We start from the raw sequence: 115343 nt of genomic DNA, 5'->3' as shown, positions 1-115343 counted from the left end.
CACTTCACTTGCAGATTGCACCTGTTCCTTACCCCATCGGAGCGGCCGAGGGTGTTGGTGAAAATGGTGTGGCGAGGCATGGATGCCGAAGCAGCGCCAGTCGAATCAGGGATGAGCGTCTGGCGCGTTAGCCAATTTTCATCATAAACCCGAAGGGGCTTTCCGCTTCGTCAGGGGCGGCATGGGAGTTCCTAGAGGGGATTGCTGTAGATCCCCTCTAGGTCGGGTGTGGGGGCGACCCCCCACGACTTTCGTCGCTTGCAAAGCGACTATCTTAATAAAGATGGGACATCCAAACCTTTTTGCGTTTTTGGGCCCGTCTGACCAGGCTTTGAGTTATTCCCTTTTGCCTGCCGAGGCTTGCCATGACCACAGCCCGTCGCCAGTTGATTGACCCTCAAACTATGCCCTTCTGCCAGGTGAGTAATCACTGTGTCCGAAGGGTGCTTGTGCACTCAATCTTTGACGCATTAGCCATCTTAATCCTCTTAATCAACGACAACCTTACCTTTGATGTGTTTGCTACCCCGTGACCCATGAGTCAGGCACAACAGGCCTCGGGAGCAGATGTTAACCAGCGCACCGGAAAATACCTGTGCGGCAGGGAGATATTTCCTTGCACTATCGGGATCGTCCATATATGACACTTATAGTGTCCAATGCCTATACCTAAGCTAAAGCGATCTGAGCTACTAATTTATTCTAAAGATCGCAAGTTATTATATAATAATTAATAGTGTCTTGGCGCTAATTACTAATAACTACAAGAGGAAAAATTAATAAAGTCGCATGGATAAACCTAGGGTAATGGTATGAAAGTAAACTAGCTAAACAACAAACCATTAAAGAAAAAAAGTAACCATAACTCAAGTCTTTTTCTTTAGGCTGCAAAAAAACACTCAAAAATTCATTGGCAAAACGGCTAATTTCATCGATGAAAATGTAATTAAGTAAAGCGAGTAATAAAAAAGCTACCACCGCATAACCAATCCTCTCAAATTTAGAATACTTGAAATTCTGTTTCCCCAAAAACATACTCATACACCTTCACTAATTCAATTCTATACTAGATACAGGGCAACCGCATGAGTGCTTACTTTTTAAACTCTACGTTTGACCTGCAAGCAAAAGGACAATAAACCATCCTAGCTATGAAGATTTAACGAACTACAGAAGCTCGTTAAATAACCTAATTTTGTTTAAAAAACGTCCGCATCTCGTCCTGATACCAGATGATTTAATACAAGTGTTTACTTATAATGCATATTTTGAACATGGTTATAATGGGCATAATATAGATTGAACGCTTTCAACCCTAAAATCAAACTCATCAATGCTCTCCAACACTATAAACTCTTCATATGGAATTTCTTTCATTTCTAACGAAAGATGGGACATCCAAATCTTTTTGCACCTGTCTGACTAGGCTGTGAGGTATCCCCCTTTGCCTGTCGAGGCTTGCCACCTAAGCCCCCGACAAGCTTACCTTTGATGTGTTTGCTAGCCTTTGACCTGTGAATGACGGACTCTGTTCAGGATGTTTCATTACCGGGAAAAAGTGTTTGGGCTGTCCTTATAATCTGTTTTTAATTCTGACGATAACCCAATGGGAGTTGTGCCTGTCCTGTTCTTCTGCAAGCCGTGACAGCTTGTTTTTGTAATGTGAATCAATGCCATACCTGCCATGCATTTATGACATCAATCCAGTTAATTCTATTGTTAGCAGCGTTGCTTTGGCATGCCATCAATATCGCGATGTCCAATGAGACGGCCAAAAAATGCCGATAGTCCTATTGTGTTGCGAATACGTTCTGCCCAAACAGCACCCAAAGCAAAACCAATTCCCGCACAAACTGGCAGTGCCAGCTCACTTGTTTGACCTGTAAAATTGAATTTTAAAACTATGCCGGTAATGACACCAACTAGTGTCGGGGAAAAAACGACGGATAACCAGAGTAACAGGTGAACAAATTTTGCGATGATATTCATTAATGTTCCTTTTAAATTTTGATCCGTTAACACCTTAAGAGTGTGTATGGATAGTGTGCATACGCATTTGTACGTAGCTTCCATGCAAGCTACGTTATCACAAGTTGCTGTTAAGTAAAGTATTGATTCCGATTCAAGTACTAGGGGAAACAGTGGCGACTGCAACAACTATTGCTTGAAAGCGGTTGCCAAACCGAAACACCAGATATGGCATGGTTGCAGTTGCAGCCTTCTGAAATTGGGAAGTTTGAGTCGACTCCTCTGGGGCTCACTGTGATCGGGAGCCGGGATATCACTGGTGTCACAGTGCGAAAGCCCAGGGCAGTTGATACGCCAATTGGTTATTTTTGCCGCATATTTTCATTTTTTCGCTTCGGATGTTAAGATTGCCGCCGATTTTTTGGGATCTGATTGGACGTAAACAGGACGGAATAACTAATGAAGAAACTGCTAATTGCGGCAGCCATCTCCATGGCGCTGCCTTTTGCCGCGCATGCAGGGGCCGATTTTATTGCCGGGGACAAGACCTTTGCCGGTGAAGCCGAGCTGGGTGCGACCCTGACGACGGGAAACACCGAGACTTCCTCTGTGAAGGGCCGCTTGAACCTGAAGCATGAGCTGGGTAACTGGGAAAACCAGTACCTGCTGGAAGGCCTCTACAAGGAAGACACCAACGAAGTCACCGCCAAGCGTTACTTCTTGGGCGCCCAGGGCAACTATAAATTGAGCGATGTAAACTACCTGTTTGCCAACGTCAACTATGAAGTCGATCCTTTCACAGGTTATGACTACAAGCTCACGGGTGCCACAGGTTACGGTCACAGGTTCTTCGAGACGGCCACAAGTTTCCTCGATGGCGAAATCGGTCCGGGTGTCATCTATCAGAACCTGGACAGCGAGCAGGCCGAAACCTTGGGTTATGACAGTGAAACCAGCATCGTCGCCCACGGCGTGGTGAGCTACGAGACTGAAATCAGCGACAACGCCAAGTTCCAACAGAGGTTCGTCGCCGACTATGGCGATAAGCTGGATGCCCGTTCGGAAACCGCCTTGACGGCCAACCTGATAGGCGCGCTGGCGATGAAGTTTGCCGTGATAGTGCGCTACAACAGCGAGCCGCTGGACGACAAGAAGAGCACGGACACTGAGACCAACATGACCCTGCTGTATTCATTCTGAGTCTGAACCCGGTTCTCGACAGGCGCCTGATGGCGCCTTTTTTATGTCCTTAATGGCATGGATGCCAACGCCGCCTCTGTCTCTATGTCGCGACTCTGGTCGGGTGTTAGGCCGAGAGTTAGGCCGAGAGTTAAGCTAAGATAAGTTGAGATTTATCAATATAGTTGTCGCCATTGCTGTGGTAATTTCAGGGTAGCCGCCTATGGAGATAAAAGACTATGCACTTATCACGCCTGCCTGAGCTCAAGCCTGTTGCCTGTCTTCCTGGACTGAGCCTGGTCACCATGGGGCTCTTCTCGGCGCCGGCCTTTGCCGGCAACGCCGCGACAGCATTACAGCCTCTGGTGCTCACCGCAAACTGGGCAGGTTATTTGGCGGTAGGGGTCTTTGTGCTGGCCTACCTGCTGGTGATGGGAGAGGAATTGCTGCATCTGCGCAAGTCCAAGCCCGTACTGGTGGCGGCCGGTATCATTTGGGGCGTGATAGGTTATGCCTACACGCAGCAGGGCATGCCAGAGCTGGCGGAAATGGCGTTCAAGCATAATCTGCTCGAATACGCCGAACTCTTGCTCTTCTTGTTGGTGGCCATGACCTATATCAATGCCATGGAAGAGCGCCAGCTATTCGATGCATTGCGCGCTTGGATGGCCGGCTTGGGCTTCAGTTTACGGGCCGTGTTCTGGTTAACCGGCGGCATGGCCTTCTTCATCTCGCCGGTGGCCGATAACCTCACCACGGCCCTGTTGATGGGCGCCGTGGTGATGAAGGTCGGGGGCAAGGAGCGTCAATTCATTACCCTGGCCTGTATCAACATAGTGGTGGCGGCCAACGCCGGCGGCGCCTTCAGCCCCTTCGGCGATATTACCACCCTGATGGTATGGCAGAAGGAGATGGTGAGTTTCGGCCAATTTTTCGACTTGTTCATTCCCTCCTTGGTCAATTTCCTGGTACCCGCCTCGATCATGAGCTGTTTCATTGGTGTCAAGGTGCCCAAGGCGGCGACGGAAGCCGTGGTCACCAAGCGCGGCGCCAAGCGGGTGGTCTTGTTGTTCATCCTCACCATAGGCATAGCCGTCTGCGGCCATTCCCTGCTGGGGATGCCGCCTGTGCTGGGGATGATGGCAGGCTTGGGGCTGTTGCAGTTTTTTGGGTTTTATCTGCGTAAAACCTTTGCCCTGGACGTTGCCAGGGCACGTGAGTGCGCCGAGCGGGAAAATAATGGCAAGTCCCGGGGGCAACTGGGCAATGTGGCCCCCTTCGATGTGTTCGGCCGCATCGCCAGAGCCGAGTGGGATACCCTGCTCTTCTTCTATGGCGTGGTGCTCTGCGTCGGCGGCCTGGGCTTCATGGGGTATCTCAGCCTGCTTTCCGCAGCCATGTACAGCCATTGGGACGTGACCTATGCCAATGTCGCCATCGGCCTCTTGTCGTCGATTGTCGATAACATTCCCGTGATGTTTGCCGTGCTGACCATGGAACCGGATATGGTACTGGGACAGTGGTTATTGGTTACCCTGACTGCCGGGGTGGGCGGCAGCCTGCTGTCTATCGGCAGTGCGGCCGGGGTGGCATTGATGGGGCAGGCGCGGGACAGCTACACCTTCATCTCCCACCTCAAGTGGACCCCGGTGATCGCCTTGGGTTATGTCGCCAGCATCCTGGTGCATCTCTGGTTGAATGCGGCCACATTTCATTGAGGCGCGATGTCGGTCGCCTGTGTTATTCAGGTACACATGTATCCAGGTACTCATACATCCGGGTGCTCATAAGTTATTGGGGGGCAGCTGCGCTGTGGGTTTAAGCCGGGCATGGCACCGACTGCCCGGCTAGCGTAAGATGGTTAGCCAAGAGCCGCAGCCAAGACTATGATCATACAGTGAACTTTCTGTTTTAACTCATGCCTGTCTGAGTACTGGGGTTCCAGCCCGAGCTCATGGCGCGCCAGCTCCAGCCTGGCGCAGTGGCGTCTGCCGGCGCGAACAAGTGTCTGCCGACAGGGGCCGGGTTCGGCTATTCGCGGCTATCTTTATTTATTCAGTGTGTGAAAGGTCATAGTGTCTAAGATCAATATCAAGCAGGAAGAAGCACTCTCAATCAAGTTCAGCCATCTCATGGGCATTGGGGAGCAGCGGCGGCTGGATCTCTATTTCTTCTTACCCAAGGAAATGGGCATAGGGGTCAATACGCTCAATGAAGAGGAGTATTACCACAGTGCCATTGTCGGGCGCCGCTCGTATTTTTCCGATGGCCTGCATCTGCCCCTGGTGCAGAGCCGTTTTGCCAGCTTGAATCGGCGCACGGTCGAAGAGTTCCGCTTGTACCTCAACCTGTTTGCCTATCAGTTCGCGGTCGCAGTCGAAACCGACGGCAAGGCGCTGGAGCAGCTGACGGAGACGGCGAGCTTCTATCAGGCGCTGGATGAGTTGCGGGAGCAGGTGAGTGTGTTGTTGCGCAAGTTTCGCCGCAACGAGCCGGGGGATCCCAAGTGGAAATCCTATTTCGAGAATGCCGACAATTACCTCTCCTGGTTCTGTGAACAGCGCTTGCTCAAGCTGTTGGCGCACGCCCCCAGGAGCAGTGAATTTGCCGAGATAAGCGATGCCGTGCTGCAGCTATGCCGCGCCGAGCATAACTACAGGGAAGAGGAGCGGCGTTATAACTCGGTGCAAACCAAGCAAGATCCCAACAGGATCTCCAACAAGATGCTGCTGCTCAGACGCCTTATTCAGCAAGGGGTGGTGTTGAAAGAGGAGTTGAAGCCGCTGGGTGTCGGGTTGAAGAAATTCACGACCGGCCTGGCGACCGGCTTGGTGATGTTGGTGGTGTCTGCGTTGATCATCAAGGCCCAGGGGGTATTCAGCGGCCTAACCATAGCCCTGGTGCTGTCGCTGGCGGTGATCTACGGCTTCAGGGAGATCTTCAAGGACGATGTCCGTAACGCCCTATGGCGCTTCATCCAGCGTGGCCGGCCGCGCTGGAGCCGGATCCTGAGGGACACCAACAGCCAGGCGGTGATCGCCAGGCAGTTGGTGTGGCTCGAATTCATGCGTCCCCAGAAAATACCCAAGGCGGTGGCCGAGATACTCAAACAGAGACATAGCCAGAATAAGCTGGATGTCGAGATCCTGCATTATGGCATCTCGACCAAGGTGACCCAGAACGAATTCCAGGCCGGTTATTCCTCCATGCAAGAGCAGGTCAGCTTCAGCCTGGTGCCCTTTGCCCGCTATCTGGAGCGGGGTAAGGCGAAGATTTACAAGGAAGTCGAGGGCAGGATAAGCAATGAGTCGGTGGAGCGCAGGTACCAGATCAACCTGATAGTGATGCTGCGCGAAGCCAAGGGGGAGCCGCAATTCGCCCGTTACAAGATCACCATGAACCGGTCGGCGATCGTGGATATCAGCGAGAGCGACCTGCCGGGCCATATCAGCGCCATAGATGGGAGCGGCGACGCCAAGTGATCTCCCCAGGGCCTGGGGCCCGGGTTAGGCCTGGGGTTTTTGCCTGGTAAAGGCCTGACAGATATTCTGATTGCCCGTCTGCTTGGCGCGCTTGAGTGCCACCTCGGCATTGCTCAGATAGGCCTCCAGACTCTGCTCCGGCTGATAGCCGGCGATGCCTATGCAGATCCCTTCGCCTAACCCATTCTCATTGAGGGTGTCGAGTATCTCGCTGGCGAATTTATGGGCCTGGGTCGCATCCGTGTCGGGCAAGATCAGGACCAGCTTGCCCAGTTGATAATGGGACATCTGATAGCTGCTGGGCAGCTCCAGCAACAGGCGCATTTCGACTTCCTGCTGGCGGGTTTCGAGTTGGCCTATGTCGCTCATATGGCTCAACATGCCCTCTGGGTTGATGTCGACCAGCAGCAGGCTGGATTGATTGCGGCTCTGGGGCGGCAGCGACCGGAAGTAGCGCTCCAGATCCTCCAGGTTGAGGAAGATGGTGCTGCGGTGGGGGATAAGCTCGCCGGCCTCTTTTATCCTGTTGCGCTGGGTCGCCTGTTCCAGGGTGCAGACTATGTACTGCACCTCACCGTCACTGTCCATATGGCCCTGGAGGGTGGCCTGCAGACAGGCCGAGTGTCTGTGGTTGGCGGAACAGAGGATCTGCCCCTGCCATTTACCCTGCATAGTGATCTGCTGGGTGATCCTTGGCCATTGATTGCTGAGATCATTATCCAGCAGGGTCGCCAGGTTGTGATCCAACTCACCGTTGAGCTGCATTTGGGTATCGAAGACGTCATTGGTCATGATCAGCTTGCCGCTGGCGTCCGTGAGTGCCGCGGCGACCGCATTGTTGCATAGCAACCGGCTCAGGAAGGCTTCCTTCTGGCAGCTGCTCAGCTCGCTGATATCTTCCAGGGTGATCAACAGATGGGGCGCACGCTTGTTGGAATTGGGGGCCGGCCGGATCACCGTCCTGAGGATGGCGCCGCCAATGGCCTCGAGGTTGATTTGGCCACGCCATTCCCCCGTGCTGTAGACCTGTTCCAGCAACATGGCATAGGTGGCATCGTCCAGATGCAGGGTGCGCTGTATGCTCCTGTCCGTCAGTTCGTCCAATGGCAGCAGGGTGGCGCTGGCGGCCTTGGCATTGGCGCTTATCACCCTGGCATTGTCATTGACTATCAGGTAGCCGATGTCGCTGCTGAACAGCTTGTTGGCCAGGGCAATGCTGTACTGGCGTGATCTTTGTTCCAGGCGATACATATGGGTCAGCAGTATGGCGGCCGCGGCCAACAAGGTCAGGGCTACCGAGGCCATGAGGAGCAGATTCTGCCACTGGGCGAAGCGGGTGGCTATGTCGCTGTTGCGTATGTAAGAGAGTAAAAAATACTCCCGTTTGGTTTCATACTGGGTGGTGAGCTCGACCTTCAGATACACGAAGGTGGCATCCTCGCCATGGAACTGGCCGAAGTTGCTCATCGACATGTTGCGCCACAGGCTGGGGTAACTCTGTTTCAGGCTGGCGCCCAAGGTTTCCGGCAGGCGTGGCATGGGATCCAGTTGCTCTGCGCCGGCATAGAGGACTCCCTGGGTGTCGAGCATGATCATCGGGGACTTGTTGCTCGAGAAGGCGGGTTTGATCGCCTCCAGCATTTGCAGCATGGAAATGTAGGTCACCAGATAGCCCTTGATGCTCTGATCCGGGTTTTCCAGCCAGGCCAGCTGGTACATATAGGGTTCGAGCAGGCCGGCTATGGGGGTGAACTCCAGGGGCGAGGTATAGATCTCATTGCCGCCCATGTTGCGGGCACCGCCGAGCAGCGAAGGCGGCAGGGATTCTGTGCTGAAGATGGGGCCGGTGGAAAAACGGTAATTGCCTTGGGGATCGAACAGGGCAATGCCCAATAACTCAGGGATATTCTGCACCAGGGGTTCCCAGGTGCCGAGCAGCTTGTTCTGGTTCGCTTCATCCCCTTGCTGCAGATATTGCTGCAGGGCTTCACTCTTGGCAAACATCTGGGTACGAAACTGCTGGAAGGCCACCTTGTCGGCGATCAGGGTGCCGACGGTCTGCAGCTCGCTGTATCTTTGGGTCGCCCACTCTTCCTGTAGCCGGCGTTCACCCAAGGTGATTGCCAGGTTGGTGAGTATGATCATGGCGATGATCAGCATGGACAGCTGGCTGGCAACGGCCAACAGGCGTTGATGCGACCAGTGGATCCCTTGGGCGGCGATGAGCAGAGGTTTTAACGAATGTAGGTCTGAGTTTCTGTTCAACATGTAAGGGATAGGGCTGCAGTTCTAAGGAGGCGCCATGATAGCACGAAGATATGTGGCGGCACAGGGTGTTACAAATTGCTAACCTGGAAAGCTTATGTGGCTTAATTTTTGCCGCATTGATCCGAGCAAGAGTGAAACCGGGCCAGCCTGGTTTCACCCTTTGTCGTTACCCGGGAATGTCAGCGGGTGAGTGTAGCCAGGCTTAAACCCGGCACCAGACCTTAGGGGTTGGACCAACGTCCGGGCAGAGACAGGTCACCGGAAGCGATATCATAGACATTCACTACACACAGGAGTGGATTATGCAGGTTGGCATTGATTTTCAAGGCTGCGGTCACGCCGTCGTAGTTGAAATCCGTCGGGAAACCCACTTCTTTCAAGGGAACCCTGATGGCGACCGTGTTCTGCTTGAGGCTGAAATCATAGCCGGGTGAATCTATGTATATGGGGGCGCCAGGCCAGGTCTTGGGGACCTTGGGGGTTTCGCCTGCGGGAATATCCCTGACTTTTAGCCCTTTGGGGCCACAGGCCTCATCCGGGGTCAATACCACCCAATGGGCGTGCCAGTCATCCCCGTCATTGGTCAGATTGCCGTCGTTATTCTCATCATATAAGGGGGTGTCATCGAAGTCCGGATGGGCCGTCAGCGCCAGGGCGACTATGCCTTTCTTACCCTCGAAGCCTATGACTTCCGAGTCCAGAGCCGTAGGCCAGACGTAACTGAAGACATCGGCGGTGGCGAACTTCTTGCCATTGCTCTTGGGTTTATCGGCCCCGGCCATGCCTGTTACTATCTGTTCAAATACCAGATGGGTGCCGTCTTTGAATACCCGGGTATGCACCAGATCGAAAGCGGCCTGGGTATCAGATTTCTCGGCGTGAATACCGCCGGGACCGTGGGCCATGGCCTGTGAACTGCCTAAAGCTATGAGCATACTCAGCATAAGTTTTTTCATGGTTAACCTCGTTATTGGTGATAGGTTGGGGTGATGGATGTTTACTGCCGCGGCTGCAGCCAGAGTGTTGTCAGTGGCGCACTTGAGTCCAATACTTCAATATGTTCAATTAGTTGCAGTGGTACCTCGAGCAGGTCCCCGGCCGCATGCAATTGTAAATATTCTTCACCAGCGCCGGTGCGGGTGTTAAAGGCCGTGCCGCATATCTGGCTGCCGTCCATCCGCTGGACCCGAATCGGGTAGCGTCTCATACAGATGATCTCGACATGATCATGCAGATCGCAGGCAATAATGGCTGGGGTCATATTGGCGTCTCAGTGTGGCGTGAATTAACAGCCTTGCAGTTTGAGAATGAAATGCTCATCGGCATCGATGGCGGCCATCACCTCTGGGGTGGCGATTTCGTTATGGCAAAAATTGCAGCTCTGTTGCTGTATATCGGCGGCGTCTATGCCCTGTTGCTGTAAGAAGCGCTGAGCGTAGAAATTGGCCTGGGCTGCATTTTTCGGCTCCATCAGTACATCAAAATGCAAGTAGTGGCCGGCCTGGGTTTTTACATGTGTGTCAAATACCTGAACTTTCATTCCAGTCTCCTTGGATGGCATTGTCATTTAGCTTAATTCAGCTTGGTTTCGATTCGATACCATTTATTTGGTGTTCGAGATAATAGTTTCGTATCGACACTATGTCAATGTATACTGCAAGAAATAGAGGTAACTTTGATGAGCTGGGAATGACGCCGACTTTTTTTGATTACGTGGAACGGCTCAACAGCCTGTTACGCAGTTGGCAAAGAGATGATGTCCAAGTGTCTACCGTGCCGGCGGTGCAGCTGAGTGCGCTGCGCTATCTGAGCATCTGCAATCATTACTCGGATACGGTAACCGGGGTGACAGAATACCTGGGGCTGACCAAGGGCACAGTGTCTCAGTCTCTCAAGGCGTTGGAAGAGCGGCAATGGCTGGTTAAACGCTTGGATCCTAAGGATAAGCGCATAGTGCATTTAAGGCCCACACAGACAGGCCTGGCGCTGATACAGCGGCTGGCCACACTGCAGGTGCTGGAGAATGCCTTGGCGCAGTTAGGCGCCGAAGCCGAGCAACAATTGACCGCCTTGTTGCATGAGCTGCTGACCCAGATACAGCAACAGGAGAGCCGCAAGAGCTTCGGCATCTGCAGCAGTTGCCGTTTTCATCAGCACAGGGATGGCCAGCCTTTCTGTGGCTTGACCCGGGAACTCTTGCCGGGTGATGCCATCGAGTTGATTTGCCGGGAGCACCAAGCTCCGGCTTAGGCCGGACTTGGGTGCAGATGGGCGGCCGGCTGCAGTGGGTTACTTGATAAGTGCGTTTGAACCCGGCGATCCCTGCAGGGCAGCAACGAAAAGGGCTTAAGCCGACAGCTTAAGCCCTTTCTGATCTCGCCTCTGTCGAGATTAACGCTCCGTTTGGGGCGGGGTCGGCTCCTCGAGAGCTGCCTCCGCCCTGGGTTGCCACCACCAGGTGAAGAAGCGACGGCTGAAGCGCTTGATATCGTCGAGAACTATATACAGCAGGGGCACCAGGATCAGGGTCACCACGGTCGAGAAGAGGATACCGAAGGCCAAGGAGGTGGCCATGGGGATGACTATCTGCGCCTGCAGGCTGCGTTCCAATATGATGGGCACCAGGCCGACGAAGGTGGTCAGTGAGGTCAGGATGATCGCCCGGAAGCGGTAGCAACCCGAATCTATCGCCGCCGCCTTGATCGACAAGCCTTGCGCCCTGGCCCGGTTGACGAAGTCCACCAAGATCAGCGAGTCATTCACCACCACTCCCGCCAGCGCCACTATGCCGCATAGGCTGAGTATGCTCATGGACAGTCCCAGCAGTAAGTGGCCGAACAGCGCGCCTATCATGCCGAAGGGGATGACGGACATGATGATCAAGGGCTGACTGTAGGATTTCAGCGGGATCGCCATCAGCGCATAGATGGTGAACATGGCGAAGAAGAAGCCTTGCATCAGGCCCACCAAGGCATTTTGCTCATCCTGGCTGTTGCCATCCAGGGTGGTGGAAATTTTGGGATATTTCTGCATCAGCATAGGCAGAAAATCTTTTTGAATTTCGGCCACTATCTTCGACGGTTCGACCTTGTTCTTGTTGGCGCTGGCACTGATGCTGATCGCCCTGCGACCATCTACCCGGGTGATAGAGGAGTAAGATTCACCCATCTCTATCTCGGCCACGCTGGAGAAAGGCACGGCCACCCCGGCAGGGGTGCGGATCTGCATGTTTTCCAGATAACCTACAGTGCGGCGCTGCTCCAGTGGATAGCGCACCATCACCTTGACTTCTTCCTTGTTCCGCAGGATGCGCTGGGCCTCATAACCATAGAAGCCGTAGCGGACCTGACGGGCGAGATCCGACAGGGTCAAGCCCAGGGCCTCGGCCTCGGGGCGGATCTTGAGGCGGATCTCATGGCTGCCGGAGGAGAAGTTGTCGGCGATGTCATACACCCCTTCATAGCTGGCGAGCTTTTGCTTGAGTTCCTTGGTGGCCAGGGACAATTGCTCCAGATCGCTCGACGTCAGTCTGAAGGAGATGTCGCCGCCTGTGTCGTTGGTACTGGCATTGATATTCAACTTCTTGACTGCGACCAGCTCTGGCAGCTGTTCACGCCAGGCGGCCGAGATAGTCACCCCGTCCACGTCCCTGTCTTCGCCCTTGGTCAGTTCGGCAAAGATGAAGGCACCTGTGCGTGAACTCATGTCGATGAAGCTGCTCTTTACCACAGGATAGCCATGGTCTTTTTCCATCTTGTCGTTCATGGCATACAGGGCATCTTCTATGCTCTGTACCGCTTTGAGGGTGTTCTGCTCCGAACTGCCTTCATCCATTTCCAGTCTGACCTGGATAAAGTCCGAGGGGATATCGGGGAAGAAGACCCAACGCACCTTGCCGCTGGCCACCAGTGCTATGGAGAGGATCAATACCCCAATGAAGCCTGCGATGACATTGTATCTATGCTGGATGCAACGCTCGAGGAAGTGCCGGTACTTGTTGTGAATGAAATACTGGAATTGCTCGTTAAATTTGGCCTTGTTGCGGCCGAAGAACCCCTTGGGACCCGAGGACTTTCTGAGCTTCATATGGGCCAGATGCGCCGGCAGGATCAGCTTGGACTCTACCAGGGAAAAGGCCAGGCAGAGGATGACGATAAGGCCGATGGATTTCCAGATGATGCCCATGGGACCCGGTACCATCAACATGGGTATGAAGGCGGCTATGGTCGTCAACACCCCGAAGGTGGCGGGCATGGCAACTTTCTTGGCGCCGCGGATCACATTGTCTATCGAGTGCCCATGGTGTTCGACCTCGCTGTAGGCACTCTCGCCTATGACGATGGCGTCGTCGACCACTATCCCCAACACCAGGATGAAGGCGAACAGGGTGAGCATGTTGATGGACATGGAGAAAGGTTCGATCGGCATCAGGAGCATGGTGCCCAGGAAGCAGACGGGAAGGCCCATCATGACCCAGAAGGCCAGCTTGAGATCCAGGAATAAGGCCAAGATCAGGAAGACCAGCAGGGCGCCATAGAACATGTTGGATAACATCATGTTCAAACGGCCCTTGAGGTAATGGGTCAGATCGCCCCAGGTATCCAGCTTGGCACCTGTGGGCAGGCTATCCTGGCGTTTGGCCACATAGTCTTTGACCTGTTCTGAGATGTCCAGCGCGTTTTGATCGTCGACGCTGAGGATCTCTATGATGGCGGCGGGTTGACCGTTGAAGCGGGTGTATCCCAGGCGCTCCTCGAAACCATCCTTGATGTTCGCCACTTGGGGCAGCATGATGCGGCCGCCATCGCGGCGGGTGCTGACGACTATGTTGGCAAAATCGTCACCCGTATAGGCCTGTCCCTTGGTGCGCAGCAGTATGTCGCCGTCCTGGGAGCGGATGGAGCCGCCGGGCAGATCGAGCGAGGAGTTCCGCACCGCCAGCGCCACCTGCTCGAAGCTGATCCCATACTCTCTGAGCTTATCTTCCGAGACTTCTATGCCTATCTCATAATCACGCACCCCTGCGACCTGGGCCTTGGTGACCGCGGGCAAGGCGGCGATCTCGTCGCGCACCGTCTTGGCCAGCTCCTTCATGTCATGTGGGCTCTGGTCGCCGTACACGGACACCCAGATCACATTGTTTTCCGGTTTAATCTGATAGATGTTGGGTTTTTCTATGTTAACCGGGAAGGTAGAGATGGCATCGATTCTGAGCTTGGCCTCGTCCAGCACCTGCTGCACGTCATGGCCGTCTTCCACCTCTATGGTGACCGACCCCACGCCTTCGCTGGCAACCGAGGTGACCTTCTTGATGCCGTCTATGTCCTGAATGGCCTCTTCTATCTTGATGTTGATCCCTTCTTCAATCTCCTGAGGGGCGGCGCCCGGATAGGCGACCGAGATATTCAAATAGTTGAGTTCGAAGGTAGGAAAAATTTCCTTGTTGATCCGTGCGGCACTGAAGAGGCCACCGACGATCAGTATCACCATCAGCAGGTTGGCTGCCACGCTGTTGCGGGTAAACCAGGAGATCAATCCTTTCTGGGTATCCATTATTTATCACCTGCTGCCATCAGTGTCGGCGCCGCCGGCTCGTCGAGCGGATCCTGGTCTGAAGTCTTGTCTTCACCCACCACCTTAACCAGTTGGCCGTCAGCCATGTTGTTGAGGTTGGTCAGGGAAACCCGCTCGCCATCGGCCAGGCTGCCCTTGATATAGGCCAGCTCCAGATCTGTATGCACCACGTTGACATGACGCATCTCTATGATGTTCTTGTCGCTGACCACGGCGACATGCTCATTGCGCACTATGTGGCGCGGCAGTGCGACTATGGCCTCCAGGCTGCGGCCCTCTATCTCGGCGCTGACGAAACTGCCGAATTTCAACGGCAACTGCCCAGGGGCCTTGGCGCTGCGCAGGTAGGGGTCCTGGACTTCGGCGACCAGATAAACCATGCGGTTGTCCGCATCTATCACCCCTTCGCTGCGCACGACCCGGCCTTCCCAGCTGACGTTTTCGCCCGCAAGAGAGGCGCTCAGGGTCACTTGGGTGTTGGGGTTATCCACGGACTCCAGATAGGCGAGCTCGTCATTGGCCAGTGGCAGACGGATCTCGGCTATGCTGGTGCCGTATAATTCACCCAGATTGGTGCCCAGGGTCACGTATTGCCCCAGGTCTATGTTGCGCGCCTTGATGATGCCATCGAAAGGCGCCCGAATGACGGTGCGATCCAGGTTGCGCTGGGCCCTGGCCAGTGCGGCTTCGGCGTATTTGACGTTGGCCTGCTCTTTTTTCAGCTGGGGTATGCGCAGCCCCAGCTCCGGCGGCAGGCCCTTGTCGTAGCCCTTAAACTCAATCTTGGCGACTTCACCGCGGGCCTTCTCTTCGTTCAGCGCCGCCTGTGCCTGTGCCAGGCTTGCCTGGGCTTGGATCAGATCGGCTTGATAATCAGAGGGTTCTATCTGCGCCAGTTGTTCGCCTTTATGGACTATGCCACCGGCGACGAAGGTATCGGCGATGCTCAACATGCGTCCCTGAACTTCGGTGACCAGTTGGGTCTTGTATTTGGGATTGACCACACCGTAGGAAGACAGGCTCAGCGACATATTCCTTTGCTGCACGCTGGTCACATCGATAATAGGCACTGGGGCCGCATCGGGTTTCTGCTCCGGGGCTTCCTTGGTGCTCATCAGGATCGCAGCCAGGGCCAGAAACACTATTACTATCAGGAAAGGAGAGGCTCTCCGCAGGATCGTTTTCATCATTTTTCGCTATACATCCATGCAAGTCACTTAGGCCGCCTAAATTACCAGAGACGGGCCGGTCGATAAACGTCTTTTTGTAAATAAAATGTATCCAAAAATAATATTTCGAGGCTTAGGGAGAGGAAAGGCGAATTTCAGCCGGCATTTGTGCTATTTATCCTGTCTCCCGGGCAAAACATAAAACTAACCCAATAAATATCAAAGAGATAAAAAAAGCCGCTGTTGCGGCTTTTTTAAACACATTTAAATTGGGCTATTTCTTCTTGGCTTTCTTGGCCGCCGCCTTGGCATTGGGCTTTTTCTTGCCTGGTACCTTGGCTTCTTTATTCCTGGGACGCAGCTCTTCGATGACACGGCGTTTCAGGGGTTGTTCCATGTAGCGCTCTATCTTGCCCACGATGCGCATATCATGGGCCTCGGCCAGGGAGATGGCCGTGCCCTTGGCGCCGGCACGGCCGGTACGGCCTATGCGGTGAATATAGGTATCGGCCGATCTTGGCATGTCGAAGTTGATCACATGGGTGATGTCGTCGACATCTATGCCGCGGGCCGCGACATCGGTCGCCAACAAGACTTTGACCTCACCCTTGGTGAAGCGTCCCAGGGCCTGGAAGCGTTTCTTCTGTTCCATGTCGCCGCGCATGAAGGCGCAGGGGATCCCTGCCTTGAGCAACAGGCCTTCGAGGCTGCTGACCTGCTCGCGGGTCTTGACGAACACTATGGCGCGCTTGACTTCTTCCTGATTGAGCAGATGGCATAACAGCTGGAATTTGTGGTTCTTGTCATCGGCCAGGTGGATCCACTGGTGGATCTTGGCCTTCTCGCTGCGGGGTGAGTCCACATCTATGATGGCGGGATCCTTCAGCAGGTCGCGGGCAAAACGTTGCACACCGCCGCCTTCCAGGGTGGCCGAGAACAACATATTCTGCTTACGGCCCTGGGCCTCGATGGCGATGGTGTTCACCACGGAAGAGAACCCCATGTCCAGCATGCGGTCGGCTTCATCTATCACCAGGATGTCGACTTCGGTGGCATCGAATTTGTCTTTGTCCAGGTATTCCAGCAAACGGCCAGGGGTCGCCACCAGAATATCCACATTGCCCGCCAGGGTCTCTTCCTGTGGACCATAGGGGACGCCGCCCGTGACTATGCCTATGTCCAGATCTAAGTCGGTTGCCAGATGGCAGGCATACCTGTGAATTTGGCTGGCCAGTTCACGGGTCGGCGTGAGCACCAATACCCTTGCCTGTCCCGGGAAACGCCGAGGGAAATCGATCAGATGTTGCAAGGCCGGCAGCAGGAAGCTGGCCGTCTTGCCTGTGCCTGTCGGGGCGCGCGCCAGGATATCCCTTTGCTCCATGGCCAGAGGAATGGTTTGTTGCTGGATCTTGGTGGGGGTGTGGTGCCCCATGGCCTTGAGTGACTCTAATAAGCTAGGGTCAAGCTGGAAATCTTCAAATAGCATGCGCGGCGTCTCGACGGATAATAGCGCAGCATTATAAAGCTTATGGCGGCTAACTTAAATAACTTATCTGCTTATGGCGCCATTAGCCGAGCCTGGGCCGCAGGGCCTGGCGCGGGGAGGCCTGCCCTGTGACTGCCGAGTGCCGGCGACATCAGAGTTTCAGGTAAAAGTCCCGTGTCAGCGCCGCCATGGCCGGGGAATAGTGGCCATGGCGGTCGCGCACCGTCAGCACAGGGTGAGTCATGCAGGCATTCATGCTCGCCTGGGGCGTCTGAGCCTTCTGTAACAGCAATAAACCGCGCTGCGGCGCCTTGGTTTCGACACTGGCTACCGGCTGCAACTCGCGCAGAACCAGGCCAGTCTGGGCCAGCAATGGCATTAGCCGCGGCAGGCCGGCCAGGGGCAAGATCAGGCTGACCGAGCCGGACGGATGCAACAACCGGGTGATGGCGCTCAGCAGGGCGGCGAAACTCAGCCGCTCCGTATGCCGGGCGTTGGCTCTGGCCGGATTGCCCGAGAGCAGGCCCGACTCGAAGTAGGGCGGATTGCAGATGATGTGCTCGAATAACGCCGGCTCTTGTCCCCTGGGTGACCCGGGATGGCGCTCGCTATAGTCCTGGATGCTGGTGTGATGCAGACTCAGTCTGTCGGGCCATGGGCTGTTGGCGAAATTATGACGGCAGGCAAGGGCGGCGGCCTCATCCAATTCGACCGCTACTATTTGTGCCTGAGGCCGTGCCTGCTCGTGGGTGCGCTGGGCGGCCATCAGGCTCAACAGGCCGCTGCCGGCCCCTATATCCAGGATATGCCTGGCCCGGGTGAGCGGCGCCCAGGCGCCCAACAGCACGCCATCCGTGCTGACCGGCATGCCGCAACCGGCGTCGTCGATGTGAAATTGTTTGAAGCTGAAGCCCATCTGAGTGCATTCGGGGTTATTGATGGGGCGATTGTAACTCATTTTTGGCGCCAGTCTGCCGAACATGGGCCTGGATGGGGCTGTTTCTGGTCCGATCTGCCGGGGGCGGCGGGGCTTGCCGCGGGGTCACCTGGTTGCAGTTTTGCACTTAAAGCGCGAACTTTAATGGGGTTGTAGCGACAAGGTTGAAAAAATGCGTCTAAATGCAGGCTGTTTCCCTATTCCAGGCCGTGCCGGCTTGCCTTGGCTGGCTATCTCTGATATTAGTTCTGCCCGAGTTAGGGCCTGTTTAAGCCAAAAAGGCCCTCAAAGTAGGATTTCTAACACTGACCGCGTTTTTACCCCGCTTGTTTGGCGATAAATTTGTCATCACTAGCTTAAATTAACTGCGTTTAGCTGTAATTGTTATTTTACAGTCGAAAATCGATAGCCTGGAACTGTAGCTAATCCCGGCGGAATCACTTAGTTTGTAGAAACAAAAAGACAACAAATGGGGCAGAGAGTGCAAAACAAGCAGATGAGTATTACAGACACCCTGGGCTTAGGCTTCATGACCTTCGCCTTTTTTCTGGGGGCTGGTAACCTGATTTTCCCACCGTTCGCCGGTATGCTTGCCGGTGAGAATATGCCGCTGGCCATGTTGGGTTTCCTGGTCACTGCCGTGGGCTTGCCCCTCACAGGCCTGATTGCCGTCGCCAAGGCCAATGGCAAAGTCATGGTCATGCTGCCGGCCTTCGCCGCAACTGCCTTGGCCATCGCCATCTACATCATCATAGGCCCGGCCTTCGCCGCCCCAAGGACAGGCCTGGTGGCCTATGAGATAGGTGCCCGGCCTTTCATAGAAAATACCGAGGCGATCATCATGCTGGGCTCGGTCGAGCTTAAGTTGACGCAATTACTTTATACTCTGGGCTTCTTTACCCTGACCATGCTGTTGGCCATGTTTCCGGGGAAATTGCTCGATAACGTCGGCAAGGTATTGACGCCTATCCTTATTACACTGTTGGTTGCCTTGGCGATATCCGTGATCTTCCTGCCGGGATCAGAGGTTGGCCAGGCGGTCGGCGATTACCGCAACAGCCCGCTGACCAAGGGGATACTCGAAGGTTATAACACCATGGACACCCTGGCGTCTCTGATGTTTGGCATGTTGATCATCGACATAGTGCGCAAGAAGGGGATCACCGAGCCTGCCTTGCAGACCAAGTACCTGGTGCGTGCCGCGTTCATCGCCGCCGCCGGTCTGGCATTCGTGTATGTATCGCTCTTCTTCCTCGGCGCGACCGCCGGCGATATCGCCCAGGGTGCCGAGAATGGTGGCCAGATACTGACCAATTATGTGACCCATGAATTTGGCGCCTTAGGCACTGTGATGTTGTCGACTGTGGTCACCCTGGCCTGTCTGACCACGGCTGTCGGCCTGGTGACAGCCTGTTCCGAGTTCTTCGACGAGTTATTGCCGGTGATGAGCTACAAGTCATGGGTGTTCTTGCTGAGTGCCATCTGTGCCACCGTGGCCAACATAGGCCTGAGCCAGCTAATCAGCATCAGCATACCCGTGCTCCTGACCATATATCCGGTTGCCATCGCCTTGGTGGTGCTGACATTCCTGACCTCCTCTTTCAAGCGCCCCGAGTTCTCTCACCGTTTGGTGTTGAGCGTGGCGTTATTCTTCGGCATTCTCGATGGCCTGCATGCCGCCGGCTTGACCCGTGAGGTATTGCAGACGCTGGAACCCAGCAACGGTCTGTTGGCCTTCCTGGTCGATGTGCTGCTCTACATAGAACGTCTGACGGCCGAGTTGCCACTGCATGCCGAAGGCATGGCCTGGTTATTGCCTACGGTACTGACCATGTTGGCCTGTCTGTTCATCCGCCCGCGAGCGAGTGCCATCACGGTGTGAATTGACGCGAGTCGGTGAGATAAACTAAGGATACGGGATGTAAGCCACAGGCTTGCGTCCTGTATTTGTTTTATGCCCGAGTTCTTCTGCTCGGGAAAGTCATGAGGTAGCAGTGAGCGTTTATTGTGCCGATCCCTGGATAGATGTGTTCGTCGATGACCTCTGGTCGGTTAAAGGCTTGAGTGACAATACCCTGGCCGCCTACCGCACGGATCTGCGTCATTTCGACCGCTTTCAGCAACAGCGGGGTTATCGGCTGGTTGAGGTCGGCCAGGAGCAGCTGCGGAGCTATTTGGCGCACAGGGTAGAGCAAGGGGCGGCCCGCAGCAGCAGTGCCAGATTGCTCAGCAGCCTGCGGCGCTTCTATGGTTTCTTATTGCTGCGCCATGAGATAAGCCTGGATCCCACCGCCCGGCTCGAATCCCCCAAGTTGGCCCGCAAGCTGCCGGGTTCGCTCAGCGAGGCCCAGATAGATAGCCTGCTGGCCGAACCGGACGGCGGGGACCCGCTGGAGTGCCGCGACAAGGCCATGCTGGAACTCCTCTATGCCACCGGCCTGAGGGTAACAGAATTGGTCAGCCTCACCATGGAGCAACTCAGTCTGCGTCAGGGACTGGTGCGTATCGTCGGCAAGGGCGGCAAGGAGCGCCTGGTCCCCATGGGGGAGATGGCGGTAGCCGAGATCGAGGGCTATTTTAAATTTGCCCGTGCCGAGCTGCTCGGCCATAAGCAGAGCGACGTGGTGTTTCCCTCGCTCCGGGGACAGATGATGACCAGACAGACCTTCTGGCATCGCATCAAGCTCTATGCCCTGCGGGCCGGCATAGACACCCAATTGTCGCCTCATACCCTCAGGCATGCGTTCGCCACCCATTTGCTCAATCATGGCGCCGATTTGCGGGTGGTGCAGCTGCTCTTGGGCCACAGCGATCTTTCGACCACCCAGATCTATACCCATGTTGCCCGGGCGCGCTTGCAGGAATTGCATAGCGAACATCATCCCAGGGGCTAATGACGGCCGGCTTAAATGCAGCATGGGGAAGGATTTAGTTACAGCATAAATTTGCTTTCCCGGCCTTCAGGCTGTAAGTTTTTCAGCTAAGAGAGGGTCTGGTATGCATAGGCAAAGTGTTAGACCCATAAACACATAGGATATCCAATGAAGTTGACCCGAACATTATCTCTGCTCTGCGCCCTCTTGCTGACACCTTTGGCCGGTGCGGCCGGCAATACCCTGTCCCAGGACACGGATGCCATCAAGCAGAAGCTGAGCGAACAGCTTAATCTCCAAGTCTTGTCCATGAAGGACTCCCCCATCACAGGTTTGTATGAAGCCCTGACCAACAGAGGGGTGCTCTACATCAGCAAGGATGGCTCTAAGCTGTTTCATGGTAATTTATACGACATAGATCAGGGGATGAAGAACCTGACAGAGCTGGCATCGGCCGGGCCACGCCTGGAAATGCTCAAGCCATTCGAAGACAATATGCTGGTCTACAAGGCCGCCGATGAAAAGCATGTAGTGACAGTGTTTACCGATACCAGCTGTGGCTATTGTCGTAAGTTGCATAAACAAATGGCCGACTATAATAAGCTCGGCATTACAGTGCGTTACATTGCATTCCCCCGTGCCGGCGTGCCTTCAGCCAACGCCGATGAGATGCAGGCCGTCTGGTGTGCCAAAGATCCGAAACTGGCCATGACACAGGCCAAGGCGGGTGAGAAGCTCCAGTCGAACAAGTGCGACGCGCGCATCGACGAGCAATATAAGCTGGGGGTCACCTTCGGCATCAATGGCACTCCGGCCATCATACTCGAAGACGGCAGCATGCTCGCCGGCTATCTGCCTCCCAAGGCCTTGTTCGAGGCGCTGGAAGCCAACAAATAAGCAGCATTCAGTTCCGGGAAGGTGAGCCATGGCTCACCTTTTTTGTTATGCTTTTGCGCCGTTACCGCCGCCATCTTCAGCCAGAGGGACCCAGCCACAGTGATTCACGAGATAGTTCGCCGCCCCCAGATGGACGATAGCCATCTGCCGTCAGATATTCCCCCCTTGCTCAAACAACTGTTCGCCCGCCGCGGTGTCGCTGCCGAGGATTGCCAGCTGACCCTGACGCGCTTGCTCAGGCCAGAGACCATGAAGGGCCTGGCCGAGGCCGCGGTGATCTTGGCCGATGCCATCGCCGCCGAGAAAGCCATTCTCATCGTCGGCGACTTCGATGCCGACGGCGCCACCTCCACCAGTGTCTGCATGCTGGCGCTGGCCATGATGGGCGCGACCAGGGTGGATTATCTGATCCCCAACCGCTTCGATTATGGCTATGGCCTCAGTCCCGAGATAGTCGCGGTCGCCAAGGAGAAGGGCGCCGAGCTGTTGATCACAGTGGATAATGGTATCTCCTCCCTGGAAGGCGTGGCCGCCGCCAAGGCCTTCGGCATGCAGGTGGTGATAACGGATCACCATCTGCCGGGCGCAGAGTTGCCGGGCGCCGACGCCATAGTGAACCCTAACCAACCCGGCTGTCAGTTTGCCAGCAAGTCCATCGCCGGTGTCGGGGTCGCTTTCTACCTCATGTCCGGCCTGCGGGCCGAACTCAGGCGGCGTGACTGGTATCGCCTCAAGGGCCTGGCCGAGCCCAACTTGGGACAATTGCTGGACATAGTCGCCCTGGGGACTGTCGCCGATGTGGTGTCGCTCGATGCCAACAACCGTATCCTGGTCGAAGCCGGTCTGCAGCGGGTGCGTGCCGGACGCTGCCGTGTTGGGATCACCGCCCTGCTGGACGTCGCCAAACGCAGCCCTGAGCGCATGGTGGCCGCCGATTTCGGCTTCGCCGTCGGCCCCAGGCTCAATGCCGCCGGGCGCCTGGATGAGATGGCGCTCGGGGTTGAGACACTCTTGTGTGAAGATATCATGCTGGCTAGGCGCATGGCGGCCGAGCTCGACGGCCTCAACGCCGAGCGCCGCGAGCTGGAAACCGGCATGCAACAGGAGGCGCTCAAGCGCCTGGAGAGCCTCAATCTGGGGAGCAAGGGCCTGGACGAGGCCGAGTTGCCTTGGGCCATAGCCCTATTCCAGAGTGACTGGCATCAGGGGGTGATAGGCATACTGGCGTCACGCATCAAGGACAGGTACCACAGGCCGGTGATCGCCTTCGCCGATGCCGGCAACGGCGAGATCAAGGGCTCGGCGCGCTCCATCAAGGGCTTGCATATGCGCGACCTGTTGGAGCTGATCAACGGCCGTCATCCGGGGCTGATCCTCAAGTTCGGCGGCCATGCCATGGCGGCGGGACTGTCGCTCAAGCAGGCGCGCTTCGACGAGTTCGCCGCCGCCTTCGACAAGGCGACCCATGAGCTGTTGCAGCCGGAGCAGCTCACGGGGCAGCTGTTGTCGGACGGCGAGCTCCCCGCGGAGCTCTTGACCCTGGAAACCGCGGAGCTGCTGCGCGGCGCCGGGCCCTGGGGCCAGGCGTTCGAAGAGCCCTTGTTTGACGGCTATTTCACCCTGGTGCAGCAGCGCCTGGTGGGCGAGCGCCATCTGAAGCTGGTGCTGGAAACCGAGTGTGGCAGCCTGATGCTCGATGGCATCGCCTTCAACGTCGATCTTAACCTCTGGCCGGATGCGACTGTGCGCAAGGTGCGCCTCGCCTATAAGCTGGATGTGAATGAGTTTCGCGGCAACCGCAGCCTGCAACTGATGGTGGAGCAGTTGCAGGCCATGTGAGTCGCCGGGCCACGGTTGCCAGGCCGGTGGCCGAGCTTGTGATAATCGCCGGCGAAGGTACAATAGCCGGGGTTTTCAGACATAGAGTGAGCAGCATGCACGTACATATTTTAGGGATCTGCGGCACTTTCATGGGTGGGCTGGCGCTGCTGGCCAGGGCCATGGGCCATAGGGTCACGGGCAGCGATGCCAACGTCTATCCGCCCATGAGCACCCAGCTGGAGCAGCAGGGAATAGAATTGATCCAGGGCTTCGATCCCGCCCAGCTCGACTCAGAGCCGGATCTTGTGGTCATAGGCAATGCCATGAGCCGGGGCAATCCCTGTGTCGAAGCCGTGCTGAACAAGGGGATGAAATACACCTCAGGGCCCCAGTTCCTCGCCGAGCACATACTGCCAGGCCGCTGGGTGCTGGCGGTGTCGGGTACCCACGGCAAGACCTCGACCTCGAGCATGCTGGCCTGGGTGTTGGAAACTTGCGGTTATGAGCCAGGTTTTCTCATCGGCGGGGTGCCGCAAAACTTCGGCGTCTCGGCGCGCCTGGGCAACTCGCCCTTCTTCGTGGTCGAGGCCGACGAGTATGACAGCGCCTTCTTCGATAAACGCTCCAAGTTTGTCCATTACCAGCCGCGTACCTTGGTGATCAATAACCTGGAATTCGATCACGCCGATATCTTCGCCGACTTGGCCGCCATCCAGCGGCAGTTCAACCATGTGATCCGGACAGTCCCGGGTGAGGGCAAGGTGATCTGGCCCGCCGACGCCCAGACCGTCAGGGAGGTGCTCGACATGGGGTGCTGGAGCGAGCAGGAGTGCTTCCATCTGCAGGCCGGCGATCTGGGTTGGCATGCCTGTGCCTTGGCCGAGGATGGCCACAGCTTCGAGGTCTTCTTCGATGGCGAGTCCCAGGGTGTGCTCACCTGGGAGCTTATCGGCCAACACAACATAGAGAATGCCATCATGGCCATCGCCGCCGCCCGCCATGTCGGGGTCAGGCCGGCTGCGGCTATCGAGGCTCTGGGCGGTTTTGCGCCGCCAAAGCGCCGGCTCGAGTTGCTGGGCAACATCCGCGGGGTGAGCGTCTATGACGACTTCGCCCATCATCCCACTGCCATCGCCAGCACCCTCATGGGAATGCGTGCCAAGGTGGGCCGGAGCAAGATCACTTTGGTGCTGGAGCCGCGCTCCAACACCATGAAGAGCGGGGTCCATAAGGATACCCTGGCCTATGCCATGCACCAGGCCGATGAGGCCTATCTGTATCAGGCGGACGACATAGGCTGGCAGCTCGCGCCTGCCATGGCGACGGCACCTCTGCCGGTGACAGTGTTGGATGATATAGAGGCGATAGTCGCGCGGGTCGCCGCCAATGCCGCGGCGGGCGATCATATCATCATAATGAGCAACGGCGGTTTCGGTGGCCTGCACCAGAAACTCCTGTCTGCCCTGAAGGCGGGTTGAGGAAATGCCAATGACTAATGCCCCCAGGGACAAGAGCATCAGCCTGGCCTGGACGGGTGCCTCCGGCGCACCCTATGGCCTTAGCCTGTTGCAGGCACTGCTATGCGCCGACTACAGAGTCTTCCTGATGATCTCCAGCGCCGCCCGCGTGGTGCTGGCGACCGAGCAGGGGCTGCAGCTCAGCGCCAACACCGACAAGGCCAGGGAGCAACTCCTGACGCTGCTGGCCGAGCAGACAGGGGAGCTCAAGGGCGAGCTGAGGGTGCTGGGCAAGGACGAATGGTTTTCGCCGCCGGCCTCCGGCAGCGCCGCGCCCGGACAGATGGTCATCTGCCCCTGCAGCACGGGCACCCTGGCGGCGGTCGCCACCGGCATGAGCAATAACCTGCTCGAGCGCGCCGCCGATGTGGTGATCAAGGAACGCGGCCAGCTCATACTTGTGCCCAGGGAAACGCCCTTCAGTGCCATACACTTGGAACATATGCTGACCCTGTCGCGCCTGGGCGTCACCATAATGCCGGCGGCACCCGGCTTTTATCACAATCCCAAATCCATTCAGGATCTGGTAGACTTCATGGTCGCTCGGATCTTGGATCATCTGGGCATAGACCACGCATTAACGAGTCGCTGGGGTTATGATAAACACCAGAGCGACCTCGACAATTGAGAGCAATATGAAACACACCACAGAAGTGATGATCTCCGCCGAGGAGATTAACCAGAAACTGGATGAACTGGCAGAGCGGATCAACGCCCATTATGCCAACAGCGAGCGCCTGCTGATGGTAGGGCTGCTGAAAGGTTCGGTGGTCTTTATGGCCGATCTATGCCGCCGCATCAAGGGGCATGTGGAAATCGATTTCATGTCGGTTTCGAGTTATGGCAACGCCATGAGCAGCTCACGGGATGTGAAAGTGCTTAAAGATGTGCAGTCCGATATCGGCGGCCGTGATGTGCTGATCGTTGAAGACTTGATCGACTCGGGCAATACCCTCAACAAGGTGCGCGAGATGTTGTTGCTGCGCGAGCCCAAGAGCCTGGCCCTGTGCACCCTGCTGGATAAGCCGGAGCGCCGCGAGGTCGATGTGCCGGTCGACTTCATCGGCTTCACCATTCCCGATGAGTTCATCGTCGGCTATGGCATAGACTACGCCGAGCAATACCGTAACTTGCCTTATATAGCCAAAGTCGTTCCCCTGGAATAACAGCCATACCTGCAAACTCCCGCGCCCAGTGGGAGTTTTGTTATCCGCCGGGATAGCTTTCGCCATCCAGTTACCCAATCTAGGAGCCGCTACAGATAATGGCTAATACAGCGCATGCATTAGTACTCGAAGACCTGAAAAAAACCTATAAGAGTGGCGTCGAAGCCGTCAAGGGCATCAGCCTGAGCGTCGAGCAAGGGGACTTCTTCGCCTTGCTCGGTCCCAATGGCGCGGGCAAGTCGACCACTATCGGCATCATCTGCTCCCTGGTGCAGAAAACGGCCGGCAGTGTCCGGGTGTTCGACTTCGATCTCGACCGGGAGCTGGAGCAGGCCAAGCTCTGCATAGGCCTGGTGCCCCAGGAGTTCAACTTCAACCAGTTCGAGACTGTGCTGCAGATAGTGGTCAATCAGGCCGGCTATTATGGCGTGCCAAGGCATGTGGCACTGGCGCGGGCCGAGATCTACCTGAGCCAGCTGGATCTCTGGGGCAAGCGCAACACCCAGGCCAGGGAGTTGTCCGGTGGCATGAAGCGGCGTCTCATGATCGCCAGGGCCCTGATGCATGAGCCCAAGTTATTGATCCTCGATGAGCCGACCGCAGGGGTCGACATAGAACTGCGCCGCTCCATGTGGGACTTCCTCAAGCAGATCAACAAGCAGGGGGTGACCATCATACTCACCACCCATTACCTGGAAGAGGCCGAGATGTTATGCCGCAACATAGGCATAATCGACCAGGGGGTGCTGGTGGAATGCACCAGCATGAAGACGCTGCTGGGCAAGCTCAACATGGAGACCTTCATCCTGGATCTGCGCCGCGATATCCAGGTTGCCCCTGTGCTGACCGGCATGGCTTGCCGCCTGACGGATCCCCATACCCTGGAAGTGGATGTGGAGAAGTCGCATAGCCTGAATGCTGTCTTCGCCCAGTTATCGGCATTGGACATCGAAGTCTTGTCGATGCGCAACAAGTCGAACCGGCTCGAGGAGCTGTTCGTCGAGCTGGTGGAAAAATCCAAGGAGAACAAGTGATGAGGCACCTGTATGTCATCGCTTTCAAGAGCATATTAATCAAAGAGATCAGCCGCTTCACCCGCATCTGGATCCAGACCCTGGTGCCGCCGGCCATCACCATGACCTTGTATTTCCTGATCTTCGGCAACCTGGTGGGCAGCCGCATAGGCGAGATGGGCGGGGTGACCTACATGGAGTTTATCGCCCCAGGCCTTATCATGATGTCTGTCATTACCAACTCTTACTCCAACGTGGCTTCGTCCTTCTACAGCGCCAAGTTCCAGCGCAATCTGGAAGAGGTCATGGTGGCTCCCGTGCCCCACTATGTGATGATCGCCGGCTATGTCGGCGGCGGGGTGGCCCGCGGCCTGTGTGTTGGCCTGATAGTGACCCTGGTGGCACTCTTCTTCGTCGACATACATCTGCATCATCTTGGCCTGGTGGTGTTGACCGTGTTCCTGACCTCTGTGCTCTTCTCCCTCGGCGGGCTGATCAACGCCGTATTTGCCAAGAGTTTCGATGACATCAGCATAATACCTACCTTCGTGCTGACGCCGCTGACCTATCTCGGTGGGGTGTTTTATTCGCTGTCCCTGCTGCCCAGCTTCTGGCAGGGGGTGTCGGCCCTCAACCCTGTTGTCTATATGATCAACGTATTCCGCTACGGCTTCCTCGGCTTTGCCGATATCAGCGTGCCCTTGTCGGTGGGCATCATGGTGGGCTTCTGTGTCGCTCTCTGGACGCTGGCCTACTACCTGGTGTCCCGTGGCATAGGCCTGCGCAGCTGATTGAGCTTGGAGATGAGCCAAACACAAGCGCCCCGTTTTCGGGGCGTTTGCTTTTGTGAGCCGGCTCGAAAACATGCGCCGTGCAGGGTGCAATCCAGCCAGATGGGGCTATCCTTTCTATGCCTTGAAGCGCCGATAGGCCTGAGGGAGAAATTGGGCCAGGTGACAACCCAAACCTGGTGTTGCGCTTGGCAGCTCAATCCATGGGGATGAAACTCATGAGGAACAGACGAGATGATAACTAAGATAGCCCTTGGCGGCAGTTGTCATTGGTGTAGCGAAGCCATCTTCCGCTCCCTGAAGGGGGTGGTCGAGGTAGAGCAGGGCTGGCTGGCGGCCGGCGCGGCTCCTGCCGGTTCGCCCACCTATGATAACGCTAGCCGCTATGGCGAGGATGATTTCTGTGAGGGTGTGGTAGTGCACTTCGATCCAGAACAGATAGCGTTGGCGACCCTGGTGGAGATCCACCTGCATAGCCATGGCAGCACGGTAGAGCATGGTGGGGGACGACGTTATCGCAGCGCCGTCTATGCCTATGATGCCCCTCAGTTAGCGGCGGTGGCAGATATCATAGCCAAGTTGCAGAACGAGTTCGAGGCCCCCTTGCTGACCCGGGCACTGGGGTTCGGCGAATTCAGGCTATCCCGTGAGTCCATCCGCGACTATTACTATGCCGATCCAGATAAACCCTTCTGCCGGGTGCGGATCCAGCCAAGGCTGATGCGCTTGCTGCAGCAATTCGGTGAGTACTTGGATTGCGAGCGCAAGGCGCAGATCCTGGCGGCCGCAAGAACGCCTGAGTGACGCCGCTGGTCACAGGGCCGGGGAATTCGGCCCTGTGCTTCATGCCGTACATTTAATCTGCATCTTGGCAAGCGCAGCCGCGGCTATCTTGCTACAATAGCTGCTCTTTCGGGGCTGGAGGCCATGCCGGTTCCTGCGCCAAGAGGCGCAGCACAGCGCCCGACACCCGAATAACAGATTTAACCTCATGTTAAGCAACACCTTAATATCACCACAGGATATACACCTTGAGTCACACAGATACACAGCCAGACAGCCAGATGGCCTTTTCCACCCTTAAGCTGAAACCCGCATTGCTGGAAAACCTCACCACCATGGGTTATCTGTCGATGACACCCATCCAGGCCCAGAGTCTGCCACCTATACTGGCGGGCGAGGATGTCATAGGCCAGGGCAAGACGGGCTCGGGCAAGACGGCGGCCTTCGGGCTGGGCTTGCTGAACAAGCTGGATGTGAAACGTTTTCGCATCCAGACGCTGATCCTGTGTCCGACTCGCGAGCTGGCGGATCAGGTGGCGCAGGAGATCCGCACTCTGGCCCGTGGCATACACAATATCAAGGTGCTGACCCTGTGTGGCGGCGTGCCCATGGGACCTCAGGTCGGCTCCCTGGAACATGGTGCCCATATCATAGTAGGCACCCCGGGGCGGATAGTAGATCATCTGGATCGCAATCGTCTGGATCTGAGTCACCTGGAGATGCTGGTGCTGGATGAGGCAGATCGCATGCTGGAGATGGGCTTCCAACCGGCACTGGATGCCATCATAGAGCAGGCGCCCCGCGAGCGGCAGACCCTGTTGTTCAGCGCGACTTTCCCCAAGCAAATCCAGTCGATCGCCGAACAGATAATGTATAAGCCTGTGATGGTGAAGGTCGCCTCGACCCATGATGCCGTCAGCATAGAGCAGCATTTCTATCGTCTGGACGACAACAAGGCGCGGATGGAAGCGCTGCGGCTTCTGTTGCTCGAGCATAAGCCCGAGAGTGCCGTGGTGTTTTGCAACACCAAGCGCGAGACCCAGGAAGTGGCCAACGAGCTTGCCGGCTTTGGTTTCAGCGTGCTGGCATTGCATGGGGATCTGGAGCAGCGCGACCGCGACGAGACCCTGCTGCAATTTGCCAACAAGAGCGCCTGCGTCTTGGTGGCGACCGATGTGGCCGCCCGCGGCCTGGATATCGACAACCTGGATGCGGTATTCAACTATCACCTGGCCTATGACACAGAAGTGCATATTCACCGCATAGGTCGCACCGGCCGTGCCGGCAGCAAGGGCGCCGCCTATACCTTCTATACCGAGCAGGACGGTTACAAGATAGCCCTGCTGGAAGAGTATCTCGAGCGGGATATCGTCAGCGAGCCGCTGCCACCCCTGAGCCTGCTGAACACCACCCCGTCGGCACCGAGCATGATCACCCTGCAGATCGACGGCGGCAAGAAACAGAAGCTGCGTCCCGGCGACATCTTGGGCGCCCTGACAGGCGAGAATGGCATAGAAGGTACCCAGGTCGGCAAGATCCAGATCGGCGACTACCGCGCCTATGTGGCGGTCAATCGCAAGGTGGCCAAGAAGGCGCTCAACAAGATCACGGGTGGTAAGCTCAAGGGTAAGTCCTACAGGGCATGGCCCATGTAACTGGCTCGATTAGCCAGTCTGTGACTAACCTGGCATAAACCCAATGTAACACCCGAGTCCGCAAGGAATCGGGTGTTTTTATTTGGCTTATGTTTAACTGGGAAACTTTCCGTCTTGTGAGTAGTGGTTCAGCTCAGTTAGCTATGCTGTCACTCGCAGTGTGATTCTTGCACCTGCCGTGAGTGTCGTGCAGGGATCTACTTATGTCGTGTTGACTGGGGTGCATAGCGCGGCCTTTCGACTGTTCTTAGGTTAAGAGAGTCGCAGGTTCTTGATTTCACAATAAGTGTCCCTGAGGGCTCGACGGCGACAAAATGCCTCCATGCACAAGAGCCAGCTCGCCATCCATGGCTCTCGTTCGCAGCATATCGCCATGCGATGCTCACCCTGTCGTCAAAGGTCACTGGTGCAACAGTATCATTTTTGGTGTACTGATTTAGCTTCAATGCCCAAAAAGCTCTGGCGGGAAAGCGGGCCTGGGTTAGTTGATTACAACTGCTGCCCTAATAAATATCACGTTAAATATTACTGAATTCAAGTGTTATGAATTATGGGGATATACATGAGTCAAGTTATCAACAGCAAAGTGTCATCTTGGGAAGGATTACATAGAGCATTAAATTTTTAAAAAGGTGAGACTGGATGGGTTTATCGTGGACAATCCAATACTTGTTGGTCATTACAATAATTGGGTGAGCTCCATATTTAGCTGCTAGCAATTGGGCAACATCAGGGGTTAGCCACTGGACTTTTGGATTGGTCTTGTAGCCCATTAACAGCAGCCTATTTTTCTGCATTCAATCATAATGGGACAGATGCGGCTTTATTACTTTTCAGCGGCTATGCATTATCACTTTCCAAGCCATTCATCCGGGATCCAACAGTTAAGGCTAGTGGGCCAATGGTAGCTTGGGATAAATAACAGCAGTGGCTCAGACAGGATGGATGTTGACAGTATGTAGCATACCTGTTAACTATGTTATGCGTTAGGATTGCAGTTTAAGCCTAGTACTTTTCGGATTAATCAGTGATTAGTCATATATTTATTAAACTCAAAGGAAATGAGGCAAATATGAAAAAGTTCAGAAAACTAGCGATAGCGGGATTGGCTGTGGCATTGGGAGTCGCTTCAACTATGGCATTGGCGCGTCCCGATTGTGACAGTATGGAAGCCCTGTGTCAGGCGGGTTACACCAACTGGTGTAGCATTTGGGAAACCGATCCCAGCTGTCATTAATGGCTGAATAGCCAGTAAGACTGAGTGTGTTGCCAGTTTTTTCAGGCATCTTGGCAGCGCACTTGGCTCCTCCTTTTGTGCTCCTTCAATATACTTGTTGCCACTGGTTCGGGTGTTTCATGAATAACATAACTATCCCCAAATTTCTCCGCTCAGATTTATCTATATTCCTGGGGTTTTTCATCTCGGGTGTCGCCATTTTCTTACTTTTTAACTGGTTCCAGAGTGCGCCCAAATCTGTCAGCGGTGACTACCGACAGTTTTTCCCCCATGAGCAGAGCCGGATCATCGCTTATACCAAGGAAAGCTGTCCATATTGCGTCTTGTTGAAGGATTACTTCAACAAAAACAATATCGCCTATGTTGAACGGGATATCGAAAAAGACAGTGATGCCGAGGCCGAATATCAACAACTGGGTGGCTATGGTACACCCCTGGTGTTATTCAGGGATAATTTGATCGTCGGCTTCAGACGTGAACTGATCGCCGCCGAGATTGCGAAGCATATTCCCCATGACGACACGGAAAATTCGGCTATGCAAGCGCCGCTGTAATCCTTGAGCATTCACTAGTTCATTCATAGCGCTGATTCACAGCGCTCATTTAAACCTGTGCACCTTTTTATGTTGGAGGAAGATAATGCCAAGGGATGAGATCACCCAGTTTCAGCAGATCCCCAATGTCGGCAAGGCCACGGAACAGGACTTTTTGCGCCTGGGATTCAAGACGCCGGCCGAGCTGGCGGGCAAAGACCCCTATCAGATGTATCAGGATCTCTGCCGTGTCACGGGCCAGAGGCATGATCCTTGCGTCATAGACGTGTTCATTGCGGCCGTGCGTTACATGGAAGGTGGCCCGGCCAGAAAGTGGTGGGAGTTTACCGCCGAGCGCAAACGGCATTTACAGGAGCAGGCGGGTTGAATTACACCTGTCAATGGACATAAGGTTTTTGGCCGCTGCATGCGCCTGGTCTGTGGCTAGTGTGATCTATGTCTTCATCTTGGGTTAACCCAAGCATTTCTGGCGCTAATGTCCGCGACCCACATTGCCCTTCCCTGGGAACTGAACTAGCTTTAACAAGCTGGTTTGCAGCCATTATTAGTATGCTAATCGGCTTTATTTAAGGAAGCAAAGGGACAGTCGATGGAGCGATTACTGATTCATATCCCGATTATTCACAGTCAGGCCGACATGGGATCGCTGCAGGAGACGACAGAGGAGCGAGCCGCAGTCACGGGCCTGTGGCAGCTGATAGAAAACACACTCTGCAGCTTCGAGCTGCCTTTCGAACGGGTGCGATTGTATCAGGATGGCTTACCCGTATCTGACATGGAAGAGCAGATCGTCAGGGATGTCGCCGCTCAAGGAAGTCTGAATCATCGCCTGTTGTTGCGCCTGATGGAGCAGGGGGCCAGCCTGATGGGCACGGAATCCCCGGCCTTGCTGTTGGAAGAATATCAGTTCTGCAAGCAGCAAGGCCAACGGCCGCAAGCCGCTGAGGCCAACATTGCTCGACACGCCCAGTCTCTACTGGATCGGCGTGATGGCTTTATTGCCGAACGCATCAATAACACCCTGGGAGCCGGTGAAATAGGGATACTGTTTCTCGGCGCGCTCCATCGGCCGGAAAAATGGCTGGCGGAAGATATCCGGGTCTTACATCCATTCCAGTTTTCAGATCCAGCTGGTGCTTAACGTCATCGTGAGGAGATGTACCCATGACCGCTATGCCAAGGAAGATATCGGTGGTTGCCCCTACAGTACTGATTGCCGACGATGATCCCGATATTTGCTCTCTGCTGTCACACCTGATCGCGAGGGAGGGCTACAAGGTTGAGACCGCCCATGATGGCGTGGCGGCGCTGGAGCAGATCCGCCGACACAGCCCGGATGTGTTGCTGACGGATTTGCGCATGCCGCGCATGGATGGGGTGGAATTGTTAAAGCAGGCCAAACTCATTCAGCAGGATCTGCCTGTGATCATGCTCACCGGCTACGCAGGCATCAACGGAGCGGTCGAGGCGATGAAGGCCGGCGCCATAGATTACCTGGCCAAACCCTTCGATAACCGCCAGGTGGTTGGACTGTTGCAGCGGATTTTACATCTGTCCGACACTGATGAGTCTCGCGAGCCGGCATCTTCTGCAAGGCCTTCACATCAAGATGAACGGGTCGTTCCCCTGGCTGAGCCGGCAATGATCCCATTGGAGGCAGTCTGCGGTGGTCGTTACGATCTCGCCGTCTTGATGGGCCCAAGTACCAGCGTGCATAAGCTGGATCGGCAGGTCAGGCTGGTGGCCTGTTCCAACTTCAGCGTCATCATAGAGGGAGGAACTGGGGCCGGCAAAGAGGTCGTCGCCAAGGCCATCTGCGCCTATAGCCCCAGGGCCAGCGGCCCATTCATCCCGGTCGATTGCGGCGCGATCCCGGAAACCTTGCTGGAGAGTGAACTCTTCGGTCATGAGAAGGGCGCGTTTACCGGGGCGGACAGGGCCAAGCAAGGTAAGTTTGCCGCGGCTCGCGGTGGCACCCTGTTTCTGGATGAAATCGCGAACATGCCCATGGCCTCCCAGGCCAAATTACTGCGGGTGTTGCAGGAAAAAATAGTGTTCCCCGTCGGCTCTAACCTGCCCGTGCCGGTCGATGTGCGCCTGATAGTGGCCAGCCATGAAAATCTGCAGCATAAGGTGGCCGCAGGCACCTTCCGGGAAGATCTCTACTACCGTCTCAATGAATTTACCATCAGGGTGCCGTCTCTGTGCGAGCGCCAGGAGGATCTGGTTTATCTCGCCCAGCGATTCATTCAGGCGACCAATAGGGAATTGGGCAAGCGGGTCACACTCTCGATTGGTGCTATCGACAGGATGCGGGCCTACTCCTGGCCCGGCAATGTGCGCGAACTGCGGGCCGTGGTGCGCCGCGCCGTGTTGCTGGCCGACACACGCATAGACGCAGAACACCTGAATCTGTCCGGCGGCCATGAGCGGCGGTCCGAGCCGGCACAGTTCAATGACATCATGCTGATGACAACGGCTCAGCTGTCGCTGAAGGACATGATACGGGATTACACGGAAACCGTGGAGAGAAAGATTTTGGCGGGGGTGCTGGAACGCACCTGCGGCAACAAGGCCGAAGCGGCCCGCATACTGCAGGTCGACTATAAGACTTTGCTTAACAAGATAAAACGTTATGACTTGATGACACAGAGGACAGTGCAATGAAGAAGAAACCAGAGGGTAACCAGGGTGGCAGCGACAGCCTCGGAGGCATACTGCAGGGATTGGGGGGCTTGGTTGAAAAACTCGGCGAGCTGGCCGAGAAAGGCGAGCAGCTCAAACGCAGCGGTGAATTCAATGTGGACGGCAAGGGAGAGCACAAAGATCTGAAGGGAGTCTACGGTTTCTCGGTCAAGGTGGGGTTGGGTGAAGAGGGGGAGCGGCAGGTCGATGTTCAACCCTTCGGCAATGTCCGCCGGGATAAGGAGACCGGCATCTCTGTAGTTGAGGCGGTGCGCGAACCCTTGGTGGATATCTTCGATGAAGCCGATCATGTGTTGGTGGTGGCGGAGATGCCGGGGATCTGTGAGCAGGATCTGAAATTGGAACTGAGCGACGACATCCTGGAGCTCACGGCCGAGAAGGGCAACAACAAATACCATAAGGAAATCCTGCTTCCGGGCGAGTTTACGGCCGAGTGCATGACCACCTCGATGAAGAATGGCGTGATGGAGATCCGTCTGCAGAAATAGTCCGGGCCGGCAATATCCGAGGATGAGTCGCGTTGGCATGGGTGACAAAGGAGAGTTAGCATGAATGACAAGAGTACATCACCCCTGAAGCTGCAGGTGGCAGAGGCATTGAGCAAGGATGTGGGCCGCACCTATGCCCGCATGGGGCCGGAGGATATGCAGCGTCTGGGACTGGAGGTCGGCGACATAGTGACTGTGGCGGGCAAGCGGCAGACGGTCGCCAAGGTGATGCTCTGCTATAAGGCAATGCGCGAACAGTCCTGTATCCAGCTCGATGGCATCAGTCGTCATAATGCCGGAGTGGGCCTGGGGGACAGGGTCGAGGTGAGTCGGGCTGATGCCTGCCCGGCGCAGCAGTTGACATTGACACCTGTCAATCAGGCGCCCACGGATAAAGATCTCAACTACATAGGCAGTCTGGTCGATGGCCTGGTGGTGACCCAGGGGGATCTCATGCGGGTCTCGCTCTTTGGGCGGCGTGCCATAGATTTTCGGGTGAAAAGCACCACTCCCAAGACCGCTGTGGTGATAGGCCACAACACAGAGCTTATCATCAGTGAGCAAAGGGAAGAATCGTCAGCGACAACGATTTCCTATGAGGATGTGGGGGGGATCAAATCCCAGCTGCAGCGGATCAGAGAGATGATCGAATTGCCGCTGCGCTTTCCCGAGCTGTTCGAGCAACTGGGCATAGACGCGCCCAAGGGGGTATTGCTCTATGGTCCGCCCGGCTGCGGCAAGACGCTGATCGCCCGCATCATAGCCCACGAGACGGATGCCAATTTCTTCTCGGTCAGCGGCGCCGAAGTCATTCACAAATTTTATGGTGAGAGCGAAGCACACCTGCGCAAAATTTTCGATGAGGCGGGCCGCAAGGGTCCCAGCATTATTTTTCTGGATGAAATAGACGCCATAGCTCCGCGGCGTGATCAGGTGACCGGCGAAGTAGAGAAGCGGGTGGTGGCCCAGTTGCTGGCACTGATGGATGGCCTGAACCGCCGGCAGAATGTGATTGTCATCGCCGCCACCAATCTGCCCAACGCATTGGATCCGGCGCTCAGGCGTCCCGGCCGTTTCGATCGGGAGATCAGCATTCCCATTCCGGATCGCGATGGCCGGCTGCAGATCCTCGAGATCCACAGCCGCGGCATGCCGTTGGCCGAAGACGTGAAACTCAACCGCCTCGCCGACATGACTCACGGCTTCGTCGGCGCCGATCTGGAAGCGCTCTGCCGGGAGGCGGCCATGTCATCCCTGCGGGAACTGCTGCCGAACATCAATCTCTCCCTCAGCAGCATTCCCTACGAGCAGCTCGCCAGTCTGCAGGTGAAGATGGACGATTTCCTCGTCGCCTTGCGGGAGGTGGAGCCCTCGGCGATCCGTGAGGTCTTCGTGGAGATCCCCAACGTATGCTGGGACGATGTCGGCGGCTTGACGGAGGTGAAACAACAGCTGATCGAGGCGATCGAATGGCCGCTCAACTATCCGCAACTGTTTGAACAATCCGGCGTGCGTCCCCCCAAGGGCTTGCTGCTGTGCGGACCCGCAGGTGTGGGCAAGACGCTGATCGCCAAGGCCGTGGCCAACGAGAGCGGTGTCAATGTGATTTCCATCAAGGGACCCGCGCTGATCTCCAAGTTTGTTGGCGAGTCGGAAAAAGGGGTGCGGGAGATTTTCCATAAGGCCCGTCAGGCCGCGCCCTGCATAGTGTTCTTCGATGAAATCGATGCCCTGATCCCGGTGCGCAGCAACTCGGGCTCGGATTCCCATGTGGCGGAACGGGTGTTGAGCCAGTTTCTCGCCGAAATGGATGGCATAGACGATCTCAAAGGGGTGTTTATCCTGGGGGCGACCAACCGCAGCGATCTGATCGATCCGGCGATGCTCAGACCCGGGCGTTTCGATCAGCTAATCCAGATCCCGCTCCCCGATATCCAGGCCCGTACCGCTATCCTCGACATCCACCTGCGGGAGAAATCCCTGGCCCCCGGGGTCGATAGCCGAAACCTGGCGGAACGCACCGCCGGCTACAGCGGCGCCGAGGTTGCCGGCCTGTGTAACCGCGCGGCCCTGCTGGCGATCCGCCGGGTGGTGGACGCCGCCGGAGGAGACCCAGGTTGCGAGTGCAAAGTGCTGATTGGGCAGGAAGATTTTGAACTGGTGTTGGCACAGATGGGCAAACATCCAGGTGCAGCGCGCCCCACGGGCCAAGACTAGAACCGAGTCACAGTCAGGGAAGACCTTATGCAGAATGATCCCCAGGCGCAGCCTGTGTCCCAGGGTGCGCTCTACCTCTATTGCTTCGTGCAGGCAGGGCGGCTCGAAGCCATAGCGGCGCCGGCTCTCGATGAGCGCAGCGACGTATTTATCTACCCATGGGGGGAGATTGCCGCCGTGCTCAGCCGGGTGTCCAGCGCCAGCTTCACGGCCGAGCATCCGACCCCTTCGACGGAGGATATTGCCTGGCTCCTGCCACGAGCCTATCGACATGAGCGGGTGATCGAAGAGGCGATGCGCCACTCTCCCGTGTTTCCCGTGCGTTTCGGTACCCTGTTCTCTTCCCGCCAAAGCCTGCAGCAGGAGATCAGTCAGCGCTATGCCTTGATCCATCGCAGCCTGGCTGCCGTGGCCGGACGAACGGAATGGGCACTTAAGGGGCAACTGGACAGGGGAGTGGCGATACAGGCGCTCTTCAGCCAACAGCTAGCGCAACAGCAACAGGGTCTGTCGTCCTCACCCGGCATGCGGCACCTGCAGGAGCAGCGTATCCGGCGGGAGGCGGAGCAGCGGCTCAAGCTGTGGCTGCAGTCGACATGTACGGATATTGCGGCTCAGTTGGCTGAGCTGGCCGACGGTTTCTCCCAGCGCAAAATACTCGCGGTGGCCGAACAGCAGACCGAGGTGATACTGAACTGGGCCTTCCTGGTAACCGAATCGGCGACCGATGCTTTTCATGCACATATAGCTCACCTGAACCAGACCCTGGGCCCCCAGGGACTGACGCTTCAGTGCACCGGCCCCTGGCCTCCCTACAGTTTCTGTGAGTCTTCCGAATGAGTTATCTCCTCTATTGTGTGTTGCATAGCGGCTGCGGCACCGCCATGTCTCCGCTGCCGACGGTGGTGGCGCAGCAGCCCATCCTGTGGGTGACCAGTCAGGGGCTGAGTGCGGCCGTCGCTGCCTGCGCCGCCGGTGACATGGAGCCGGATGTTGACACTCTGCTGCGTTATGGCGCGATAGTTGAGGCCCTGCACAGGCAATATGACTTGCTTCCCATGAGGTACGGTGCCCGTTTCGCGACCCTGGCGGCCGTGAAGCGTTTGCTGCAGAGCCATCATCTGGACTATCTGGATCAGCTGGCGCGAGTCGAGGCCTGCGCCGAGATGACGCTGCGGATCCTGTTGCCGCCGCAACCACAGGATACGCCCTCGCGGCCGGTCGCCACCGGGGCTGACTACCTGCAATGGCGCCGCGATCATTATGCGACCGGGGGCCGGCAACGCCGGGAGCTGGAGCAGATCCGGCGTATGCTGGATGCCGGGTTGCAGGGGCATTACAGCGACAGCCGCAGTGAATCCGGTACCTTGGGCGATCGCCAGGTCTTCTCGCTGCATTACCTGGTTCGGCGACAACGGCTGGACGCTTTCAGCCGCGCGATTGAGGGCATTATCGCTGCCGTGCCGTACCGGTTGTTATTGAGCGGTCCCTGGCCGGCCTATCATTTTGTGCATCAAGTTGACGGCGACATGGACAGGTTACTGGAGGATATCTTATGAGTGGACAAGCGTCTCAATCCCATGGAGCCCAAGAGAGCGGCTCGAGAGGCGGCGATCAGGAACAATACAAGCAGCTCTACGACATGCTGCTCAATGCGATTCCTTCGTCGGTATTGCTGATCGATAGTAAGCTGCGGGTGACCTCGGTCAACCGCAACTTCCTGACCCGCAGTCAGCGCAGCCTGTCGGATACCATAGGCTGCACTCTGGCTGAAGTCTTTCCCTCGGTGATCCTCGAGCGTACGGATATCAAACGGCGGATCCTCGAGGTATTCAAGAGCAACAAACCCTCCAGTGGTCAGCGCATGGCTTACCGGGCGCCGGGAATGCCGTTTCGAACCTATTACTACCGCATTTTCCCCATTGTCTCGGGCACGCGGGAGGAACAGGTGATGTTGCTGATGGAGGACGTTACCGAACAGGTTAGGCTCAGTGAAGAGATGCGGCGGATGGAGTGTCATCTTGCCAGTGTGGTGGAAAGCGCCAGCGATCTGGTGCTGTCCTTGGATACCGAAGGACGCATCCTGACCTGGAACACCGCGGCGGAAAAACTCTCTGGCTTCGCTTTTTCCAGGGTGAAGGGGCAGTTCTTTTTCGAGTTCTGTCATTCGGCTGCTCATTCAGACATCAAGAACCTCTTCCACCGGATGCGCCGCAGTGCCCGTCCCCTGACCGCCGAATGGGAATTGATGCCGGAGAAGGGCAGTGAAATTCCGGTCGCCTGGGTATTCTCCCCCATGAAAGACGATGACGCCCTGACAGTGGGCATAGTCGCCGTCGGCCGGGATCTGACCGAACAACGCAAGTTAGAGGCGGAGCAACGCCGCTCGCAAAAACTCGCCGCCCTGGGAGTGATGGCCGGCGGCATTGCCCATGAGATCCGCAACCCGCTGGCGGTTTGCTCTTCGGCGGCCCAGTTTCTGATGGAGGACGGCCTGGCAGCGGAATTTCGTACCGAGTGTGCCGAAAAAATTCAGGCCAGCCTGCAGAAGGCCTCCAGCATAATAGAGAACCTGTTGCGTTTTTCCCGGCCGTCCGATAAACAAAAAATGGCCCCTGTGGCGCTGGCAACTGTGCTGTCCGAAACCATTACCCTGGCGGCCAACCAGGCCAAGGTCCATAAGATCAAGATAATCTGTCAGCTGCCGGAGCGCTGCCCGCCCGTGTCCGGGGTCTTCAGCTTGCTGCAGCAGGTGTTCATGAATTTGCTGCTCAATGCCATCAATGCCATGCCTGAGGGCGGTGAGTTGCATATCACCCTGGAGCAACAGGGCGGGGAAGCGCGGATTTCTATCAAAGACACGGGCACAGGTATTGCCGAGGATGCACTGGACAAGATCTTCGATCCCTTTCATACCACCTCTCCTGTGGGACAGGGGGTTGGGCTGGGGCTTTCCCTCTGCTATTCCATCGTCAAGCAACACCTGGGCAGTATCAGTGTCGACAGTCAGCCCGGCCAGGGCACCACCTTTACCGTGTCGCTGCCGTTGCTATGACAGCGTCTTCTCAACCACTGCTCGACTGCCTCATAGTCGATGATGAGCCCGGCATAGCCTGGGTCATGGAACATTTGTTGCTGACCGGAGGCTACACTGCGGTCAGCGTGCCAACTGGGATGGCCGCCCTGGCGGCGCTGCGGCAACAGCGCTTCCGGCTGGCATTTTTGGATGCCAAGCTGCCGGACATTGACGGTCTGCAGTTGGCGCAGCAGTTGCGTGAGCTCGAGCCTGCGATGCCGATCATTCTGGTGTCGGGTTACTATTATCCCGACGATCCCGCGATCCTGCGGGCGCTCGAGAGCGATACCATTTCCCATTTCATCGCCAAGCCCTTTACCAATGGCGACATTCTGGCCGTGTTGGCAGGGCTGGCTTAGCCATCAAAGCCGCCCGGCTGCCGCCTGGGAATGACGGCATTCGAGCAGCCACAGATTCGGCCTGTATTACCCTATGAGGCACGGATTCCATACTAGGGTGGCAACGCCATACTCCTGGTGCCACTTAGCCCTGCCTCCGGATTGTCACCCGTGCTCAATCCGTCTATTTAGCGTTTTAAATCAGCTTGTTATTTTTATTTTTGCGCCAGGTTTTCTCTTGGCGTAACGGTTGCATAACCAGTATGACATTCTGAGAAATGTTTGTAACACGCCGATCACTAACTTCTCTGTGATCGACTATTCGCACTTTTCCATAAGGAGATTTGGAAATGGCTAACATTCAAAAATCGACTGATTCATCGGGCCTTGCCGAAGTTGTTGATCGTATTCTTGATAAAGGGATCGTTGTCGATGCCTTCATCAAAGTATCTCTGGTAGGCATTGAACTCTTGTCCATCGAGGCGCGTGTGGTTGTCGCATCCGTTGAGACTTACTTGAAATACGCCGAAGCCATCGGCCTGACGGCCAGCGCGGCGGCGCCAGCATAGGGAGTGTATTCTGGGTAGCCTTTTCGTCACAGGTTTCCAATGGAGGCCTATGGTGAAAAGGCTGTGTTTCATTTATGACTCAGGCTGTTGAGACGGACTGTTGAGACAGGCCGTTGAAAAAGACGCTTTAGCCGGCAGCCGCGGCTTTGCTCAATTGCGACACAGAGTGTCAAGGAGCGACAAGCTTATGGGAAGCAACACAGTGAGTACATTGGTCACGGCAATCAAGAGCGAACCTTCAGGAGACGATCACCTCTATCCCGAGGCCAGCGAGGAGTTCGTGCAAACGCCTTACATTCGCGAAATCACCGAACGCGCGCTGGCTTATCTTAACGCCGGCTGCCCGGTTCACTTTGCCGGTCCCGCCGGCACGGGAAAAACCACCCTGGCGTTTCACATAGCCGCACAGCTGCGACGGCCTGTGATGCTGATCCATGGCAATCATGAATTCAGCAGTTCAGATCTCATCGGCAAGGAGTCGGGTTATCGAAAAAATCGCCTGGTGGATAATTTCATCCATTCCGTGTTGCGGGAAGAGGAAGAGCTGAAGAGCCTGTGGGTCGATAATCGCCTGACAACCTGCTGCCGCAACGGTGATACGCTGATCTATGATGAATTCAATCGTTCCACCGCCGAAGCCAACAATGTGCTGCTCAGTATCCTCGAAGAGGGCATCTTGAACCTCCCAGGCCTGCGCGCCATGGGTGAGGGGTACCTCGAGGTGAATCCGAACTTCAAAGCCATTTTCACCTCCAACCCACAAGAATACGCCGGCACCCATGCCACCCAAGATGCGCTGATCGACCGCATGGTCACCATCAAACTGGATTATCCGGACAGGGACACGGAAGTGCGGGTGGCAGTGGCAAAATCCGGGATAGCTCCGGAGGAGGCCGGCTGTATTGTCGATATCGTCGCCGATTTTCGCCGGCTCAAAAATAACAAGCGTATACCTACGGTACGCGCCTCCATCGCCATAGCTCGTATTCTGGCGCTCAAGGGAGAGCATGCTTGCCGCGGTAATGCTTTCTTCCACCGGGCTTGTCTGGACGTGTTGTGTATGTATGGCACTGAGGAATCTGCGGCGGGTCAAGTCACGCTGAGCAAACGGCTGGAAAAGCTGATCGCCAGAATCTGTCCTGCGGAAAAGAAATCTCCCGCCGCCTAGGGGATGCAAGCTGACAATGGAGGTATAGAAGATGACGATGTCAAAGCGCAAGCCCACCATCAAGGGGCTGGTTGATATACGTACCTTGAGTGGCCGTGGGGTATCCGGGCAGAAGGTGTATCAGATTTACCTGAAACTCGGCACTCTGGAGATGGAGAAACTCAGGCGCCAGAAAGAAAGGGACAATGTACTGGAGCGGATGAATACCATCAACCACCGCCTACAGAGTATCGATGCTGAAATCGACATGCTGCGCCGCGGCATAGAGGCGTTGACGGCAACCGAAGTGGGTGCCGACAAGGTGGATGCCGCCAATAATAGTGCCGCCTCAGGCCCCAAGCGGGGGTTTAAATTGCGCTATTGAAGCCGGGTGAAATAAGTTTCACCCGGGCTGATTTTTGCGTCTACACTTCAGCGTAGACCCTGGCATCAAAGCGGTAGGCTGGGGCCGTGAATGGATTTAAAGAGCAACACCAGAGAGGGATCCCAAAATGAAAATCCGAATCAATTGTATATCCTGCGGTCATCTATTCGACTTAACCGACGCCTACCAAGACTATGAGGGACCTGTGAAGTGCTGGATCTGTGGTGAGGTCCATGAGGTGAAGATCGAAAATAGTCTGGTAAAGCGTGTCGGTCCGGTACAGAAGAAACAGCTTGCCGAGGAACAGGGGATTGTCTGAGCCTATATGGCATAGAGAGCATGCTGCGGCGGCAAGCTGCCCTGGATTGAGATTGAAACACAAAGCAAGGAATCGCTATGACCATCAGCAACAGGGCTGTCAGAACCGGCGGGAAAAATAAAACCAAGGCCAAACTCATCTATGCGGTCACCGCAGGTGCTTTGGATGATGATCTGGACGATTTGTTTGGCATCAACAAGGCCCCCATCTATAGCCTGAATGCAGAAGGCGTAGGTGTCGTGATAAGCGATCTGCCCTCGACCCAACTCAGGCCGGATAGGCGCAACATCATGGCCCACAGTGAAATACTCAAACGGCTCATGAGTCAGACCACAGTGCTTCCCGTTCGCTTCGGCACCATAGCCGCGGGCGATCGCGCGATTCAGCGTTTCCTTTCCCAATATAAACACCAACTGGTTGAGCAGCTGGAGCGGCTGCAGGACAGGGTGGAAATGGGACTCAGGGTGAGCTGGAACGTGCCCGACATCTATGAGTACTTCGTCAGGCAATATCCTGAATTGCGCCGCCAGAGGGATCAAGTCTATGGCACCGGCAGCAAACCGGGCAGAGACGAGCGGATAAACTTGGGGCACATGTACGATAAGCTCGTGAACGAAGCCAGGTCGGCCCACAGAGAAAGGCTGGAGCAGATTATTTTGCCCAGCTGCGATGCGATTTGCAGTAATACGCCGAAAAATGAAAAGGTGGTATTGAACCTTGCCTGCCTGGTGCGGCGCGATAACCTGGCTGCATTTGAGCGGCAGATTGCCGAGGCGGCCGACATATTCGACGACAGCTATACCATAGATTTAAACGGCCCTTGGGCGCCGCATAATTTTGTGGATCTCGATCTTAAGGCCATCACAGGCCGGAGCTGAAGCCAATGCTGATCTTGGACGATCTGTTGCTATCTCCCTACACAGGAATGAAATGGCTGTTTAAGGAGATCCACCGCCAGGCCCACGAGGAGCTGGAGGGGGAGGCCGAACGTATTACCGCCGAATTGAGCGATCTCTATCGAAGATTGGAAAGCGGTGAAATAACCGAACAAGAGTTTGAGGTTCGCGAGACAAAGTTGCTCGATAGGTTGGATCAACTGCAGCAAGATGCCAATCTGCTCGACGAAGAAGACGAAGAAGACGAAGAAGACGAAGAAGACGAAGAAGACGAAGAAGACGCCTAGTGCGTTAGAGATAAAGTGGAATGAGCCCAATCATTGCAGCCACCCAGACCCCGACGGGAAGAGTCCATGGCAGACGTGAAGCAACCCCCACCACTGACGGCACAGGAATTCGAGCGCTTATCCCTCTGCGATGCGCTTGACCGCATTCTCAACAAGGGGGTAGTGATCCATGGCGAAATTACCCTCTCGGTTGCCAACATAGATCTGCTCTACCTGGGATTGCGGCTGGTGCTCACCAGCGTCGAGACGAAAGAGCAATGGCATACCCAGAACAAGGAGCAGCAGTATGACCTCTGAACAGCTTGCGTCTTCATCAGCCTCCCATGATGCGGATATTTCGAGCCTGGGGCTGAAGCGGCCCGCCGGCGGATTAAACCTGGAATCCACGGATTTGAAGAATGGTTTAGGGCGACTGGTATTGACGCTGATAAAACTGTTGCATGAACTGCTGGAGCGGCAGGCATTGCGACGTATGGAGGCAGGTTCATTGAACGATGAACAGATCGAACGCCTGGGGTTGGCCTTGATGAAACAGGCGCAGGAGATAGAACGTCTGCGCACAGAGTTCGGGCTCGAAGACGAAGATCTTAATTTAGACCTGGGCCCCCTGGGGCGCTTATTTTAGAGAGCAACAGACATGGCAACAGGCACACAACACGCAATGACCCACTCGGTCAAGAGTACGACAGTAGCGGATCTCCTGGAACGGATATTGGACAAGGGGATAGTGGTCACCGGCGATATCAAGATCAAGTTGGTCGATGTTGAGCTGCTCACCATAGAACTGCGACTGGTGATCTGTTCCGTGGATAAGGCGGTAGAGATGGGTATGGATTGGTGGAATAGCCATCCTTCCTTCAGCCCACTGACGGCGCCGGCTCAACTGCCACAGGACAGTCTCTCCAGCCTCGAGCAGCGGCTCGAGAGACTGGAGGCGGCACAGAACAAATAACCCATCTGTTATCCCGCTGCTAGTCTTTTCCCAGAGCCGGGCGTTGCTTGACCCTACCCCTGGCAGCACTGCGAAGCTGCAATCCCCAATGACCGCCTTGTTATTGCCCTGGCATCCTTTGCGCACCTGGGGTCACAGACTCGCGCTAACGCACAGGCCAACGCCTTGGTCTGCTGAGTGAAAACTCTACCCGGCTGGTCTAAGGTAAAAGTATGGCCCGCAACGCGGGGGCAAACATGCGAGGGCTTTGGCATGGGACTCAATCTGACACAAAAACTCATCCGGGATCACTTGGTTGCAGGTGAGATGCGCCCCGGCGAGGAGATCGCCATAGGCATAGAGCAGACCCTGACCCAGGATGCCACTGGCACCCTGGTGATGCTGGAGCTGGAAGCGATGCAACTGTCGAGGGTGAAGACCGAGTTGTCGGCCCAATATGTCGACCATAACCTGATCCAGGAAGACCATAGGAACCCCGACGATCACCTGTTTCTGCAGAGCGCCTGCGACAGGTTCGGGATCTGGTATTCCCGCCCGGGCAATGGGGTCAGCCATCCTGTGCATATGCAGAAGTTCGGCAAGCCGGGCAAGACGCTGCTGGGGGCCGACAGCCATACCCCGGCGGCCGGCGCCCTGGGGATGCTCGCCATAGGCGCCGGCGGCATGGAGGTCGCCATGGCCATGGCTGGCCATCCCTTCTTCCTGCAAATGCCCAGGGTCATGGGGATCAAGTTGACGGGAAAATTACCCGACTGGGTCAGCGCCAAAGACGTGATCCTGGAGATGCTGCGTCGCCATGGGGTCAAGGGCGGGGTCGGTTACATACTGGAATATTACGGCCCTGGGCTCAGAGGCCTGTCGGCCATGGATCGGCATGTGATAGCCAACATGGGCGCCGAGCTGGGGGCCACCAGCAGTGTGTTTCCTGCCGACGACGCGGTGGCGGCATTTTTAAAGGAAAACGATCGCCTCGCCGACTTCCGTGCGCTGAGCGCCGATCCCGATTGTCGCTATGATGCCCTGGACAGCATAGCGCTCTCCAGCCTGGAGCCATTGATCGCCAAACCCTCCAGCCCTGGGAATGTGGTGCCCGTGGCCGACATCGCAGGCGAAGACATCTACCAGGCCTATATAGGCTCGTCGGCCAATCCGGGTTTTCGCGATCTGGCGATCGCGGCTCAGATAGTCAAGGGGCGGCGGGTACATCCGAGGGTGTCCTTCGACATCAATCCGGCATCACGGGACACGTTGCAGCAACTGATCGCCGGCGGTCACCTGGCGGCGTTGGTGGCCGCCGGTGCCCGCATTCACCAGGCCGGCTGCAATGGCTGTATCGGCATGGGCCAGGCGCCTGCGTCCGGCAGGAACTCCCTGAGAACCACGCCGCGTAATTTCCCCGGCCGTTCGGGTACCCTGGAAGACAGCGTCTTTCTCTGTAGTCCTGAGACTGCGGCGGCATCGGCCCTGACGGGGAAGATCACAGATCCCCGCACCTTGGGGGTTAAATACCCCAAGCTCAGGCGGGCGCAGAAACTGCTGTTGGAGCTGGATGTGTTGCTGGCGCCACCGGCATCGGCCGAGGGACTGGCCCTGGTCAAGGGGCCGAACATTCAGTCGCTGCCCGAACTGGGTCCCTTGGCGGATGGCTTTGAGGCGCCCGTGCTGCTCAAGGTGGGCGATGACATCTCCACGGATGCCATACTCCCTGCCGGGGCCAAGGTGTTGCCCTATAGATCCAACATAGCCAGGATTGCCGACTTCGTTTATGGCCAGTTGGATGCCGACTATGTCAAGCGGGCGTTCGAGGTCAAGGAGCGGACGGGCCACATCATAGTCGGAGGTGAAAACTATGGCCAGGGCTCGAGCCGGGAGCATGCGGCATTGGCGCCTCGCTATCTCGGCCTGAGGGTGGTGATCGCCAAGAGTTTTGCCAGGATCCATTGGCAGAACCTGGTGAATTTCGGCATCTTACCCCTGACATTTTTGCGGGTCGGGGATGCCGACAGGCTGCACCAGGGTGACAGAGTCAATTTCAGCCGGATACATGCCGCCATCAGCGAAGGCAAGGAGATCTGCGTCTCGGTCAATGGCGAGCCTTTGACCCTGGGGCATCAATTATCAGGCCGCCAGGCCGAGATCTTATTGGCCGGCGGGCTGATAAACTGGGTCAGGGGGAAGCAAGGTACAGAGAAGCACTAGGTAAGCACAGCTCAGGGGAATAAGGCACCTGCGATCAGCAGCCAAGAGGGCATCTGGCAATAAAGAGTCTGCTATAAAAAACGCCCGAACCACAAGTTCGGGCGTTTTGCCGCTATTTTTTGGCTCCATGGCCTCGCCGACTAATGTCCGCCGACCGGCACCATGATATGGGCGTAGGGGGTGCCTTTCCACATCACGTAGGGGCCACCGTTGAAGGGATCCGTTGGTAGGCTATCCAGCAACATCTTGTCCGGGGTGATGATCATCAGGTGTGGCCCTTCCTTGACCCATTGGTTATCCGCCGTCTCCTTCGAGGCATAGGGATCTATGTTGCTGGCGCCCTGATCACCGGCCATCATGTAGGAGATGCCTATGGCTTTGGCCTGGAAAGGCTGCTTATTCATCCAGGCATCGGCCCATTCCATCCAGGGGCCATCCATGCACATGGGGGATTTGCCTGCCATACCGGCTGGTGTGGGCAAGCAGGTGTAATTGCTGCTGCCTTGTTGTAATACCTTGTGGTCCCAATCCATGACTGTGACCTTGTCCCTGAGCGAGGCGGGTGCCGCGCTCAGGGCATCTTCTAACATGGCATTGGTTGCATCGTCGGGCATGGCCTGATCGCCGGCATAGGCGCCACAGATACCTATGCCGAGTAACAGGCTGGCGGTTAAGATACTGACTCGGGTCTTCATAGCTCACCTCGGGTGGTGGGGGAACAAGTTAAGCCTTCAGTATAGTTCACACTGAGGCGGGCGATGGCCGGGTGGCGGTGAGCAGGGAGAGAAGTGCCAGAGAACAAAAACAACAACGCCCGAGGCCAAATGGTCTCGGGCGTTGCTTTGGTGGCTTAAGCCTGGGTTTAAAGCCTGAGGATTAGCCCTGAGGATTACGGCTGCGATTGCCGCCCGAGTGCGATCTGCGCTCACCGGTCGGCTTGGGGCCTTGGGCATGGGGAGCGGCGGCCTTGCCTTGTGGTTGGCTGTCGTTTTGACGGCGGCCATCACCGTTGGCACGAGGTGCCCGGGCCGGCTTGGCGGCGTCTTTGTCACCCTGGGCCGAGCGTTGATGACGCGGGTTCTTGTCGTTCGGCTTATGGCCGCGGGCGACGTCGCCGCTGCGCTGGCCATCTCTATGGCCGGCATTGGCGTTTCTGCGGCCGTGAGAGGCCTTGCCACCCTGGGTCAGGCGTGACTCAGGCAATGGGTGCACAGGCGTGAAACCTTCGACCTGCTCACGATCCAGCAGACGGTTGATCAACCTTTCTATGTCGTTAAGCAGCTTGATTTCTTCGGCGCTCACCAGGGATACCGCCTGGCCCGAGGCGCCGGCACGACCGGTACGGCCGATACGGTGCACATAATCCTCAGGCACGTTGGGCAGGTCGAAGTTGACTACCTGAGGCAACTGATCGATATCTAAACCACGGGCGGCGATATCCGTCGCCACCATGACACGCACAGCGCCGCTCTTGAAATCGGCCAGCGCCTTGGTACGGGCTGTCTGGCTCTTGTTGCCATGAATGGCGGCGGCCTTGATGCCGGCCTCCTCCAGGTTCTTGGCCAAGCGGTTGGCGCCGTGCTTGGTGCGCGAGAATACCAGCACTTGCTGCCAGTCATTGTCTTTAATCAACTTGATCAGCAGCGCCGATTTTTGGCCCTTGTCCACAGGGCAGATCCACTGCTTGACCGTGGTGGCGGCGGCATTGCGCGGCGTCACCGAAATCTCGACCGGGTTATTCACCAGGCCCTTGGCCAGTTGGCGAATTTCATCTGAGAAGGTGGCCGAGAACATCAGATTCTGGCGCTCCTTGGGCAGTACGGCGAGGATCTTGCGGATATCGCGGATGAAGCCCATGTCCAGCATGCGGTCGGCTTCGTCCAGCACCAGAATTTCCAGCTGGTTGAACTTCACCGCCTTTTGATTGTACAAGTCCATCAAACGCCCTGGGGTCGCGACCAGGACATCGACACCGTGACGTAACTTGGCCAGCTGGGGGTTGATGGGCACGCCGCCGAACACCACGGCGGAGCGCAGTGGCAGGTTCTTGCCATAGGTGGCGACGCTCTCGGCAACCTGGGCCGCCAGTTCGCGGGTCGGCGTCAGCACCAGGGCGCGCACCTGACCCGCCTGGGCCTTGGTGCCACGGCTCAGCAATTCCAGCAATGGCAGGGTGAAGCCGGCGGTTTTACCTGTTCCTGTTTGAGCCGCAGCCATCACGTCCTTACCTTCGAGCACGGCAGGAATCGCCTGGGCCTGAATGGGTGAGGGAGTGTCATAGCCTTGTTCGGCCACGGCCTTTAATATCGGGGCCGATAAGCCCAGGGAGGTAAAACTCATAGATAGGTCTCTTGTTGCAACTAAGTGCTGATGTGATGGACTGTGCCAGGTCGGCTGGCGGGCGTGCAGCTTACAGGATCTGGCTGCACAGCGCCATCGAATACGCATATTTAGGACCCGGGAGCGGCGCCTTCGGCATCGGCTTTATGTGTGGTAATGGGTTAACTATAGTATCTTGTAGTTAACCTTCTTGGACTCGTGGTGAGAGTATGACGGCAATGGAGCATGTCGAGCGCCTGGCGCGGGAGCGACGGGAGCAGGCACAGGTGATCATCAGGAATGTGCAGCAGATGGCCAATATTCCGGCACAGGAAATGCTGCTGGCACAGCGGCGTTTGCCCCAGAATGCCAGGGTGGCACTGCACTTTCATCCCGACAGACTCGACAGCCGCGGCTTGAGTGTGGCGGCCGGGCTGTTGCAGGATGGCCTCTACAAGAGTCAGTTCGAGACCCACATCTCCAACGGCCAGCTGTCGCCCGAGCTGGGTGGCCCGAGGGACCATTGGGAGAATCGAGTGTTCGGCCAGGCCTACAAGGGGACTAAACTCAGACCCAAGTATGGCGCCCTGGATCTTGGGCTATGGCCCGATGGCCCCTCGCCGCGTTTCGGTAGCTGTTATCTGTTAACTTGTCCCGAGGTGCTGCAACGCAGCAGCTTCTGTTACCTGGACTCTTACCGCAATCCCAAGGAGTGGGGCACCCTGAAGCAGTTCGATGAGGTGTTTGCCGCCCTGCTGAGCGAGAGTTTCGAGCGGCATTACGCCCTGGGACGGGCCGACTTCAAACCGGCGCAGCTGGTGCATCACCTGAGCCGGCAATTATCCCTGGATCCCTCAGCCCGCTTCGGCGGACGGGCCTCGGCCAATCTGGATCACTACATAGAAGTGCAGGTTCACGGCGAAGTGTCTCTGGCGGAAGACGTCGACTATTTGGTGGCGGATCCCGCCTTCGAGGGCACGGATATAGGCGAACTGCTGCAACGGCTCGCCGCCGAATACGAGATAGACTTATGTTGGCATGGGGGCTTCAGGCTGCATCTGGCGCAGATCCCGTCGGATTTCCGCGGCCCGGCTATGCCGTCGCTCGCCCGCCGCGTCGCCATGGATGATTACCTGGATGCCAGGGCGCTGGGGTTGGCGGCCCAGGCGCTGCAGCGCAACCCGCAGCTGTGGCGTGACAGGGGCAGCCGGGAGCTGGTGGCCCAGGAGCTTAAGCTCCTATGGCATGTGCTGGTCAAATACGGTGAGCCCAGCATTGGCGAGCGGCGTTGAGTCCTGGGTTTATGGCTTATTTGTGGTCCAGCTAACAAATTCGCCCATCCGGGTTTCCTCATGGAAGAATGCCTGAGATACTGCGGCTCAATCCTGAGCCATGCATTCGCTCGGGTGACTTATTAGCCTAAGCTCTTCATTATTATTGCCTTATGCCGGATTTGCATGGATAAACCCTTAGAGAAACGTCTCAGCCTCTGGTTGAAGTCCCAGCGCCATGCCTGTGGCCCCTATCTCAAGCTGACGCTCCTGTGCGGCCTGTTGTCGGGCGCCGCCATGGTGGCACAGGCGTACCTGATAGCCACAGTGCTCGACGGCATCATCATGCTCGAGCGTCCCAGGAGCGATTTCGATGCCCAGTTCGTCGGCCTGCTGGCGCTGACGGCTGTGCGGGCGGCGCTGGCCTATGGCCGCGAGCGGACCAGCTTCAATGCCGGGGTAAGGCTGCGAAAACAGATACGCGGCGCCGTGCTGGCGCGCCTCAGCGTATTGGGGCCGGCATTCATTCAAGGCAAACCCGCGGGTGCCTGGGCCAGCATAGTGTTGGAGCAGGTGGAAAACCTGCAGGATTTCTACGCCAGGTACCTGCCGCAAGTCGCCCTGGCGGGCTGCATCCCCCTCATCATACTGGTCGCCGTATTTCCCCTTAACTGGGCCGCCGGGCTGGTCTTGCTGACGACGGCGCCGCTGATCCCGCTGTTCATGATCTTGGTCGGCATGGGGGCCGCCGAGGCCAATCGCAACAACGTCAGGGCCCTGTCCCGACTCAGCGGTCACTTTCTGGATAGGCTCAGGGGGCTGAGCACCCTGAAGCTCTTCTACCGCGCCGATGCCGAACTCAAACAGATAGCCGATGCCAGTGAGGAGTTTCGCGGCCGTACCATGTCAGTGCTCAAGCTGGCCTTCCTCAGTTCGGCGGTGCTGGAGTTTTTCGCCGCCGTGTCTATCGCAGTATTGGCTGTCTACTTAGGTTTCAGCTACTTGGGGAACCTGGATTTCGGCCATTACGACATCAAGATCAGCCTGTTGACCGGGATGTTTATCCTCTTGCTGGCACCCGAGTTTTATCAGCCGCTGCGGGATCTCGGCACTCACTATCACGCCAAGGCCCAGGCCATAGGCGCCGCCGAGGCCCTGATGGCGCTGTTGCAACAGCCGCCGGACACAACTTCAACCCCAAACGCCGCTGCCGCCGGCGAGCCCTATGCCGGTGAGCCCATGTTTGGCGATGACATCACCATCCGCGCCACCGGCTTGAGAGTCCATACCCTGGACGGCCTATGCCTGCTGGGGCCGCTGAGTTTCAGCCTAATGCCGGGGCAGCACCTGGCGTTGGTGGGGCCGAGCGGCGCCGGCAAGACCAGTCTGCTCAATGCCTTGCTGGGGTTCCTGCCCTACAGCGGCAGTTTGCAAATCAACGGCGTCGAGTTGAATCGTCTGGATTTGGCCCAATGGCGGCGTCGCATCGCCTGGTTGGGGCAGGAGCCCCAGCTGTTTCATGGCACAGTGCGCGACAATGTCGCCCTCGGCAGGCCGGAGATGACGGATGAGCGCATCCATGAGCTGCTGGCCCAGGCCAATATCGCCGATTTTGTCGCCGCCAGTCCCATGGGCCTGGCGCATAGGATAGCCGAAGAGGCGGGCGGCCTGTCTGTCGGCCAGGCCCAGCGCATCGCCCTGGCCAGGGCCCTGGGCCAGGGGGCTGGGCTATTTCTGCTCGATGAGCCCAGCGCCAGCCTGGACAGCCATAGCGAGCGGCTGGTGCTCGCCGCGCTGGATGAGGCCATGCGGGGCAAGGCTTGCATCATGGTGACTCACAGGCTGGAGCACCTGGCGCAGATGGATAAGATCTTGGTGCTCGCCGGGGGGCAACTGGTGCAGGAGGGCGACTTCGACGCCTTGGCCACTGCCCCCGGGGTATTTCGCGACATGTTGACCGAGCAGGATGAACTGCTCGACTTAGATGACCTAGATGACCTAGATGACTTAGATGACCTAGATGACCTGGATGACCTGGAGCCGGAGACTAACATAGAGAGCGATCTGGCGACCGATGCTCGGGCCGCCGGTCGGGGGGCCGAGTCATGAGCCTTCTCTGGCCTTTCCTGCGCCTGTTCAAGCGCCAGTGGCAGATCCTCTTGCTGGGCATGTTGCTCAGCCTATTCACCCTGGCGGCTGGCATAGGCCTCTTATCCCTTTCCGGCTGGTTTCTGTCGGCCACCGCCGTGGCCGGCCTGAGTCTGGCCACGGCCCAGGCATTCAACTTCTTTACCCCGGCGGCCGGCGTGAGATTCTTCTCCATCGGCCGCACCCTGAGCCGCTACGGCGAGCGGCTGGCGACCCATGAAGCCACCTTCAGGCTGCTGACCCGGCTGCGGATATGGGTCTGGCAGAGGCTGATGCCCCTGAGCGCCGCCAATCTGCAGGGGCTGAGGCGCGGCGAACTGCTCAACCTCTTGCTGGCCGACATAGACACTCTGGATCACCTCTATCTGCGGCTCCTGACCCCCATGCTGGCCTCGCTGTTGATGACCCTTGGGTTGTACCTATTCCTGGCGAACTTCGACGCTGCGCTGGCACTGGTGCTCTGTGGCCTGCTGTTGGCAGCCTGGTTGCTGTTGCCGCTGCTCTTCTATCGCCTGGGCGACAGGGCAGGTCGGGACACGGTCGACAACAAGCGCAGGTTGCGGGTACTGCTGCTGGAGTATCTGCAGGGCCAGGCCGAGTTGACGCTATTTGGCGCCAATGGCGGCTTCCTGGCACGCCTGGACGCCGCCGAGCGGGCGCTGTTTGGTAGTCAAACGGCCATGGCCAGAGTGACGGCCCTGAGCCAGGCACTGCTGGTGCTGGTCAATGGCGCCGCGCTGTTGCTGGTGTTATATCTGGCGGCCGCGGGTATCGGCGACAGGCATCCACCCGGCCCCCTGTTGGGGCTCATGGTGTTGGTCACCATGGCCTGCGCCGAAATGTTGCAGCCCATCGCCGGGGCCTTCTCACAGTTGTCGGCCTGTGTCCAGTCGGCCGGCCGTATCCTGGCGTTGACCGAGCAGACGCCGGCGATCCGCTTCGCCGAGGAGACAGACTCGGGGGGCCGGGGGCCGGCGCAGACGGGGCGCCTGGCGCTGGATGATATCTATTTCGGTTATGCGCCCGGGGAGCCTGTGCTCGAGGGACTGTCGCTGAGGCTCGAACCCGGCACCAAGGTGGCGCTGCTCGGGCCGACCGGTTGCGGCAAGTCGAGCCTGCTGGCATTGATCAGCCGTCAGTGGCAACCCCAGGCCGGCGGTATCCGGCTGGATGACAGGCCGATAGAGGCCTACGGCGAGCGGGCCCTGCGCCAGTCCATGTCCCTGGTGAGCCAGCGGATCCACCTATTCAGCGGCAGCCTGAGGGACAACCTCGCCCTGGCATTGCCCGGGCATGAAGGCGATACGACCGACGTTAAGGCGAACGACGAACGCCTGATGAAAGTGTTGCACTGGGTGGGCTTGGGCAGCTTGCTCGAGGGCAAGGCGCCGCTGGATGCCTGGATAGGCGAGGGGGGGCGTCAGCTCTCGGGTGGGGAGCGGCGCCGCATAGGCGTGGCCCGTGCCTTGCTGCGGGATGCGCCGCTCTTGCTGCTCGACGAGCCGACCGAGGGGCTGGATAAACAGACAGAGCGGGAGATCCTCGCCCTCCTGTTTGCCTTCGCCAGGGACAAGACGCTGCTGCTGATAAGCCACAGGCTCACAGCCATGGCGCAGATGGATGAGATCCATTTGTTGCAGCAGGGCAAGATCGCCGCCTCCGGCAATCACGAGACGTTGCTCGCGAGCAATGCCTACTATCAGAGCCTGTATCGCCGTCTGAGTTGAACCTGCATTAAACGAGACTCGCCATCGGTTTTGCAGTTTATTTTCGGCTGTTGTGCTGCTCCGCCTCCAGGTGTGCCTGTTCGGCAGCCGATGAGGCGAGACTCGCCATCGGCTTTGCTGTTAAGGCTTATCTGTCATGAATATTAACTTGGTTCAGTTGCCGCGGCTCTGCTGCTCCGCTTCCAGGTGTACCTGTCCGGCAGCCGATGAGGCGAGACTCGCCATCGGTTTTGCAGTTTATTTTCGGCTCTGCTGCTCCGCTTCCAAGTGTGCCTGTCCTGCGGTGATGGCGATAACCGCCCTGGACTTGAATTCGCGTCGATACAAGGTATAGACGATGAACAGGCTGGCGCCGATAAACAGCAGCGGGTGGAAGAACCAGCATAGGGCCGCCATGGAGAAGTAATAGGAACGCAGGCCATAGTTGTAGGTATGTGCCGCCTGATCTTGCACTATCGCCATCTGCCTGGCGTAGCCGCGTAAATTCTCATCCGTGCCGGACTTGTCGACCGGTGCCGCGCCTATCATGACGTTGAGGAAGCCATACTGGCGCATCGACCAGGTGAATTGGAAGAAGGCCAGCACGAAGATCCCGGCCAGCAGCCCGAGCTTGACCTGTACCAGGGGGTGATTCAGGGCGGAGAAGGGCACTGAGGCGATCACGCTCTCCAGCTTTTCCACTTGGGCGAACAGGGTCAGCACCCCGGCCAGCACCAGCAAGGTGGTGCTGGCGAAGAAGGCGATGTTGCGTTCCAAATTGGCAAGCAGCGCCGCCTCACCGACGCGCATTTCCCGGGTCATCAGCTGGTACATCCAATGTATCCTATGCTGATGCAGGCTGCGGGCGATGCAGGCCGTGGTCTTGGCCTTGCGGCGGGCGAAGGCGGTATAGCCGGACCAGCAACAGATGAAACACAGGAAAGACAGCATGTCCAAGAGAGAGATAGTCATAGGGAGCGGCAGCAAAAGAGGTAATAACTTGATTATGCAACACTAAGTGTGAAGTTTTATAGTCTTTTATCTTTAGGGGAAGCGCCGCTCAGGGATTGCAGCGGCGCGCCGGCCGTCTCAGCCTCAGTCGACTCGTTGCAGGCCGGCCTGTTGGCGGTGATAGTGCCTCAGTGCATGTTCTTTCTGCCTGGGTTGGCTGAAGCTGGTGACGCGTTTGAGGTAGCCTATTACCCGGGTCGCCCAATCGACATCCGTGCTGTGACAGACGCTGCAATGGTAACGCGTCTGTTTGTCTATATGGCGGCAGCTATTGCATATGGTGACCTTGATGTTGGTGGTCCAATAGTTACAGCCGGTTCTGGCGGCTATCTGATACAGCTTGAAATACTGCTCTGGGTCCGGGTATTCCTCCAGATTCAGATGCAGCGCCGAGCCGCCATCGAGGAATTGCGTCAGCTCCTTGCCGTGCAGTACGAACTTATCCACCAGGTTGAGCGACTCGTCTTCGACCGGATAAAAGTAGGAGTTGTAACAGTCTCGATTCACCTTCAGGCCGGACTTCCTGTCCCACTTGGCATTCTTGACCCCGAGGTTTTCCGCCGGCACGAATTCGGTATTGAACTTGTAGCCCCAACGCTGACTGGCGACCTTGTTCGCCTGGTAGATGACCTTGAGTTGGCTTTCGACGAAGGCTTTATATTCGCTGTTATTGCCGGGGACTATGCCCCTGGACTCGGCGGCCTCAACCATGCCGTTGATCCCTATGGTCAGGAATTGCTTATCCAGGTGGATGAAACCTGCGTCGTAAACCGGCAGCATATGGCAGGCTTGATAATGTTCCATCAGCTTGCGGTAGGCCACTTGGTATAGTTGGATCTTTTCTATTTCTTCGCCGAGATCTTTTCCCTGCTGCACCAGGCGGTTCAGGTTGAGGGTGATGACATTGATGGAGCCGGTCGCCACCCCGCCGGCCCCCAAGGTGTAGGAGAAGCTGTGATCCGCCACTTCGTTGCGCAGGCGGCAACAGGAGGCCAGGGAGTCGGGGCTGTCGGACATATAGACGAAGAAGCTGTTGCCTTTGGCCATCTGGGCACTGCAGAAATGGCCGAATTCAACATCGGCGACCTGCTTGTTGTGGGTGAGCATGGCGGCGGTGACCACAGGGTAGGTCAGCAGTGCCTTCTCACGCTCCTTACCGAACCAGTCCATGAAGAAGTGCTGTAACTTATTGATGGATTGCCAGTTGGGACTGTCGCCATCGGGGAAGATGAAGTTCTCGAACATGGCGTTGAGGAAGCGCTCGGAGAAGAGGGAGATGTTCCAGAATACCGATTGATAGCCCCGGGCGGCGGCCGGTTGGTTGAGGCTGTACACCACATGCTGCAGGTGGGCTTCTATCTTGGCCGCCGCCGTTTGGGTGTAGTCATCGCCATAATCCTTGCGGGCAAAGTGATCGAAGTAGGTCAGGAACTCCACTGTGGCGACGGCACCGGCAAATTGGGCGCTGACGGCAAACACCAGATTGATGAAGCAACCACAGAAGGATTCCAGATGCTGCGGGGCGCGTGACTCGCCGCCGAGTTTGGTGAGGCCATCCAGTAACATGGGATACAGGGACAGGCTGACGCAATAGGGTTTGAGTGAGCTTTCATCGTGGGCATAGATCAAGTGTTCATTGATGCTGTTTTCATACTCCTCGGCGAGCGAGGCATCGAACAGTTGGCTGATCTGATTTTTCATCAGGCGCCGGTTGATGGCGATGTTGATGTCCTTGTTGAGTTCCGTCTCCAGGGTTGCCAGGTTCTTGCTGCTGACATTGGCGTTGGCGTCATATTTGGACCCGTCGGCGGCATTGGCGGCACTGATATAATCTTGAATGAATTGGACCTTTTCGGCTATCAGCTCTGAGGGTATGTTTTGCATCTGTTTATCTCCTTATTCTCGGATGAATTTGTAATTGATGATTTGCTTGCGGTTAAGGTCATAAAATTTCTGGTTGCTGCCGGGGCTGGCAAGGCCGCCGAGTTGCTGTTTGAATTCCCCTGTCTTGAGGTAATCCAGGTGGGCGACGATTTCAGCTGCCACCCGCTCCCGCCCCGTGTAGAGGCAGGTCTTGAAGTTCATGCTTCGGGCCAATGCCAGGCAGGGGATTAAGGACCCGGGTTGCCACTCGCCGCCGAAAAACACTATGCAGCTGACAAAGTCCAGATACTGTTCCAGGTAGGCCAGATAGCGATCCTGGGTCAGGGGCTCACCATAGTTGGCATCCCAGAGTTCGACCGAGTGACAGCCTTTGCAGCCGACATCACAACCTGTGATGCTAAACAGCAGGGAGACTTCCCCTGGTACTTCCTGCAGTGCGATCTGTGGTGTCAGAGAGTTGAACATCGAAATTACTATATGTTGTGATTTGTTTTTAAAATATACCCATATATAGTGTTTGATGCATCCACTACTTGCCCCTCCTTTGATGTGCATCAAACTTTGGTCAGCTAATCTTTATTGAGTCAAAAAATCTGGCCGGTGCTCGAGCAAGGGCATTCGAACAAGGGCATTCAGGCCAAGAAGGCATAGGGAAAAGGCATAGGGAGAAGGAGCTCGGGAGCCAGCAAAAGCATGCCAAGCGCGGCCAGCGACCAGCGGCTATGGGGCAAGGGGCAAGAGGCTATGGCGGCTATCCATGGCCGGCGTCAGGAGCTGGCGCTAAATGATCGGCGCGGCTGTTGGCATTGTGTGGCGGCAGGACTCGCGGCAGTTATTTCAGTTGGCGTATCGCGATCGATTGGCCCAGGGGACGGGGTTTATCGGCGCCGCTACCCGATGTCGAAGGCGCGGCCATGTCTTCCATGGGAATATTGGCGTCGGCGTACAGTTGGCTCACATCCCTAATATGGATCTCGCCGTGGGATTCCAGGATCAGTCCTTCGGTTACCATCTTCTTGATCAATCTGGAAAAGGTTTCCGGCTGGATCGACAGACGCGAAGCCAGCATGCGCTTGGGTATGTCCAGGGTGACCAGGCCCTGATTCGGGGCTATGGTCTGCATGTTGCGCAGCAGAAACAGCAGCAAGCGGTTCTGGGCATTCTGTACCGACAACAGCTCCACCTCGTTGACGTGTTTTCTGAGCCTGTGGCTCATGTTGGCCATGATGGCGATGCAGGCATTGGGATTGTTTCTCAGCAGATGCAGGTAGGCATGGCTGTCGAAACTGATGAGTTTGCAGTCGGATACCGCCTGCGCCGACACAGGATAGTTGGCCTGTTGATTGAACATCAGGGCTTCGGCGAAACTGCTGCCCTCGCGTACCACTTCGATGACTTTCTCCTGGCCTTGCACACTGGTGCGGTAGAGGCGGAGGTGCCCCTTGACTATCAGGTAGAAGCGCTCTGCGTCGTCTCCCTGATGGAACAAGATCTCATGGGCAGGCAGGCCCATGACGCTGGCGCAGCGCAGCAGTTGTTCCAGCTCGCTCTCGGCCAGGCTGGAAAAGAGATGATGGCTGTGGAGCAGGTCGCTTATTTGGCTATCTTTGATCACCCGGTTTCCTTGAAACATGAGTCGACTCTATCAGTGTAAGCCACTGGCGCACAAAAGTGCTGATCCAGATCAGCCCAGTGGCATTTCGAGTCGGCCAGGGTCTTAGGGGCAAATCTCAGTGCTGCTGGTGCATGTCATGCTCGGCTTGTTCGCCCAGGTTGAGCACCTCGGCAGTCACCTTCAGGGGCTCGCCTTGGGCCAAGATCAGGGTCAGTGGTACAGTGTCGCCTTCGGCAGGCACACCCGAGCTGAAGTTTGACATCATGCCGTGCAGACCCGCGGGAGCCAATTTGACCACGGCGTGCGCCGGAATGCTGATCTGCGCTACGGGTTGCATGCGCATCATGTCGTTGTGCATCATGCTCTGATGCAGGGCGATGCGGCCCCTGGGGCTTCGTATGCCGGTCAGGATCAGTTCTGTGTTGCCCGGGTTATGCAGGGTCAGGTACACAGGCACGACCCGCGAGCTGGGGGGCATGGCACGGATCCAGGCATTATGCACCATCAATTCGCTGGCATTGACGCCCAAGCTGCTCAAACATAAGAGGCCCAAGCCGAGTAATCTGAATCTCATCTTTTATCTCCTTAAAGTAAACTTTCAATCTGTTGCTGCATCTCTGCCAGCGGGGTGCCTGTATAGAAGAAGCCCCGTACCCGGCTCTGGCCGTCGAGCACGAAAATCTTGGCCGTGTGGGAGTAGAGGTAACCCTGTTGCGCCTGTGCTTTCTTGCCGTCGGCGCCTTTGTCTTCCAGACTGAGCTTCTTGTACTCTGTGGTGACTTTTTCTTCCGCCAGTTTGACATAGTCGGCGTTGTACAGGGCGGCCACTTCATCGATTTTTTCGCGGCTGTCCACCAGGCCGATGAAGCTGGGGTCGAAGTAACTCAGGTATTTGTTCAGGTGTGTTGGGGTGTCGTAGTCGCTGTCTATGCTGATAAACAGCACCTGCACTCTGGCGCGCTGCTCCGGGCTGAGCTTGTTAACCAGCTGGCTGATGTGGGCCATGGTGGTGGGGCAGATGTCGGCGCAGTTGGTGTAGCCGAAGAACATCATCACTACCTTGTCTTTGAAGTCCGACAGCCTGACTTCGCCGCCCTTGCTGCTCTGCAGGCTGAAGTCGCCGCCTATGCCCTTGAGGATAGGCATATTGGCCAGGCTGGGGGCGCTGAGCAGGGCAGCGAGCAAAAACAGCAGCGGACTTAGCCGAGGTTTGATGTTAAGCCTGTTTGTCAAATATGCCATGGATATGTCTCCTGATTAAGTTAGCAGCGGATCTCTGCACCGAGATCTGTGACCGGCGGCAGGTAGCGTTCCCGGTAGCCTGTGATGATGGCTATGCCATTGTGTACCCGCAGCCGAAGCTCGACGGCCACCTGTGCCAGCTCTGTCTCTCCCTGTGGATTAATGGCGGTCCATTGATACTCAAATTGTGCCTGGTATTCCTGAGGAGCTAGGGGGGTGATTGCCAGGTTCTTAATGACACGGCGGCTCTGTTTATCCTCTCTTGCCTGCAGCCAGGCGAGATAAGCAGCAGGTTCATCGATACCGGCTTCCGGGCTCTGAAAGCTGGCATTGGCAGAGAGCATGGCCTGCAGACTGTTGCGGCCCGGATTGTCCAGGGTCTGGGTCCAGCGATAGATCAGGGCGCGGATGAGATTGTGATCCGATGCCTCGCGGTAGCTGGAGATGAAGTCATCGACTTCATCGAGTGTGGTCTGGCTGCTCCTGACGAGCAGAGTATCCTGGGTCAGGCTGAGCTCCTGGATCAGGTAGTGGCCGTTTCCTTCGAGGTTGTCAGGATCCCAGGGGAGATATTCCAGGGTCACTTCGACGCGTCTGAGTCCGTCCTCGCTGGGTAGGGGTTCTATGCTGAGAATATGGTGGGCACCGACTGTTGGCTTGCCCTGGGGGTATTCGGCGAAATCCAGCTGGCTGTCTTTGGTTATCAGCTGCTCTGGCGTGGTCCCCAGATCCAGCTGGCCGTACCAGGCATAGATGGCGCCGTGGAGTGAGTAATCCACTGGCTCGTCGGCGGCAATGCCGGGTGAGGAAAAACCGGCCAAGGTCATGAACAACAAGAGCGGCAGCAAGGGCTTCATTTTTTTCTCCTGGCTGAAACCAACGAAGCACACAGTGGTCGCTGTGTGCTCCTGGCCTGGCCGTTAGGCTATGTTGGTGGGTTTTCTGATCTGAACCATCAGGTTGTCATCCCACTCGCCGTCGACCTTGATGTGAGCTGCGGCGCCTTTCATGATGGCCTCGATGAGGTTGTGGTTCACGTAGGCGTACAGACCGGGCTGGCGGAAGTTGTACAGGGCGGCGCAGGCACTGCCGCCGGCAACCATCCAGGTTTCCAGATCTCTTTGCGGTGCATCTGCAAATGATCCCGCTGCCCAGACGTAGTCACCATGGCCGCCTATGATGTGCGGACGGGTGTCGCGGTTGGCCTGGGAGTGCACGAACAGGACTGATTCACCTACCTTGGCCGTCATGGCGTTCTTGCCTGTCAGGGCGCCGACTGCACCGTTGAAGACCACGTGGGATGGGGTCAGTGTCTTCATCACTTCCAGCACTTCGTTCATGCTGCCCATGATCTCTGGGTAACTCTTGTACTGGCCCTTGTCATCTTTGGGGATATAGAAGTCGGCTTCACCCACATAGTAGGCCTTGTCGTAGTGCACTGGGTTGCCATCGGCATCTTTCAGGCCGTCGCGCGGCAATACCATGATGGCACCGTGCATACCCATGGCGACATGCCAGGGGATCATCACGCCGCCCGGGGCACAGTGGTACACGAAGGTACCGGCCTTGGTGGCCTTGAAGCGGAAGGTGACTTCCTGGCCGGGTGACACCAAAGTCAGCTCACCGCCACCCAGGGCGCCAGTGGCCGAATGCAGGTCGATGTTGTGGGCCAGGGCATTGGTCTTGGGGTTGACCAGTGTCAGCTCGACGAAGTCATGTTGATGACAGACGATGAGCGGACCCGGTACGCTGCCGTTGAAGGCGCAGACCCAGGCCTTGGTGCCGTTTTCCAGCTCGACTTGTTTCTCTTCGATAACCAGTTTGACTTCGACAATCTTGGGCTTGCCCTTGGCCACTTGATCATGCTTGGGCACCATGGGTGGTGCCACCAGGGTCTGGGTGACGCGTTCGAGTTGATCCGCAGTGTAGTTGGCCATGCGGTCCACTTTCTTGGCATTGGTGCCGGCCTGAGCCTGGCCAGAGATCAAACCTGCGGCCAATCCTGCACCTACTAAGCCCATGCCGACAGAGCCTCCCAGGAATTGGCGGCGTTGTTCGTCGATCACAGCTGGAGAGTTTGAAGTGTGCTTTTTCATATGATGCTCCGTTATTAACCCTTGTCATCCTAGAGCTCGAACTGCCAGAGCGTCTCTGATGCTTGTTAGTGTGTTGTTGCAGCCAAGGTTAAGGGGTTACGGAAGCCGGGTACTTGATTTTGGTCAAGTTAAACCAAGAATGTTAACAAGTGTGATCTCAAGCCCAATTCTGTGTTAATTGCGCCATGGCGGATGAGAAGAGCATATGGCACCTGGTGTTCGTTTGACGGCGCTTTGCAGCAGTGTTTGAGTTCAGTATCGGGCAACAGCTGAACAAACTCGGACCCAACCTCGGGTGACAAGCACAACATGACCGCCTGGCAAAGGCAGGAAGGATTATTGGGATAGCTGAAACAAAAAAGCCAGACATGCAGTCTGGCTTTTTATTTCATCGGCCCGGTTCGGGCTCACCATTGGCACCCTAGGTGGCACCCAAAGTGCGTATGCGGTGCTTATTCCTCGCTGTCACCCAGTGACAGCAGGGTGGCATTGCCGCCGATGGCGGTGATGTTGTTGGTGCGGGTCTTTTCTGTCACGAAACGGGTCAGGTAGTGTGGACCACCGGCCTTGGGGCCCGTGCCCGACAGGCCCTGGCCGCCGAAGGGTTGTACCCCGACCACGGCACCTATCTGGTTGCGGTTGATGTAGACGTTACCCACGTTGACCTTGTCGGCAACGTTCAGCGCATGGCCTTCGTTGCGGCTGTGGATGCCGAGCGTCAGGCCGAAGCCGGTGCTGTTGATCTCGTCTATCACCTTGGGCAGATCCGAGGCCTGGTAACGGATCACGTGCAGTATAGGCCCGAAGTGTTCCTTCTCCAGTACCTTGATGGAGTCGATTTCCACCGCGGTCGGGGCCACGAAGTGGCCTTTTTCCGTGCCGGCGGGCAGCTCCAGCTGCTTGATCAGCTTGCCTACCTGCTTGATGTGATCTAAGTGGGCATTGAGGTTGGCCTTGGCGGTGGCGTCGATCACCGGGCCGACGTCCGTCTTCAGCAAACCAGGATTGCCTATGCTCAGCTCGTCCATGGCGCCCTGGAGCACGTCCAGCACGCGATCCGCTATGTCTTCCTGCAAGAACAGGACCCGCAGCGCCGAACAGCGTTGGCCGGCACTGGTGAACGAAGAGGACACCACGTCGTTGACCACTTGCTCGGGTTGTGAGGTCGAATCCACTACCATGGCATTCTGGCCGCCGGTTTCGGCGATCAAGGGAATGATGGCGCCTTCACGGTTGGCCAGGGTACGGTTGATCAGCTTGGCTGTGCCGGTAGAGCCGGTGAAACAGACGCCGCCGATGCGCTCGTCGCCTGTGATGGCCGAGCCGACGCTGGCACCCGTGCCCGGCAGGAATTGCAGCACTTCTGCTGGGATACCGGCCTGGTGTGCCAGTTGCACGGCACGGTAGCCTATGAGACTGGTCTGCTCGGCAGGCTTGGCGATAACTGTGTTACCGGCCGCCAGCGCCGCGGCGACCTGACCGAGGAAGATTGCCAACGGGAAGTTCCATGGGCTGATACAGACGAACACGCCGCGTCCCTGGAGGAACAGCTCGTTGAGCTCACCCGTCGGGCCCGGCAGCAGTTCGGGCTTGGCCATCATCTTCTTGGCCTGCACCGCATAGTAACGGCAGAAGTCGACCGCTTCGCGCACTTCGTCTATGCCGTCCTGGATGCTCTTGCCCGCTTCGCGGGTACAGAGGGCGATCAGTTCTTCACGGTTCTCTTCCAGCAAGTCGGCCAGTTTCTGCAGCGCATTGGCGCGGGTCTCGACCGGGGTACGGCACCAGCCGTTGAAGGCCTTGTCGGCCGAGGCCAATGCCAGCTCTATGGCCTGGCTGTCGGCGAAGGCTACCTGGCCCACGGTCAGTGAGGTGTCGAACGGGCTCAGCACAGGGTGAGTCTCACCCGCAAGCGTCTTGCCGTTGACCAGGGGACCCGCGGTCCACTGAGTGTCGCTGAATTTGTCCAGCGCCGCGAAGAAAGGTTCGGATTCTGAGATGATGTTCATGTTGAGTCCCTTGGAATTTTTACGTTCAGCGCCGAAGATGTCGGCGGGTGACACTATCTTGTTGTTAGCCAGGGTTTTGTAGCCTTTGAGCGTGGTCAGCGGGTGTACCACCAAAGACTCGATAGGGGTCTTGGGATCGACCAGTTTATGCACGAACGAGGTGTTGGCGCCGTTTTCCAACAGGCGGCGTACCAGGTAGGGCAGCAGATCTTTATGGGCGCCTATGGGGGCGTAGATACGCACTGTCTGGCGACTATTTTCCGCCAAGACAGTGTCATACAGCTCTTGCCCCATGCCATGCAGGCGCTGGAACTCGTAATGGCGATCGCCGGCCATGTCCATGATGGCGGCAACCGTCTGGGCATTGTGGCTGGCAAACTGCGGATAGATGGCGCCTCGGGTGGCATCGGACAGTAGGAAGCGGGCGCAGGCCAGGTAGGACACATCTGTGCCCGCCTTACGGGTAAATAGTGGATAGCCGGCTTCGCCCGCCTGCTGGGCCCACTTGAGCTCGCTGTCCCAGTAGGCGCCTTTCACCAGACGCAGTGGGATCTCATCGCCCTGCTCTTTGGCCAGACGGTTCAACCACACAAGTACCGGCAGGGCGCGCTTGGAGTAAGCCTGCACTACTATGCCGAGCAGTCCCCAGCCCTTGGCGGCTGGCGAGTTGTAGAGTTTCTTGAACAGCTTGAGTGACAGCTCGAGGCGATCCACTTCTTCGGCATCGATGGAGATGCCTATGTTGAGGCCGCGGGCCTGTTCTATCAGGCGGATCACTGTGGCGTACAGCTCGGTCAGTACTCTGTCTTCGTTGGCCACTTCGTAACGTGGATGCAGTGCCGACAGTTTGATTGAGATGGTGGGGCGTGGCGACTGGCTCTCATCGTATTGCTGCGCCCCCAAGGTGGCGATGGCGTTGGAGTAGTCGTCGAAATATTTCTGGGCATCCTTGGCGGTCAGTGCCGCTTCACCCAGCATGTCATAGCTGTGGGTGTAGCCTTGCTTGCGTCTGTCTTCGCTGTTCTTCAGCGCTTCCTTGACGGTGCGGCCGAGAACGAACTGCTTACCCATGATCTTCATCGCCGCCATCATGGCCTGGCGGATCACGGGCTCACCCAAGCGGTTAACCAGACGCTTGAGCAGGTGGCTCGGGGTGCCGTCGAGTTTCTTGTCCAGCTTGACTATCTTGCCGGTCAGCATCAGGCCCCAGGTGGAGGCATTTACCAGTAGCGAGTCGCTCTTGCTCATGTGCTCGTCCCACTTGGCACCCGAGAGTTTATCCTCGATCAGGGCATCGGCGGTGTCGGCATCGGGAATGCGCAGCAGGGCCTCGGCCAGACACATGAGGATGATACCCTCCTGAGTCTCCAGGCTGTATTGCTGCAGGAAGGCGTCTATGCCAACCATTAAGCCTTTCTTGTCGTATTGGCGAACCTGATCCACCAAATCATGAGCGCGACGAGTGACCCTTTGGATCGCTTCATCGCTCGACGGAACTAGCTTGATCAGTTCGGACAGATATTGTTCTTCATCGACAATATAGTTATCGCTGATCGCTTTGAACAGTTCGTCGAGATTGGCATTGTCGTAACGACCTGCCAGTACTTCACTCGCTTTGAACATAATAATCGCTTCCATCTGGGCCGGTTTATAGGGACTGTGTAACTGTCGTTGAATAGAAAAAACGCTTTCTTATTTTTGTATACAATGTGGGCGTTTTTCGCGCGAGATTATACAACCAAAATTTGCCGGGCGACACCAAAGTCGCACACTAAGTCGGGTAAGTTTGAGCTGGATGAAAAATTGTCTCGGTGACGCAGATAAAAAAAGCCAGCTGGGTATGCGCTGGCTTGTTTTGCAAGGTGAGGAAGGGTTACATCCAGCGATCTTTCTTGCGGCGCTGCGGTCTTGGCAGATAGACCAGGAAGATGCCTATTATCATGCCTATGCCGGCGATCATCACGCCCTGGCTCCACATGTTGAACCTTTCATTCCTGGCGATATTCGCCAATTTGTCGGTCGCCTGATCGCGTTCCTGGCTGGCCTGCTCCAGGCTCCTCTGGGTCTTGTTCAGTTGTGACTTGAGGCTCGCCAGTTCCTGCATGGCACCGTCGCTGCTGTCACGCAGGCTGTTCAACTGCTGTTGGGTCTGTTTCAGCTTGGCCTCGACTTGGGGCAAACGCTCACGAAAGCTTTGCTCTACGCTCAGCATGTCGGTCTGCACCCAGCCTTCACGTCCCTTATGGTCGACTATCTTGGAATATTCCGCCTGGGTTTCGCCGGTGAAGGTCACTGGCTGGCCGGCTTCGACGCTGCCAAGAATGCGGTATTGGGTGCCGGGGCCACCGAGGAGATAGAGAAAAACATTGTCGGAAATATAACGGGTTTGGCCTGCGGCCAACAAGCTGGGAGAGAGCAGCAATATCGCTGCCAGAGTCAGGAGTCTTAACACTTATCAATTCTCATCAACGAAAGATTTTCCACATGCTAGGGATTTGGCGGCGCTAATGCAAGAGGGAAGTCATATGACTTCCCTCTCATTCATGCTGGCGACTGAGCCTTTGCCTAGCCGAAAATGCCTTTGATCATATAGAAGAAGATGATCGACAGGCCGGCGCCGGCGGGCAAAGTAATGACCCAAGACACCACTATGTTGCGTACCACGCCCATGTTGATGGCGGCGATACCACGGGCCATACCTACACCCAATACGGCCCCAACCAAGGTTTGGGTGGTGGAGATTGGCAAGCCAGTGCCCGAGGCTATGACCACTGTGGTAGCGGCGGCCAGCTCGGCGGCAAAGCCACGGCTCGGCGTCAGGTGGGTGATGTTCTTGCCTATGGTCTGCATCACGCGCTTGCCGAAGATGGCCAGACCCATGACTATGCCTATGCCACCCAGCGGCAGGATCCACCATACCAGGGCAGACTTGGAGGCTATCTCACCGCCGCTGCTGACCACTGAAACCACCGCGGCCAAGGGGCCGATGGCGTTGGCCACATCGTTGGAGCCGTGGGCGAAGGCCATGCAGCAGGCCGTCATGACCATGAGTACCGCAAACACTTTCTCGACATTGCCGAAATGGGCTTGGCGATCGGCTTTGTCACTCATTTTCAGACGCGAAATGACTATCTTGCCGACGATGGCGATCAGGATGGCGATCACTGTGGCTAAGCCATAGGCCTCGACACTGCTGAAATGGATACCTACGTGTTTCAGGCCCTTGGTGATGGTCACCAGTGACATGATAAAACCGGCCAATGCCATGTAGAAAGGCACGTAGCGTTTGGCGTTTGCCAGCGGGTTATCCGTGTTGAAGATCAGCTTCTGCACGCTTTGGAATAAGATGAAGGCGATGAAACCCGAGATGGCCGGGGTGATGATCCAGGAGCCGACGATGCCGCCAACCTTGCCCCATATGACGGCATCTGTGCTCACACCCACGGCGGCGAAACCTATGATGGCGCCGACTATGGAGTGAGTGGTAGACACGGGCCAGCCCAACGCCGACGCCACTACCAGCCAGATACCTGCGGCCAGCAGTGAGGCTATCATGCCATAGACCAGCAGCTGAGGCGCCTCGGTGAAGTAGGCAGGATCTATGATGCCGTTGCGTATGGTGCTGGTGACTTCGCCACCCGCTAAATAGGCGCCGGCAAACTCGAATATCATCGCTATGATGATCGCCTGTTTAATTGTGATTGCGTTGGACCCAACCGAGGTGCCCATCGCATTGGCTACGTCGTTGGCACCTATACCCCATGCCATCAAAAAGCCAAAAGCGGCCGCAATACCAATGAGCCAGGGGCCATTGGTGATTAATACATCAACCATGTTATTACCTTGATAATCTTGTTGTTAAACGCGAGCCAGCATCAGCTCCATGCGTGAACCGACACGCTCGGCAAGATCGGCCAGGTCGCCGACCCATTCGATGATCTTGTAGAGGAACATGACATCGACAGGATTCAGTTCCGATTCCATGGCGAATAACTGCCGGCGTACCTGAACTTGCAAGTCGTCGGTGTCTTCTTCGATGATGTCCAGTTCGTTAATCATTTTTGCCACAAGATCCACTTCACGACCGCGGAAACCTGTTTCGAGCAGGTCGTCCAGTTCGTTGATGGCTTGCTGCGCCAATGCGACGGCGTCGAGACAACGCTGTAGATAGGCGATGAAGGGGGGCTGCATCACTTTAGGGATGAGGAGTTGACGGCCGATGACGCGGCCAGAGATATCTTTTGCCTTGTTGGCTATCTTGTCTTGCTGGGTCAGTAACTCCAGCAGATCGGTGCGCTCAACCGGCATAAACAAGCCACCGGGCAGGGTGAGACGGATTTCACGTTTGAGTGAATCGGCCTGTTTCTCAGCCAGGCTTATCTGCTTACGCAGCTGAGCGGCCTTATCCCAGTCACCCGAGATAGTCGCTTCGAAAAAGGGGACAAGTATGGACGCACAATCGTATACTTTGTCTATATGCTCTTGTAGAGGCTTAATTGGCGATTTTGCAAACACGCCCAAAATAGAGTTTACTGGCATTGCCGTTTACCTATTTAGGTTATTCCATTATTGGAAAAAGCGGGCGCATGTTAACTCAAGCGTCCGCGTATTGAAACTGTGTTTTTTGAGAAAAAACCACAGGATTATTCTAACCGCTTATATATGAACTGCAAATCCCAATACTAGGGGTTTTTTATGACAGCAATGTGACATTATGACTAAATAATGACGTGCTGATGAATATTTGATGACAAAGCGAGCCGTTGTTTGATGGATGCCGAGATAGAACTTAAGTTGTTTTTCCCACCTAACTACCAAGAAACCTTGATAAAAATCCTCGATGCCTTCCCAGGTGCCGAAGCGCACGCCGAGGTGCAACTGGCTAATGGTTATTTCGACACCCCTGAGCTGCAATTGCGTTGCTGGGACATGGGGTTGCGGGTCAGGCGTCGGGATGCCCACAGGGAACAGACGATAAAAACGTCGGGTAAGGTGGTCGGCGGTATTCATTCCCGACCCGAATATAATGTCACCATCACGCAAAATGTCCCCGATTTGAGCCTGTTCCCTGCCAAAATCTGGCCAGAGGGAGCCGATGTGGCCGCCACCCAAGCCGGATTGGCTTGCCTATTTCACACGGATTTTACCCGCCGCGCCTGGCACATCAAGGTCGAAGGCGCTGACAGTGCCTGTGGGGCCGGGGCCAGTCTGGTCGAAGTGGCATTGGACCTGGGTAAGATAACGGCCAAGGGGCGGCAACAGGCCATCTGTGAGCTCGAATTTGAGCTGTTGTCCGGCGACACCTCGGCGCTCCTGACCCTGGCGAATCTGGTAGCCAAGCGGGTGCCGGTCAGGCTGGGCAAGGCCAGCAAGGCCCAACGAGGCTACCAGTTGGCTGCGAGTCAGTCGGTGGCAAAGGGAAACAGCCAGGTGCCGCAACCGCTCGACTTCATCGCCCTGAGCCCAGAGCTCAGTCAGACGCAAACCCTGCAGGCCCTGGTGGAAACCGGGCTGGAACGCTGGCAGTTGTTGGAAGCCCAGTTGGCCGCCGACAATGACCCCTGCGAAGCCGTGGCACTCTGGACACGGTTGCGTGCCTGCATTCGTTTCCTCAGACTCAGTCTGGCGCAGTTCGACTTACTGGATAGCATGCTGGCATCGGGATTTACCCGCATCGAAGCCGAGTTGGCGTTCATCGACCAGGGCAAAACCCTGGTAGGCTTGCTCGGCAAAGATGCGAATTTGTTCGCCAAACATCCCCGGGCGCAGATCTTATCCGATGCCTTGGTGCAGGCGCTCGATGGACTCAAGCTGCCACAGCGCTTGAGCGGCCTCTGGGCGCTACCCGAATATGGTCAGTTACAACTGGCGCTGGTACAGCAATTGTTGCGCCTGGAGGCGAGCCAGGTGCCGCCCCGGGCCGCCAACTTGAAAGACTTCGCCGACTTCTGCCAGCAGGCATCCTGGTCCCGACTCCAGCAGGCCATGCCTGTGCAGGCAAAATTGGCGAGTCAGGATTATCTGCAACTGGCCAACACCCTGGATGAGTGTCTCCTGGTGGGACTGGCTTACGGTGGTTTGTATCCTCAGGCGCTGCGGGATGAATTCCGGGCCCCGTGGCAGGATCTCGCCGTTGGGATACATGTGCTCGGGTGCTATCTGTTATTGGCCGAATTGAGCACCGCCGCCGGGCTGGATATGGAGTCCTGGCTCTATGATAAGCACCAGAGCCTGCTGTTTGCCATGGAGCATTCCCGCCGCAGTGCGCTGCAAAATGTCCCCTATTGGTGTTGAGCTCGGCGAGCTCATAGACAAAGCACTTAGGTAAAGCACTTAGGTAAAGAACTTAGATAGAGAGCTTGAATTGGGTACTTAAGCCAGCATGCCCGGGCATGCTGGCTCAGGGGCTTAGCTTAGAAGGTCTTCACACCCTCAGGGGTGCCGACCAGCAATACATCGGCACCACGTTTGGCGAACAGACCGTTGGTGACCACGCCGACTATGGCATTGATCTTGTCTTCCATTTCCTTGGGATTGAGGATCTTCATGTTGTAGACATCCAAGATCACATTGCCATTGTCTGTCACTACACCTTCGCGATACACGGGATCGCCGCCGAGCTTCACCAATTCCCTGGCCACATAAGAGCGCGCCATGGGGATGACTTCCACCGGCAATGGAAACTCACCCAGAATATCCACCCGCTTGGTGTTATCGACGATGCAGATGAATTTTTTGGCGACGGCGGCAACGATTTTTTCCCGGGTCAGTGCGGCACCGCCGCCCTTGATCATGTCCATCTGGGGGTTGATCTCATCGGCCCCGTCGACATAGATGTCGAGTTGATCGACGCTGTTGAGATCGTAAACCGGGATCCCCAGCGCCTTCAGCTTGGCGGTCGAGGCCTCTGAGCTGGAGACTGCGCCTTCGATATCGGCCTTGATGGTCGCCAGCGCATCAATAAAATGGTTGACGGTAGAGCCTGTGCCCACCCCAACGATACTGTCTCTTTCGACATATTTGAGTGCGGCCCAGCCGGCAGCTTTTTTCATTTCATCTTGAGTCATAATGACATCCTGTAACGGCACATGAGTGGGAAATTCAGCGCCTAGTATACTCTTTCCCCACGGCAGTGGTGGTCAAAAATCCGCAGCTTTCATGGCAATATTTGGCAGAAATCACAAAATATTTGCCGATTGGCAGAGAAAAAAACTCAGGTATTACAGTCATTCGGCTTGAGTTAATATGGCTATTGGGATTTTCTTCGATTGGAGTCGATATGGCCGGCGCTAGCCTGTTAACCCTGCTGGATGATATTGCCAGCATTCTTGATGATGTGGCCCTCATGAGCAAGGTGGCGGCCAAGAAAACCGTCGGCGTGCTGGGGGACGATCTGGCCCTCAACGCCCAGCAGGTGTCGGGTGTCAGCAGCGAACGCGAGTTGCCTGTGGTATGGGCCGTGGCCATGGGCTCCTTTCGCAATAAACTCGTCCTGGTGCCGGCGGCCATGCTGATCAGCGCCTTCATCCCCTGGGCCGTGACCCCCTTGCTGATGCTCGGCGGGCTATTTCTCTGTTTCGAAGGTTTCGAAAAGCTGCATCATAGCTACAGCCACAGGAGGAAAGCAGGCAGTCGAGGAGGGGCGGTGAATGAGCCTATCCGGCACGGGACAGCACCGGGCATGGAGCTGACGCCCGAGCCTGAAGCCGCCACAACACAGGCAGATGCGCCACCAGCGGGGGCGGCGGACCCCTTGCTGGCGCACGTTGCCACCCTCAGGGCCCAGGAGCGACAAAAAGTCAAAGGTGCCATACGCACCGACTTCGTGCTGTCGGCAGAAATCATCGCCATTACCTTGGGCACAGTGGCGGATGCTGGCCTCTGGACCCAGTTCGCCACCCTGAGCATCATAGCCGTCATAATGACCCTGGGGGTCTATGGTCTGGTGGCCGCCATCGTCAAGCTGGATGATGTGGGTTTGTATCTGAGTCGGCGTGCGCCGCAACACTTTATGGCGCTGCCGGGGCGACGTCTGGGACGCCTGCTCTTGCTATCCGCGCCTAAGTTAATGAAGACATTGACCCTGGTAGGCACCGCGGCCATGTTTATGGTGGGGGGCGGTATACTGACCCATGGACTGCACTTTCTGGGAGACAAGATAGCTTGGGTTGCCGAAGTCGTGAGCCGCATCGCGCTGCTGGGCCCAGGATTGGCCTTCTTTACCCCAAGCCTGCTCAATGGCCTGTTTGGGATCATGGTCGGCGGTGTATGTTTGCTGCTGCTGACGGGAATACAGAGGCTCAGAGGCTGAACCTTGGCGGTTTCATTTACGGGCAAGAATATTTTCACCCAAGCGATATTTTATCGGCGAAATCGAGTACACTGCGCCCCCTTTGTTTTATGGTGAGCGTTTCGTCCGCTTGGTAAAACAAACGATGAAAAATCATTGAGGAATAGAGCAAATGAGCAAAGGTAAGAAATACGACTTTCGCGTCACCGAAAGCAGCAAGGGCTGGAAAGCCGAGATAGTCAGACGCATGACATCGACCAAGACAGTGGTCTCCAAGTTCAGAGACGGCATGGCGACAGAGGCCGAGGCCCAGGCCTGGGGTGAAGAGACACTCAAGTCTTTCTTGCAGGCCCAGGTAGAGCGCAACAAGCAGCAGTCTGAGAAACGTACCCTGGCGGCCAAAGTCGCCGAAGAAAAACGTTTGGCGGCGGCCTTGGCGGCCGAGCGTAATTATGATGCAGCCGAAGACAGCGACGAAGAATAAGTCGCGGGCTTGGCTCTCCTTTCCGCCGTTGGAAATGAGTGCTTATCTGAACGACCGCAGGTAAGCCAAGTGGCATTTCGGTCATGTTCACCGGATATGGCTGTACGAAGAGAGCGAGCCCACGGGCTCGCTTTTTTGTTGCCGACAAATCCCATTCCGGCCCCGCCGGCATTGCCTGCCTAGGCTTGAGCGGGTCTATGTCAGGGGAGAGCTTTGTCGGAGTGGAGCCATATCGGAGTGGAGCCATGTCGGAGCGAGTCTATTAGAGCGCTTAACTGAGACTGCACCTGACTTATACCTGGGAGTGTGAATACCTTGTTTGAGCTAGATACAGAGGAATACCTTAACGAAACGTTCGAGGGCCTGGAGCTTGCCGGGCAGGAACTCAGGCGCAAGCGCTTCGAGGCTTGCCACTTCCTGGGCTGTGATTTCAGCGATGCCCGCTTCGAAAGATGCGAGTTTATCGATTGCCAATTCAGCCAGTGTAATTTGAGCCTGGTGGATCTGGCCTTCAGTCGCTTTTCCGAGGTGAGTTTTGCCGAATGCAAGCTGCTGGGTATCAACTGGGGCCGGGCCAGCTGGCCGCAGTTGTCCTTGTCGGCGCCGATCAATTTCAGCGATTGCCTGTTGAACGACTCGTCTTTCTTCGGCCTGAGCCTGAGTGGACTGGTCATGACAGGGTGCCGGGCCCATGAGGTGGATTTCAGGGATGGAAATTTCAATGGTGGCCAGTTTGCCGGCACAGATTTCAGCAATAGCCTGTTTGCCAATACCCAGCTGGCCAAGGCCGACTTTGTCGATGCCACTCAGTATGATCTGGATGTGCGCCATAATAATGTGCAGCAGGCCAGGTTCGATCGCTTCGAGGCGGTGAGGCTGCTCGCTGGCCTGGGCATTTGCATAGTGGATTGAGTATCACAGGCGCCTCGTCGGGGCGCCTGTGATCCGGCTCAGGGCGTGATGCTGAAGCTGCCTTGCATCAAGGTCCAATGACCCGGGAAGGAGCAGAAGAAGTTATAGGCTTGTTCCTGGGTCATGCCTTCGGTGCTGAAGGTCACAGAGGCCGATTCACCGCCGCCAACCAGGCTGGTGTGGGCCAGCACTCGGGTATCAGCGTCCACGATGAAGTTGTGCTCGGGACCGGCCGTCATGCCATCATTGGCAATGGCGGCCATGTCTTCGGCCTTGCTCAGCACCCAGTTATGGCCCATGGCCGTTTTCGGCAGGCTCCCCGTATGGGTCAGGGTGAGTGTGACTTCCGTACAGCTCGCCGGCACACTTAACGCCTTCTTGTCATACTGCATGGCGTCGTTGGCACCAATGGCGAGTTCGCATTCGTTGGCGCTGGCGTGAGCGCTTATCCCCAGGAGGAGGCCCAGAGCGACCACCCCCCTGAGTAGATTGGTGATTTTGCTGTTGTTCATAGTGATTGTCCTTCTGTTGGTTCGGCTAACCCAGGTTAGCCATAGAGATTGAAAAACACTTAAACATTAATGAGAATTGGTTGCAATTGAGTTTTCGACCGCTTTACATATGTTGCCCGGCTCGCCGCTCAGCCGCTGTCGACGGAGTGTTAGCGACTCGGGTTGCCAAAATAAACACACAGCACATTGTACACTTTTTAAGCTTACTTGGTTTTACTTTCGTCACCGGCAGACTGTCATAGGAAAGAGCGTCTAAGTGAGAGGGCCTAGGTAAGAGGGCCTAGGTAAGAGCACATGGGAAAGAGCGCCATGCACTGCTATGCCGGTTAACAGCCAGAGGCGTGAGCCGAGGGTAACAGAGAGCGGCAAACCTGGGTTGCCGCGCCCAGCTTGTGAAGTCAGGTTAGCGAACTAGAATTGAAGGAGGTTTGACAGCGTTTTCTCATTACACCATGGAACAAGGATGCAAGCGGTATGAAAGCGACTTCGACTACAGCTGTGAGTATTTCATTGACCCCAGGCGTCATGGCACTGGGGCTCTATTGTTGCTTGAGCTATTCCCCCGTGCTGGCCGAAGTGCCGGTCGACCAGCCCGGGCACCCGGCTCTGACCGGGTTCAGTCAAAAATTAGGGTTCAATTTACCCCTGGGATGGAAGCGCGCGTCCAACGAGACACAAGTCAACATGATCCAGGCCGAATTTGTGCCTCAGGAGCAGACGCTCGGCAGCTGGTCATCTATGATCTGTGTGCAAAGCTTCAAGGGCCTGGCCGCAGAAGTCACGGCCGAGCAGTTCCTCGACCGACTGGCGATAAGCTATCGGGATGTATGTCGGGGAGAGTTGGTCTATCAGAAGCTGGGTGAGACCCAGGTCGATGGTCATCCAGCTTTCCAGGCCATCATGGGCTGCACCGAGTTAGTGCTCCAGTCCGATGCCAAGCTGCAACCCGCCCCGGCTGAGCCCAGGGGGGAGATAGGCTACTATGCCGCCATCCTGGGGCAGATGGATCTCTATCTGCTGCATAAGTCTGATCGCCGCGAGGTCTTCAACCTGCGCCAAGTCCCCTTGGCTGCCACCAATTACCGTGATTTTGTCGCGACCATTCAACCCCTATCGCTCAAGTAGAGCCTCCGGCTGCCGCTCTGCATTAGACATTTATCCATATAGACGTCTATAATGCGCCCGTCCAGGCGGGAGACCGCCTGACTCTGATAATTAAAATTAATTTCAGTCAACCTTTAGTGGTGCCTGTGCGGTAACAGCATGGGATAATCGGGAAGCCTGTGAGATTCAGGCACTGCCCCCGCAACGGTATGAGGTGAGAGCCGGGCGCGCTCGCAAGGATGAGCGTTAAAAAAGTCCAGGCTCGGGTGAGTCGGCAGCTTTGTCTGTCCGCAGCACGGAACCTAAGTCCGGAGACCGGCCCTTAAGGTGATTTCGCGATTTCGGTGGGCAGATCTCGAAATGTGCCAGTGGCGCTCCTGCAATCAGTGGGGGGCTCTGGTGCGGCACCCATGCCCCGTTTTCCTTTCAGGAGTTAAAGGTCAATGGGAACACAAGCTACAAAACTGTCAATACTGATCGCTGGCCTGCTGAGCCTGCCGTTCACCTTCGCCGCCGAGGCAGACGATGTTGCCTCACATGTCGATGAAACCCTCACTGTGATAGGCCGTGCCGAAGCGTCCATCTTGAATATTGCCGCCAATGTCAACGTCATCGACAGTGCCGAAATCCAAATGAGCGGCGCGACTAACTTGACCGAGTTGTTACGCGGCCAGAGTGGGCTCCAGGTTTCTGACAATAATTCGGGTGCGGTGTTCGCCTTGCGTGGTTTCAGCGCAGGTCAAGCCGCCAACAACACGCTGATCTTGGTCGACGGCCGCCGTTTGAATAATATCGACATAGCCGCCCCCAGCATCAATGCCATTCCCTTGAACCAGGTCGAGCGGGTCGAGATCCTCTCCGGCAGTGCCGGCGTACTCTATGGCGATCAGGCCGTTGGCGGCGTCATCAACATCATCACCAAGGCGCCCAATGCCAGCGGCGGCAGCGTGCAAGTGTCCGGCGGCAGCTTCGATACCTATGAAGGTCGTGCCGATGTATCAGGTGCCATCAATCAGGACTGGCGCTACTATCTGGCGGGAAGCTATCAGCAGAGCGAAAACTATCGCGACAACAACGATAATGAAACCGGTTCCATCCTGGGACGGGTGCAGTACCAAACGACGACGGATAAGTTTTTCGTCGAGACCAGTTATTATGACGACAAGCGTGAAGCGCCGGGGGCACTGACTCCGGCAGAGTTCGAGGCCAATCCACGCCAGGCCAATGAATGGAGCAAAGGTGCTTATTATCACAACATGACCACGGCGGCGCGCATGGGCTATCAGCATCAGCTGACTCAAGCCTGGGCGTTGGCGGCGGATGTAAATTACAGTGATACCCTGGTGGTCTCGACAAGTGGCGAAAACAGCCGCTCCTTGTTGGAGTTCAATCCCAAGGCCATAGCCAGCATAGCCACCCGTAATGGTGAGTTGAACATCATCGCCGGTGCCGATGTGAGCCGCGGTGAGGCCGACTTTGATTTGTCTTACATGCAGCGCAGCAATGTGCAGCAACTCTTGAGCGCCTATGTGCAGGCAGATGTGCCTCTGACCCAGAGCCTGAGTTATGTGGTCGGGGGGCGTTATTCAGATGTATCGGATTCTCTCGAAGATGAGGATGCGTATCCTCTGGGAATAGATTTGGATGAAGACGCCAGTGCCTTGGAACTGGGGCTGAACTATCGCCCAAGTCATGATCACAGATTCTATCTGCGTGCCGAGAGTAACTTCCGTTTCGCCAAGGTGGACGAGCAGGCCTATACCTCACCTGGGGTGTTGGGACTCAAACCGCAGACGGGTCGTTCTTACGAAGCGGGTTGGGATTGGTCCTTATCGACCCAGACCCTGAGTCTTAATCTGTACCGGCTGGCTCTGGAGAATGAGATAGTGTTCGATGCGAGCGCACCAACGCCTATAGGTGGCAACTATTCTGGTGCCAACGTCAACGCAGATCAATCTCGTCGTTACGGTGCTAATCTGGACTGGGATTGGCAGTTGAGTAAGGACATTCAGCTGGGACTGGAATACAACTACACGGACGCGGAATTTACCGCAGGCATGAACGAGGGTAAGGCATTGTCTTGGGTCGCCAAGCACACTGGCAGAGGGTACGTCAGCGTGGATATCGACAGCCAGTGGCAAGTATTCGCCGAAGCCCAGTATACGGGTGAGCGTTTCATTGAGGGTGATAATGCCAACCTGGATCCTCGACTCGATGATTATGTGCTGACGAATCTGGCGCTCAACTACAGCCGTCAGGCTTGGCTCGCCAGCCTGAGGGTGGATAACCTGTTCGATAAGGATTATGTCAGTGCCGGTTATTACAGTATTTGGGGCAATGGCTATTACTCCGGCACCGGTCGCGCCGTGCGCCTGAGCGCCAGCTATCGCTTCTAAGCCTCATCGCCAGGCGCTAGCGTGCCAGTGCTGGTGCTGGGGTTGGCGTTAGTGTGGTTCGGTATTAGCCGAACCTGTTGCAAAGCCGGACTCGGGTCCGGCTTTTTTTGTTCCCCGATTAAAGCCTGTTACCCAAATATCTATGGCTAGTGAGAGGGCCAGTGTGAGGGCCAGTGAGAGCGTTGGGCTCAGGCCCGCTTGGCGATACATTCGGCTCCGGTTTCAGGGAAATGTTAACTTATCTCACCATACTGTGGCCAAAGGCTTGACCTGAGAGGCGGTTTTATGGGTAAATTCTTGATCGTAGAAAGGGTGTCTTACCAAGAACAATAACCAATAAATAGGTTTAACAGGTCCCATGACAGATCTTGAGCTGCAAGTCTTTACTCAAGTTAAGGCAATCATTGCCAACGAAGAGCAAGTGTTGGGCCGCCGCGACATCTTGATGCCGCTGAAGAAGGCCATCATAGCCGAAGGTGACATACGCAACATAGTCGACATAGTCGGGAGCGATCCTGCCTTGGCGGCGCATCTGCTGTGGCGCAGTAACACGGCGCTCAATGCCGGTTCGCTGTTGGCTAAGTCCCGGACCCTAAAGGATGCCTTGATCCGCCTGGGTCAGGTTAATGTCTATCGTTATGCCTTCACCTTTTATCTGAAGGAACGTTTGGATGAGTTGCCTCAACCCTACAAGAAACTGGTGTCGGGTTACTGGGATCTGACCGAGAATATCGCGACCAGTGCCGTCGACAGCCTGGTAGAGCTGAAGATTGCCGGCGTCGATGCCGACGAAGTGCATACCCTGGCGCTGTTCAGTGTCTTTGGACAAATTGTCAGCCTGACGGCCTTCGCCTATCTCAATGCCGAGTCCGAACAGTCGCTGCCAATCAGTTTGATTAAGTCTTTGATAGATAACAATCAGAAGAGCCTTACCCTGGACGCCTTGGAAGGGTTGGATCTCGATAAAGATCTGCGACAGGAATTTATGATTGCCCATAACCTCAGGCAGACCCATGAGGTTAACTCGCCAGGGCTGGTCCTCAGGAAGGTGTTGGCCAAACAGGGCTTGTTGTTAAGCGCCTTGTCATGACCCTGTGGCTGACAACAAAAATGCCTGCAACTTGCAGGCGTTTTTGTTTATGTCCGATGCTATTTTCAGCCAGGGGCGTTAGTTCGACTGCTTGAGCTGATGTTGCAGCCCTTCGCCTGCGACCAACTCCAGCCAGCGCTGTATCAGCCTGGCGTTGCTGCTGTTGCGGCGATAGGCGCCGAACAGTGGTCGTTTCAGGCCTTCCTGTCCCAGCTTGACTGACGCGAGGCTCAAGCCATGGGCTTCATTGATGGACCAGTTGGGCAAGGCCGCCACCCCGTCCTTACAGGCGACACGCTGCAGCAACATCATGGTCAGATCGCAGCTTTTCTGTTCGCCGGCCTCGACCCCTGCGGGTTCGAGAAAGTGCCGGTAAATATCCAATCGGGCCAGAGGTACCGGATAGCTGATGAGCGGCAACCTCGCCAGCTGCTGCGGTACCACATGGGTTTCCCTTGCCAGCGGGTGATCTTTGGCAACCAGGAGTTTAACTTCGAAATCGAATAAATGTTGATAGGCCAAGGCATGGCCGGGCACAGGATCCGAGGTCAGCACTATGTCCAGCTCCCCCATGTCCAACGCGTTGAGGGAGTCGAACAGGTGGCGACTGGACAGGTCCAGTTCGGCTTGGGGATAGGCTTCACTGAATTGCTCCATCACAGGCATCAACCAACGAAAGCAACTATGACATTCGATGCCGACCCGCAAGCGGTTGGCATCGGCATCCAGTCCCTTCTTAAGATCCGTTTCCGTCTCCAACACCAGGGGGAGAATTTCTTCCGCCAGATGCAATAGCCTGGAGCCTTCGAGGGTGAAGGAGAGCGGCTTGCTCTTGCGCACGAAGATAGGCGAGTTTATCCGGGTTTCCAGTTCCTTTATCTGATGGGACAGTGCCGACTGGGTCACGAAGCGTTTCTTCGCCGCAGCGGCCAGGCTGCCACTTTCTTTGAGTGCCATCAGAGTGCGTAGGTGTCTTAGCTCTATCATCATATCCCCACATGAATCTCGTTCATGTTTCCCTTGAAATCAATTCGGTTGCCTGTCCAGAGACTAACACAATAAACTTCTAGACGTCCAGATGCCTGGATGGGTTTTATCCTTAACGGCGTCGCAGCGGTTAACCGCTCTCATCATCAAGAGGTAACTAGTATGCAACTGAATAGTCTTGGCTTTCCCCGTATTGGCCGTCGACGCGAACTGAAATTCGCCCTGGAAAAATATTGGCGTGGTGAAATCACCCAGGCGGAGTTGAAGGCGGTCGCCAGTGAGCTGCGTCATACCCATTGGCAGTGGCAGGCAGATGCCGGCATAACCCTGTTACCCGTGGGCGATTTTGCCTTCTACGATCAGGTATTGACCCTGAGCGCCACTTTGAATGCGATCCCCGAACGCCATAGAGGCGAAGGCGCAATCGATCTGGATACCTTGTTCAGGGTCGCCCGCGGCCGGGCTCCGAGCGGTAAGGATGCCGCCGCCTCCGAGATGACCAAGTATTTCAACACCAACTATCACTATCTGGTGCCCGAATTGAATGCCGAGCAAGACTTCAATGTCGCCTACGAACAGCTGTTCGATGAAGTTGCCGAAGTCCAGGCTCTGGGGCACCAGGCTAAACCCGTCTTGCTCGGACCCGTGTCTTTCCTCTATCTATCCAAGACTGTGGGGCAGGACTTCGACAAGCTGAGCCTATTGCCCAGGCTGGTGGCCGCCTATGCTGAAATCTTGCAGCGTTTCGCCTTGCTGGGGGTCGAGTGGGTGCAGCTGGATGAGCCTGTGTTGGCGCTGGAATTGGATAACGAATGGCAGGCGGCATTTTCTCCTGCCTATGAGCTGCTCAAGGCGGCCAAGGTGAAACTCCTGCTGGCCAGTTACTATGGCAGCATAGCCCATCATCAGCCTCTGGTATCTGCCTTGCCTGTTGCCGGCTTGCATCTGGATCTGGTGACAGCGCCCGAACAGCTGGCGGTTTTCGTCGACGCCTTGGCGCCGGAGCAGGTGCTGTCTCTGGGGGTGATCAATGGCCGCAACGTCTGGGCGGCCGAGTTGGATCTGTTGGCGGAAAAGCTGAGCCCGCTGGCGGCGAGTCTGGGCGAGCGTCTGTGGCTCGGCACTTCCTGCTCCCTGTTGCATAGTCCAGTGGATCTCGAGGTGGAGACGCACCTGGCCCCTGAGCTGAAACAGCAACTGGCGTTCGCCAGACAGAAGCTCGGCGAGCTGGGGCAGTTGCGCGAGTTGCTGAAACACCCGGCATCGGCCTCTGCCCGGACCATCATCGAAACCTGTGTCGCACGCCGCGCCGCCAAGGCCAGCGCCGCAGATCACGAGGTGCAGGCCAGAGTCGCTGCCCTAACGGCGGCAGATTATGAGCGCGACAGCGACTTCGGCGTGCGTCAACAGAAACAACAGCAGAAGTATCGTCTGCCGCTGCTGCCGACTACGACTATCGGCTCTTTCCCCCAGACCCCGGCGATCCGCGGACTGCGCAGCCGTTGGCGCAAGCATGAATTGACAGATGCCGCCTATACGGAGCAATTACAGCAAGTGACCCGTGACACCATAGCGCGTCAGCTGAAACTGGGCATAGATGTGCTGGTGCATGGCGAAGCCGAACGCAACGACATGGTGGAGTATTTCGGTGAACAGCTCGAAGGCGTGGGTTTCACCAAGCATGGCTGGGTGCAGAGTTATGGCTCCCGCTGCGTCAAGCCTCCACTCATCTATGGTGATGTGAGTCGTCCCAAGGCCATGACTGTCGACTGGGCGGTATTCGCCCAGAGTCTGACGGATAAGCCGGTCAAGGGCATGCTCACAGGCCCCGTGACTATATTGCATTGGGCTTTTGCCCGCGAAGACATCAGCCGCGACGCCATAGCGACCCAACTGGCGCTGGCTATTCGTGATGAGGTGCAAGATCTGCAGGAGGCCGGCATAGGCATAATACAGATAGATGAGCCGGCCTTTCGCGAAGGCCTGCCGTTGAAACAGAGCCAGTGGCAGCATTATCTGGATTGGGCCGTCAATGCCTTCAAGCTGAGCGCCGCCGGGGTGACGGATGAAACGCAAATTCACACTCACATGTGTTACAGCGAGTTCAACGATACCATAGGCGCCATAGCCGCCATGGATGCGGATGTGATCACCATAGAAACCTCCAGATCGCGGATGGAACTGCTCAACGCCTTCGAAGATTTCGAGTATCCCAACGAGATAGGTCCTGGGGTGTATGACATACATTCGCCCAATATCCCGACCGTCGAGGCAATGGTACAACTGCTCGAGAAGGCGGCGGCCAAGATCCCCCTGCGTCAACTGTGGGTGAATCCTGACTGTGGCCTGAAGACCCGCACCTGGGAAGAAGTCGAGCCGGCATTGAATAACATGGTGCAGGCGACCAGGGAGCTGCGGCGCAAGTTGGGCTAATTGCACCAATGGCTTAGCCGTTCATGAGTCAAGGGAGAAGCCAACAGGGGAGACATGCATGTCTTCCCTGTTTTGCGATTGGTTTTCCATGGCTTTTGTCCATGTTCCCCCTTGGCGCGGCCGACAGTGACTATACTGAGCTTATCTTTTTGCGAGCATTGAAGGGTAGGCACATGAGTCATACATATAAAGTCATAGAATTGGTCGGTTCATCGCCAGTGAGCTCGGACGAGGCAGTCAACAATGCCATAGCGACGGCGAGCCAGACTCTGCATCACTTGCGTTGGTTTGAAGTGGTCGAAACCCGGGGACAGCTCGAGGCGGGGGTCATAGCCCATTGGCAGGTGACGCTGAAGGTGGGCTTCACCCTGGAGCCGGCTGGCGATTAAGCCAATTGTTCTGCCACCTTGCTTACTCTTGTAACCATTGTTTATTTTGCCATGGCTCAGATTAAGCCTGGGGAGAACTGAGCCGAATCGTGAGTGCCTGCAGATCTCAGGCGTCTCTTGGCAAGCCTTTCCTGATGCTGCGGATCAACCTCTCCGTCTTGCGCGTGCCGCTCGGGGCTTGAGTGCTGGAGGCGGTATTCTGTTTGGCAGCTTGTTGTTTGGCTAGCTGTTGGCGCATGGCCCAGTCTATATGTTCGCGCACCATATCATCGACTTCTGCATCACTGCGCCTGGCCTCGAGGGCGGCCAGGATAGCCGGGGCGGCGGGGGCATTGCCCAGGGCAACGGCCAGGTTACGCAGCCAACGTTTGTGGCCTATGCGACGTATGGCACTGCCTTCGGTCAGTTTCAGGAATTCGGCTTCGCTCCAGCCAAACAGGCTCAGCAGTTCGGGCTGTTGCAGTGGGTTACGAATATGAAAATCCGCTTCCTGGGTCAGTGGAGCCTGAGTGTTTACCGGGCAGATTAGCTGACAGTCGTCGCAGCCATAGATGCGGTTTCCCATCAGGGTGCGGAACTCTTCCGGAATGCTGCCCGCCAGCTCTATCGTCAGGTAGGAGATACAGCGTCTCCCATCGACGACATAGGGGGCGACTATGGCACCGGTCGGGCAGGCCTTGATGCAGGCGACGCAGGTGTTGCAGCCTTCTTCGATCGGCAGATCCACGGGCAGAGCCAGGTCTATGAGCAGCTCGCCGAGGAAGAACCAGCTGCCGGCATTTTGGTTGAGGATCAGCGAGTGCTTGCCGGTCCAGCCTATGCCGGCCTTCTGCGCCAGCGGTCGCTCCAAGATGGGCGCCGAGTCGACGAAGGGCCGGGAGTTGGCCTGGCTGAATCCCAGGGATTGAAGTTCGGCGCTGATCTGGTCACCGAGCTTTTTCAAGCGATTACGTATGAGTTTATGGTAGTCACGTCCCCCGGCGTAGCGTGAGATATAGCCCAGATTGGGATCGCTCAGGTTAGTGGCAAAGCCTGCCTCTGGGGGCAGATAGTCCATGCGTACCGAGATGACTCTCAGGGTACCTGGATGCAGTTCCTGAGGACGGGCCCGCATCATGCCGTGGTTGGCCATGTAGCCCATTTCGCCATGGTAACCTGCATCCAGCCAGGCCTGTAACTTGGGTTCCTGCGAGGTTAAATCCGTATCGCAGATCCCGACCTGGGCGAAACCCAGGGCCTTGCCCCATTCCTTGATCTGCAAGGCGAGTCGCCCCAACTGGCGCTTGTCGAGCGAGTCGAGAGGAGCACATGTGCTGACGGAATTAAGATTGGTATTGGGCATAGGTTGGGGTCATGACTAAAAGGTGACCCGCCAATGATACCAGTTTTAACTCGGGTGTGGACAGGGGCTTTGCAGGCATTAGGACGCCTGCCTGACACAATTACGGCCAGAGGATTTTGCCTGGTACAGGGCACGATCGGCGCGTTTCAGCAGGGCGCCGAATTCCCGCTCCTGGGTCAGGGCGGCGACCCCGGCACTCACCGTCAGCGTCAGGCTCGAGGGGAGCTCCTGGCTTTGTTCCCTGGCGACAGTGTCGACCAGGCGTCTGGCTATGGCCTCGGCCTGTGCCAGGGAAGTGTCCGGCAGTATCACCAGAAACTCTTCGCCTCCGACCCGGCCGACCAGATCTTGCTTGCGCATCAGGCGGGTGCTGATGTTGGCCAGAGTCACCAGTGCCTTGTCGCCTATCTCATGTCCGAAGCCGTCATTGATCTGCTTGAAATGATCGGCATCGAAGAGGATCACCGCCAGGGGCGTCCGTTGCGACTGGGCGAGTGTCAGTTCCCGTTGCCCTGTGGCATAGCTATGACGCCGGTTTGGCAGCTGAGTCAGGTGATCCGTGTGGGCCAAGGTTTCCAGGTTACGGGATCTGCGTACCTGGCGAAAGGCGAAGAGCGAGACTATCCCCAAAATGATCGCCGAGAGTGAGATCACGGCTCGCTGGAGCATTTTATTTTGCTCCAGTATTTTCAGCTCGTGTTCTTTCAGGCGTTGATTTTCCTGCAACCTGTGGTTTTCCGTCTCCATGCGTTCGCTGTCGAAGCGGGTGCGCATTTCTGTGGTGTGTATCGCCTGCAGTTTGGCGTCCAGATCCCTATGCACTGCGACATATTGCTCTAACGCCGCGAAGGCTTGTTGCCAATCCTGTTTAGCGCCATGAACCCGGCTCTTGAGCGCATAGAGCTGACTCAGGCCGCGGACATTGTGGATGGCGTCGAATGCCGCTTCTGCCCGGTTCAGGTAGTCGAGTGCCTGATCCGGTTGGCCTTGTTTGAAACTGGCTTCGGCGAGAAACAGGTTCAGAAAACTACGGGTAGCCTGAGCTTCGGCCGGGAGTTGTTGCTGTGCCTGATTCAGATAGCCGAGCGCTGCATCGACCCTGTCCAGTTTGAGCAAGCTGTTGCCTATGTAGGCGGCAACTTGGGCGGCAAGGACTGTCTTCTGCTCCCCTTGCCAATAGTGATAACTCTGCAGGTAACGCCCCAGTGCCTGCTCATAATCGCCGGACTCCTCCAGCGCCAAGGCAATATCCGTGTTGGTTGAGATGACATTATTTTTGTCACCCCTGGCCTCATAGCTCTGTTCCAACTGCAGGTAATACTTGATCGCCAGAGGATAATCCCCCAGACGGCGGTAGGCGGTCGCCAGATCGTTGAGATTGTACTGACCCCAGTAGTCGAGCCCCAGCTGGTCATACAGATGCTGGGCGGCGATCAGATCGTCCAGTGCCAGGGCAAAGTCACCCTGAAAGGATTTCATGTTGCCGCGCAGGTTATGGGCGTCGGCGAGCAGTCTGGGGTCATTCGCGTCTTGGGCCGCGGCCAGAGCCTTATCGTATCCCTGACCGGCCTGTGCTATTAATCCCTTCTGCTGTGAATACCAGGATTTGCACAGGAGTATATCTATCCAAGTGTTGGGGTGAGACTGTATCCGGGCCATTGCCAGGTGGGCATCGGCGAAGTCTATGGCAGCATCTATTTCGCTGGCCGAGTCTTGGTCATGGGCCCAGCACTCAAGTTTGGTCAGTCTCAGCATGGCGGCTTCATCATCGCCGGCAAGCAGTTGCCGTAATTTCCCCAGCTCAGCCTTGGCCTGCGCATTGGCTATGGGGGCGCCGCTTTCCAGCAGGGCAAAGATGTCATCGGCCGTTGGCGTTGGGTCTGCCGCCTGCAGCGGAAAGTGCACCCAGAGGCAAGATCCCAGTAAGAATGAGAGAGCCAAGGTACTCAGGGGGTTCTTCAAGTTCTATGTCCGTTGTCTGACACTCATGAGCGATTAAGGTTAGCCATCCGCAGGAATGACGCCGGGATTGTATCTAATCCCAACGCCAATTGTTATCAATTGTTACCAATTGTTTGGATTTTGGTTGTCGTTTGCTTTTGGGGAGGGTTTTGCGGGGTTTTGCATTAGCCAGGGGATGAGAGTATAACAAGCGCTTTCTTTTACCTGTGTTAACGGAGTTAAAATTGAAAGGCATTTTATTGGGGCTAACCTTGTTGGGTGCTTGTGGCCTGGCCCAGGCTGGAGACTTGGAAACCTCGGGCGATGTGCTGCATCTGTTGCTCCCTGCGGCGGCACTGGGCACGACCTTGGTCTACGAAGATGGCCATGAGGGGACCTGGCAGTTTTCCAAGGCCGCCGTCAGTAGCAGAATAGTGGTCGAGGGATTGAAATATGCCATCGACAAGCAAAGGCCAGATGCCAGTGGTGATGACTCCTTTCCTTCCGGGCATGCGGCCGATAGCTTCATGGCCGCCAGCTTCATACAACAAAGGTATGGCTGGCAATATGGTCTACCCGCCTACATAGGCGCGGCTTATGTCGGTTACACCAGGGTGGCCAGCGATCAACATTATCTCGAAGATGTCTTGGCCGGTGCCGCCATCGGTACCCTGGCCGGCTGGTATTTTACCCAGCCTTATAAGGGGATTAATCTGACCCCCATCGCCGGCAATGGCACCTATGGCCTCTATGTGAGCGGTCGTTTCTAACCATAAACCCTATGAGTGAGCAGAGTGTATTTATGAGTGAAGTCTCAGCATCTTATCGTGACACTGCCGAGCAGGTCGCATTTAATGTGGCCAACAAGGTCTTGCCCATGGCTCAGTTACCCGAGAGCCTGGCCGAGGCCTATCAAGGGCTGTTCAATGAGTTACTCGAAGACAGGGCCATGGCTTTTGGCAAGGCCTGGGATGCCCTGCCTGCCAGTGCCAGGGGCTTAATGGAGAAGGCCGCCTTTCATGGCTTCTATATCGCCAATGCCTGGCTGCAGTTGAGCCGGGTGGCACAGGAGATAGCGGATCAGGCCGAAACGGAAGAAGCGATGGATGAGAAGGAATACAATGGTGTGTTCGGTCGCCTGGCCGAACAGTCGCTGAAAGAGAGCCTGCGCAAGTTGAAGAAGGCCCGTACCGACAGATCCATGCTTAACAGCTTCAAGCAGGTCATGGCGCCCTGAGCCCCGAGTTAAGCCGAACCGGCTTCGGCAGGAAATAAACAGCCCGGCATTTGCGAGCAAATACCGGGCTGTTGCTTTTCTTGGCGGCGCTGGGCAGCTTAGAAAAAAGGCTGCTTAGAAAGAGGTGCGCTTGTAGCGGCGGTACTCAGGGTTCCAGAAGTTGTCTTCTATGGCCTGTAACAAGAGTTCGTCACTGGTGGCCAGTGCCAGGCCCTGCTCGATAGCCACCTTGCCGACGGCGAAGGCGATATGCTTGCTGACCGTATGTATGTCTTCCAGGTTAGGCAGCAGCGGCCCTTGACCGTCGATGGCCAGTGGTGAGCATTCGGCCAAGGCGCGGCTCGATGCCATCAACATTTCATCGGACACGTGTTTGGCACCTGAGGCCAGCACCCCCAGACCTATGCCTGGGAAGATGAAGCTGTTGTTGCACTGGGCAATTTCGAAGGTTTCATCTTCGACTACCACAGGTTCGAACGGACTGCCGGTAGCAACCAAGGCCTGGCCCGAAGTCCAGTGCAGTATGTCTTTCGGGGTGGCTTCGACCCTGCTGGTGGGGTTCGACAGCGGGAAGACAATCGGCCGCGGACAATGGCTATGCATGGCACGGATGATCTCTTCGGTGAAGAGTCCCGGAGCCCCAGAGACGCCGATCAATACGGTTGGTTTGCCGTTGTTGACTACGTCCAGTAGCGAGATGTTTTCGCCCGGATTGCTCCAGTTGCTCAAGTCGGCACACTTCTGAGCCAGTTTACGCTGGAATGGTAGCAGGTTAGGCATGTTGTCCTGCAACAGTCCCCAACGATCGACCATGAACACCTGTTGGCGTGCCTGCTGGTCGCTGATGCCTTCGGATACCATCTGCGCCACTATGGCTTCGGCTATGCCGCAACCTGCGCTGCCGGCGCCGAGGAAGACGATACGCTGGGCGCTGAGCCGAGTCTTGGCGGCCTTACAGGCGGCCAGCAGAGAGCCGACGGTAACGGCAGCCGTGCCCTGGATGTCGTCGTTGAAGCAGCAATACTTGTCCTTGTAGCGTTCCAGGATAGGCATGGCATTCTTCTGAGCGAAGTCTTCGAACTGGATCAAGGCTTCGGGCCAGCGACGATGCACTGCCTGCATGAAGGCCTCGATGAAGTCGGCATACTCTTCGCCGCCGATGCGCGGATGACGCCAGCCCATATACATGGGATCTTCCAATAGTTGCGGGTTGTCCGTGCCTACGTCCAGGGTGATGGGCAAGGTATAGGCCGGGCTGATGCCGCCGCAGCTGGTGTAGAGGGAGAGCTTGCCTATGGGGATCCCCATGCCGCCTATGCCTTGGTCTCCGAGTCCCAGAATGCGCTCACCGTCGGTCACTACTATGATCTTGACCTTGTGGCGGGTGGAGTTGTTGAGTATGTCATCTATCCTGTCTTTGTTCGGATAGGAGACGAACAGGCCGCGGTTACGGCGATAATTTTTCGAGAAACGCTCACAGGCCAGGCCGACGGTCGGGGTATAGATGATGGGCATCATCTCGGTGATGTGGTTATGCACCAGGCGATAGAATAAGGTTTCGTTGGTATCCTGGATGTTGCGCAGATAGATGTGTTTATCCAGGTCGTTGTTGAAACTCTTGAATTGATCATAGGCGCGTGACGCCTGCTCTTCTATGGTCTCGATGACGTAAGGCACCAGGCCTTCGAGATTAAAAAAAATGCGTTCTTCTTCGGTGAAAGCGCTGCCCTTGTTGATCAATGGGGCTTCAAGAATCGCAGGCCCGGCAAAAGGAAGATACAGGGGGCGTTTATTATCGTCCATAGGTAACCTTTGGTTGAATGCTGATGTTGAGGAAATGGTTGCTGTGAGTCGGCTAAGATTAACATGAAACCTGTTTATTTGTTGCCCCCAAGGCGCTGGAATTGCGGTTTTTTTTTAGTCGAAATGATGAACAGGTGTTTGAAAACTGAGTTATTGGGGGATAAAAAACGCGGCTCATTGGCCGCGTCATTCATGCTCGGTAGCGGAGACTAGACGCCCCTGTGTTTCAAGGAGAGTCCCTTGATGAAATTGCGCAGTATCTGATCGCCGCATTCCTTGAAGTTTTTATGCTCTGGATTGCGGAACAGGGCACTGAGTTCGGACTTGGACATCTGCACATCGGCCAGCGCCAGGGTCGAGATGATGTCTTCTTCGCGCAGTTCCAGTGCCACCCTGAGCTTCTTGAAGGTCATGTTGTTATTCAGGCGTGACACAGGCTTGGGAATTTCTGCTCCGGGTTTCAGGCCACGCTTGTCTATGATCAAACCATCGAGAAATTGACATAATGTGGTGTCGTTACAGGCCTGGTAACCTTCTTCCTCTTCTTTTCGCAGCAGGTTAATCAGGTCGTCCACAGCGACTTCCCGTCCGGCCTTGGCAAATATCTTGATCATCTTGGCATTGCTGAAATCGAACACGAAGCGCAAACGGCGCAATATATCATTGTTAGTCATGGTTTTCTCTTGGCGCGGCTGCGCTTAATAGGTTGAAGCGGCATTATAACTCAATTGCTTCCGAGGTCGGGAGCAATACTTGGCGCCATGCCTGGGGTATTCGCTCGTGAATACCGAAAACCCGCTCCATGTCCTCGCCTGTAAGTTGCCGAAAGCCTGCATGGCTTCGGGGAAGAGCAGCTTAGCCGTTTCATTGCATGAACAGTTTCCAATAGATGAACAGGGCGGAAAAACCAAAAAGATAGCCCAAGCCAACATAAGATAACAGTTTCATTTTTAAGCCATATCTATGTTCCTTGGCGATCGATGGACCCGTCATCAGCCGATAGTTCAGCCAGGCAAATACGCTTGTCGTCAGGAATGCCAGCGTCATCACCAATTCGAGCAGTGGCAGCAGAGCTCCTTTGAAGAACAAGATCAACATGAGCCCGAGAGCGCAGATGCCGAGCATGATGAGATTCAGGCGACCGCCGGACTCGGGCGCTTTTCTCAGCAGCTGCCAGCCCATATTCAGGGTGCGGCTATAGCCGTCGATCACTGTCACTGTGGTGCTGAAGATACATAGAAACGCCACGGCGCCAATCAAATAACGACTGTTACTGCCCATGACCTGGCTGTAGAGCTGAATGAGCTGGTTGGCAAATTGCGCGCCCGAGGCCGAGAAGTGTTCGCCACTGGTATGCATCACCAGGGCGCCCAGCGCAAGAAATACCAGTGCCAGCAGGGCGGTGACCAGGTAGCCCAGATTGAAGTCCAGCAATGCCTGAGCCTTGCTCACCCGCTGCATCTTTTGTTTTTCCAATAGCCACAGGGAATTCCAGCTGCTGACTTCGATCGGTGCCGGCATCCAGCCCATCATGGCCACCAGAAAACCCACATGGACCCATTGCCAGGGAGACTGGGATACAAATCCTGGCGGGACAGGGCTGGCGACTTTCCAGGCCAAGGCGACGGCGATCAGTGTGGTGAGTGTCAAGGTCAGCATGATGAGTTTCGACAGCTTATCCAACACCCGGTAGTGACCCAATAACAGGAGTAACAGGGAACTCAGCAACACCAATAAGGCAAGCAGCTCTATCGGCAGTGGCACGAACTGGGTCAGCATGGCGGCGGTGAGCATGCAGACCCCGGCGGTGCTGGCGACGGCGGCGATGGCGTTGAGGCAGGTGAACAGGCCGAGATAGGCTCTGCCTTGTTTCAGGTAGCCATGCAGCAGGCTTTCTCCCGTGGCAGAGGTATAGCGTGCCCCTGCGGCAAAAAACGGATACTTCAACAGATTAACCGCCAGTATCACCCAGGCGAGCTGCCAGCCAAATTCGGCGCCTGCGCGGGTGGATGCCACCAGGTGCGAAGCGCCTATGGCGGCGGCCGCCATCAATATCCCCGGGCCCATGGCCTGTAACAGTTGCGGTAATGCTTGCCGGTAACGCCCGGTGCCAGGCAGCTTGTCGGTGATATCCATCATAGGTGTTGAGTCCAGGGTTGTTACTTTGTTAGGCATCATGGCCCGAATGCGTGCTTGCCACTATCTGATCCGCTAAACACTCCATCAGGGTAACAGCTTAATTTAGTTAGCAGAACTCGGATCTGCCTTATTCAGGGCAGGATCAAACTCTGTTTATGCAATTTTGTTTATAGGACTCTGTTTGCCTTCTCCGGGCGGACGGGATAACGGACAAGGGGCTCTGCTTAGCTAAGCCAGGTTCTTTACTGGCCTGCCCACCATGGGCGCACAGCATATTTCAATGCCTTAGTTGCCGATTATTGCCCCCTCACATTGTGCTGAGTAACCACTGTCGCCGCCGTACTTACTTCGCGATAACCAATGGTTAACCGTTTTCCGTTCCGATAAAGGCATTGACTTTGTTAATTAAACTACTATTTTGTATGAGTGTTTGTTGCTTGAATGTGATTCTTGTGAGTCACTGGATAAAATAATAATTACTGAGTATAGGGATGAATATGAAAAGACCTCAAAATTGGCAGGCATCCGCCTGCGCGCTGGCAATCTCAATGGCCTTGGCTCCTACTGTGTTCGCTGCCGAAGAGAAAGTTGAACGCATCGAAGTGACAGGCTCTCGCATCAAGCGTACCGATCTCGAAGGCCCTTCACCTGTGCAGTCGATCAACAAAGACGACATAGCCAACATGGGTTTCGACAATCTGCAGCAACTGTTGGAACGCATGCCGGCCAACGGTGCCGGCGCCTTTTCGACCCGGGGCAATAGCCAGGACTCGACCGCCAACGGTGCCGCCTCTATCAGTCTTCGGGGTTTGGGGCCAGATGCTACTCTGGTATTGATCAATGGCAGGCGCGCCTCCGTCAGTTCATTCGCCGAAGGCATCACTAACTCCTTCGTCGACATCAACAACATTCCAGTGTCTGCCATCGAACGCATCGACATACTCAAAGACGGCGCCTCGGCCATCTATGGTTCTGATGCTATCGCCGGGGTAGTGAACATCGTCCTCAAGAAAGATATTGAGGGGATCGAGGTGAACCTTGGCTATGGCAAGGCGAGCGGCACAGGTTATGATGAACAAACCGCCAACCTGGTGTGGGGCACCAAGTCCGACAAGGGCAGCGCCTCAATTATTCTCGATTATTTCAAGAACGACACCCTGGCCGCGACTGATTTAGGGCGCTTCGGCACCGCAGATCAGAGCCCCTACGGCGGTGAAGACTTCCGTTCATCCCGTGGTTTTCCTGGGTATTTCTATGTTGATGGAGTGCAGACCGTCGATCCATCGTGCCCGGATGCTCAAAACATAGATGATGAAGTCTGTGTATTCGATTACGGCCCTTATAACTTGGTTGTTCCCAGCGCCGAGCGTGTCGGCGCCATAGGTCAGTTCGAATATAATTTTACTGACGAGTTGACTGCCTTCCTCGAAGTGGCGGCGCAGCACAATACCTCCAAAGCAGGGGGGGCACCTACGCCTCTGGATGAAGGTGCCGGACTGACAGTGCCTGCCAGTCATCCGAATAACCCCTTCGGCAAGGATATAAAAATAGGCCGTTTCCGTACCGTAGATGCGGGCGCTCGTCGCTGGGACATAGAGTCTGATACCACGCGTGTGGTTGCCGGTCTGCGTGGCACCATCAAGGACTGGGATTGGGAAGCCTCTTTCCAGAAGGGCCGCAGCGAATCTCTGCAGACAGGCGATCGCAACCAGGGTTGGGTCAGGACAGACTTCCTGCAGGCCGAGATAGATGCAGGCAACTACAACCCCTTCGGCGGCACCATGAACTCGCAGGATGTCATAGATCGCATCACCACCAGTCTGGTGCGTCAAGGGGTATCCCACCTGACGTCCTATGATGCCAGCATCACGGGTGAGGCCTTCACCTTGGGTGATCGCTCTATCATGATGGCAGCCGGGGCAGAATATCGCGAAGAGGATGTCAGCGACATCCCGGACGATCAGTTCCAGCGCGGACTGATCTTCGGTACCGAAGCAGTATCCGCCGCGGCTGATCGTGATCAATATGCCGCCTACGTCGAGTTTTCCATTCCCGTGACGGATGACTTCGAGCTGCAGCTGGCGGGCCGTTATGACCATTACAGCGACTTCGGCTCCACCACCAACCCCAAGATTGCCTTCCAGTGGGGCATCATGGATGAGTTGACGGCTCGCGGTTCCTGGTCCACAGGTTTCCGTGCCCCGTCTCTGGCGCAGATTGGCCTGGGCCCCTCACAGGAGAGCAGCTTCTTTAAGGATAACTATCGCTGCGCTGCCGATGGGGTTGATTGCGAAGCATTGGATTACAACACAGAATTTGCCGGTAATTCGGAGCTGGATGCCGAAGAATCCGAGACCTGGAACGTGGGCATTATTTGGGCACCGACCCATAAGCTTGACATGGGTTTAGATATCTTCAGCATCACTCAGGACAACAAGATCGACAAGCAGCCACTGGGCGCTATTTATGACGCCAACTGTAACGATCAGAACAGCACTATCTGTGAGCGCTTAGCGCCTCAGCCGGGTCAGACTCTGGGACCAATCGATGTTATCCACTCAAGTTTCATCAACCTGAGCTCGCAAGAAGTGCAAGGTGCGGATATCTCTGCCCACTATGGACTGGAGCTGGACAACTATGGTGATCTCAAGTTCGGCCTGGAGTGGAGCTATCTGTATAGCTTCGAGAAAGATCATCTCGACTATACCGGTGAGTATAAGTTTCCACAGCACCGCTGGCTGGCAACCACCAACTGGCAGATGGATGACTTCTCCGCTAACCTGAACATCAGTTACATAGGCGAGTTTGAAGATACCCCTGACATAGATTTCGATGGCACACTGGACTTCGAAGACAACAAGTCACGTATGGTTGATTCCCAAGTGCTGGTGGATATGTCGGGTTCGTACCGCTTCAGCGACACTGTCAAGTTGACCTTGGGTGTGAACAACGTATTTGATGAAGAGCCGCCGTTTGCCATCGGTGATGGTGATACCGATCTCTATGGTTATGTGATCTCTGTCCATAACCCTATGGGCCGTTATATCTACTCCAAGTTAACGGTAAACTTCTAAGTCAGTTTGTTGTTGAACTTTAATTGAAAATAAAAGACTGTATCACTGATGCAGTCTTTTTTTAATGTTTGGTTAGGCTATGTCATTGTTCACTTAGACTCGGAGTCACATTATGATCACCTTATACGGAACCCAACGCAGCCGGGCATTGCGCGTGTCCTGGTTATTGGAAGAAATGGCACTGGACTGGCAGTTTCAGCGGGTCGATATGCAGCAGCGCTCGCCGGAGTTTCTGGCACTGAACCCTTGTGGCAAGGTGCCCGTGCTGGTGGATGACGAGCTGGTGCTCACTGAGTCGGCGGCCATAATGCAATATCTGGCGGAGCGCTATGGCGAGGGGCAATTTTTACCCCAGCCGGGCAGCCATGCGGCCGGACTGCATCACCGTTGGGTCAGTTTCATCATCACAGAGCTGGAACAGCCCCTGTGGAGCATAGGTAAGCATAGGTTCGCGCTGCCGGAAGAGCTGCGACTGGAGACCATGTTTGGGGTGGCAAAATGGGAATTCGATAAGGCGGCGGCCATAGCCGAAACTTGGTTGGCAAGCAGTGACTTCGCCAGGACGGGATTCTTGTTCGGTGACAAATTGACTGTCGCCGATATCCTATTGGCTCACACCCTAATGTGGGCGACCCTGTTCGAACAGACAATTCCCCCGCAATTGGCGGCCTACAGAGACAAGCTGCAGCAGCGCCAGGCGTTGCATAGCGCCTTGGAAAAAACCAAAGCCTAGCAGTTAAGCTATTGGCCGGTTAATTCATGAAGAGCGGCTGGAGCGGCTTATGGTCTATCCAGCCATTCTACTCGGAGCTAGGCTAAAGTTGGGTGGCCGCCCACTTGGCACGGCTTTCGCGGCTTTCACTCAGGCCTTGTTGTTCGCGGAAGGCCTTGTAAGACTCGACATCCAATGCCACTAAGCTGACATCGACCTCCAGCACCAGCTTGCACTCCTTCTTGATGCGCCAGGCCGCGGTGTTATACAACTCAGTCAGTGGCAGTGAGCTCAAGAACTCTGGGTTATATTGGTTGTACAGCGCCTGGGTCGGGTAGACCACAAACGCCAGCCGGCGCTTGGGTTCTTTCTTGAATAGCTCTTCTATGCCATCCGTGGTGTTGAGTACCTGCATCTCTATGGTGTCATCCAGGTCCAAGAGCTTCTTCTGCGCCAATCCAGGGGCTTCCTGCTCCCCGGTTTCCCAGGCGCTGACTTCGGCTTCAGTTAGTTTGGTGAGATCGGCAACCTGGGCCTGGCTCAGGCTCAGGGAATGACGCAGATACTGCATTTCTATGGCGTTAAGGCCGGTATTTTTAGACATAATAGTTCCACAAAAGTTAAATAACAGCAGGCGTCAAGCCCGCCCCTTGAGCCAGACATCCTGAATCCAATGCCAGAGGGATTCCCAGTATTCCTCATCGAAATCGCCATTTTGCCAGTGATGGATTTGGCCTTCCTGATCTATGCAATAGAAGCTGTCTCCTTGCTGGCAGATGGCGATCATCTCTCTGGGCATGCCTATGGACCAGGCATAACAAGTGACTTCCGGCAGGTAGGTGTGGGAGTGGGGATCTGCGGCTGTGACAGGCTCTATCGCACCATAGATGACATCGCTGGCGTAGAGCAGATACTCTTTCAGATCCCGTGGCAGCGGGATGAGAATTTGTTCTTCGACCTCAACCAGTTGCTCGAAACTGGGCAATTCGAGTGGCACAGGCACAGTTTCACTCAATTCCTGTAACCGCTCTATGATATCGTGCATGTTTTTTCCACGGATGAATGGCGTATGGTGCAGGAGTATAGCTTGTCTGCAAACTCAGACAAGCCTGAGTTAGCCGTAGGCCAACCGCCCGTGGGAAGCCATGGCCTCATCCTGGCGCTTATAGCTAAGCCAAGCCTTGTGGTACAGCTTATGGGATGCCTGTCGCAGGCGGGCTATCTGCGCCAATTCGAATTCACTCAAGGGCCGTTGTTGTTCGATAGCCGTCGCCTCCAGCGCCTGCACCTGCTCATACACTCGATGCTCAGCGCCATTTTTTATTGCCGCTATGTCCCTGAGGTGTAATTGTACCTCGGCGATCATGCCGCTCCTGGGCAGTTTCACCAGCAAGTTCAAGTCGCGATAGCCCGACGCCTTGGGGGCGGCGAAGCGGTTCTTCAATTGCACTATTTGCATGCGCTGGTTCAAGGCCTTGTAGGCCGACATCAGGTCATGGATAGTGTCCGCTATCAGGCTGGCACGGCTGAGATCTGTGATTTTACCCGCATCACCGGCAAACTTGAGCTGCACTTTTTGATGGGCTCTCCGATAACTCTTTATCTGGGGGAGCTGCACCTGAACCCGGGTCTGCTCGGCAATCGGCTGGAGCAGCTCTGCCAGCTCTATCTGGGCTGCGAAGGCCTGAGCATACAGGGTGTCCAAGTCATTACTGTTCTGCCTCAGGGGAAGGTAGCTTGCGGTTGGCAGGGCACTGAGGCCGAGATGGTTGTTCCCCGGAAACCCTTTGAGGCTGTATTTGCTCTGCTCTTCCTGAAATGGAGCTTCCAGCGCGAGTGGATTGGCTAAACTGGCTCGGCTCGATAGCAGGAGCAGGAAAATAAAGGAAGTGCGGAATAACTTAGTCATGGACGCCTCACCTTGGGTGGCTGTGGTACCAAGTTATACTGGCTCGACTTAATCCAGGCTGAATCTGAAATTAAGTTTTCTTCATCTGGGAGGTAGTGGAGTTGAGGAAAAAAACAGGCGCCCTCGGGCGCCTGTTGTGGGCTATGTCGCGTCTGATTACCAGATCTTGACGCGTTTTTCCGGTGCGACATACATGGCATCACCAGACTTCACACCGAAGGTGGTGTAAAACTGCGGCATGTTGGACAGGGCGCCCAGTGCCCGGAACTCGGCTGGTGAATGGGGATCGGTCGCCACGCGGTTACGCAGTGATTCTTCTTTGATCTTGGCACGCCAAATCTGGGTGAAGCCGATGAAGAACCGCTGATCGCCTGTCAGGCCGTCGATAACCGGAGCCTCCTTGCCATTCAATGATTTCTTGTAGGCGCGATAAGCGATAGTCACACCGGACAGATCGCCTATGTTTTCGCCCAGCGTCAGGCCGCCGTTGACGTGCAGATCATCAAATACCTGATAGCCATCGTATTGGGCGATGAGCGCAGTGCCGCGGTCAGAGAACTCTTTCAGATCTTGCTCTGTCCACCAGTCACGCATGTTGCCTTCGCCATCGAACTTGGCACCCTGATCGTCGAAGCCGTGGCCCATCTCATGACCTATAACAGCGCCTATGCCGCCATAGTTGACCGCATCATCGGCTTGCATGTTGAAGAAGGGCGGTTGCAGTATGGCGGCCGGGAACACTATCTCGTTCATGGTGGGATTGTAGTAGGCGTTGACCGTTTGTGGGGTCATGTGCCATTCATCTCTGTCGATCTGGGCGCCCAGTTTTTCCAGATCTCTCTGGTGTTCTACCTGGCTGGCGCGCATCGCATTGCCGATCAGATCGTCAGCCGCTATGGTCAGCTTGCTGTAATCTTCCCACTTGTTGGGATAGCCTATCTTGGGATTGAACTTGGCTAACTTGTCTTTAGCGGCGACCTTGGTATCGGCACTCATCCAAGAGAGTTCTTGTATGCTGTCACCGTAAGCGCCACGTAAATTCTCCACCAGTTGTTCCATTCTGTCCTTGGCTTCCGGAGTGAAGTGACGTTTGACGTACACCTTACCTACCACTTCGCCCAGCAGATTGTTGACCGTGGCGACGCCGCGTTTCCAGCGTGGCTCCTGTTCTTGTTGGCCGTTGAGTGTCTTGGCAAAGAACGCAAAGTTTTCATTATCCAAGGCATCGTTCAGTTGACCGGCGAAGTGAGTCAGCAGTTGCCACTGCATGTAAGTCTTCCATGTCGGCAGGTCTGTGTCTTTGACTAACTTGCCCAGACCTTCGATATAGCTCGGCTGGTTGATTATGATGTCGCCTTGCTTGTCGGCCCCCAGGGCAGTCAGGTAGGCGTTCCAGTTGATATCAGGTGCCAGGGTGGGCAGATCTTTAACCTGGTATTTGTTGTAGGTCTTGGTGCTGTCACGGCTTTCGACGACATCCCAGTGTTGGGCCGCGATAGCGGTTTCCAGCGCCATGATCTTCTCGGCACTTTCTTGCGGGGCGGCGAAGCCTGCCAGGGTGAACATCTTGGCGATATGTTCGACGAAGGCCTTGCGTATATTGACGAAGCGTTCTGCATCGTTGAAGTAATAGTCTTTTTCCGGCAGGCTCAGGCCATATTGCCAGATATGGGTAGCGTAACGGCTGGAGTCTTTGGCATCGACATCTATGTAGAATGCCATTGGGGTGCCGCCGCCTATGACTTGGCTCTTGGCGAAATAAGTCACCAAATCGTCTTTAGAGGCTATGGCCCGGATGGCGTCGACTTCCTTGACCAGAGGCGACACCCCAAGTTTGTTGAGTGTGTCTGTGTCCATGAAGGAGCGATACAGATCTGCGACTTTCTGTTCATCTGTGCCTGGCTTGAGATTGGCCGTTGCCGCAACTTCTTCTATGATGGCTTTGACATCGTCACGGGATTTTTCACGCAGATCATAGAAGGCGCCGACGCTGGTGCGATCGGCCGGGATTTCGGTTTGCTTGAGCCAGGTACCGTTAACATAGTCGTAGAAGTTATCCTGTGGGCGTACCGACTTATCGAAGTTGGCAAATTCGATGCCTGATCCCAAGACTTTGGTGACGGCTTGTGCCGTGGCCGTCTTGCCCGTTTCCGGTGCCTTGCTGTTGGCCTCATCATTACAGGCACTCAGGCCCAGGATCAGCGAGGCGCACAGGCCTCCAATCAATACATTTCTCATCTTGCTTCCTTCCATTTATGACGGCCCTCAACCGGAGCCTTTAGTATGCATGCTTGTTGTAATGCCTCGCGTTACCCCTTCATTGAGGGACGAAGCACAGGCATTATGGCATGTATACTAAGGCCTTATAGCCAAAGTAAACAAGTGTATTACTTCCTCTCCATGGGCCGGGAACGGCCGTATATGTAACTAAAGGTTACTGAAGGGGTCGCGTCCATGGATTTTGAGTTGGGGGAGGCGCTAAGGGGAGGGACAAGCAAATCTTTGCCCTTTGTCTGTGTGGGCCTCATAATGGCGCCAGATCCTTATTTTAAGCCGAGTATTAAAGTGCGTTTAGACAAATTTATCTGTGAGAGTACCGAACTGACCCGCTCGCTGGCGAAGAAAGCCCTGCATAGAGGCGAGGTGAGTTGTGATGGTGTGGTCGTCAAAGACTCGGGTTTTAAAGTGACTGAAACCACCCGTGTGTGTCTCGATGGCGAACCGATCTCTCTGGTGGGGGTGCGCTACCTCATGCTGAATAAGCCGGTGGATACCCTATGCTCGACCATAGATGAAATTTATCCCTCGGTGCTGAGTCTGCTCGATGTCGCCAAAGCCGATAGCTTGCATATCGCCGGGCGTCTGGATGCCGATACCACTGGCCTGGTGCTGATCACCAGTGACGGCCAATGGTCTCACAAGATCACTTCTCCGAAGAAAGAGTGCACCAAACGCTACCTGGTGCAACTGGCCGATCCCCTAGATGAGTCACTCAAGGCCAGCTTCGCGGCGGGCATAGCGCTGAAAAACGAGGACGGCCCGACCAAACCTGCGTTGCTCGAGATCTTAGAACCTCACCAGGCCAGGCTGACCATCACCGAAGGCAAATATCACCAAGTGAAGCGCATGTTTGCCGCTGTGGGCAACAAGGTTGTGGCGCTGCATAGGGAATGCATAGGCCAGATTGAACTGGACCCTGGGCTTGAGCTCGGTCAATGGCGCTATTTGACCCCGGAGGAAATCGCCTCCGTCGGCTAACTCAGGTTAATGCCATAGCGCTGAAGTGGGCTGGCTTTAAACGAGGGCCGACTTTGAATGAGGGCTGACTGCCCCGGTTGGTTTGATTACAGCGGGTGTGCGCTTGGTCTATGCCAGCCTTAGTGTGAGCCTAGCTTCACCTGGCCGCTTATGGTGCTGACGCGCATCTCTCCCCGGCCCTTGCCTGTCTGGAATTTCAGTTCGGCTCTTGGGGAGTATTTCTTCTTAACGGGTTTATCCTGACTTAACTCATTGACGATCTTGCCTCCGGGACCGCCGTCTATGACAAAACCCAGGTTTGTCTGGCCGCTGAAATTCAGCGACAGATCGCCACTGACGCTCTCGAGGCTGGCGCTCAGTATCTCGGCCGACAAGCTCAATTGACTGTCGCCGCTGACGCTTTTCAGTGTCAGGCGCTCGACTTTCGGGAATTGTCCGTGCAACTCGCCGGATACTTGTTCTATGTCGATGCGGCTGGCGTCACTCTTGGCATCGAGATCGCCGCTCACCAGGCGATAACTTATCTCCCCCGTGCTGGCGTCATCTATTATCTCCCCGGAAACGGTATCCAATTGACTCTTGCCGGCGAGCGCCAGGCTCTTGATGTCGCCGGAGACGGTCCGCAGCCGACTGTGGCCAGCGAGCCGCTCCGCACTGAGGCTACCACTGACCAGAGCCACGTCCAGTTCCCCCGTCAATGTGCTGAGCCGATAATCGGCCGATACGCCTTCGACAGTCAGGTTCAATTCCCTGGGCACCTTGATGGTGAGCGCCGAGCCCTTTTTGCCATGACCTTGGGCGTTGCGTGGCAGCTTATCCTCCAGGGTGATACTGTTGCCTTGCTGCTCGAACACCAGTCCTTCACTCTGCTCGTCCAGTGTGCCGGACACAGAAATTTCCTGTTTGTCCCAACTGAGGATCTGGACCTGGCCGCGCTGTACCTTGACTGACAGTTTGGGGGAATCCTGGACACTCAGTTGCCGTTCTACTTGCTGGGCGGCAAAGGCCGGGCCATAAAAACAGAGCAGGCCGGCGAACAGCAGAGTGCCCAGCAGCGGGGGGAATTGGACAGATTTCATGTTGTATCTCCTGAACCATTGGCATTTATTGGTATTTATTGGCAGTTTTGGTCTTGTTGCACCTGTGCTCTTGTCTTTGTTGCACCCAGGCCACGGCTGCGTTGTTTCTCTGTCGTATCTTGCTTAAACGCCACCTTGGCTCTGAGTGCTGTGGCTGCCTGACTTAACCCTCTGCCCCCAGTCTTCCCCGCATCTTGTATTCCATGGCTATTGGATAACCCAGTGTAAGGCAAAAGATTTAAACTCGGGTGAAATTGCTGCTGGAAAGATCATAAGATGAACAAAAAAACGATTCGTGGCAAGAGTTCAGTCCCGGGATTATCCCGTCGCCTTAGTGTCTGTGCGTCCATCTTTGTCGGTCCTGCCCCATCTTATGGTCGGAGTAGTGGCTTTTAAGCTGTGTTGGGGCGACTCATGTATGTTTTACCATCGGTTCCTGGCATATACTTAGACCTTGGTTTTATATCGCGATACGGACGTCGTACCCTTATTCCTGACAGCTGGATAGCTTATATTCTGTTGCTTTGGGGCTTTGCTTTTAGCCGAGCGAAGCAACAGGCATGAAATCTGTCACTTACCCCGAGGCGTTGTCATGTTGATCCGCTCAAAATTATTACTCAGTGCAACCTTGTCGATCATGGCGGTCGTGGCCATGTTCGGCTTGCAGAGATACTCGAGCCATACTCAGACCGCATTATCGCTAGCCATAAGCAATGTGGTTGAATTGGAAAAAGAAGTGCTGCTGTTGCGCAAAGATGAGAAAGACTTCTTTGCCCGTCTGGATCTCGACTATGTGGCCCATACCAAATTAACCCATGAACGGATCTCAGATCTGAGTCAGTCGCTGCAACAAACCTTGGTCGATTATGATATTTCGACTCAATCCCTGGACGGTTTCAGTCGGAGCCTGAGCAACTATAGTGCCTTGTTCAACGACGTTGTTGTTTTGCAACAGGAAATAGGTCTGACTCCGAAATCCGGCCTCTACGGTGAGTTGCGCGAGGCGGTGCATAATGTTGAATCCCTGCTGAAAGATTTCAATGAGTCTGAATTGGAAATCGCCATGCTGCAACTCAGACGCAGTGAGAAAGACTTTATGCTGCGCCGGGATCTTAAATATGTGGATGGCTTCAATGCCAATTTTGCCGATTTCAATCAACGCCTGCAGTCTTCTTCGCTGGCATCCAATACCAAGGGCGAAATCCAGAGGCTGATGCAGCAATATCAAACCGCCTTCGCGGCTTTGGTCACCAAAGAACAGCAATTGGGCCTGAGCAGCAATGACGGCAAGATGGCCAAGCTGCGGGATGCGGTCGCCCAGACGGAAGTCGATTCCGAAGCCTTGAAACAGCAGACCGTCTCGGCCATTAGGAATGTTGAAAGCAATGTTTTCATCATAGGCCTGGTAGCGTTCTTGGTCATCACCCTGCTGCTATGCGTGGTGACTTACTTGATAGTTCGCAGCATTATCGATCCCATCAACAGCATCAATAAGGTGATCAGCAATATTGAAATCAACAAAGATCTCACCCAGCGTTGCGAGATCGCGAGCCAGGATGAGATAGGCCAGATCGCGGTGCACTTCAATCGTATGGTGGAAAGCTTTCAGCAGTTGATCGAGCAAGTCATTGAATCGATTGGCGGCATGAATCAGTCCTGTTCCGAGCTATCTCACAATGCCGGCCTGACATCCCAGGGAGTGGGACGCCAACTCAATGAGACTGACATGGTGGCGACGGCCATCACGGAAATGGGTGCCACCATAGAAGAGATCGCCAAGAACACAGAATTGGCGGCGGCGAAGGCGAGTGAGACCCATGTGAATGCCCAGGATGGTCAGTTGGGAGTGGAGCAAACCATAGAGAAGATCCAGGCCTTGGCCCAGCAGCTGGATGAATCGGCCAGGGTTGTGGGTGAACTGGAGCATGACAGCGCCACCATAGGCAGTGTCCTGGATGTGATCCGCGGCATCGCCGAACAGACAAACTTGCTGGCGCTCAATGCCGCCATCGAGGCGGCCAGAGCCGGAGAGCAGGGCCGAGGTTTCGCCGTGGTTGCCGATGAGGTACGCAGTCTGGCGATGCGCACTCAGGAGTCGACTCAGGAAATTGCCAACATCATTCAGACTCTGCAGAGCCGGACCCGCTCAATAGTGCAATTAATGGAGGCGAGTCAGCAGCAAGGCGCCGACAGTGCCAAGCAAGCGGCAACTGCCGGTACCCTGCTGCAACAGATCAACGCCGACGTCACCAATATCATGGATATGAGCACTCAGATAGCGGCGGCGATCGAAGAGCAAAGCATGGTGGCGGCCGAAGTGAATAAGAATGTGGTGGTGATCCGTGACATCGCCGAAGAGTCTTCTCATGCCGCCGCTGAAAATGCCTCTTCCTCCAATGAAGTCAAATCCAGGGCCGAGTTCCTGTTCCAGGCTGTGAGTCAGTTCAAGATTTAATGAGTGGAGAGCCACGGCGCTTCTTTTTTGGCGCCGTGGGGTGAGGCTTATAGGGGAGGGGCACAAGAGTTTAGGGGAAAGAGTTCCTCTTCTTGGCTCACAAACTCATCTCGAAGTAGAGGCTAACGGCCTCTACTGCCTGTCAAAGATATGATTCAAAGCTAGAGTCTAAACTCGCCGACTTGGGTGCGCATCACAGTCGCCAGTTCGTTTAATTTCTTGACCGAGTCATTCAATTCGGCCGCGGCCTGGGTCGAGTGCTGGGCTATATCGCTGATGGCTATTATGCTGCGGTTGATACTTTCAGCGACACTGCTCTGCTCTTCTGCGGCGGTGGCGATATGGGTATTCATTTCAGTGATGTTATCGACGGAAATAACAATCCCCTCCAATGCTTGTCCTGCCTCATTGGCCTTGCTGTTGGCCTCCTCAACTTGTTTGATACCGACTTCCATGGTGCTTACAGCCTCATTGACCCCATGCTGGAGTCCGACGATCATGGATTCAATTTCCCGGGTCGACTCTTGGGTGCGCTTGGCCAGGGTGCGTACCTCATCGGCAACCACCGCGAAGCCTCGTCCCTGTTCACCGGCCCGAGCCGCCTCGATAGCCGCATTCAGCGCCAGCAGGTTGGTCTGTTCTGCAATGCCTTTGATGACATCCAGCACCCGACCTATATTGTGGCTTTCATTTGCCAGCGATGTAATGACGCTGGCGGTTTCTTGAATTTGTACCGATAACTGCGACATGCTGCCAATGGATTGCTGGACTATGTCATTGCCGTTGGCTGCATTGACATCGGCATCTCTCGCCGAGTCGGCAGCGGCAGTCGCGCTTTGAGCCACTTCGGCAACCGTGGCCGTCATCTGGTTCATTGCCGCCGCAGTCTGTTCAGTTTCTGCCTGTTGTTGGTATAAGCGTTCGTTGGCTTCATGGGTAAAGTTGCTGAGTTCAGCCGCTGAGTCGCTGACGGTATTGGCGGCTTGGGCTATGGAGAGCAAGATGCCCCTTAGATGCGCTATGACTTGGGTTAGGTTGGTGGATATCTTGCCCAATTCGTCGTCGTTAAAGGGGATAAAAGTCACGGTAAGATCTGAGGTCGATTGGATCTTTTGTAGCTGAGTGAATATATCTGCTATCGGTTTCATCACACTGCGGTTAACCCAAAACCCGAGCACTAGGCTGGCGATGACCGCGAGTAGGGTCAGCAGGATAAACAGGGTGGTCGATGATGAGTGAATGGCGTTCAACTTGTCCTTCTCTTCGCCGGCCACCCTTAGTTGCAAGCTGACAAGAGCGGCGATCTTATTACTTATGGGATCTATGACCCGATACAGGGGGACTATATCCTGGGTTAATTTGCCATCTATCTTGCCGTTGAGCTGAGCGAGTTTCAGCTCGAGTTCTGTGATCATGCTATTGGCCGGACCAAAGAGTCTGTCGGCTTCTGCGGCTAATTGGGATTCTTCCGGCGTTAATGTGGTTGCCATATATTTTTGCCAGCGCTGACGGATCTCGGTATTGGCATTTTGCAGGGCATGGGCGGCTTGTTCTGCGCTAAACTCACCCGCATTTGCCTTATTGATGGCATCTATCACATAAACCGCGTAATCATCGCCAATCACCTTGAGATCTTCCAATGGCACGACTCTGTCATTGTAAATGCTGACAACCCCGGCTTCTATCTTGCTCATCATGTTGATGGCAATCAAACAAACGCTGATCAGAAAAGTTAAGGGGATCAGGAAGCCCAGTACCATTTTGTGCTTTATTTGTAAGTTCATTATTGCACTCGCTATAGGTAGACTGATGGAGGTCATCCTTGAACCTTGTGTGCTTACCGCATGAGTAACATGCATTAGCATCAGTTATAGCAAAGCAGGAGAAAGAGGGGTATCTATAAATAATTCTGAATGCTGCAGATACAAAAAAACCTCGCTAAGCGAGGTTTAAATGTTGGTACAGATGAGAAGACTTGAACTTCCACGCCCTTGCGGGCACCAGCACCTGAAGCTGGCGTGTCTACCAATTCCACCACATCTGCATTGATTGATTTAGCGTACCAAAAATTGGTACAGGTGAGAAGACTTGAACTTCCACGCCCTTGCGGGCACCAGCACCTGAAGCTGGCGTGTCTACCAATTCCACCACACCTGCATTGTTATTCTAATCAGGAATAAAATGCCTTTCCCTAAAGTTGCAATTTGGTACAGGTGAGAGGACTTGAACCTCCACGCCCTTGCGAGCACCAGCACCTGAAGCTGGCGTGTCTACCAATTCCACCACACCTGCACTGTACCTATTGCAACCCTTTAATATCAGCCGCCTGAGCCACTGAGTTAAAGATGGTGCCCGAACCCGGAATCGAACCAGGGACACGCGGATTTTCAATCCGCTGCTCTACCGACTGAGCTATTCGGGCGACGGGCGCAATTTAAAGGCTTTTGGCGGTTCCAGTCAACTAGTTTCTGCTAAATATCTTAAAAAGCCGCTCGTTTGAATAAGTTTTGTGCATAAAGCCCGGTTTGGGCCTTCGGAGTCATCTGGCTTGAACTGAGCGTGTATGGGGGCTATTGGATGCTGCGCAGTACTTATCTGTATCTCCCTCATTTTTTGTTGCGCAGAGCCAGGCCTGATTGCCTCGACCCTAAGGCGCCTGTCACTGAAGCTTCTGTCGCCATACCTGCCATTAAAGTCCCTGTCACTGTGCCGCTGGATGCCGCTGGCTTGATGCGCGGCAGCTTAGGGCGAGACAAGGCCACAATGGTTCAAGAGTAAGGTGGCTTGCGAGAAGATGGCTTACGAGAAGGTGGGATGATGCACTGCCCAGTGCTGTCGGCATAGGACAAGCCTTGGGCGCTAACTAACGCCCAGGCCGACAAGCTTGTCGGCATTATAGATACAGATAATAAAACGCCCCGATAGCGGGGCGTTCTTCAATTCCTGACGCTGAACCCATGCGTCAGTGTGACAAGATTTGATTGTTTGGATAGTTGGCTTGCATTACCATGAGCGCATGCTGCTTCAGTTGTTCCTGCCCTAATGCGTCGTAAGCCTGTACCATGATCTCCAGCGCCCTCTCTGTAGAAGGGGTGCCCGGATAGGTTTCCAGTACAGACTGGGCTCGAACGGCGGCGGCACTCCAGGCAGTCATCTTGATGTAATACTCGGCCACAGTGATCGAGTATTTCGCCAGACGGTTTTTCAGCCCTTGCATGCGCTTTTGCGCATCGGCGGCATACTTACTGTCGGGATAACTTTTGATGAGCTTATCGAAGTCCTTGAAGGCATCCTGTGCATTTTTCGGATCGCGATCGGTTCGGTCGATATTCAACATGTCGTGAAACAAGTAGTTATCGGCCTGCATGTTGACTAGTCCACGCATATAATAGACATAGTCGATATCGGGATGGGTGGGGTTGAGGCGGATAAACCTGTCTATGCTGGCCAGGCCAGACGCCGCGTCATCCATCTTATAGTAGGCATAGATGAGATCCAGCTGAACCTGAGTCTTATGCGGACCAAATGGGAAGCGAGAATCCAGCGCTTCCAGGGTGCGGACAGCCTTAGAGTAATTACCGAGTTCCATCGACGTACGGGCCTGAGAGTAAAGTATCTCAGGGGACTTTTGACTAACGATATCTTCATCGTCGGGGCTACTGCTACAGGCAGATAAGGCCAGTGAAAGCAGGACTAAGGTTACGCCTTTGGAAAATTTATACATACTTGAATTCAATTCTTTTTAAGTTGTAGTTAAGAATTTTTCCATTTCACTATAAAATAGAAAACATCCGATTGTAACAGATAGCACACTTTTTTGGACCCCAAAACCGGGGTACGGTTCCTATGACACAAGAGATTAATCTAAAAAGCGAGATTTCAGCAACACAAACCGGCTTGAGACTCGATCAGGCATTGGCTGAGTTGTTTCCCGATTACTCGCGCACGCGCATCAAGGAATGGATCCTCTCCGGTGCCGTCCAGGTCGATGGCGTGGTGGTCGATAAGCCCCGTGAAAAGGTCCTCGAATCACAACTGATAGAGGTTGGTGCGACGCTGGAAGAAGAAGTGCATGCCAAAGCACAGGACATAGACCTGGACATAGTCTATGAAGATGAGCACATATTGGTGATCAATAAGCAGGCGGGCTTGGTGGTTCACCCGGGCGCGGGCAATGCCGATGGCACCCTGATGAATGCCCTGTTGCACCATTGCCCTGAGATCGAGCATGTGCCTCGTGCCGGCATAGTACATCGTCTGGATAAAGACACTACCGGCCTGATGGTGGTAGCGAAAACCGTCGAGGCTCAGACTCACCTGGTGGCAGCCCTGCAGGCGCGGGAAATTACCCGTGAGTATGAGGCCATAGTGTTGGGCACCATGACAGGCGGCGGCACAGTGGATGAACCCATAGGCCGTCACCCTACCAAGCGTACCCATATGGCGGTGCATCATGCGGGGAAACCTGCTGTGACTCACTACCGGGTGGCGGAGAAGTTCCGTAACCATACCCGTTTGCGACTCAGGCTGGAATCTGGCCGTACCCATCAGATCCGGGTGCATATGGCGCACATAGGCCATGTGTTGCTGGGCGACCCTGTTTATGGTGGCCGTCCCCGTCCACCGAAAGCGGCAAGTCCGGAGTTTTTCGAGATATTGAAAAACTTCAAACGTCAGGCCCTGCACGCGGTCAGACTGGAATTGGCGCATCCCTTCAGCTGTGAGATCATGAGCTGGCAGGCCCCCATTCCGGAAGACATGGCGATACTGACCAAGGCGCTGCGTCAGGACACGGTCGAGCATCCGATAGAATACCTGTAAATGCTAACTCAGCACTGGCCGCTACCGCAGAATGTTGGCATCGCCATGACAGGGCGTCATGGCGGCGTCAGCCTCAGCCCATACGCCAGCCTGAACCTTGGGCTGCACGTGGGGGACAGGGAGTCCGACGTGTTGGCCAACCGTGCCTTGCTCAAACAAAACCTGGGCCTGAACTTCGAACCTCAGTGGCTGCAGCAGGTGCATGGCACCCGGCTGGTCGATCTCGGCGCTTCGTCGATGCGAACCGCAGATGCCAGTTACAGCAATAGAGCCGAAAACATCTGCGTGGTGATGACGGCAGACTGTCTGCCCATCTTGCTATGCGACACCTCGGGTACCGAAGTGGCGGCGGTGCATGCCGGTTGGCGCGGTTTGTGTGATGGGGTGATAGAGGCCGCCATCGCAGCGTTTAAGGCGCCGGCGGCAAACTTGCTGGCCTATCTTGGACCGGCGATCGGGCCACAGGCGTTCGAAGTCGGCACCGAGGTGAGGGAGCTGTTTGTGGTTAAACATGCCCAGGCCGAGGCTTTTTTCGTTCCCCATGCCGATAAATATCTGGCCGATCTCCTTGGTCTGGCGTCCCTGAGACTCCAACTTGCCGGCGTCGAGCGTCTCTATGCCGCCAATGTCTGTACCTTTCAACAAGCGGAAGAGTATTTTTCTTACCGTCGCGATCGCGTTTGCGGCAGAATGGCCTCCTTGATCTGGCTCAAGTCTTGAGCCGAATTTGTGTCTCCTGCTTGAAATTGGCTGAATAGTCCCCATCTTTAAACTAACTAAATGCGATAACTTCATTTGTAGTTTCAGGAGGCTGTATGCGGCTCGATCGTATGACCAACAAATTTCAGCTTGCCATCTCAGACGCCCAGTCGTTAGCGCTCGGGCGCGATCATCAGTTTATCGAACCTTTGCATCTGATGATGGCATTATTGAATCAGGACTCAGGTTCCATCCATCCCTTGCTGACCCAGGCCGGGATCCGCGTCAGTGCCTTACGCTCGGCGCTCAGTCAGGAGTTGGATCGTCTGCCTCAGGTTGAAGGTACGGGCGGCGATGTGCAGTTGTCCCAGGGGCTGATCCGCCTGTTGAATCTATGCGATAAGCTGGCCCAGAAACGCAAAGACAAATACATCTCCAGCGAGCTGTTCATACTGGCGGCGCTGGAAGGCAATGATCCCTTGGCCAATTGTTTGAAAAACGCCGGTGCCAATAAGGCATTGATGGAGCAAACCATAGAGCAAATGCGCGGCGGTCAGAATGTGGACGATCCCAATGCCGAAGATCAGCGCCAGGCGCTGAAGAAGTTCACCATAGATCTCACCGAGCGTGCCGAACAGGGTAAATTGGATCCTGTGATCGGCCGTGATGAAGAAATTCGCCGCACCATACAGGTGCTGCAGCGTCGCAGTAAAAACAACCCCGTGTTGATCGGTGAGCCTGGGGTGGGTAAGACGGCCATAGTCGAAGGCCTGGCACAGAGGATCATCAACGGTGAAGTGCCCGAAGGCATCAAGAATAAGCGGGTACTGTCGCTCGACATGGGCGCGCTGATCGCCGGCGCCAAATATCGCGGTGAATTCGAAGAAAGACTGAAGGCCGTGCTCAACGAATTGGCGCAGGAAGAGGGCCAGGTGATCCTCTTCATCGACGAGTTGCATACCATGGTGGGTGCGGGCAAAGGGGATGGAGCCATGGATGCCGGCAACATGCTGAAACCCGCACTGGCGCGCGGCGACTTGCATTGTGTCGGCGCTACCACTCTGGACGAATACCGCCAATATATAGAGAAAGACGCGGCGCTCGAACGCCGTTTCCAGAAAGTCTTGGTGGATGAACCCAGTGTCGAAGATACCATTGCCATCCTGCGTGGTCTGAAAGAACGCTACGAACTGCACCACCATGTGGAAATTACCGATCCAGCTATAGTCGCGGCGGCGACCATGTCCCATCGCTATGTGTCCGACAGGAAATTGCCCGACAAGGCGATAGACCTTATCGATGAAGCCGCCTCCAGTATCCGCATGCAAATCGATTCCAAGCCAGAGTCCTTGGACAGGCTGGAGCGCCGCGCCATTCAGTTGAAACTGGAAGAACAGGCATTGTCGAAAGAAAACGATGAGGCCAGCCGGCGTCGATTGGAGCACTTGCGTGCCGAGTTGGCCGATGTAGAGTCCAAGGTGTCAGAACTCAATGAAGTCTGGCATACGGAGAAGGCCGCTCTGGCGGGGACTCAGCATATCAAGGCGGATCTCGAGCAGGCCCGCATGGATCTCGAAGTGTCCCGCCGTGCCGGTGATCTGACCCGTATGTCCGAGTTACAATATGGCCGTATTCCCGAACTCGAAAAACAGTTGGATCTGGCCTCACAAGCGGAAATGCAGGACATGACCCTGCTGCGCAATAAGGTCACGGATGTCGAGATTGCCGAAGTGCTGTCCAAGGCGACAGGGATCCCTGTGTCGCGCATGTTGCAGGGGGAGCGGGAGAAATTGCTGCAGATGGAAGGCGCACTGCATAAGCGGGTGATAGGCCAAAATGAGGCGGTGGATTCGGTTTCCAACGCCATTCGTCGCAGCCGTGCCGGGCTTGCGGATCCGAATCGCCCCATAGGCTCCTTCCTGTTTCTCGGCCCTACCGGGGTGGGAAAAACGGAATTGTGTAAGGCCCTGGCGAAATTCCTGTTCGATACTGAGTCGGCCTTGGTCCGCATCGACATGTCCGAGTTTATGGAGAAGCATTCAGTCTCTCGCCTGGTCGGTGCCCCTCCTGGGTATGTGGGATATGAGGAGGGCGGCTATCTGACCGAGGCCGTGAGACGTAAACCCTACTCGGTGATCTTGCTCGATGAGGTGGAAAAAGCCCATCCAGATGTGTTTAACATCCTGTTGCAGGTGTTGGACGATGGTCGCCTGACCGATGGCCAGGGGCGCACCGTCGACTTCAAGAATACCGTGGTCATCATGACGTCGAATCTGGGCTCCGACATCATTCAGGATAGCTTTGGTCGAGTCAGCTATGAGCAAATGAAGACCGATGTGATGGACGTGGTCATGCATAGCTTCAGGCCGGAGTTTTTGAATCGGATCGATGAGTCAGTGGTTTTCCATCCCTTGGATGCCGACAACATCAAGCACATCGCCAGCATTCAAATCGATGCCTTGCGTCAGCGTTTGGCAGAGAAAGACTTCGAGCTGGAGATCTCCGACGATGCCCTGAGCCTGATAGCTCAGTTGGGCTTCGATCCCGTCTATGGCGCCAGACCCTTGAAGCGGGCGTTGCAGCAGGAAGTCGAAAATCCGCTGGCGCAACAGCTGCTGCGTGGTGATTTATTGCCGGGCAAGGCCATCAAGGTCAGTTGTTCAGGCTCAGAATTGGTATTCGAGCAATAACCAAGGGTATCTAGCTAGGTACCGGATGAAAAAGGGAAACGCGAGTTTCCCTTTTTTATGCCTTCTATAAGTGTGGTGCCTGTGGCGTCAAGGTTGCTTAGCGCAAAAAAATTCGACTCTTCGGGTTTGTTCTTGTATCGCCTGCTGGCGTTGCTCTTCCGTCATGGCCAAGGTTTCACCCGAGGTCTTATCGCGGCGGTTGAGTTTGGTATAAGTGGTCAGCACATTAAGGTTTTGACGAGCGCTCTCACAGTTGGCTTTAGCCTGTTTAACATCTGAAGCCTTGTTTAAGGCCGCCGAAGGTGCCGATTCGGCCACTGTCGCTTGGCTTCCCATGCGCTTAGTCGGGGCTATGGAGCCTATCTTGCCCGGCTCTATGTTGTGACTGTCCAATTGTGCCGCTTTCCCTTCTTCGGGAGCCTGTTGGCTGTAATGGGTAACCCCATCCTTGTCGACCCAGGTATATATGCTAGTGGCAAATACTGGCGCAACTGAGCCCCACAGCAGACAAATCGAAAAGATGTTTTTTAACATAAAGAGATCCTAAGGTGTTCCAATGAGATAGTGCCATCGACCTGGCTTATCGATATCCGGCACTCGCCTGAAAGTATGCTATCTTGGAGCTAAAGCTAACCTCTGACAATAATGAATTCAGTGTATGCCAAATCCAGTCAACCAAACAGTGAAAAACAAAGGCATCTATTTGCTGCCTAATCTCTTTACCACCGCCGGGCTATTTTCAGGCTTCTACGCCGTTATCGCTTCCATGAATGGTCACTTCGAGGCGGCGGCTATCGCTGTCTTCGTCGCCATGATCTGCGACGGTCTCGATGGCCGGGTCGCCAGACTCACAAATACCCAAAGCGATTTCGGGGCCGAATATGACAGCATGGCCGACATGGTCTCTTTCGGCATGGCGCCGGCGCTGCTGGCCTATAATTGGGCCTTGGCGGATCTAGGCAAGATAGGCTGGCTGGCCGCCTTCATATATTGTGCCGGTGCGGCGTTGCGTCTCGCCCGCTTCAATACCCAGGTAGGTGTCGCCGATAAGCGCTATTTTCAGGGGCTCGCCAGTCCGGCTGCCGCCGCCGTGATCGCCGGGAGTATTTGGTGTGGCCATCAATATGATATCTCAGGTGCCGATATCAGTTGGATTGTGGCCTTAGTCACTGCGCTCGTCGGACTCCTGATGGTCAGCAACTTCAGATATCATTCATTTAAAGAAGTGGACTGGCGCGGTAAGGTGAACTTCATAGTGATCTTGCTGCTGGTTGGCGTCTTTGTGGTGATCTCGGTACAACCTGCATTAATTCTTTGCGTTGCTTTCTATCTCTATGCACTCTCAGGCCCGGTAATCACCATACGTACCCTAAGAAAGCTCAGGGCCAGCCACGGCAGTGAGGAGCGCAACCGAGGAGAGTCGGACATAAGTGTTGCCTCGTCAGTCGAGGAGGAAAACTTAACCGAAGTTAAGCCGAAGCTTAAAACCGATGCCGAGCAAGAAGCCAATGCAGAAGATAAGCAAGATAAAGCCGAGTAAGCAGCGGCGGGTGTGAGGAGCAATATATGCTCGGGTCATCGAATTCGCTCTAGCAATTAAATCCGGTTTTGTCCGGATTTTTTCATATCAGATGCTTCTTTCGCTCTCTTTGGTTATTAGTTATTGGTCTATCGAGTCGCAGGCAAGCCAGTTCATTGTGTGCCACAATTATTTTCCTTGAGCAAAACCCGGGCATTAGCCTGTGAGTATTCGGCACAGAAGGTTGAATGTTTTCGCTCAAAAGCCGATAAGTCAGCGATGGAATCACTGAAAACGCGGCGAGAATAAAGGAAACTCCCACTCGTTTGGGGTCAAATTGGCTTACTTATGAACGTTTGGTGTGTTTTTTGCCCGCTTGGGTGTTTTTGTTGAATAAAGCCCTTGCGCGGCCGCTGGAACTCCCTATAATGCGCATCCACTGACACGGCAGACAGCGAAAGCTAACCACCGAGTCGGGTTGATTTGAGACTGTTACTCTCTGTTGAGAATGGCACTTAAATCGACAGCGAAAAGAAGTTTTAAAAACTCCTTGACGCCAAACGGGAAATGCGTAAAATGCACGACCCTGAGCTGATGAAGCATCAGCCCCGACCCAACGCGGTCAACGCTCTTTAACAATCTAAAACAAGAAATCTGTGTGGACACTCACAGGTGTTGAGTTAATCGAAATTGTCTCTCACGAGACAATCAAAATTTAAATCAACCAATTCTTTCACGAGAGTGATGAGTGTTCATAGCAATATGTACAAAGAGTCAATCGCAAGATTGATTCGAATCAGAATTCGTTGAGCCGAACT

At 55.7% G+C, this 115343-nt stretch carries 99 protein-coding genes, 4 tRNA genes and 1 riboswitch; of the genes, 59 read left to right on the top strand and 44 right to left on the bottom strand.

The window, feature by feature from the left end:
* Positions 1–747: 747 nt before the first annotated feature.
* Together HC757_RS15155 and HC757_RS15150 are read right to left on the bottom strand one after the other, a co-directional pair.
* The gene (locus HC757_RS15155; RefSeq protein ID WP_169565217.1) at positions 748–1041 is read right to left on the bottom strand and encodes a hypothetical protein; all 294 of its coding nucleotides are present in this window, start codon (positions 1039–1041) and stop codon (positions 748–750) included.
* Between the two features lie 678 nt (positions 1042–1719).
* Positions 1720–1989, bottom strand: coding sequence for a hypothetical protein (locus HC757_RS15150; protein ID WP_169565216.1), 270 nt, complete (start codon positions 1987–1989; stop codon positions 1720–1722).
* A gap of 438 nt (positions 1990–2427) precedes the next feature.
* On the opposite strand from HC757_RS15150, the gene HC757_RS15145 reads away from it, so the two are divergent.
* From HC757_RS15145 to HC757_RS15135, 3 genes are all read left to right on the top strand, one after another.
* Positions 2428–3168, top strand: a complete 741-nt coding sequence (locus HC757_RS15145; protein ID WP_169565215.1) for a DUF481 domain-containing protein — start codon at positions 2428–2430, stop codon at positions 3166–3168.
* Between the two features lie 284 nt (positions 3169–3452).
* Entirely contained in the window at positions 3453–4865 is a 1413-nt protein-coding gene (gene nhaD / locus HC757_RS15140) for a sodium:proton antiporter NhaD (protein WP_169565228.1), read from the top strand.
* 357 nt (positions 4866–5222) lie between these two features.
* Positions 5223–6629: a hypothetical protein gene (locus tag HC757_RS15135; RefSeq protein ID WP_169565214.1), complete on the top strand. Its 1407-nt coding sequence runs from the start codon at positions 5223–5225 to the stop codon at positions 6627–6629.
* A 24-nt stretch (positions 6630–6653) separates the two neighbouring features.
* On the opposite strand, the gene HC757_RS15130 is transcribed toward HC757_RS15135, so the two are convergent.
* The 4 genes from HC757_RS15130 to HC757_RS15115 all read right to left on the bottom strand — a co-directional run bounded on the left by HC757_RS15130 (position 6654) and on the right by HC757_RS15115 (position 10437).
* Positions 6654–8897: a PAS domain-containing protein gene (locus HC757_RS15130; RefSeq protein WP_169565213.1), complete on the bottom strand. Its 2244-nt coding sequence runs from the start codon at positions 8895–8897 to the stop codon at positions 6654–6656.
* Between the two features lie 221 nt (positions 8898–9118).
* Positions 9119–9853, bottom strand: coding sequence for a hypothetical protein (locus tag HC757_RS15125; protein ID WP_169565212.1), 735 nt, complete (start codon positions 9851–9853; stop codon positions 9119–9121).
* 41 nt (positions 9854–9894) lie between these two features.
* Positions 9895–10158, bottom strand: coding sequence for a Rho-binding antiterminator (locus HC757_RS15120; protein ID WP_169565211.1), 264 nt, complete (start codon positions 10156–10158; stop codon positions 9895–9897).
* 24 nt (positions 10159–10182) lie between these two features.
* Entirely contained in the window at positions 10183–10437 is a 255-nt protein-coding gene (locus HC757_RS15115; RefSeq protein WP_169565210.1) for a DUF2024 family protein, read from the bottom strand.
* 149 nt (positions 10438–10586) lie between these two features.
* Between HC757_RS15115 and HC757_RS15110 the strand changes: the two genes are divergently transcribed.
* On the top strand, positions 10587–11147 hold the full coding sequence (locus tag HC757_RS15110) for a MarR family winged helix-turn-helix transcriptional regulator (RefSeq protein ID WP_169565209.1): 561 nt from the start codon (positions 10587–10589) through the stop codon (positions 11145–11147).
* A 141-nt stretch (positions 11148–11288) separates the two neighbouring features.
* Here the strand turns inward: HC757_RS15110 and HC757_RS15105 are convergent, their stop codons facing one another.
* The 4 genes from HC757_RS15105 to HC757_RS15090 form a co-directional block, all read right to left on the bottom strand.
* On the bottom strand, positions 11289–14450 hold the full coding sequence (locus tag HC757_RS15105) for an efflux RND transporter permease subunit (protein ID WP_169565208.1): 3162 nt from the start codon (positions 14448–14450) through the stop codon (positions 11289–11291).
* Complete coding sequence (locus HC757_RS15100; RefSeq protein ID WP_169565207.1) at positions 14450–15661, bottom strand: efflux RND transporter periplasmic adaptor subunit; 1212 nt, start codon at positions 15659–15661, stop codon at positions 14450–14452. The genes HC757_RS15105 and HC757_RS15100 overlap by 1 nt, the downstream gene beginning before the upstream one ends.
* A gap of 253 nt (positions 15662–15914) precedes the next feature.
* Positions 15915–17126, bottom strand: coding sequence for an ATP-dependent RNA helicase SrmB (gene srmB, locus HC757_RS15095; protein WP_169565206.1), 1212 nt, complete (start codon positions 17124–17126; stop codon positions 15915–15917).
* A gap of 151 nt (positions 17127–17277) precedes the next feature.
* Complete coding sequence (locus HC757_RS15090) at positions 17278–18042, bottom strand: tRNA1(Val) (adenine(37)-N6)-methyltransferase (RefSeq protein ID WP_169565227.1); 765 nt, start codon at positions 18040–18042, stop codon at positions 17278–17280.
* Between the two features lie 490 nt (positions 18043–18532).
* Here HC757_RS15090 and brnQ point away from each other — a divergent pair, with 490 nt between their 5' ends.
* From brnQ to HC757_RS14925, 33 genes are all read left to right on the top strand, one after another.
* Positions 18533–19945 carry a branched-chain amino acid transport system II carrier protein gene (gene brnQ / locus HC757_RS15085; RefSeq protein ID WP_169565205.1) on the top strand — a complete coding sequence of 471 codons (1413 nt, stop codon included), beginning with the start codon at positions 18533–18535 and terminating at the stop codon, positions 19943–19945.
* A 112-nt stretch (positions 19946–20057) separates the two neighbouring features.
* Positions 20058–20957 carry a site-specific tyrosine recombinase XerD gene (gene xerD, locus HC757_RS15080; RefSeq protein WP_169565204.1) on the top strand — a complete coding sequence of 300 codons (900 nt, stop codon included), beginning with the start codon at positions 20058–20060 and terminating at the stop codon, positions 20955–20957.
* A gap of 147 nt (positions 20958–21104) precedes the next feature.
* Positions 21105–21833, top strand: coding sequence for a bifunctional protein-disulfide isomerase/oxidoreductase DsbC (gene dsbC / locus HC757_RS15075; RefSeq protein WP_169565203.1), 729 nt, complete (start codon positions 21105–21107; stop codon positions 21831–21833).
* Positions 21834–21932: 99 nt separating this feature from the next.
* Complete coding sequence (gene recJ, locus HC757_RS15070; protein ID WP_169565226.1) at positions 21933–23672, top strand: single-stranded-DNA-specific exonuclease RecJ; 1740 nt, start codon at positions 21933–21935, stop codon at positions 23670–23672.
* A gap of 95 nt (positions 23673–23767) precedes the next feature.
* Positions 23768–25132, top strand: coding sequence for a UDP-N-acetylmuramate:L-alanyl-gamma-D-glutamyl-meso-diaminopimelate ligase (mpl, locus tag HC757_RS15065; RefSeq protein ID WP_169565202.1), 1365 nt, complete (start codon positions 23768–23770; stop codon positions 25130–25132).
* Between the two features lie 10 nt (positions 25133–25142).
* Entirely contained in the window at positions 25143–25799 is a 657-nt protein-coding gene (locus tag HC757_RS15060; RefSeq protein ID WP_169565201.1) for a flavin prenyltransferase UbiX, read from the top strand.
* 7 nt (positions 25800–25806) lie between these two features.
* Positions 25807–26337: a hypoxanthine phosphoribosyltransferase gene (gene hpt, locus HC757_RS15055; RefSeq protein ID WP_169565200.1), complete on the top strand. Its 531-nt coding sequence runs from the start codon at positions 25807–25809 to the stop codon at positions 26335–26337.
* Between the two features lie 98 nt (positions 26338–26435).
* Complete coding sequence (locus tag HC757_RS15050) at positions 26436–27371, top strand: ABC transporter ATP-binding protein (protein WP_169565199.1); 936 nt, start codon at positions 26436–26438, stop codon at positions 27369–27371.
* Positions 27371–28141, top strand: coding sequence for an ABC transporter permease (locus tag HC757_RS15045; protein WP_169565225.1), 771 nt, complete (start codon positions 27371–27373; stop codon positions 28139–28141). The genes HC757_RS15050 and HC757_RS15045 overlap by 1 nt, the downstream gene beginning before the upstream one ends.
* 234 nt (positions 28142–28375) lie before the next feature.
* Positions 28376–28945: a peptide-methionine (S)-S-oxide reductase gene (locus tag HC757_RS15040; RefSeq protein WP_169565198.1), complete on the top strand. Its 570-nt coding sequence runs from the start codon at positions 28376–28378 to the stop codon at positions 28943–28945.
* 260 nt (positions 28946–29205) lie between these two features.
* A complete protein-coding gene (gene dbpA, locus HC757_RS15035) occupies positions 29206–30579 on the top strand; it encodes an ATP-dependent RNA helicase DbpA (RefSeq protein WP_169565224.1) in 1374 nt (457 codons plus the stop codon).
* Positions 30580–31288: 709 nt separating this feature from the next.
* Positions 31289–31501 carry an FRG domain-containing protein gene (locus HC757_RS19195; RefSeq protein WP_425313977.1) on the top strand — a complete coding sequence of 71 codons (213 nt, stop codon included), beginning with the start codon at positions 31289–31291 and terminating at the stop codon, positions 31499–31501.
* Between the two features lie 150 nt (positions 31502–31651).
* Positions 31652–31816 (top strand): hypothetical protein, encoded by a 165-nt coding sequence (locus HC757_RS15025; RefSeq protein WP_169565196.1) that lies wholly within the window; start codon positions 31652–31654, stop codon positions 31814–31816.
* A gap of 119 nt (positions 31817–31935) precedes the next feature.
* A complete protein-coding gene (locus HC757_RS15020; RefSeq protein WP_169565195.1) occupies positions 31936–32370 on the top strand; it encodes a glutaredoxin family protein in 435 nt (144 codons plus the stop codon).
* Positions 32371–32455: 85 nt separating this feature from the next.
* Positions 32456–32737, top strand: a complete 282-nt coding sequence (locus tag HC757_RS15015; RefSeq protein WP_169565194.1) for a helix-hairpin-helix domain-containing protein — start codon at positions 32456–32458, stop codon at positions 32735–32737.
* Between the two features lie 222 nt (positions 32738–32959).
* Positions 32960–33511 (top strand): hypothetical protein, encoded by a 552-nt coding sequence (locus HC757_RS15010; RefSeq protein ID WP_169565193.1) that lies wholly within the window; start codon positions 32960–32962, stop codon positions 33509–33511.
* A 23-nt stretch (positions 33512–33534) separates the two neighbouring features.
* A complete protein-coding gene (locus HC757_RS15005) occupies positions 33535–35037 on the top strand; it encodes a sigma-54-dependent transcriptional regulator (RefSeq protein WP_169565192.1) in 1503 nt (500 codons plus the stop codon).
* Positions 35034–35564: an Hsp20/alpha crystallin family protein gene (locus HC757_RS15000; protein ID WP_169565191.1), complete on the top strand. Its 531-nt coding sequence runs from the start codon at positions 35034–35036 to the stop codon at positions 35562–35564. The genes HC757_RS15005 and HC757_RS15000 overlap by 4 nt, the downstream gene beginning before the upstream one ends.
* A 60-nt stretch (positions 35565–35624) precedes the next feature.
* The gene (locus tag HC757_RS14995) at positions 35625–37781 is read left to right on the top strand and encodes a CDC48 family AAA ATPase (RefSeq protein WP_169565190.1); all 2157 of its coding nucleotides are present in this window, start codon (positions 35625–35627) and stop codon (positions 37779–37781) included.
* Between the two features lie 27 nt (positions 37782–37808).
* Positions 37809–38621, top strand: a complete 813-nt coding sequence (locus HC757_RS14990; protein WP_169565189.1) for a GvpL/GvpF family gas vesicle protein — start codon at positions 37809–37811, stop codon at positions 38619–38621.
* Positions 38618–39340 carry a GvpL/GvpF family gas vesicle protein gene (locus HC757_RS14985; RefSeq protein WP_169565188.1) on the top strand — a complete coding sequence of 241 codons (723 nt, stop codon included), beginning with the start codon at positions 38618–38620 and terminating at the stop codon, positions 39338–39340. The genes HC757_RS14990 and HC757_RS14985 overlap by 4 nt, the downstream gene beginning before the upstream one ends.
* Positions 39337–40836 carry a PAS domain-containing sensor histidine kinase gene (locus HC757_RS14980; RefSeq protein ID WP_169565187.1) on the top strand — a complete coding sequence of 500 codons (1500 nt, stop codon included), beginning with the start codon at positions 39337–39339 and terminating at the stop codon, positions 40834–40836. The genes HC757_RS14985 and HC757_RS14980 overlap by 4 nt, the downstream gene beginning before the upstream one ends.
* Positions 40833–41216, top strand: coding sequence for a response regulator (locus tag HC757_RS14975; RefSeq protein WP_169565186.1), 384 nt, complete (start codon positions 40833–40835; stop codon positions 41214–41216). The genes HC757_RS14980 and HC757_RS14975 overlap by 4 nt, the downstream gene beginning before the upstream one ends.
* A 329-nt stretch (positions 41217–41545) precedes the next feature.
* Positions 41546–41764: a gas vesicle structural protein GvpA gene (gene gvpA, locus HC757_RS14970; protein ID WP_169565185.1), complete on the top strand. Its 219-nt coding sequence runs from the start codon at positions 41546–41548 to the stop codon at positions 41762–41764.
* 187 nt (positions 41765–41951) lie between these two features.
* Complete coding sequence (gene gvpN / locus HC757_RS14965; RefSeq protein ID WP_169565184.1) at positions 41952–42932, top strand: gas vesicle protein GvpN; 981 nt, start codon at positions 41952–41954, stop codon at positions 42930–42932.
* Between the two features lie 31 nt (positions 42933–42963).
* Entirely contained in the window at positions 42964–43296 is a 333-nt protein-coding gene (locus tag HC757_RS14960) for a hypothetical protein (RefSeq protein ID WP_169565183.1), read from the top strand.
* 127 nt (positions 43297–43423) lie between these two features.
* A complete protein-coding gene (locus HC757_RS14955; RefSeq protein WP_169565182.1) occupies positions 43424–43615 on the top strand; it encodes a hypothetical protein in 192 nt (63 codons plus the stop codon).
* Between the two features lie 77 nt (positions 43616–43692).
* A complete protein-coding gene (locus HC757_RS14950; RefSeq protein WP_169565181.1) occupies positions 43693–44493 on the top strand; it encodes a GvpL/GvpF family gas vesicle protein in 801 nt (266 codons plus the stop codon).
* A 5-nt stretch (positions 44494–44498) separates the two neighbouring features.
* Positions 44499–44798: a gas vesicle protein GvpG gene (locus HC757_RS14945; RefSeq protein ID WP_169565180.1), complete on the top strand. Its 300-nt coding sequence runs from the start codon at positions 44499–44501 to the stop codon at positions 44796–44798.
* A 66-nt stretch (positions 44799–44864) separates the two neighbouring features.
* The gene (locus HC757_RS14940) at positions 44865–45095 is read left to right on the top strand and encodes a gas vesicle protein (protein ID WP_169565179.1); all 231 of its coding nucleotides are present in this window, start codon (positions 44865–44867) and stop codon (positions 45093–45095) included.
* Complete coding sequence (locus HC757_RS14935; protein ID WP_169565178.1) at positions 45085–45423, top strand: gas vesicle protein K; 339 nt, start codon at positions 45085–45087, stop codon at positions 45421–45423. The genes HC757_RS14940 and HC757_RS14935 overlap by 11 nt, the downstream gene beginning before the upstream one ends.
* Positions 45424–45435: 12 nt before the next feature.
* Positions 45436–45750, top strand: coding sequence for a gas vesicle protein (locus tag HC757_RS14930; RefSeq protein ID WP_169565177.1), 315 nt, complete (start codon positions 45436–45438; stop codon positions 45748–45750).
* A 252-nt stretch (positions 45751–46002) separates the two neighbouring features.
* Positions 46003–47949 carry an aconitate hydratase gene (locus HC757_RS14925; RefSeq protein ID WP_169565176.1) on the top strand — a complete coding sequence of 649 codons (1947 nt, stop codon included), beginning with the start codon at positions 46003–46005 and terminating at the stop codon, positions 47947–47949.
* A 140-nt stretch (positions 47950–48089) separates the two neighbouring features.
* Here HC757_RS14925 and HC757_RS14920 read toward each other — a convergent pair whose 3' ends face one another.
* On the bottom strand, positions 48090–48644 hold the full coding sequence (locus tag HC757_RS14920; protein ID WP_169565175.1) for a hypothetical protein: 555 nt from the start codon (positions 48642–48644) through the stop codon (positions 48090–48092).
* Positions 48645–48825: 181 nt separating this feature from the next.
* The gene (locus HC757_RS14915; RefSeq protein ID WP_169565174.1) at positions 48826–50289 is read right to left on the bottom strand and encodes a DEAD/DEAH box helicase; all 1464 of its coding nucleotides are present in this window, start codon (positions 50287–50289) and stop codon (positions 48826–48828) included.
* Between the two features lie 209 nt (positions 50290–50498).
* Between HC757_RS14915 and HC757_RS14910 the strand changes: the two genes are divergently transcribed.
* From HC757_RS14910 to cydC, 3 genes are all read left to right on the top strand, one after another.
* Positions 50499–51560 (top strand): DUF3626 domain-containing protein, encoded by a 1062-nt coding sequence (locus HC757_RS14910; protein ID WP_169565173.1) that lies wholly within the window; start codon positions 50499–50501, stop codon positions 51558–51560.
* Positions 51561–51725: 165 nt separating this feature from the next.
* Positions 51726–53648, top strand: a complete 1923-nt coding sequence (cydD, locus tag HC757_RS14905; RefSeq protein ID WP_169565172.1) for a heme ABC transporter permease/ATP-binding protein CydD — start codon at positions 51726–51728, stop codon at positions 53646–53648.
* Entirely contained in the window at positions 53645–55414 is a 1770-nt protein-coding gene (gene cydC, locus HC757_RS14900; protein ID WP_169565171.1) for a heme ABC transporter ATP-binding protein/permease CydC, read from the top strand. The genes cydD and cydC overlap by 4 nt, the downstream gene beginning before the upstream one ends.
* 237 nt (positions 55415–55651) lie before the next feature.
* On the opposite strand, the gene HC757_RS14895 is transcribed toward cydC, so the two are convergent.
* The 12 genes from HC757_RS14895 to HC757_RS14840 all read right to left on the bottom strand — a co-directional run bounded on the left by HC757_RS14895 (position 55652) and on the right by HC757_RS14840 (position 69789).
* Positions 55652–56365 carry a DUF599 domain-containing protein gene (locus tag HC757_RS14895; RefSeq protein ID WP_169565170.1) on the bottom strand — a complete coding sequence of 238 codons (714 nt, stop codon included), beginning with the start codon at positions 56363–56365 and terminating at the stop codon, positions 55652–55654.
* Between the two features lie 123 nt (positions 56366–56488).
* Positions 56489–58288 (bottom strand): anaerobic ribonucleoside-triphosphate reductase, encoded by a 1800-nt coding sequence (gene nrdD / locus HC757_RS14890; RefSeq protein WP_169565169.1) that lies wholly within the window; start codon positions 58286–58288, stop codon positions 56489–56491.
* A 12-nt stretch (positions 58289–58300) separates the two neighbouring features.
* Positions 58301–58753: an anaerobic ribonucleoside-triphosphate reductase activating protein gene (gene nrdG, locus HC757_RS14885; protein WP_169565168.1), complete on the bottom strand. Its 453-nt coding sequence runs from the start codon at positions 58751–58753 to the stop codon at positions 58301–58303.
* 367 nt (positions 58754–59120) lie between these two features.
* Positions 59121–59921 carry a Crp/Fnr family transcriptional regulator gene (locus HC757_RS14880; RefSeq protein WP_211164434.1) on the bottom strand — a complete coding sequence of 267 codons (801 nt, stop codon included), beginning with the start codon at positions 59919–59921 and terminating at the stop codon, positions 59121–59123.
* 97 nt (positions 59922–60018) lie between these two features.
* Positions 60019–60477 carry a copper chaperone PCu(A)C gene (locus tag HC757_RS14875; protein WP_169565167.1) on the bottom strand — a complete coding sequence of 153 codons (459 nt, stop codon included), beginning with the start codon at positions 60475–60477 and terminating at the stop codon, positions 60019–60021.
* Between the two features lie 11 nt (positions 60478–60488).
* Positions 60489–61145, bottom strand: coding sequence for an SCO family protein (locus HC757_RS14870; RefSeq protein ID WP_169565166.1), 657 nt, complete (start codon positions 61143–61145; stop codon positions 60489–60491).
* A gap of 20 nt (positions 61146–61165) precedes the next feature.
* Positions 61166–62002: a hypothetical protein gene (locus tag HC757_RS14865; RefSeq protein WP_169565165.1), complete on the bottom strand. Its 837-nt coding sequence runs from the start codon at positions 62000–62002 to the stop codon at positions 61166–61168.
* 63 nt (positions 62003–62065) lie between these two features.
* On the bottom strand, positions 62066–63241 hold the full coding sequence (nirK, locus tag HC757_RS14860; protein WP_169565164.1) for a copper-containing nitrite reductase: 1176 nt from the start codon (positions 63239–63241) through the stop codon (positions 62066–62068).
* Positions 63242–63693: 452 nt separating this feature from the next.
* Entirely contained in the window at positions 63694–66888 is a 3195-nt protein-coding gene (gene putA / locus HC757_RS14855) for a bifunctional proline dehydrogenase/L-glutamate gamma-semialdehyde dehydrogenase PutA (RefSeq protein ID WP_211164433.1), read from the bottom strand.
* Positions 66889–67123: 235 nt separating this feature from the next.
* Positions 67124–67702, bottom strand: a complete 579-nt coding sequence (locus HC757_RS14850; protein ID WP_169565162.1) for a TIGR04211 family SH3 domain-containing protein — start codon at positions 67700–67702, stop codon at positions 67124–67126.
* Positions 67703–67815: 113 nt separating this feature from the next.
* Positions 67816–69084 (bottom strand): inorganic phosphate transporter, encoded by a 1269-nt coding sequence (locus tag HC757_RS14845; protein ID WP_169565161.1) that lies wholly within the window; start codon positions 69082–69084, stop codon positions 67816–67818.
* A gap of 24 nt (positions 69085–69108) precedes the next feature.
* The gene (locus tag HC757_RS14840) at positions 69109–69789 is read right to left on the bottom strand and encodes a TIGR00153 family protein (protein ID WP_169565160.1); all 681 of its coding nucleotides are present in this window, start codon (positions 69787–69789) and stop codon (positions 69109–69111) included.
* A 231-nt stretch (positions 69790–70020) separates the two neighbouring features.
* On the opposite strand from HC757_RS14840, the gene HC757_RS14835 reads away from it, so the two are divergent.
* Positions 70021–71544 carry a CYTH domain-containing protein gene (locus HC757_RS14835; protein ID WP_169565222.1) on the top strand — a complete coding sequence of 508 codons (1524 nt, stop codon included), beginning with the start codon at positions 70021–70023 and terminating at the stop codon, positions 71542–71544.
* A gap of 119 nt (positions 71545–71663) precedes the next feature.
* Here the strand turns inward: HC757_RS14835 and rpiA are convergent, their stop codons facing one another.
* The gene (gene rpiA, locus HC757_RS14830) at positions 71664–72317 is read right to left on the bottom strand and encodes a ribose-5-phosphate isomerase RpiA (RefSeq protein WP_169565159.1); all 654 of its coding nucleotides are present in this window, start codon (positions 72315–72317) and stop codon (positions 71664–71666) included.
* Between the two features lie 212 nt (positions 72318–72529).
* Here rpiA and HC757_RS14825 point away from each other — a divergent pair, with 212 nt between their 5' ends.
* The 3 genes from HC757_RS14825 to HC757_RS14815 all read left to right on the top strand — a co-directional run bounded on the left by HC757_RS14825 (position 72530) and on the right by HC757_RS14815 (position 74936).
* The gene (locus tag HC757_RS14825; RefSeq protein ID WP_169565158.1) at positions 72530–73561 is read left to right on the top strand and encodes a DUF808 domain-containing protein; all 1032 of its coding nucleotides are present in this window, start codon (positions 72530–72532) and stop codon (positions 73559–73561) included.
* Positions 73562–73712: 151 nt separating this feature from the next.
* Positions 73713–74024, top strand: a complete 312-nt coding sequence (locus HC757_RS14820; protein WP_169565157.1) for a DUF3622 domain-containing protein — start codon at positions 73713–73715, stop codon at positions 74022–74024.
* A gap of 315 nt (positions 74025–74339) precedes the next feature.
* Positions 74340–74936 carry a pentapeptide repeat-containing protein gene (locus HC757_RS14815; RefSeq protein ID WP_211164432.1) on the top strand — a complete coding sequence of 199 codons (597 nt, stop codon included), beginning with the start codon at positions 74340–74342 and terminating at the stop codon, positions 74934–74936.
* A gap of 38 nt (positions 74937–74974) precedes the next feature.
* On the opposite strand, the gene azu is transcribed toward HC757_RS14815, so the two are convergent.
* Positions 74975–75448 (bottom strand): azurin, encoded by a 474-nt coding sequence (azu, locus tag HC757_RS14810; RefSeq protein WP_169565156.1) that lies wholly within the window; start codon positions 75446–75448, stop codon positions 74975–74977.
* Positions 75449–75922: 474 nt separating this feature from the next.
* On the opposite strand from azu, the gene HC757_RS14805 reads away from it, so the two are divergent.
* The 3 genes from HC757_RS14805 to HC757_RS14795 all read left to right on the top strand — a co-directional run bounded on the left by HC757_RS14805 (position 75923) and on the right by HC757_RS14795 (position 80038).
* A complete protein-coding gene (locus tag HC757_RS14805) occupies positions 75923–76573 on the top strand; it encodes a hypothetical protein (protein ID WP_169565155.1) in 651 nt (216 codons plus the stop codon).
* Positions 76574–76673: 100 nt separating this feature from the next.
* A riboswitch (cobalamin riboswitch) is annotated at positions 76674–76890 on the top strand.
* Positions 76891–76995: 105 nt separating this feature from the next.
* On the top strand, positions 76996–78948 hold the full coding sequence (locus tag HC757_RS14800) for a TonB-dependent receptor (protein ID WP_169565154.1): 1953 nt from the start codon (positions 76996–76998) through the stop codon (positions 78946–78948).
* Positions 78949–79306: 358 nt separating this feature from the next.
* On the top strand, positions 79307–80038 hold the full coding sequence (locus HC757_RS14795; protein ID WP_169565153.1) for an HDOD domain-containing protein: 732 nt from the start codon (positions 79307–79309) through the stop codon (positions 80036–80038).
* 78 nt (positions 80039–80116) lie between these two features.
* Here the strand turns inward: HC757_RS14795 and HC757_RS14790 are convergent, their stop codons facing one another.
* Complete coding sequence (locus HC757_RS14790) at positions 80117–81025, bottom strand: LysR family transcriptional regulator (protein WP_169565220.1); 909 nt, start codon at positions 81023–81025, stop codon at positions 80117–80119.
* 162 nt (positions 81026–81187) lie between these two features.
* On the opposite strand from HC757_RS14790, the gene metE reads away from it, so the two are divergent.
* Together metE and HC757_RS14780 are read left to right on the top strand one after the other, a co-directional pair.
* Positions 81188–83458 (top strand): 5-methyltetrahydropteroyltriglutamate--homocysteine S-methyltransferase, encoded by a 2271-nt coding sequence (metE, locus tag HC757_RS14785; protein WP_169565152.1) that lies wholly within the window; start codon positions 81188–81190, stop codon positions 83456–83458.
* Positions 83459–83631: 173 nt separating this feature from the next.
* Complete coding sequence (locus tag HC757_RS14780; protein ID WP_169565151.1) at positions 83632–83847, top strand: dodecin; 216 nt, start codon at positions 83632–83634, stop codon at positions 83845–83847.
* 106 nt (positions 83848–83953) lie between these two features.
* On the opposite strand, the gene queG is transcribed toward HC757_RS14780, so the two are convergent.
* On the bottom strand, positions 83954–85189 hold the full coding sequence (gene queG / locus HC757_RS14775; RefSeq protein ID WP_169565150.1) for a tRNA epoxyqueuosine(34) reductase QueG: 1236 nt from the start codon (positions 85187–85189) through the stop codon (positions 83954–83956).
* 78 nt (positions 85190–85267) lie between these two features.
* Positions 85268–87151, bottom strand: coding sequence for a diguanylate cyclase (locus HC757_RS14770; RefSeq protein ID WP_169565149.1), 1884 nt, complete (start codon positions 87149–87151; stop codon positions 85268–85270).
* Between the two features lie 233 nt (positions 87152–87384).
* Here HC757_RS14770 and HC757_RS14765 point away from each other — a divergent pair, with 233 nt between their 5' ends.
* Together HC757_RS14765 and HC757_RS14760 are read left to right on the top strand one after the other, a co-directional pair.
* Positions 87385–87900 (top strand): phosphatase PAP2 family protein, encoded by a 516-nt coding sequence (locus HC757_RS14765; protein WP_169565219.1) that lies wholly within the window; start codon positions 87385–87387, stop codon positions 87898–87900.
* A 32-nt stretch (positions 87901–87932) separates the two neighbouring features.
* On the top strand, positions 87933–88367 hold the full coding sequence (locus tag HC757_RS14760; protein WP_169565148.1) for a DUF3069 domain-containing protein: 435 nt from the start codon (positions 87933–87935) through the stop codon (positions 88365–88367).
* A gap of 114 nt (positions 88368–88481) precedes the next feature.
* Here the strand turns inward: HC757_RS14760 and HC757_RS14755 are convergent, their stop codons facing one another.
* The 3 genes from HC757_RS14755 to HC757_RS14745 form a co-directional block, all read right to left on the bottom strand.
* A complete protein-coding gene (locus HC757_RS14755; RefSeq protein WP_169565147.1) occupies positions 88482–90170 on the bottom strand; it encodes an NAD-dependent malic enzyme in 1689 nt (562 codons plus the stop codon).
* A 209-nt stretch (positions 90171–90379) separates the two neighbouring features.
* Complete coding sequence (locus HC757_RS14750) at positions 90380–90844, bottom strand: YehS family protein (protein WP_169565146.1); 465 nt, start codon at positions 90842–90844, stop codon at positions 90380–90382.
* Between the two features lie 190 nt (positions 90845–91034).
* On the bottom strand, positions 91035–92306 hold the full coding sequence (locus HC757_RS14745) for an Nramp family divalent metal transporter (RefSeq protein ID WP_169565218.1): 1272 nt from the start codon (positions 92304–92306) through the stop codon (positions 91035–91037).
* Between the two features lie 500 nt (positions 92307–92806).
* Between HC757_RS14745 and HC757_RS14740 the strand changes: the two genes are divergently transcribed.
* Both HC757_RS14740 and HC757_RS14735 read left to right on the top strand, forming a co-directional pair.
* Complete coding sequence (locus HC757_RS14740) at positions 92807–95383, top strand: TonB-dependent receptor plug domain-containing protein (RefSeq protein WP_169565145.1); 2577 nt, start codon at positions 92807–92809, stop codon at positions 95381–95383.
* A 112-nt stretch (positions 95384–95495) separates the two neighbouring features.
* Entirely contained in the window at positions 95496–96116 is a 621-nt protein-coding gene (locus HC757_RS14735) for a glutathione S-transferase family protein (protein WP_169565144.1), read from the top strand.
* 82 nt (positions 96117–96198) lie between these two features.
* Here HC757_RS14735 and HC757_RS14730 read toward each other — a convergent pair whose 3' ends face one another.
* From HC757_RS14730 to HC757_RS14715, 4 genes are all read right to left on the bottom strand, one after another.
* Complete coding sequence (locus HC757_RS14730; protein ID WP_169565143.1) at positions 96199–96699, bottom strand: DUF4447 family protein; 501 nt, start codon at positions 96697–96699, stop codon at positions 96199–96201.
* Between the two features lie 33 nt (positions 96700–96732).
* Entirely contained in the window at positions 96733–97140 is a 408-nt protein-coding gene (locus HC757_RS14725) for an SMI1/KNR4 family protein (RefSeq protein WP_169565142.1), read from the bottom strand.
* A gap of 69 nt (positions 97141–97209) precedes the next feature.
* Entirely contained in the window at positions 97210–98004 is a 795-nt protein-coding gene (locus tag HC757_RS14720) for a RelA/SpoT domain-containing protein (RefSeq protein WP_169565141.1), read from the bottom strand.
* A 156-nt stretch (positions 98005–98160) separates the two neighbouring features.
* Positions 98161–100242 carry a M13 family metallopeptidase gene (locus HC757_RS14715; protein WP_169565140.1) on the bottom strand — a complete coding sequence of 694 codons (2082 nt, stop codon included), beginning with the start codon at positions 100240–100242 and terminating at the stop codon, positions 98161–98163.
* A 291-nt stretch (positions 100243–100533) separates the two neighbouring features.
* Here HC757_RS14715 and rsuA point away from each other — a divergent pair, with 291 nt between their 5' ends.
* The gene (rsuA, locus tag HC757_RS14710; protein WP_169565139.1) at positions 100534–101262 is read left to right on the top strand and encodes a 16S rRNA pseudouridine(516) synthase RsuA; all 729 of its coding nucleotides are present in this window, start codon (positions 100534–100536) and stop codon (positions 101260–101262) included.
* A gap of 119 nt (positions 101263–101381) precedes the next feature.
* Here rsuA and HC757_RS14705 read toward each other — a convergent pair whose 3' ends face one another.
* Positions 101382–102341: a DUF4097 family beta strand repeat-containing protein gene (locus HC757_RS14705; RefSeq protein WP_169565138.1), complete on the bottom strand. Its 960-nt coding sequence runs from the start codon at positions 102339–102341 to the stop codon at positions 101382–101384.
* A gap of 592 nt (positions 102342–102933) precedes the next feature.
* On the opposite strand from HC757_RS14705, the gene HC757_RS14700 reads away from it, so the two are divergent.
* A complete protein-coding gene (locus HC757_RS14700) occupies positions 102934–104796 on the top strand; it encodes a methyl-accepting chemotaxis protein (protein WP_169565137.1) in 1863 nt (620 codons plus the stop codon).
* Between the two features lie 161 nt (positions 104797–104957).
* Here HC757_RS14700 and HC757_RS14695 read toward each other — a convergent pair whose 3' ends face one another.
* The 6 genes from HC757_RS14695 to HC757_RS14670 form a co-directional block, all read right to left on the bottom strand.
* The gene (locus tag HC757_RS14695) at positions 104958–106580 is read right to left on the bottom strand and encodes a methyl-accepting chemotaxis protein (protein ID WP_169565136.1); all 1623 of its coding nucleotides are present in this window, start codon (positions 106578–106580) and stop codon (positions 104958–104960) included.
* A gap of 173 nt (positions 106581–106753) precedes the next feature.
* Positions 106754–106840: transfer RNA gene (locus HC757_RS14690), tRNA-Leu, on the bottom strand.
* Between the two features lie 26 nt (positions 106841–106866).
* Positions 106867–106953, bottom strand: a tRNA-Leu gene (locus HC757_RS14685).
* Positions 106954–107001: 48 nt separating this feature from the next.
* Positions 107002–107088, bottom strand: a tRNA-Leu gene (locus HC757_RS14680).
* Between the two features lie 54 nt (positions 107089–107142).
* Positions 107143–107218: transfer RNA gene (locus HC757_RS14675), tRNA-Phe, on the bottom strand.
* Between the two features lie 540 nt (positions 107219–107758).
* Positions 107759–108520 carry an outer membrane protein assembly factor BamD gene (locus HC757_RS14670; protein WP_169565135.1) on the bottom strand — a complete coding sequence of 254 codons (762 nt, stop codon included), beginning with the start codon at positions 108518–108520 and terminating at the stop codon, positions 107759–107761.
* A gap of 122 nt (positions 108521–108642) precedes the next feature.
* On the opposite strand from HC757_RS14670, the gene rluD reads away from it, so the two are divergent.
* The 3 genes from rluD to clpB all read left to right on the top strand — a co-directional run bounded on the left by rluD (position 108643) and on the right by clpB (position 113006).
* Positions 108643–109617 (top strand): 23S rRNA pseudouridine(1911/1915/1917) synthase RluD, encoded by a 975-nt coding sequence (gene rluD / locus HC757_RS14665; protein ID WP_169565134.1) that lies wholly within the window; start codon positions 108643–108645, stop codon positions 109615–109617.
* A complete protein-coding gene (gene pgeF / locus HC757_RS14660) occupies positions 109618–110337 on the top strand; it encodes a peptidoglycan editing factor PgeF (protein ID WP_169565133.1) in 720 nt (239 codons plus the stop codon).
* Positions 110338–110432: 95 nt separating this feature from the next.
* Positions 110433–113006 carry an ATP-dependent chaperone ClpB gene (gene clpB / locus HC757_RS14655; protein ID WP_169565132.1) on the top strand — a complete coding sequence of 858 codons (2574 nt, stop codon included), beginning with the start codon at positions 110433–110435 and terminating at the stop codon, positions 113004–113006.
* An 87-nt stretch (positions 113007–113093) separates the two neighbouring features.
* On the opposite strand, the gene HC757_RS14650 is transcribed toward clpB, so the two are convergent.
* A complete protein-coding gene (locus tag HC757_RS14650; RefSeq protein WP_169565131.1) occupies positions 113094–113540 on the bottom strand; it encodes a DUF4124 domain-containing protein in 447 nt (148 codons plus the stop codon).
* A 124-nt stretch (positions 113541–113664) separates the two neighbouring features.
* Between HC757_RS14650 and pssA the strand changes: the two genes are divergently transcribed.
* Complete coding sequence (gene pssA / locus HC757_RS14645; protein ID WP_169565130.1) at positions 113665–114546, top strand: CDP-diacylglycerol--serine O-phosphatidyltransferase; 882 nt, start codon at positions 113665–113667, stop codon at positions 114544–114546.
* Positions 114547–115343 lie beyond the last annotated feature (797 nt).

Source organism: Shewanella salipaludis (assembly GCF_012911865.1).
GTDB classification, from domain to species: domain Bacteria; phylum Pseudomonadota; class Gammaproteobacteria; order Enterobacterales; family Shewanellaceae; genus Shewanella; species Shewanella salipaludis.
The sequence above is the reverse complement of the archived record's forward strand: the minus strand, read 5'-3'. Positions and strand labels throughout refer to the sequence as shown.

Excerpts from the sequence above, each read along its gene's own strand:
- HC757_RS15155 (WP_169565217.1), bottom strand. The coding sequence starts at position 1,041 with ATGAGTATGTTTTTGGGGAAACAGAATTTCAAGTATTCTAAATTTGAG.
- HC757_RS15150 (WP_169565216.1), bottom strand. The coding sequence starts at position 1,989 with ATGAATATCATCGCAAAATTTGTTCACCTGTTACTCTGGTTATCCGTC.
- HC757_RS15145 (WP_169565215.1), top strand. The coding sequence starts at position 2,428 with ATGAAGAAACTGCTAATTGCGGCAGCCATCTCCATGGCGCTGCCTTTT.
- nhaD (WP_169565228.1), top strand. The coding sequence starts at position 3,453 with ATGGGGCTCTTCTCGGCGCCGGCCTTTGCCGGCAACGCCGCGACAGCA.
- HC757_RS15130 (WP_169565213.1), bottom strand. The coding sequence starts at position 8,897 with ATGTTGAACAGAAACTCAGACCTACATTCGTTAAAACCTCTGCTCATC.
- HC757_RS15125 (WP_169565212.1), bottom strand. The coding sequence starts at position 9,853 with ATGAAAAAACTTATGCTGAGTATGCTCATAGCTTTAGGCAGTTCACAG.
- HC757_RS15120 (WP_169565211.1), bottom strand. The coding sequence starts at position 10,158 with ATGACCCCAGCCATTATTGCCTGCGATCTGCATGATCATGTCGAGATC.
- HC757_RS15115 (WP_169565210.1), bottom strand. The coding sequence starts at position 10,437 with ATGAAAGTTCAGGTATTTGACACACATGTAAAAACCCAGGCCGGCCAC.
- HC757_RS15110 (WP_169565209.1), top strand. The coding sequence starts at position 10,587 with ATGACGCCGACTTTTTTTGATTACGTGGAACGGCTCAACAGCCTGTTA.
- HC757_RS15105 (WP_169565208.1), bottom strand. The coding sequence starts at position 14,450 with ATGGATACCCAGAAAGGATTGATCTCCTGGTTTACCCGCAACAGCGTG.
- HC757_RS15100 (WP_169565207.1), bottom strand. The coding sequence starts at position 15,661 with ATGATGAAAACGATCCTGCGGAGAGCCTCTCCTTTCCTGATAGTAATA.
- srmB (WP_169565206.1), bottom strand. The coding sequence starts at position 17,126 with ATGCTATTTGAAGATTTCCAGCTTGACCCTAGCTTATTAGAGTCACTC.
- HC757_RS15090 (WP_169565227.1), bottom strand. The coding sequence starts at position 18,042 with ATGGGCTTCAGCTTCAAACAATTTCACATCGACGACGCCGGTTGCGGC.
- brnQ (WP_169565205.1), top strand. The coding sequence starts at position 18,533 with ATGGGGCAGAGAGTGCAAAACAAGCAGATGAGTATTACAGACACCCTG.
- dsbC (WP_169565203.1), top strand. The coding sequence starts at position 21,105 with ATGAAGTTGACCCGAACATTATCTCTGCTCTGCGCCCTCTTGCTGACA.
- mpl (WP_169565202.1), top strand. The coding sequence starts at position 23,768 with ATGCACGTACATATTTTAGGGATCTGCGGCACTTTCATGGGTGGGCTG.
- HC757_RS15060 (WP_169565201.1), top strand. The coding sequence starts at position 25,143 with ATGACTAATGCCCCCAGGGACAAGAGCATCAGCCTGGCCTGGACGGGT.
- hpt (WP_169565200.1), top strand. The coding sequence starts at position 25,807 with ATGAAACACACCACAGAAGTGATGATCTCCGCCGAGGAGATTAACCAG.
- HC757_RS15050 (WP_169565199.1), top strand. The coding sequence starts at position 26,436 with ATGGCTAATACAGCGCATGCATTAGTACTCGAAGACCTGAAAAAAACC.
- HC757_RS15045 (WP_169565225.1), top strand. The coding sequence starts at position 27,371 with ATGAGGCACCTGTATGTCATCGCTTTCAAGAGCATATTAATCAAAGAG.
- HC757_RS15040 (WP_169565198.1), top strand. The coding sequence starts at position 28,376 with ATGATAACTAAGATAGCCCTTGGCGGCAGTTGTCATTGGTGTAGCGAA.
- dbpA (WP_169565224.1), top strand. The coding sequence starts at position 29,206 with ATGGCCTTTTCCACCCTTAAGCTGAAACCCGCATTGCTGGAAAACCTC.
- HC757_RS15025 (WP_169565196.1), top strand. The coding sequence starts at position 31,652 with ATGAAAAAGTTCAGAAAACTAGCGATAGCGGGATTGGCTGTGGCATTG.
- HC757_RS15020 (WP_169565195.1), top strand. The coding sequence starts at position 31,936 with ATGAATAACATAACTATCCCCAAATTTCTCCGCTCAGATTTATCTATA.
- HC757_RS15015 (WP_169565194.1), top strand. The coding sequence starts at position 32,456 with ATGCCAAGGGATGAGATCACCCAGTTTCAGCAGATCCCCAATGTCGGC.
- HC757_RS15010 (WP_169565193.1), top strand. The coding sequence starts at position 32,960 with ATGGAGCGATTACTGATTCATATCCCGATTATTCACAGTCAGGCCGAC.
- HC757_RS15005 (WP_169565192.1), top strand. The coding sequence starts at position 33,535 with ATGACCGCTATGCCAAGGAAGATATCGGTGGTTGCCCCTACAGTACTG.
- HC757_RS15000 (WP_169565191.1), top strand. The coding sequence starts at position 35,034 with ATGAAGAAGAAACCAGAGGGTAACCAGGGTGGCAGCGACAGCCTCGGA.
- HC757_RS14995 (WP_169565190.1), top strand. The coding sequence starts at position 35,625 with ATGAATGACAAGAGTACATCACCCCTGAAGCTGCAGGTGGCAGAGGCA.
- HC757_RS14990 (WP_169565189.1), top strand. The coding sequence starts at position 37,809 with ATGCAGAATGATCCCCAGGCGCAGCCTGTGTCCCAGGGTGCGCTCTAC.
- HC757_RS14985 (WP_169565188.1), top strand. The coding sequence starts at position 38,618 with ATGAGTTATCTCCTCTATTGTGTGTTGCATAGCGGCTGCGGCACCGCC.
- HC757_RS14980 (WP_169565187.1), top strand. The coding sequence starts at position 39,337 with ATGAGTGGACAAGCGTCTCAATCCCATGGAGCCCAAGAGAGCGGCTCG.
- HC757_RS14975 (WP_169565186.1), top strand. The coding sequence starts at position 40,833 with ATGACAGCGTCTTCTCAACCACTGCTCGACTGCCTCATAGTCGATGAT.
- gvpA (WP_169565185.1), top strand. The coding sequence starts at position 41,546 with ATGGCTAACATTCAAAAATCGACTGATTCATCGGGCCTTGCCGAAGTT.
- gvpN (WP_169565184.1), top strand. The coding sequence starts at position 41,952 with ATGGGAAGCAACACAGTGAGTACATTGGTCACGGCAATCAAGAGCGAA.
- HC757_RS14960 (WP_169565183.1), top strand. The coding sequence starts at position 42,964 with ATGACGATGTCAAAGCGCAAGCCCACCATCAAGGGGCTGGTTGATATA.
- HC757_RS14955 (WP_169565182.1), top strand. The coding sequence starts at position 43,424 with ATGAAAATCCGAATCAATTGTATATCCTGCGGTCATCTATTCGACTTA.
- HC757_RS14950 (WP_169565181.1), top strand. The coding sequence starts at position 43,693 with ATGACCATCAGCAACAGGGCTGTCAGAACCGGCGGGAAAAATAAAACC.
- HC757_RS14945 (WP_169565180.1), top strand. The coding sequence starts at position 44,499 with ATGCTGATCTTGGACGATCTGTTGCTATCTCCCTACACAGGAATGAAA.
- HC757_RS14940 (WP_169565179.1), top strand. The coding sequence starts at position 44,865 with ATGGCAGACGTGAAGCAACCCCCACCACTGACGGCACAGGAATTCGAG.
- HC757_RS14935 (WP_169565178.1), top strand. The coding sequence starts at position 45,085 with ATGACCTCTGAACAGCTTGCGTCTTCATCAGCCTCCCATGATGCGGAT.
- HC757_RS14930 (WP_169565177.1), top strand. The coding sequence starts at position 45,436 with ATGGCAACAGGCACACAACACGCAATGACCCACTCGGTCAAGAGTACG.
- HC757_RS14925 (WP_169565176.1), top strand. The coding sequence starts at position 46,003 with ATGGGACTCAATCTGACACAAAAACTCATCCGGGATCACTTGGTTGCA.
- HC757_RS14920 (WP_169565175.1), bottom strand. The coding sequence starts at position 48,644 with ATGAAGACCCGAGTCAGTATCTTAACCGCCAGCCTGTTACTCGGCATA.
- HC757_RS14915 (WP_169565174.1), bottom strand. The coding sequence starts at position 50,289 with ATGAGTTTTACCTCCCTGGGCTTATCGGCCCCGATATTAAAGGCCGTG.
- HC757_RS14910 (WP_169565173.1), top strand. The coding sequence starts at position 50,499 with ATGACGGCAATGGAGCATGTCGAGCGCCTGGCGCGGGAGCGACGGGAG.
- cydD (WP_169565172.1), top strand. The coding sequence starts at position 51,726 with ATGGATAAACCCTTAGAGAAACGTCTCAGCCTCTGGTTGAAGTCCCAG.
- cydC (WP_169565171.1), top strand. The coding sequence starts at position 53,645 with ATGAGCCTTCTCTGGCCTTTCCTGCGCCTGTTCAAGCGCCAGTGGCAG.
- HC757_RS14895 (WP_169565170.1), bottom strand. The coding sequence starts at position 56,365 with ATGACTATCTCTCTCTTGGACATGCTGTCTTTCCTGTGTTTCATCTGT.
- nrdD (WP_169565169.1), bottom strand. The coding sequence starts at position 58,288 with ATGCAAAACATACCCTCAGAGCTGATAGCCGAAAAGGTCCAATTCATT.
- nrdG (WP_169565168.1), bottom strand. The coding sequence starts at position 58,753 with ATGTTCAACTCTCTGACACCACAGATCGCACTGCAGGAAGTACCAGGG.
- HC757_RS14880 (WP_211164434.1), bottom strand. The coding sequence starts at position 59,921 with ATGTTTCAAGGAAACCGGGTGATCAAAGATAGCCAAATAAGCGACCTG.
- HC757_RS14875 (WP_169565167.1), bottom strand. The coding sequence starts at position 60,477 with ATGAGATTCAGATTACTCGGCTTGGGCCTCTTATGTTTGAGCAGCTTG.
- HC757_RS14870 (WP_169565166.1), bottom strand. The coding sequence starts at position 61,145 with ATGGCATATTTGACAAACAGGCTTAACATCAAACCTCGGCTAAGTCCG.
- HC757_RS14865 (WP_169565165.1), bottom strand. The coding sequence starts at position 62,002 with ATGAAGCCCTTGCTGCCGCTCTTGTTGTTCATGACCTTGGCCGGTTTT.
- nirK (WP_169565164.1), bottom strand. The coding sequence starts at position 63,241 with ATGAAAAAGCACACTTCAAACTCTCCAGCTGTGATCGACGAACAACGC.
- putA (WP_211164433.1), bottom strand. The coding sequence starts at position 66,888 with ATGGAAGCGATTATTATGTTCAAAGCGAGTGAAGTACTGGCAGGTCGT.
- HC757_RS14845 (WP_169565161.1), bottom strand. The coding sequence starts at position 69,084 with ATGGTTGATGTATTAATCACCAATGGCCCCTGGCTCATTGGTATTGCG.
- HC757_RS14840 (WP_169565160.1), bottom strand. The coding sequence starts at position 69,789 with ATGCCAGTAAACTCTATTTTGGGCGTGTTTGCAAAATCGCCAATTAAG.
- HC757_RS14835 (WP_169565222.1), top strand. The coding sequence starts at position 70,021 with ATGGATGCCGAGATAGAACTTAAGTTGTTTTTCCCACCTAACTACCAA.
- rpiA (WP_169565159.1), bottom strand. The coding sequence starts at position 72,317 with ATGACTCAAGATGAAATGAAAAAAGCTGCCGGCTGGGCCGCACTCAAA.
- HC757_RS14825 (WP_169565158.1), top strand. The coding sequence starts at position 72,530 with ATGGCCGGCGCTAGCCTGTTAACCCTGCTGGATGATATTGCCAGCATT.
- HC757_RS14820 (WP_169565157.1), top strand. The coding sequence starts at position 73,713 with ATGAGCAAAGGTAAGAAATACGACTTTCGCGTCACCGAAAGCAGCAAG.
- azu (WP_169565156.1), bottom strand. The coding sequence starts at position 75,448 with ATGAACAACAGCAAAATCACCAATCTACTCAGGGGGGTGGTCGCTCTG.
- HC757_RS14805 (WP_169565155.1), top strand. The coding sequence starts at position 75,923 with ATGAAAGCGACTTCGACTACAGCTGTGAGTATTTCATTGACCCCAGGC.
- HC757_RS14800 (WP_169565154.1), top strand. The coding sequence starts at position 76,996 with ATGGGAACACAAGCTACAAAACTGTCAATACTGATCGCTGGCCTGCTG.
- HC757_RS14795 (WP_169565153.1), top strand. The coding sequence starts at position 79,307 with ATGACAGATCTTGAGCTGCAAGTCTTTACTCAAGTTAAGGCAATCATT.
- HC757_RS14790 (WP_169565220.1), bottom strand. The coding sequence starts at position 81,025 with ATGATAGAGCTAAGACACCTACGCACTCTGATGGCACTCAAAGAAAGT.
- metE (WP_169565152.1), top strand. The coding sequence starts at position 81,188 with ATGCAACTGAATAGTCTTGGCTTTCCCCGTATTGGCCGTCGACGCGAA.
- HC757_RS14780 (WP_169565151.1), top strand. The coding sequence starts at position 83,632 with ATGAGTCATACATATAAAGTCATAGAATTGGTCGGTTCATCGCCAGTG.
- queG (WP_169565150.1), bottom strand. The coding sequence starts at position 85,189 with ATGCCCAATACCAATCTTAATTCCGTCAGCACATGTGCTCCTCTCGAC.
- HC757_RS14760 (WP_169565148.1), top strand. The coding sequence starts at position 87,933 with ATGAGTGAAGTCTCAGCATCTTATCGTGACACTGCCGAGCAGGTCGCA.
- HC757_RS14755 (WP_169565147.1), bottom strand. The coding sequence starts at position 90,170 with ATGGACGATAATAAACGCCCCCTGTATCTTCCTTTTGCCGGGCCTGCG.
- HC757_RS14750 (WP_169565146.1), bottom strand. The coding sequence starts at position 90,844 with ATGACTAACAATGATATATTGCGCCGTTTGCGCTTCGTGTTCGATTTC.
- HC757_RS14745 (WP_169565218.1), bottom strand. The coding sequence starts at position 92,306 with ATGGATATCACCGACAAGCTGCCTGGCACCGGGCGTTACCGGCAAGCA.
- HC757_RS14740 (WP_169565145.1), top strand. The coding sequence starts at position 92,807 with ATGAAAAGACCTCAAAATTGGCAGGCATCCGCCTGCGCGCTGGCAATC.
- HC757_RS14735 (WP_169565144.1), top strand. The coding sequence starts at position 95,496 with ATGATCACCTTATACGGAACCCAACGCAGCCGGGCATTGCGCGTGTCC.
- HC757_RS14730 (WP_169565143.1), bottom strand. The coding sequence starts at position 96,699 with ATGTCTAAAAATACCGGCCTTAACGCCATAGAAATGCAGTATCTGCGT.
- HC757_RS14725 (WP_169565142.1), bottom strand. The coding sequence starts at position 97,140 with ATGCACGATATCATAGAGCGGTTACAGGAATTGAGTGAAACTGTGCCT.
- HC757_RS14720 (WP_169565141.1), bottom strand. The coding sequence starts at position 98,004 with ATGACTAAGTTATTCCGCACTTCCTTTATTTTCCTGCTCCTGCTATCG.
- HC757_RS14715 (WP_169565140.1), bottom strand. The coding sequence starts at position 100,242 with ATGAGAAATGTATTGATTGGAGGCCTGTGCGCCTCGCTGATCCTGGGC.
- rsuA (WP_169565139.1), top strand. The coding sequence starts at position 100,534 with ATGGCGCCAGATCCTTATTTTAAGCCGAGTATTAAAGTGCGTTTAGAC.
- HC757_RS14705 (WP_169565138.1), bottom strand. The coding sequence starts at position 102,341 with ATGAAATCTGTCCAATTCCCCCCGCTGCTGGGCACTCTGCTGTTCGCC.
- HC757_RS14700 (WP_169565137.1), top strand. The coding sequence starts at position 102,934 with ATGTTGATCCGCTCAAAATTATTACTCAGTGCAACCTTGTCGATCATG.
- HC757_RS14695 (WP_169565136.1), bottom strand. The coding sequence starts at position 106,580 with ATGAACTTACAAATAAAGCACAAAATGGTACTGGGCTTCCTGATCCCC.
- HC757_RS14670 (WP_169565135.1), bottom strand. The coding sequence starts at position 108,520 with ATGTATAAATTTTCCAAAGGCGTAACCTTAGTCCTGCTTTCACTGGCC.
- rluD (WP_169565134.1), top strand. The coding sequence starts at position 108,643 with ATGACACAAGAGATTAATCTAAAAAGCGAGATTTCAGCAACACAAACC.
- pgeF (WP_169565133.1), top strand. The coding sequence starts at position 109,618 with ATGCTAACTCAGCACTGGCCGCTACCGCAGAATGTTGGCATCGCCATG.
- clpB (WP_169565132.1), top strand. The coding sequence starts at position 110,433 with ATGCGGCTCGATCGTATGACCAACAAATTTCAGCTTGCCATCTCAGAC.
- HC757_RS14650 (WP_169565131.1), bottom strand. The coding sequence starts at position 113,540 with ATGTTAAAAAACATCTTTTCGATTTGTCTGCTGTGGGGCTCAGTTGCG.
- pssA (WP_169565130.1), top strand. The coding sequence starts at position 113,665 with ATGCCAAATCCAGTCAACCAAACAGTGAAAAACAAAGGCATCTATTTG.